The organism is Ensifer sp. LC11 (genome assembly GCF_001695835.1).
In the GTDB taxonomy this organism is placed as follows: Bacteria; Pseudomonadota; Alphaproteobacteria; order Rhizobiales; family Rhizobiaceae; genus Ensifer.
Window position 1 is genome coordinate 282,431 of the sequence record NZ_MBSO01000012.1, and the last position, 114,775, is coordinate 397,205.

At 63.1% G+C, this 114,775-nt stretch carries 102 protein-coding genes, 1 other RNA gene and 2 pseudogenes (2 of these 105 cut by a window edge); 65 read left to right on the forward strand and 40 right to left on the reverse strand.

From position 1 onward, the window contains the following. The 5 genes from BBX50_RS10055 to BBX50_RS10075 form a co-directional block, all read right to left on the reverse strand. Positions 1-968, reverse strand: partial view of an ABC transporter ATP-binding protein gene (locus tag BBX50_RS10055; protein WP_065775160.1) — the 5' portion only. Its footprint begins 94 nt before the window's first position; 968 of the gene's 1,062 nt are visible here — the first part of the coding sequence; its start codon is at positions 966-968; the stop codon falls past the left edge of the window. A gap of 11 nt (positions 969-979) precedes the next feature. Continuing rightward, positions 980-1,762 carry an ABC transporter permease gene (locus BBX50_RS10060; RefSeq protein ID WP_065775161.1) on the reverse strand — a complete coding sequence of 261 codons (783 nt, stop codon included), beginning with the start codon at positions 1,760-1,762 and terminating at the stop codon, positions 980-982. Continuing rightward, positions 1,759-2,640 carry an ABC transporter permease subunit gene (locus BBX50_RS10065; protein WP_065775162.1) on the reverse strand — a complete coding sequence of 294 codons (882 nt, stop codon included), beginning with the start codon at positions 2,638-2,640 and terminating at the stop codon, positions 1,759-1,761. The genes BBX50_RS10060 and BBX50_RS10065 overlap by 4 nt, the downstream gene beginning before the upstream one ends. A gap of 182 nt (positions 2,641-2,822) precedes the next feature. Next, positions 2,823-3,929, reverse strand: coding sequence for an ABC transporter substrate-binding protein (locus BBX50_RS10070; protein ID WP_065775163.1), 1,107 nt, complete (start codon positions 3,927-3,929; stop codon positions 2,823-2,825). A 205-nt stretch (positions 3,930-4,134) separates the two neighbouring features. Next, positions 4,135-5,013 carry a MurR/RpiR family transcriptional regulator gene (locus BBX50_RS10075; protein ID WP_065775164.1) on the reverse strand — a complete coding sequence of 293 codons (879 nt, stop codon included), beginning with the start codon at positions 5,011-5,013 and terminating at the stop codon, positions 4,135-4,137. Between the two features lie 174 nt (positions 5,014-5,187). Between BBX50_RS10075 and BBX50_RS10080 the strand changes: the two genes are divergently transcribed. The 6 genes from BBX50_RS10080 (at position 5,188) to BBX50_RS10105 (ending at position 12,909) form a co-directional block, all read left to right on the forward strand. Continuing rightward, on the forward strand, positions 5,188-5,961 hold the full coding sequence (locus BBX50_RS10080) for an N-formylglutamate amidohydrolase (RefSeq protein ID WP_083213638.1): 774 nt from the start codon (positions 5,188-5,190) through the stop codon (positions 5,959-5,961). A 113-nt stretch (positions 5,962-6,074) separates the two neighbouring features. Beyond that, the gene (locus BBX50_RS10085) at positions 6,075-7,622 is read left to right on the forward strand and encodes an amino acid permease (RefSeq protein ID WP_065775166.1); all 1,548 of its coding nucleotides are present in this window, start codon (positions 6,075-6,077) and stop codon (positions 7,620-7,622) included. 188 nt (positions 7,623-7,810) lie between these two features. Further along, a complete protein-coding gene (locus BBX50_RS10090) occupies positions 7,811-9,175 on the forward strand; it encodes a glutamine synthetase family protein (RefSeq protein ID WP_065775167.1) in 1,365 nt (454 codons plus the stop codon). Between the two features lie 220 nt (positions 9,176-9,395). Further along, positions 9,396-10,781: an aldehyde dehydrogenase family protein gene (locus BBX50_RS10095; RefSeq protein WP_065775168.1), complete on the forward strand. Its 1,386-nt coding sequence runs from the start codon at positions 9,396-9,398 to the stop codon at positions 10,779-10,781. Then, positions 10,778-11,923 carry an iron-containing alcohol dehydrogenase gene (locus tag BBX50_RS10100; RefSeq protein ID WP_065775169.1) on the forward strand — a complete coding sequence of 382 codons (1,146 nt, stop codon included), beginning with the start codon at positions 10,778-10,780 and terminating at the stop codon, positions 11,921-11,923. Before BBX50_RS10095 ends, BBX50_RS10100 begins: the two co-directional genes overlap by 4 nt. A gap of 239 nt (positions 11,924-12,162) precedes the next feature. Next, positions 12,163-12,909: a ParA family protein gene (locus tag BBX50_RS10105; RefSeq protein ID WP_065775170.1), complete on the forward strand. Its 747-nt coding sequence runs from the start codon at positions 12,163-12,165 to the stop codon at positions 12,907-12,909. A gap of 40 nt (positions 12,910-12,949) precedes the next feature. Here the strand turns inward: BBX50_RS10105 and BBX50_RS10110 are convergent, their stop codons facing one another. After that, a complete protein-coding gene (locus tag BBX50_RS10110; RefSeq protein WP_083213639.1) occupies positions 12,950-13,528 on the reverse strand; it encodes an SIS domain-containing protein in 579 nt (192 codons plus the stop codon). Positions 13,529-13,850: 322 nt separating this feature from the next. Between BBX50_RS10110 and BBX50_RS10115 the strand changes: the two genes are divergently transcribed. Further along, positions 13,851-14,570 (forward strand): ParA family protein, encoded by a 720-nt coding sequence (locus tag BBX50_RS10115; RefSeq protein ID WP_065775440.1) that lies wholly within the window; start codon positions 13,851-13,853, stop codon positions 14,568-14,570. A 40-nt stretch (positions 14,571-14,610) separates the two neighbouring features. On the opposite strand, the gene BBX50_RS30260 is transcribed toward BBX50_RS10115, so the two are convergent. Beyond that, a complete protein-coding gene (locus BBX50_RS30260; protein WP_161490866.1) occupies positions 14,611-14,760 on the reverse strand; it encodes a hypothetical protein in 150 nt (49 codons plus the stop codon). 163 nt (positions 14,761-14,923) lie between these two features. Here BBX50_RS30260 and BBX50_RS10120 point away from each other — a divergent pair, with 163 nt between their 5' ends. Next, the gene (locus BBX50_RS10120) at positions 14,924-16,444 is read left to right on the forward strand and encodes a globin-coupled sensor protein (RefSeq protein ID WP_065775171.1); all 1,521 of its coding nucleotides are present in this window, start codon (positions 14,924-14,926) and stop codon (positions 16,442-16,444) included. A 276-nt stretch (positions 16,445-16,720) separates the two neighbouring features. On the opposite strand, the gene BBX50_RS10125 is transcribed toward BBX50_RS10120, so the two are convergent. From BBX50_RS10125 to BBX50_RS10150, 6 genes and pseudogenes are all read right to left on the reverse strand, one after another. After that, a complete protein-coding gene (locus tag BBX50_RS10125; RefSeq protein WP_065775172.1) occupies positions 16,721-18,496 on the reverse strand; it encodes an adenylate/guanylate cyclase domain-containing protein in 1,776 nt (591 codons plus the stop codon). Positions 18,497-18,936: 440 nt separating this feature from the next. Further along, positions 18,937-19,269: pseudogene (locus BBX50_RS10130) on the reverse strand (FAD-dependent oxidoreductase); the annotation flags it as partial. A 93-nt stretch (positions 19,270-19,362) separates the two neighbouring features. After that, positions 19,363-19,893 carry a dihydrofolate reductase family protein gene (locus BBX50_RS10135; RefSeq protein WP_065775174.1) on the reverse strand — a complete coding sequence of 177 codons (531 nt, stop codon included), beginning with the start codon at positions 19,891-19,893 and terminating at the stop codon, positions 19,363-19,365. Between the two features lie 180 nt (positions 19,894-20,073). Then, complete coding sequence (locus tag BBX50_RS10140) at positions 20,074-20,439, reverse strand: hypothetical protein (RefSeq protein WP_065775175.1); 366 nt, start codon at positions 20,437-20,439, stop codon at positions 20,074-20,076. A gap of 193 nt (positions 20,440-20,632) precedes the next feature. Continuing rightward, positions 20,633-21,922: an FAD-binding oxidoreductase gene (locus tag BBX50_RS10145; RefSeq protein WP_065775441.1), complete on the reverse strand. Its 1,290-nt coding sequence runs from the start codon at positions 21,920-21,922 to the stop codon at positions 20,633-20,635. Positions 21,923-22,312: 390 nt separating this feature from the next. Further along, positions 22,313-23,734 (reverse strand): L,D-transpeptidase, encoded by a 1,422-nt coding sequence (locus BBX50_RS10150; RefSeq protein ID WP_065775176.1) that lies wholly within the window; start codon positions 23,732-23,734, stop codon positions 22,313-22,315. 164 nt (positions 23,735-23,898) lie between these two features. Between BBX50_RS10150 and BBX50_RS10155 the strand changes: the two genes are divergently transcribed. The 3 genes from BBX50_RS10155 (at position 23,899) to BBX50_RS10165 (ending at position 25,576) form a co-directional block, all read left to right on the forward strand. Then, on the forward strand, positions 23,899-24,744 hold the full coding sequence (locus BBX50_RS10155; protein WP_065775177.1) for a DUF4432 family protein: 846 nt from the start codon (positions 23,899-23,901) through the stop codon (positions 24,742-24,744). A gap of 78 nt (positions 24,745-24,822) precedes the next feature. After that, on the forward strand, positions 24,823-25,161 hold the full coding sequence (locus BBX50_RS10160) for a TIGR01244 family sulfur transferase (RefSeq protein WP_065775178.1): 339 nt from the start codon (positions 24,823-24,825) through the stop codon (positions 25,159-25,161). Positions 25,162-25,225: 64 nt separating this feature from the next. Beyond that, the gene (locus BBX50_RS10165; protein ID WP_065775179.1) at positions 25,226-25,576 is read left to right on the forward strand and encodes a cupin domain-containing protein; all 351 of its coding nucleotides are present in this window, start codon (positions 25,226-25,228) and stop codon (positions 25,574-25,576) included. Between the two features lie 157 nt (positions 25,577-25,733). Here the strand turns inward: BBX50_RS10165 and BBX50_RS10170 are convergent, their stop codons facing one another. From BBX50_RS10170 to BBX50_RS10180, 3 genes are read right to left on the reverse strand one after another with little or no spacing between them, the layout of a single operon-like run. After that, positions 25,734-27,380, reverse strand: coding sequence for a thiamine pyrophosphate-binding protein (locus BBX50_RS10170; protein ID WP_065775180.1), 1,647 nt, complete (start codon positions 27,378-27,380; stop codon positions 25,734-25,736). Positions 27,381-27,423: 43 nt separating this feature from the next. Next, complete coding sequence (locus BBX50_RS10175) at positions 27,424-28,377, reverse strand: DMT family transporter (protein WP_065775181.1); 954 nt, start codon at positions 28,375-28,377, stop codon at positions 27,424-27,426. 12 nt (positions 28,378-28,389) lie between these two features. Beyond that, a complete protein-coding gene (locus BBX50_RS10180) occupies positions 28,390-29,325 on the reverse strand; it encodes an alpha/beta hydrolase (protein WP_065775182.1) in 936 nt (311 codons plus the stop codon). Positions 29,326-29,543: 218 nt separating this feature from the next. Here BBX50_RS10180 and BBX50_RS10185 point away from each other — a divergent pair, with 218 nt between their 5' ends. From BBX50_RS10185 to metF, 4 genes are all read left to right on the forward strand, one after another. Next, entirely contained in the window at positions 29,544-30,296 is a 753-nt protein-coding gene (locus BBX50_RS10185; protein ID WP_065775442.1) for a ribonuclease, read from the forward strand. A gap of 230 nt (positions 30,297-30,526) precedes the next feature. Then, positions 30,527-32,176 carry an energy-dependent translational throttle protein EttA gene (gene ettA, locus BBX50_RS10190; protein ID WP_065775183.1) on the forward strand — a complete coding sequence of 550 codons (1,650 nt, stop codon included), beginning with the start codon at positions 30,527-30,529 and terminating at the stop codon, positions 32,174-32,176. Between the two features lie 708 nt (positions 32,177-32,884). Continuing rightward, on the forward strand, positions 32,885-33,904 hold the full coding sequence (locus BBX50_RS10195) for a metalloregulator ArsR/SmtB family transcription factor (protein WP_065775184.1): 1,020 nt from the start codon (positions 32,885-32,887) through the stop codon (positions 33,902-33,904). A gap of 2 nt (positions 33,905-33,906) precedes the next feature. Further along, positions 33,907-34,857, forward strand: a complete 951-nt coding sequence (metF, locus tag BBX50_RS10200) for a methylenetetrahydrofolate reductase [NAD(P)H] (RefSeq protein WP_065775185.1) — start codon at positions 33,907-33,909, stop codon at positions 34,855-34,857. A 573-nt stretch (positions 34,858-35,430) separates the two neighbouring features. Here the strand turns inward: metF and BBX50_RS10205 are convergent. From BBX50_RS10205 to BBX50_RS10225, 5 genes are all read right to left on the reverse strand, one after another. Continuing rightward, complete coding sequence (locus tag BBX50_RS10205) at positions 35,431-36,369, reverse strand: DMT family transporter (RefSeq protein ID WP_065775186.1); 939 nt, start codon at positions 36,367-36,369, stop codon at positions 35,431-35,433. A gap of 242 nt (positions 36,370-36,611) precedes the next feature. Then, positions 36,612-37,841, reverse strand: coding sequence for a lytic murein transglycosylase (locus tag BBX50_RS10210; protein ID WP_065775187.1), 1,230 nt, complete (start codon positions 37,839-37,841; stop codon positions 36,612-36,614). 145 nt (positions 37,842-37,986) lie between these two features. Further along, positions 37,987-38,778, reverse strand: coding sequence for a glycoside hydrolase family 25 protein (locus BBX50_RS10215; RefSeq protein WP_065775188.1), 792 nt, complete (start codon positions 38,776-38,778; stop codon positions 37,987-37,989). Between the two features lie 253 nt (positions 38,779-39,031). Beyond that, positions 39,032-39,700, reverse strand: a complete 669-nt coding sequence (locus tag BBX50_RS10220) for a class I SAM-dependent methyltransferase (RefSeq protein ID WP_065775189.1) — start codon at positions 39,698-39,700, stop codon at positions 39,032-39,034. A 4-nt stretch (positions 39,701-39,704) separates the two neighbouring features. Next, positions 39,705-40,955 (reverse strand): DUF3419 family protein, encoded by a 1,251-nt coding sequence (locus BBX50_RS10225; protein ID WP_065775190.1) that lies wholly within the window; start codon positions 40,953-40,955, stop codon positions 39,705-39,707. 178 nt (positions 40,956-41,133) lie between these two features. Between BBX50_RS10225 and BBX50_RS10230 the strand changes: the two genes are divergently transcribed. Together BBX50_RS10230 and BBX50_RS10235 are read left to right on the forward strand one after the other, a co-directional pair. After that, the gene (locus BBX50_RS10230; RefSeq protein ID WP_083213615.1) at positions 41,134-42,687 is read left to right on the forward strand and encodes a diguanylate cyclase; all 1,554 of its coding nucleotides are present in this window, start codon (positions 41,134-41,136) and stop codon (positions 42,685-42,687) included. Positions 42,688-42,824: 137 nt separating this feature from the next. After that, positions 42,825-44,174: a serine hydrolase gene (locus BBX50_RS10235; protein WP_065775192.1), complete on the forward strand. Its 1,350-nt coding sequence runs from the start codon at positions 42,825-42,827 to the stop codon at positions 44,172-44,174. Positions 44,175-44,219: 45 nt separating this feature from the next. Here BBX50_RS10235 and BBX50_RS10240 read toward each other — a convergent pair whose 3' ends face one another. From BBX50_RS10240 to BBX50_RS10250, 3 genes are all read right to left on the reverse strand, one after another. After that, a complete protein-coding gene (locus tag BBX50_RS10240) occupies positions 44,220-45,266 on the reverse strand; it encodes a lytic transglycosylase domain-containing protein (protein ID WP_065775193.1) in 1,047 nt (348 codons plus the stop codon). Between the two features lie 116 nt (positions 45,267-45,382). Continuing rightward, on the reverse strand, positions 45,383-46,018 hold the full coding sequence (locus BBX50_RS10245; protein ID WP_065775443.1) for a LysE family translocator: 636 nt from the start codon (positions 46,016-46,018) through the stop codon (positions 45,383-45,385). A gap of 241 nt (positions 46,019-46,259) precedes the next feature. Further along, a complete protein-coding gene (locus BBX50_RS10250; RefSeq protein WP_065775194.1) occupies positions 46,260-47,477 on the reverse strand; it encodes a pyrophosphate--fructose-6-phosphate 1-phosphotransferase in 1,218 nt (405 codons plus the stop codon). Positions 47,478-47,894: 417 nt separating this feature from the next. Here BBX50_RS10250 and BBX50_RS10255 point away from each other — a divergent pair, with 417 nt between their 5' ends. The 17 genes from BBX50_RS10255 (at position 47,895) to murB (ending at position 66,816) form a co-directional block, all read left to right on the forward strand. Beyond that, complete coding sequence (locus tag BBX50_RS10255; protein WP_065775195.1) at positions 47,895-48,602, forward strand: DnaJ family molecular chaperone; 708 nt, start codon at positions 47,895-47,897, stop codon at positions 48,600-48,602. Then, on the forward strand, positions 48,599-49,363 hold the full coding sequence (locus BBX50_RS10260; RefSeq protein WP_065775196.1) for an N-acetylmuramoyl-L-alanine amidase: 765 nt from the start codon (positions 48,599-48,601) through the stop codon (positions 49,361-49,363). Before BBX50_RS10255 ends, BBX50_RS10260 begins: the two co-directional genes overlap by 4 nt. A 223-nt stretch (positions 49,364-49,586) precedes the next feature. Next, entirely contained in the window at positions 49,587-50,114 is a 528-nt protein-coding gene (locus BBX50_RS10265) for a transglycosylase SLT domain-containing protein (protein ID WP_065775197.1), read from the forward strand. A 201-nt stretch (positions 50,115-50,315) separates the two neighbouring features. Beyond that, positions 50,316-51,506, forward strand: a complete 1,191-nt coding sequence (locus BBX50_RS10270) for an FAD-binding oxidoreductase (RefSeq protein WP_065775198.1) — start codon at positions 50,316-50,318, stop codon at positions 51,504-51,506. A gap of 207 nt (positions 51,507-51,713) precedes the next feature. Beyond that, positions 51,714-52,114: RNase P RNA component class A (rnpB, locus tag BBX50_RS10275), an RNA gene on the forward strand. A 605-nt stretch (positions 52,115-52,719) separates the two neighbouring features. Then, positions 52,720-53,160: a division/cell wall cluster transcriptional repressor MraZ gene (mraZ, locus tag BBX50_RS10280; protein ID WP_065775199.1), complete on the forward strand. Its 441-nt coding sequence runs from the start codon at positions 52,720-52,722 to the stop codon at positions 53,158-53,160. Positions 53,161-53,174: 14 nt separating this feature from the next. Further along, on the forward strand, positions 53,175-54,200 hold the full coding sequence (gene rsmH, locus BBX50_RS10285) for a 16S rRNA (cytosine(1402)-N(4))-methyltransferase RsmH (RefSeq protein WP_065775200.1): 1,026 nt from the start codon (positions 53,175-53,177) through the stop codon (positions 54,198-54,200). Positions 54,201-54,206: 6 nt separating this feature from the next. Further along, a complete protein-coding gene (locus BBX50_RS10290; protein WP_065775201.1) occupies positions 54,207-54,590 on the forward strand; it encodes a hypothetical protein in 384 nt (127 codons plus the stop codon). Next, positions 54,590-56,338, forward strand: coding sequence for a penicillin-binding protein 2 (locus BBX50_RS10295; protein ID WP_065775202.1), 1,749 nt, complete (start codon positions 54,590-54,592; stop codon positions 56,336-56,338). Before BBX50_RS10290 ends, BBX50_RS10295 begins: the two co-directional genes overlap by 1 nt. Positions 56,339-56,404: 66 nt before the next feature. Beyond that, positions 56,405-57,868 (forward strand): UDP-N-acetylmuramoyl-L-alanyl-D-glutamate--2,6-diaminopimelate ligase, encoded by a 1,464-nt coding sequence (locus BBX50_RS10300; RefSeq protein ID WP_065775203.1) that lies wholly within the window; start codon positions 56,405-56,407, stop codon positions 57,866-57,868. Then, positions 57,868-59,322 (forward strand): UDP-N-acetylmuramoylalanyl-D-glutamyl-2,6-diaminopimelate--D-alanyl-D-alanine ligase, encoded by a 1,455-nt coding sequence (locus tag BBX50_RS10305; RefSeq protein ID WP_065775204.1) that lies wholly within the window; start codon positions 57,868-57,870, stop codon positions 59,320-59,322. Before BBX50_RS10300 ends, BBX50_RS10305 begins: the two co-directional genes overlap by 1 nt. Before the next feature lie 234 nt (positions 59,323-59,556). Beyond that, entirely contained in the window at positions 59,557-60,657 is a 1,101-nt protein-coding gene (mraY, locus tag BBX50_RS10310; protein WP_065775205.1) for a phospho-N-acetylmuramoyl-pentapeptide-transferase, read from the forward strand. A 7-nt stretch (positions 60,658-60,664) separates the two neighbouring features. Then, on the forward strand, positions 60,665-62,056 hold the full coding sequence (murD, locus tag BBX50_RS10315) for a UDP-N-acetylmuramoyl-L-alanine--D-glutamate ligase (protein ID WP_065775206.1): 1,392 nt from the start codon (positions 60,665-60,667) through the stop codon (positions 62,054-62,056). Positions 62,057-62,150: 94 nt separating this feature from the next. Then, positions 62,151-63,305 (forward strand): putative lipid II flippase FtsW, encoded by a 1,155-nt coding sequence (gene ftsW / locus BBX50_RS10320; RefSeq protein WP_065775207.1) that lies wholly within the window; start codon positions 62,151-62,153, stop codon positions 63,303-63,305. Positions 63,306-63,308: 3 nt separating this feature from the next. Further along, entirely contained in the window at positions 63,309-64,433 is a 1,125-nt protein-coding gene (murG, locus tag BBX50_RS10325) for an undecaprenyldiphospho-muramoylpentapeptide beta-N-acetylglucosaminyltransferase (RefSeq protein WP_065775208.1), read from the forward strand. Continuing rightward, entirely contained in the window at positions 64,430-65,839 is a 1,410-nt protein-coding gene (gene murC, locus BBX50_RS10330; RefSeq protein WP_065775209.1) for a UDP-N-acetylmuramate--L-alanine ligase, read from the forward strand. Before murG ends, murC begins: the two co-directional genes overlap by 4 nt. A gap of 2 nt (positions 65,840-65,841) precedes the next feature. Next, positions 65,842-66,816, forward strand: coding sequence for a UDP-N-acetylmuramate dehydrogenase (gene murB / locus BBX50_RS10335; protein WP_065775210.1), 975 nt, complete (start codon positions 65,842-65,844; stop codon positions 66,814-66,816). Between the two features lie 315 nt (positions 66,817-67,131). Here the strand turns inward: murB and BBX50_RS10340 are convergent, their stop codons facing one another. After that, the gene (locus tag BBX50_RS10340) at positions 67,132-68,442 is read right to left on the reverse strand and encodes an MFS transporter (protein ID WP_065775211.1); all 1,311 of its coding nucleotides are present in this window, start codon (positions 68,440-68,442) and stop codon (positions 67,132-67,134) included. 419 nt (positions 68,443-68,861) lie between these two features. Between BBX50_RS10340 and aqpZ the strand changes: the two genes are divergently transcribed. The 10 genes from aqpZ (at position 68,862) to ligA (ending at position 82,363) form a co-directional block, all read left to right on the forward strand. Further along, positions 68,862-69,548, forward strand: a complete 687-nt coding sequence (aqpZ, locus tag BBX50_RS10345; RefSeq protein ID WP_065775212.1) for an aquaporin Z — start codon at positions 68,862-68,864, stop codon at positions 69,546-69,548. 311 nt (positions 69,549-69,859) lie between these two features. After that, the gene (locus BBX50_RS10350) at positions 69,860-70,786 is read left to right on the forward strand and encodes a D-alanine--D-alanine ligase (protein ID WP_065775213.1); all 927 of its coding nucleotides are present in this window, start codon (positions 69,860-69,862) and stop codon (positions 70,784-70,786) included. Next, the gene (ftsQ, locus tag BBX50_RS10355) at positions 70,783-71,730 is read left to right on the forward strand and encodes a cell division protein FtsQ (RefSeq protein WP_274534002.1); all 948 of its coding nucleotides are present in this window, start codon (positions 70,783-70,785) and stop codon (positions 71,728-71,730) included. Before BBX50_RS10350 ends, ftsQ begins: the two co-directional genes overlap by 4 nt. Further along, positions 71,727-73,058 (forward strand): cell division protein FtsA, encoded by a 1,332-nt coding sequence (ftsA, locus tag BBX50_RS10360; RefSeq protein WP_065775215.1) that lies wholly within the window; start codon positions 71,727-71,729, stop codon positions 73,056-73,058. The genes ftsQ and ftsA overlap by 4 nt, the downstream gene beginning before the upstream one ends. 106 nt (positions 73,059-73,164) lie before the next feature. Beyond that, positions 73,165-74,943 (forward strand): cell division protein FtsZ, encoded by a 1,779-nt coding sequence (ftsZ, locus tag BBX50_RS10365; RefSeq protein WP_065775216.1) that lies wholly within the window; start codon positions 73,165-73,167, stop codon positions 74,941-74,943. 334 nt (positions 74,944-75,277) lie between these two features. After that, the gene (gene lpxC / locus BBX50_RS10370; protein ID WP_065775217.1) at positions 75,278-76,231 is read left to right on the forward strand and encodes a UDP-3-O-acyl-N-acetylglucosamine deacetylase; all 954 of its coding nucleotides are present in this window, start codon (positions 75,278-75,280) and stop codon (positions 76,229-76,231) included. A gap of 173 nt (positions 76,232-76,404) precedes the next feature. Next, positions 76,405-77,271, forward strand: a complete 867-nt coding sequence (locus BBX50_RS10375; protein ID WP_065775218.1) for an outer membrane protein assembly factor BamD — start codon at positions 76,405-76,407, stop codon at positions 77,269-77,271. A 37-nt stretch (positions 77,272-77,308) separates the two neighbouring features. After that, positions 77,309-78,982 carry a DNA repair protein RecN gene (gene recN / locus BBX50_RS10380; protein WP_065775219.1) on the forward strand — a complete coding sequence of 558 codons (1,674 nt, stop codon included), beginning with the start codon at positions 77,309-77,311 and terminating at the stop codon, positions 78,980-78,982. Positions 78,983-79,165: 183 nt separating this feature from the next. Continuing rightward, positions 79,166-80,128 carry a hypothetical protein gene (locus BBX50_RS10385; protein WP_065775220.1) on the forward strand — a complete coding sequence of 321 codons (963 nt, stop codon included), beginning with the start codon at positions 79,166-79,168 and terminating at the stop codon, positions 80,126-80,128. Between the two features lie 81 nt (positions 80,129-80,209). After that, positions 80,210-82,363, forward strand: a complete 2,154-nt coding sequence (ligA, locus tag BBX50_RS10390) for an NAD-dependent DNA ligase LigA (protein WP_065775221.1) — start codon at positions 80,210-80,212, stop codon at positions 82,361-82,363. Positions 82,364-82,384: 21 nt separating this feature from the next. On the opposite strand, the gene BBX50_RS10395 is transcribed toward ligA, so the two are convergent. The 5 genes from BBX50_RS10395 to BBX50_RS10415 form a co-directional block, all read right to left on the reverse strand. Then, on the reverse strand, positions 82,385-82,984 hold the full coding sequence (locus BBX50_RS10395) for a methyltransferase domain-containing protein (protein WP_083213616.1): 600 nt from the start codon (positions 82,982-82,984) through the stop codon (positions 82,385-82,387). Then, positions 82,981-83,949, reverse strand: coding sequence for an oxidoreductase (locus tag BBX50_RS10400; RefSeq protein ID WP_065775223.1), 969 nt, complete (start codon positions 83,947-83,949; stop codon positions 82,981-82,983). The genes BBX50_RS10395 and BBX50_RS10400 overlap by 4 nt, the downstream gene beginning before the upstream one ends. Positions 83,950-84,007: 58 nt before the next feature. After that, positions 84,008-84,574, reverse strand: a complete 567-nt coding sequence (locus tag BBX50_RS10405) for a TetR/AcrR family transcriptional regulator (RefSeq protein WP_065775444.1) — start codon at positions 84,572-84,574, stop codon at positions 84,008-84,010. A 223-nt stretch (positions 84,575-84,797) separates the two neighbouring features. Beyond that, on the reverse strand, positions 84,798-85,205 hold the full coding sequence (locus tag BBX50_RS10410; RefSeq protein WP_065775224.1) for a VOC family protein: 408 nt from the start codon (positions 85,203-85,205) through the stop codon (positions 84,798-84,800). A 218-nt stretch (positions 85,206-85,423) separates the two neighbouring features. Continuing rightward, the gene (locus BBX50_RS10415) at positions 85,424-86,353 is read right to left on the reverse strand and encodes a LysR family transcriptional regulator (protein WP_065775225.1); all 930 of its coding nucleotides are present in this window, start codon (positions 86,351-86,353) and stop codon (positions 85,424-85,426) included. A 107-nt stretch (positions 86,354-86,460) separates the two neighbouring features. Between BBX50_RS10415 and BBX50_RS10420 the strand changes: the two genes are divergently transcribed. The 4 genes from BBX50_RS10420 to BBX50_RS10435 all read left to right on the forward strand — a co-directional run bounded on the left by BBX50_RS10420 (position 86,461) and on the right by BBX50_RS10435 (position 89,057). Beyond that, positions 86,461-87,213: an SDR family oxidoreductase gene (locus tag BBX50_RS10420; protein WP_065775445.1), complete on the forward strand. Its 753-nt coding sequence runs from the start codon at positions 86,461-86,463 to the stop codon at positions 87,211-87,213. Then, the gene (locus BBX50_RS10425; RefSeq protein WP_083213617.1) at positions 87,107-87,937 is read left to right on the forward strand and encodes an NAD(P)-binding domain-containing protein; all 831 of its coding nucleotides are present in this window, start codon (positions 87,107-87,109) and stop codon (positions 87,935-87,937) included. The genes BBX50_RS10420 and BBX50_RS10425 overlap by 107 nt, the downstream gene beginning before the upstream one ends. 71 nt (positions 87,938-88,008) lie before the next feature. Continuing rightward, positions 88,009-88,281, forward strand: a complete 273-nt coding sequence (locus BBX50_RS10430) for a LysR substrate-binding domain-containing protein (protein ID WP_065792017.1) — start codon at positions 88,009-88,011, stop codon at positions 88,279-88,281. 191 nt (positions 88,282-88,472) lie between these two features. After that, a complete protein-coding gene (locus BBX50_RS10435) occupies positions 88,473-89,057 on the forward strand; it encodes a hypothetical protein (protein WP_065775228.1) in 585 nt (194 codons plus the stop codon). A 146-nt stretch (positions 89,058-89,203) separates the two neighbouring features. Here the strand turns inward: BBX50_RS10435 and BBX50_RS10440 are convergent, their stop codons facing one another. Next, the gene (locus BBX50_RS10440; RefSeq protein ID WP_065775229.1) at positions 89,204-90,097 is read right to left on the reverse strand and encodes a LysR family transcriptional regulator; all 894 of its coding nucleotides are present in this window, start codon (positions 90,095-90,097) and stop codon (positions 89,204-89,206) included. Between the two features lie 125 nt (positions 90,098-90,222). Between BBX50_RS10440 and BBX50_RS10445 the strand changes: the two genes are divergently transcribed. From BBX50_RS10445 to BBX50_RS10480, 8 genes are all read left to right on the forward strand, one after another. Next, complete coding sequence (locus BBX50_RS10445; protein ID WP_065775230.1) at positions 90,223-90,627, forward strand: cupin domain-containing protein; 405 nt, start codon at positions 90,223-90,225, stop codon at positions 90,625-90,627. 23 nt (positions 90,628-90,650) lie between these two features. After that, positions 90,651-92,111 carry an MFS transporter gene (locus BBX50_RS10450; protein ID WP_201723465.1) on the forward strand — a complete coding sequence of 487 codons (1,461 nt, stop codon included), beginning with the start codon at positions 90,651-90,653 and terminating at the stop codon, positions 92,109-92,111. A 12-nt stretch (positions 92,112-92,123) separates the two neighbouring features. Further along, on the forward strand, positions 92,124-93,101 hold the full coding sequence (locus BBX50_RS10455) for an aldo/keto reductase (RefSeq protein WP_065775232.1): 978 nt from the start codon (positions 92,124-92,126) through the stop codon (positions 93,099-93,101). Between the two features lie 341 nt (positions 93,102-93,442). Then, entirely contained in the window at positions 93,443-94,318 is an 876-nt protein-coding gene (gene panC, locus BBX50_RS10460) for a pantoate--beta-alanine ligase (RefSeq protein ID WP_065775233.1), read from the forward strand. Between the two features lies 1 nt (position 94,319). Then, entirely contained in the window at positions 94,320-95,141 is an 822-nt protein-coding gene (gene panB / locus BBX50_RS10465; protein WP_065775234.1) for a 3-methyl-2-oxobutanoate hydroxymethyltransferase, read from the forward strand. Between the two features lie 212 nt (positions 95,142-95,353). Next, complete coding sequence (locus BBX50_RS10470; protein WP_065775235.1) at positions 95,354-96,070, forward strand: AzlC family ABC transporter permease; 717 nt, start codon at positions 95,354-95,356, stop codon at positions 96,068-96,070. A 2-nt stretch (positions 96,071-96,072) separates the two neighbouring features. Beyond that, the gene (locus tag BBX50_RS10475) at positions 96,073-96,387 is read left to right on the forward strand and encodes an AzlD family protein (RefSeq protein ID WP_065775236.1); all 315 of its coding nucleotides are present in this window, start codon (positions 96,073-96,075) and stop codon (positions 96,385-96,387) included. 186 nt (positions 96,388-96,573) lie between these two features. Beyond that, positions 96,574-96,813, forward strand: a complete 240-nt coding sequence (locus tag BBX50_RS10480; protein ID WP_065775237.1) for a hypothetical protein — start codon at positions 96,574-96,576, stop codon at positions 96,811-96,813. 120 nt (positions 96,814-96,933) lie between these two features. On the opposite strand, the gene BBX50_RS10485 is transcribed toward BBX50_RS10480, so the two are convergent. The 4 genes from BBX50_RS10485 to BBX50_RS30445 form a co-directional block, all read right to left on the reverse strand. Further along, on the reverse strand, positions 96,934-98,769 hold the full coding sequence (locus tag BBX50_RS10485; protein WP_065775238.1) for an aminopeptidase P family protein: 1,836 nt from the start codon (positions 98,767-98,769) through the stop codon (positions 96,934-96,936). Between the two features lie 783 nt (positions 98,770-99,552). Next, positions 99,553-100,428: a 50S ribosomal protein L11 methyltransferase gene (locus BBX50_RS10490; RefSeq protein ID WP_065775239.1), complete on the reverse strand. Its 876-nt coding sequence runs from the start codon at positions 100,426-100,428 to the stop codon at positions 99,553-99,555. Between the two features lie 160 nt (positions 100,429-100,588). Next, entirely contained in the window at positions 100,589-101,188 is a 600-nt protein-coding gene (locus BBX50_RS10495; RefSeq protein WP_065775240.1) for an SCO family protein, read from the reverse strand. 350 nt (positions 101,189-101,538) lie between these two features. Next, positions 101,539-101,697 (reverse strand): hypothetical protein, encoded by a 159-nt coding sequence (locus tag BBX50_RS30445; RefSeq protein WP_201723466.1) that lies wholly within the window; start codon positions 101,695-101,697, stop codon positions 101,539-101,541. Positions 101,698-102,066: 369 nt separating this feature from the next. Here BBX50_RS30445 and BBX50_RS10500 point away from each other — a divergent pair, with 369 nt between their 5' ends. From BBX50_RS10500 to BBX50_RS10520, 5 genes and pseudogenes are all read left to right on the forward strand, one after another. After that, positions 102,067-104,166: a HAMP domain-containing methyl-accepting chemotaxis protein gene (locus BBX50_RS10500; protein WP_065775241.1), complete on the forward strand. Its 2,100-nt coding sequence runs from the start codon at positions 102,067-102,069 to the stop codon at positions 104,164-104,166. Between the two features lie 2 nt (positions 104,167-104,168). After that, positions 104,169-104,633: a chemotaxis protein CheW gene (locus tag BBX50_RS10505; RefSeq protein ID WP_034792537.1), complete on the forward strand. Its 465-nt coding sequence runs from the start codon at positions 104,169-104,171 to the stop codon at positions 104,631-104,633. A gap of 255 nt (positions 104,634-104,888) precedes the next feature. Further along, complete coding sequence (locus BBX50_RS10510; RefSeq protein ID WP_065775242.1) at positions 104,889-105,188, forward strand: hypothetical protein; 300 nt, start codon at positions 104,889-104,891, stop codon at positions 105,186-105,188. 107 nt (positions 105,189-105,295) lie between these two features. Next, positions 105,296-105,631 (forward strand): annotated as a pseudogene (locus BBX50_RS10515) (transposase); the annotation flags it as partial. A 53-nt stretch (positions 105,632-105,684) separates the two neighbouring features. Next, positions 105,685-105,999, forward strand: a complete 315-nt coding sequence (locus BBX50_RS10520; RefSeq protein ID WP_065775243.1) for an EthD family reductase — start codon at positions 105,685-105,687, stop codon at positions 105,997-105,999. A gap of 345 nt (positions 106,000-106,344) precedes the next feature. Here the strand turns inward: BBX50_RS10520 and BBX50_RS10525 are convergent, their stop codons facing one another. Continuing rightward, positions 106,345-106,839: a CreA family protein gene (locus tag BBX50_RS10525; RefSeq protein WP_065775244.1), complete on the reverse strand. Its 495-nt coding sequence runs from the start codon at positions 106,837-106,839 to the stop codon at positions 106,345-106,347. A gap of 266 nt (positions 106,840-107,105) precedes the next feature. Beyond that, positions 107,106-108,350 (reverse strand): GGDEF domain-containing protein, encoded by a 1,245-nt coding sequence (locus BBX50_RS10530; protein ID WP_065775245.1) that lies wholly within the window; start codon positions 108,348-108,350, stop codon positions 107,106-107,108. Positions 108,351-108,741: 391 nt separating this feature from the next. Here BBX50_RS10530 and BBX50_RS10535 point away from each other — a divergent pair, with 391 nt between their 5' ends. From BBX50_RS10535 to BBX50_RS10545, 3 genes are all read left to right on the forward strand, one after another. Beyond that, complete coding sequence (locus BBX50_RS10535; RefSeq protein WP_244513127.1) at positions 108,742-109,401, forward strand: phosphoribosyltransferase; 660 nt, start codon at positions 108,742-108,744, stop codon at positions 109,399-109,401. Positions 109,402-109,570: 169 nt separating this feature from the next. Next, positions 109,571-110,209, forward strand: coding sequence for a cysteine hydrolase (locus tag BBX50_RS10540; RefSeq protein WP_065775246.1), 639 nt, complete (start codon positions 109,571-109,573; stop codon positions 110,207-110,209). Positions 110,210-110,363: 154 nt separating this feature from the next. Continuing rightward, positions 110,364-110,825: a GNAT family N-acetyltransferase gene (locus tag BBX50_RS10545; RefSeq protein ID WP_065775247.1), complete on the forward strand. Its 462-nt coding sequence runs from the start codon at positions 110,364-110,366 to the stop codon at positions 110,823-110,825. A gap of 47 nt (positions 110,826-110,872) precedes the next feature. Here BBX50_RS10545 and BBX50_RS10550 read toward each other — a convergent pair whose 3' ends face one another. Continuing rightward, positions 110,873-112,123, reverse strand: coding sequence for an adenylate/guanylate cyclase domain-containing protein (locus BBX50_RS10550; RefSeq protein WP_065792019.1), 1,251 nt, complete (start codon positions 112,121-112,123; stop codon positions 110,873-110,875). Between the two features lie 297 nt (positions 112,124-112,420). Here BBX50_RS10550 and BBX50_RS10560 point away from each other — a divergent pair, with 297 nt between their 5' ends. Continuing rightward, entirely contained in the window at positions 112,421-112,888 is a 468-nt protein-coding gene (locus BBX50_RS10560; protein ID WP_139108264.1) for a hypothetical protein, read from the forward strand. 108 nt (positions 112,889-112,996) lie between these two features. Here the strand turns inward: BBX50_RS10560 and BBX50_RS10565 are convergent, their stop codons facing one another. After that, complete coding sequence (locus BBX50_RS10565) at positions 112,997-113,563, reverse strand: STM3941 family protein (RefSeq protein ID WP_065775251.1); 567 nt, start codon at positions 113,561-113,563, stop codon at positions 112,997-112,999. A gap of 30 nt (positions 113,564-113,593) precedes the next feature. Then, on the reverse strand, positions 113,594-114,775 hold the end of the coding sequence (locus BBX50_RS10570; protein WP_065775252.1) for a UvrD-helicase domain-containing protein. Its footprint extends 1,284 nt past the window's final position; 1,182 of the gene's 2,466 nt are visible here — the last part of the coding sequence; its start codon lies beyond the right edge, outside the window; it ends in the stop codon at positions 113,594-113,596.

A 114,775-nucleotide genomic window follows, 5' to 3' on the forward strand; every position in this document is an offset into this window, starting at 1 on the left:
TCGAAGGAGATGACATCGCCGCCGACGCGCAGCCGTGTGCGGATGACCGAGCCGAGGAAGCTCGTCGAGACGACCTCGCCTGCAAGTGCCGTATCGCCCTTTGCCCCTTCTGCAATCGAGCCTGCTTCCGGGCGCAGCGCCAGCGAGATGCTGTCGCCGCCCTTCATGCCGGCAATCGGGTCCTTCAGCGCCACCTGCTGGTTGCCGATCGTCACGGCGCCTGCGGCCGGATCCGCGACCTTGCCTTCGATGATGTTCAGCGTGCCGACGAAAGAGGCGACGAAGCGCGTCGACGGCGTGTTGTAGATCTCGAAGGGGGTGCCGATCTGGTCGGCACGGCCGGCATTCATGACGACGATGCGATCGGAGATCGACAGCGCCTCTTCCTGGTCGTGGGTGACGAAGACCGTGGTGATGCCGAGCTGCTGCTGGATCTGCCGGATTTCCTCGCGCAGCGACACGCGGATCTTGGCGTCGAGCGCCGATAGCGGCTCATCGAGCAGCAGCACCTGCGGCTTGACCGCAATGGCGCGGGCGAGCGCAACGCGCTGCTGCTGGCCGCCGGAGAGCTGGTAGGGGAAGCGGTCCGCCAGGTGCTCGAGCTTGATCAGCCCGAGCATCTGCTTCACCCTCGAGTCGATCTCCGACTTGTCGACGCCCGCGACCTTGAGGCCGAAGGCGACGTTGTCCTGCACGTTCATGTTGGGAAACAGCGCATAGGCCTGGAACACCATGCCGATGTTGCGCTGGTTGGGCTTCAGCGAATTCTGGTCGCGGCCGTTGATGACGATCTTGCCGCTGGTCGGCGTCTCGAAGCCGGCGATCATGCGAAGCACGGTCGTCTTGCCGCAGCCCGAGGGGCCAAGGAACGAGACGAACTCGCCCTTTTCGATGTCCATGTTGAAATCATGGACGACCTGAACCGGGCCGAAGGACTTCTTGATGCTGGTGAGTGAAAGAAAACTCATGGGTGCGGTCCTCAGGCCTTGGGGGGCGCGCTTTTTTGGAAGCGCGAGACGAGCTGGATGAGGCCGAGGCAGCCCCAGGTGATGCCGAAGGCGATGACGGCGAGTGCTGCAGGCTCATAGGCGCGGTTGGCGCCAAGGAGCTGCATGTACGGGCCGAAAGCCGGGCGGTTTAGAAGTGCTGCCATGGTGAATTCGCCGATGACGATGGCAAAGGTCAGGAAGGCGCCCGACAGCACCGCGACGAGCACATTTGGCAGGATGATCCTGGCGAGGATCGTCGCCCATCCGGCACCGAGGCTCTGTGCGGCTTCGGTCAGGGTGGCGACGTCAATGGTGCGAAGGCCGGTATCGACGGCGCGGTACATGTAGGGCAAAGCGAGCGTCGCATAGCCGAACATCAGGAGGATGTTGGTACCGGTCAGCGAACCCGTCAGCGGCAGCCAGCTCGAGGTGTTGTAGAGCCGGATATAGCCGAAGACGATGACGATCGCCGGAATGACCAGCGGCAGCAGCGTGATGAACTCGATATAGGGACGCAGCCGCGGCAGCTTGAGCCGAACCCAATAGGCGGTGGGCACGACGAGCAGCACGCCGAAGACAATGGTGAACAGTGCCTGCAGCACCGAATAGCTGAAGGTCTCCTGGAAACGCGGATCGGCAAAAACCTTGGCATAGGCGTCGAAGGAGTATTCGCCGCGACGCATCTTCAAGGAGAAGTTGGTCATGCCGATGAGCGGCAGGGTGAAATAGAGGAGGCCGAAAAGAAGGGCTCCCCAGGCCCAGATCTTTTTCATTTCAGCCACCTTTCGCTGCGGCCGCGCAGCCAGATATAGATCGCGTTGGCAATGCCGGTGACGACGATCATGCCGAAGGCGAGGGCGTAGCCGAGATGCGGATTGCCGAGCACGTCGCCGCGGATCTGAGCAAAGAGCAGGATCGGCACGATCGACAGCGACGAGCCGGTGAGCGCGATCGCGGTTGCAACCGCGCCGAAGGCGTTGGCGAAAAGCAGCGCCAGCGTGCCGAGCAGCGAGGGAAGCAGGATCGGGAAGGCGACCATGCGCCAGTATTGCAGGCCCGTGGCGCCGAGGATTTCGGCCGCTTCGCGCCATTCGCGCTTCAGCCCGTCGAGCGCCGGCGTGATGATCAGGATCATCAGCGGGATCTGGAAGAAGAGATAGGTGACTGTCAGCCCCCAGAAGGACAGGAGGTTGAAGCCGAGCATCCGGAGGTCGAGACCGAAATTCGAACGCAGGAAGACGGTGACGATGCCAACGGGCCCAAGGGTCGCGAGGAAGGCGAAGGCGAGCGGCACGCCGGCAAAGTTGGAGGCAACGCCGGAAAAGGTCAGGAGGGGTCCGCGGATCCCCTTCGGCAAGCCGCCGAAGACGATGGCAGCCGCCATGGCAAAGCCGATCAGGCAGCCGAGAAGCGCCGAGGCGATGCTGATCTTGATGGAGATCCAGTAGGCCGCCAGGATCGAGGGTGTGAACAGGCCTCGGATATTCTCGAACGTGAGGCTGCCGTCCGGTGTCTGAAAAGCACCGACCACGATCTTCATCGTCGGCAATATCAGAAACAGCGTCACGAACGCGGCAAAAGGCAGGATGCCCAGCCAGTGCAGCGGTAGGCGACGCGCCGGCGGGCTACCGTCGGGTTTAGCAGATGACATTCCGTTCGCCCCTGAAGCCGCGTTGTCGACGCGGACGTTTATTGATTCTTGCAAGTCAGAGCGGGATGCGGCGGAAACCCGCGCACACTTTCCTCATCCCACTCCAAAGAATTGAATTTCTTACGAATAACGTATGCGCCCCGGCCGGAAAACCGGTCGGGGCGACATGGTTGTGGAAAGGCTTACTGGACGTTCGCGCCGACGACGGAATCCCAGCCGCCGGTGACGGCAGCCTTGTTGGCTTCAAGCTCTTCGATCGTCGGGAAGTAGGCCTTTTCGTAAGACGCAGCCGGCGGCAGGGCATCGATCAGATCCTGCGGAACCTTGCCGGCCTTGACCATGGCGTTGAAACGCACCGGGTGGCAGAAGCCCTTCAGCCAGCCGAGCTGACCTTCGTCGGAATAGAGGTGCTCCATCCAGAGCTTCGCTGCATTCGGGTGCGGCGCGTAGGCCGAGATGCCCTGAACGTAAACGCCGGCGAGGACGTTGCTTGCCGGAACGACGACTTCGGTCGGTGGGTTGCCGGCAAGGGTCTTCGCCCAGCCGAGCGCGTTGTAGTCCCAGGCAACGATGATCGGGGTCGAGCCCTGGGCGAGCGTACCGGACTTGCCGATAACCGGAACGAAGTTGCCGGCCTTGTTCAGTTCGGCGAAATAGCCGAGGCCAGCTTCACCGGCTTCCTTGCCCGACTTCGCACCCTTGGCGAGGCCGGCTGCGAGAACGCCGAGGATCGCCTGGCTCGAGGCGCGCGGATCGCCGGCAAGAGCGACCTGACCGGCATATTCCGGCTTCAAGAGGTCAGCCCAGTCCTTCGGAGCGTTCTGGACCAGGTCCTTGTTCACGAGGAAGGACATGACGCCGTAGTAGTCGCCGTACCAGTGGCCGTCGGCATCCTTGAGGTTCTCCGGGATCTCGTCCCAGGTCGAAACCTTGTAAGGCATGAGCAGACCTTCAGCCTTCATGGACGGACCGAAGGAGAGACCGACGTCGACGACGTCCGGAGCCTGCGGGCCCTTGTTGTCCTTGTTGGCCTTGACGGCTTCGACTTCGTCAGCGGAGCCGGCATCCGGGTTCAGTTCGTTGACCTGGATTTCCGGATACTTGGCCTTGAAGGAGGCGATGACGTCGCCATAACCGCACCAGTCGTGGGGCAGGGCGATCGTGGTCAGCATGCCTTCCTTCTTGGCGGCTTCGATGAGCTCTGCGCTCGGCTCGGCAGCGGCGATCGCCGTGGTTGCCAGGAATACGGCGGTGGAGAGCGAAAGCAGGCGATGGGTTTTTGAAATCACTGGTGTTCTCCTTATGGGTTTAGTCAAATTCGTGGGGTTTTCAGTCTGTTTCGGCTAGGCTGTTAAAGAGATGCGATGAAAGTAATGTGACAGCTGTTTATCCGTTCGCGCCGCGTATGTCGTTGGAAGAACATTTCTTTTTCCGGCGGAGTGGCTCACTGTCGCATAGCTGTGTGAATTTCCGTGAACGGGCTGGCGACCTCTCCTAGACGGGTTTGCGAAAGATGCGGGTGGAATCGAAAAGTCCCTCGAGCGTCTTCATCCGATCCCGGGTTTCGTCCCAGTTCGAGCTCTGCACGGCCTCGATCAGCGCCTCGATCAAAAACAGGATCACCACCGAGCTGTCCCAGGCCGACGGCACTTCGATCTGCGACCGGAAGACCCTGGAGGCGGACTTTGCGACCGGCGAACTCCAGCGGTCTGTGAACAGGATGATCTCGACACCGCGCTCCCGGACGGACTTGGCGAGCGTCACCATCTCCTGCTCGTAGCGGCGGATGTCGAAGAGAATCAGCACGTCGCCCTGGCGCATGTCGAGCACATAGTGCGGCCAGGCGCTGGCATTGGAGGCGATTTCGGTGACGCCCGGCCGGATGACCTGGAGATGGGTGAAGAGATAATCGGCAAGGGCGTGCGTGATGCGGCCGCCGAGCAGATAGATGTTGCGCTTGCGGTCGGCGATGAGGGCTGCCGCTTCGTCGAATTCCTGCGGCTCGATCTGCGTCAGCGTCTCGCGCAGGTTGCTGGTGATCGCATCGGCGAAGCGGTTGAGCGTATGGGTGCCCGGCGCGTTGGCGGCCCAGCGGTCATGCTTGGTGATCGGATTGGAGATCGTCGCTTCCAGCTCCTGGTGGAGCCGCGCCTGGAAATCCGGAAAACCGCGGAAGCCGAGCTTTTGCACCATGCGGGCGACGGTCGGCGTCGAAACGCCGGCGTTCTCGGCGACCGTGGTGATCGAACCAAGCCCCGATACGGGATAATTGTCGAGAAGTGTCTCCGCCAGCTGCTTCTCCGCGCGCGTCAGCGCGGTGAAATGGGCAGTGATCACGTCCGACACCGTCGTGGATGTCGCCTTGCTGCTCAAACTGTCTCCCCTGAACCGATCTAGAGCCGGTTTGTGACAGATTAAACATCGCTGTCACAATTGGAGTCAATCGCAATTTTGAAGAGATCGTTTCAGATTTTGATTGACACTCGCCATTCTCTGAAGAATTCTTTTCATTAACGAACGTCTAACGGGGCAGAGGGGATGCCGGTGTTGACGCGACTTTTGACCGAAGCAGATGGCGATCCGGTAGCGATCGAAAACGCCTCAGGCAAGGGCGATATCGTGCTCGTCTGCGAGCATGCCTCGCGCCGGGTTCCGGAGCGGCTCGGTACGCTCGGGCTTACCGCGCAGGCGCTTGAAAGCCATATCGCCTGGGATCCGGGTGCGCTTGCGGTTGCAAAGCTCCTTGCGACTAAGCTCGATGCGGCGCTGATCTATCAACGCTTCTCGCGCCTCGCCTATGACTGCAACCGTCCGCCGGAAGCGGATGCGGCCATGCCTGCGGTCAGCGAGGTCTATGAGATCCCGGGGAACCGCACGATGTCTGCCGACGAGCGCCAGGCGCGGGTCGACGAGATCTACCGGCCGTTCCACGATGCGGTCGCCCGCTTCGTCTCGGAGCGCAAGGCCGGCGGAAGGCCGCCGGTTCTCGTCACCATGCACAGCTTCACGCCTGTTTATTTCGGCAAGCCGCGGGCGGTCGAGGTCGGCGTCCTGCATGACGCCGACAGCCGCCTTGCCGACCATATGCTTGTCGCGGCGACCAAGGGGCAGGTCGCCTACGATATCCGCCGCAACGAGCCCTATGGGCCGGCCGACGGCGTTACCCATAGCCTGATCGAATACGGCGTCCTCAACGGACTGCCGAACGTGATGATCGAGATCCGCAACGATCTCATTCGCAATGACATCGGCCAAAGGGTCATGGCCGATTACCTGGAAGGGTTGCTTCGCCGGGGCGCAGCGGCACTTTCAGCACAATAAAAGACCCTGGGGAGCGGCCTAGCCGCGGTCCTGTTCCGGCCAGCCGGAGCGGGTGGTTGATGGGACCCTGCCGCAATGGGGCGGTGTGGTCTGAAGAAATCAGGGGAAGAAAAATGTCAGACTACAGCGATTTGGACAAAAAGCAGGACATGAGTGTCTTGCACTCGATGGGCTACGCCCAGGAGCTCGAGCGGCGCATGAGCCAGTTCTCGAACTTCGCGGTGTCGTTCTCGATCATCTGCATTCTTTCGGGCGGCATCAACTCGCTCGCCCAGGCGACGGCCGGCGCAGGGGGCGCCGCGATCGGCATCGGCTGGCCGCTCGGTTGCTTCATTTCCCTGGTCTTCGCCGTCGCCATGGCACAGATCAGCTCGGCCTATCCGACGGCGGGCGGCCTCTATCACTGGGGCTCGATCCTCGGCAACCGCTTTACCGGCTGGCTGACGGCCTGGTTCAACCTGCTTGGCCTCGTCACGGTTCTCGGCGCCATCAACGTTGGCACCTATTACTTCTTCATGGGTTCCTTCGGCACACCCTATTTCGGGCTGGCGGACACGACGCTGACGCGCATCGTCTTCCTGGTGATCATCACCGGCGGCCAGGCGCTGGTGAACCACATGGGTATCGGTTTGACTGCCAGGCTCACCGACTTCTCCGGTTACCTGATCTTCGCGACGGCGATCCTGCTCGCGGTCGTTTGCTTGGCGGCTGCCGACAGCTACGACATCGCCCGTCTCTTCACCTTCTCCAACTATTCCGGTGAAGCAGGCGGCAATGTCTGGCCTGCGACTTCGGGCACCTGGGTTTTCCTGCTCGGCCTGCTTCTGCCGATCTACACGATTACCGGCTACGACGCCTCGGCGCATACCTCGGAAGAAACGGTGAAGGCCGCTCATTCCGTGCCGCGTGGCATGGTCTCCTCGGTGCTCTGGTCGGCGCTGTTCGGCTACATCATGCTGTGCTCGTTCGTGCTGATGATCCCGAACATGGACGAAGCCGCCAAGCAAGGCTGGAACGTGTTCTTCTGGTCGATGGATGCGCAGGTACACCCCATCATCAAGGACATCCTCTATCTCGCCATCCTCGTCAGCCAATGGCTGTGCGGCCTGGCGACGGTGACCTCGGTGTCGCGCATGATCTTCGCCTTCTCGCGTGACGGCGGCCTGCCGGCCTCCAAGGCGCTTGCCAAGGTGAGCCCCACCTACCGCACCCCGGTTGCCGCAATCTGGGTCGGCTCGATCCTCTCGGTCCTGTTCGTCTGGGGTTCGTCGCTGGTCTCGATCGGTGAAACGCCGGTTTATACGATCGTCGTTTCGTGCACGGTCATCTTCCTGTTCTTCTCCTTCGCGATCCCGATAACGCTCGGCCTCTTCGCCTGGGGAACCTCGAAGTGGGACAAGATGGGTCCGTGGAACCTCGGCGAGAGCATGTTCAAGCTCTTTGCCGTTCTCTCGATCGTCGCCATGGTGCTGATCTTTGTCCTCGGCGTGCAGCCGCCGAACGACTGGGCGCTCTACATCACCGTGGGCTTCCTGGTGCTGACCGGTGCGGTCTGGTTCGGCTTTGAGAGCCGCCGCTTCCGCGGCCCGCCGATCGGTGACGAAGTGGCCCGCCGCCAGGCTGAAATCGCTGCTGCGGAAAAGGCAGTAGGCCAGATCTAACCGAGACCAAAAGGCGGAAGCGCGACCGCGACTTCCGCCTTTTCTTTTGTGGGAACGGGATGAACAAACCTGTGCGCGGATCTCCACGCGCATCCCGCTCCGATCACCTGAACGGATCACGTTCACGCGGCCCAATAATATCGTGACCCAAGGGAACGGCCGCGTGACCAAACATGGGATGGAAGTTGATGAGCTATACGTTTGATGAGTTGAAGGAAGACGTCGCCGCCGGGCGCATCGATACGGTTCTGGCCTGCCAGGTGGATATGCAGGGCCGACTGATGGGCAAGCGCTTCCATGCGCAGTTCTTCGTCGACGGCGCCTGGAAGGAAACGCATAGCTGCAACTACCTGCTGGCGACCGACATGGAGATGGAAACCGTTCCCGGCTACAAGGCGACGAGCTGGGAAAAGGGCTACGGCGACTATACGATGAAGCCTGACCTTTCGACGCTGCGTCGCATACCCTGGCTCGAAGGCACCGCACTCGTGCTCTGCGACATGCTCGACCATCACACCCATGAGGAAGTGCCGCATTCGCCGCGCGCCATCCTGAAGAAGCAGGTGGCGCGGCTCGAGAAGATGGGGCTCAAGGCCTATATGGCGAGCGAGCTCGAATTCTTCCTGTTCGACCAGTCCTATGACGATGCCCGCCAGTCCGGCTATCGCGACCTGCAACTCGTCAGTGGTTACAATGAGGACTACCACATCTTCCAGACGACCAAGGAAGAGGACGTGATGCGGGCGATCCGCAACGGCCTGCAGGGCGCCGACATTCCGGTCGAGAATTCCAAGGGCGAGGCGTCGGCCGGCCAGGAAGAGATCAACGTGCGTTATGCCGACGCGCTGACGATGGCCGACCGGCATGCGATCATCAAGAACGGCTGCAAGGAAATCGCCTGGTCGCGCGGCAAGGCCATCACCTTCCTCGCCAAGTGGAACTATCAGGCCGCAGGATCCTCCTCGCATATCCACCAGTCGCTCTGGAGCGCTGACGGCAAGTCGTCGAAATTCTACGACGAGAGCGGCAAATACGGCATGTCGGAGATGATGCGCCACTATGTGGCGGGCCTTCTCACCCACGCGAGCGAGATCACTTATTTCCTCGCACCCTACATCAACTCCTATAAGCGCTTCATGGCCGGCACCTTCGCGCCGACCAAGGCTGTGTGGAGCAAGGACAACCGCACCGCCGGTTATCGCCTGTGCGGCGAGGACACCAAGGCGATCCGCATCGAGTGCCGCGTCGGCGGCTCCGATCTCAATCCCTATCTCGCCTTTGCCGCTTTGATCGCCGCCGGTCTTTCCGGTATCGAGAACAGACTGGAACTGGAAGCGCCCTTCGTCGGCGACGCCTATGGCGGCAAGGATGTGCGCGAGATCCCGCGTACGCTGCGCGATGCGACGGCGGCGCTCACCGAATCCAAGATGCTGCGCGCCGCCTTCGGTGACGAGGTCATCGAGCATTACGCACGGGCCGGGCGCTGGGAGCAGGAAGAATACGACCGGCGCGTCACCGACTGGGAGGTCGCGCGCGGCTTCGAAAGAGCGTAAGCAGGGCCCGGGATTTGCCCCTCTCCTCGGGTTTAACCCGAGGACTAACCCTCTCCCCGCCTGCGGGGAGAGGGGACTTGCCCAGCAAAGGGTTTGGCTGGGAGAAACGGTGCGGCATATTCCTTCGCCCCGCTGGCGGGGAGAAGGTGGCCGGCAGGCCGGATGAGGGGCGGCCGCAGCACCGAACGAGAATTCTGATGGAACAAACAGGAAAACGATCATGAGCATGATCAAGTGCATTTCGCCGGTTAACGGTGAGGTCTACGCAGAACGCCCGGCCATGCCGCTGGAGCTGGCAAAGCAGGTGGTTTCGCGCGCCCGGCAGGCGCAAAAGGCTTGGGCGCGCCACCCGCTCGACGAGCGCGTCAACCTGGTCCTGTCCGGTGTCGCTCGGCTGAACGAGATGGTCGACGAGGTGGTGCCGGAGATTGCCTGGCAGATGGGCCGGCCGGTGCGTTACGGCGGCGAGTTCAAGGGTTTCAACGAACGCTCGAACTATGTTGCAACGATTGCTGCCGATGCGCTGAAGCCGCTGGTGATCGAAGAAAGCGACCGCTTCGAGCGCCGCATCGCCCGCGAGCCGCATGGCGTCGTCTTCGTCGTGGCACCTTGGAACTACCCGTACATGACGGCGATCAACACGGTGGCTCCGGCGCTGATGGCCGGCAACACCGTCATCATCAAGCATGCGAGCCAGACGATCCTCGTCGGCGAGCGCATGGTGCGCGCTTTCGTCGAAGCCGGCGTTCCCGCCGACGTCTTCCAGAACATCTTCCTCGACCATGAAACGACGGCAGCGCTGATCGCCGCCAAGAGCTTCGACTTCGTCAACTTCACCGGCTCGGTCGAGGGCGGACGGTCGATCGAGCGCGCGGCTGCCGGCACCTTTACCGGCCTCGGGCTCGAGCTTGGCGGTAAGGATCCGGGCTACGTCATGGAGGATGCGGACCTCGACGCGGCCGTCGACACACTGATGGACGGCGCGACCTACAATTCCGGCCAGTGCTGCTGCGGCATCGAGCGCATCTACGTGCATGAGACGCTCTATGACGCCTTCGTCGAGAAGTCGGTCGCCTGGGTTTCCAACTACAAGCTCGGCAATCCGCTCGATCCGGAAACGACACTGGGGCCGATGGCCAACAAGCGCTTCGCCGCGACCGTGCGCGAGCAGATCGCCGATGCCGTCTCGAAAGGTGCCAAGGCACTGATCGATCCGAAACTGTTCCCGCAGGATGATGGCGGCGCCTATCTCGCGCCGCAGATCCTGACCAATGTCGACCATTCCATGGCCTTCATGCGCGAGGAAACCTTCGGGCCGGCCGTCGGCATCATGAAGGTCAAGAGCGACAGCCAGGCGATCGAGCTGATGAACGACAGTCAGTACGGCCTGACGGCATCGCTCTGGACCAGGGATGCCGAGCGTGCCGCCCGCATCGGCGCCGACATCGAGACCGGCACGGTGTTCATGAACCGCGCCGACTATCTCGACCCGGCGCTTTGCTGGACCGGCGTCAAGGAAACCGGCCGCGGCGGCTCGCTGTCGGTCATCGGCTTCCAGAACCTCACCCGTCCGAAATCCTACCATCTGAAGAAAGTCACCGCATGACCATCACCGCCAACTGGAGCTATCCGACCGCCATCAAGTTCGGTGCCGGCCGGATCAAGGAGCTTGCCGACCATTGCAAGGCGGCCGGCATGAAGAAGCCGCTTCTGATCACCGACCGGGGCCTGGCGCCGATGGCGATCACGCAGAACGCGCTCGACATTCTCTCAGCCGCCGGTCTCGGCCGGGCGATCTTCGCTGACGTCGATCCGAACCCGAACGATGTCAATCTGGCGGCGGGTGTCAAGGCGTTCAAGGATGGCGGCCATGACGGCGTCGTCGCCTTCGGCGGCGGCTCGGGTCTCGACCTCGGCAAGTGCGTTGCCTTCATGGCCGGCCAGAGCCGCCCGGTCTGGGACTTCGAGGATATCGGCGACTGGTGGACGCGCGCGAGCGTCGAGGGCATCGCGCCGATCGTCGCCGTGCCGACGACAGCAGGCACGGGCTCGGAAGTCGGCCGCGCCAGCGTCATCACGAACTCGGCAAGCCACGTGAAGAAGGTAATCTTCCATCCGAAGTTTCTGCCGGCAGTGACGATCTGCGATCCGGAACTGACGGTCGGCATGCCGAAGGTGATCACCGCCGGTACCGGCATGGACGCCTTTGCCCATTGCCTGGAAGCCTATTCCTCGCCCTTCTACCACCCGATGTCGGCCGGCATCGCGCTCGAAGGCATGCGGCTGGTGAAAGAGTATCTGCCGCGCGCCTACAAGGACGGCGCCGACATCGAGGCCCGCGCCAACATGATGAGTGCGGCTGCGATGGGGGCCGTCGCCTTCCAGAAGGGGCTGGGCGCCATCCACTCGCTGTCGCATCCGGTGGGCGCGATCTACAACACCCATCACGGCATGACCAACGCGGTGGTGATGCCGCCGGTCTTACGCTTCAACCGCCCAGCGATCGAGGACAAGATCGTGCGCGCTGCCGCCTATCTCGGCATTTCCGGCGGCTTCGATGGCTTCTACGACTACGTGCTGAAGCTGCGCGAGGAACTCGGCGTTCCGGACAAGCTTTCAGCACTTGGCGTTGGCACCGACCGCATCGACGAGATGTCCGAGATGGCGATCGTCGATCCGACCGCCGGCGGCAACCCGGTCGAACTGACGCTCGACGCCGCAAAGAAGCTCTTCCGCGAGTGCATCTAAACGATTGCCGGCGCCTTTGCCCCCGGCAAAGGCGTCGGCCATTCGGTTTAGCTAACCCGAAATACCATTTGCCATTGCGGCCGATCTGTCACCTAATTGTCATCGAACTGTCACGTTTCGGGCCCAGCGGGGCGTTTCCTTTACGCTTTGTTTACCGCAGTCTGGAATGCTTGATTTAGGGTGTGCGTATGTACGGGCTCGGGCAATGTCCGGCCCCCGCGCTGAGTTAGGGTCGACCGATGGCGATTGTTTCCCTCGCGAATGCGAAGGGGGGAGCCGGCAAGACAACGGCAGCCTTGCTGCTTGCCTGTGAATTCGCCCGGCGTGGCGATCGCGTGGCGGTTCTCGATTGCGATCCGCTTGCCTGCATGACCGACTGGTTCCGCCACGGCCGCAATGACGACCGCCTCTCCATTACCTCCGGGGTGACCACCAGCACGCTCAGCGATCATCTGCGACGGCTGCGCGGCCAGGTCGAGCATGTGGTCATCGACCTCTCCGGTGCGGCCGATGTGCTCGTAGCGCTGGCGATCGGGCTTTCCGACCTGACGCTGATCCCGGTGCAGGGCTGCGTCATGGATGCGCGCGGCGCCATCCAGGTGCTGGAGCTGATCCGCTACATCGAGAACAATGCGCGCGCCGATATCAATCACGCTGTGCTCTTGACGCGGGTCAACCCGATCGTGACGACGCGGGCCATGCGCACCGTCAAGCTGCTGCTCGCCGAGAGCCGCATCCGGCTTGTCGATACCCCGCTTGTCGAGCGGACGGCCTTCCGCGAACTGTTCGAGCAGGGCGATACGCTCTATTCGCTCGATGCGAACCGGGTCAGCAACCTTGCCAAGGCGCAGGTGAATGCACAGGCGTTTGCGAATGACGTGCTGAGGCTGCTCAGCCCGACAGGCGAGGCCGTGCGGCACGGGCCGTTCTCGTCGATGTGCTATCGCGCCGGCAGGACGGTCGAGCCGGTTCCCGTCCGGGTGTGACACTTTCTCGCCGTCCGCGCAAATCTCCGCGGTTGTCGCGCTACACGTTGTCGAGACGGGCCAGCCGCCCCAGGTAGCCGCCATGATGGCGCGCTCCATACTCGCTTCGGGTAAAACCTCTGGCTTCCATGACGGCCATCGCAATGGCGTCGCTGACCGCCAACATGACCGCGATGCTGGAGGTGGGCGTCATGCCGATCGGACATCCCGCCTCTTCGACGTCTCCCATGTTGATGATGATGTCGCAGCTCTCACGCAGAAGGGAGTCCGGATGCGAGGTTACGCCGATATGCTTCGTGACCCCGAGGTGGGTCGAAAGCTCGATGATCTCCAGCACCTCGCGTGACTTGCCGCTGGTGGAGAACGCGATCATCACGTCGTTCTTGCCGACCACGCCAAGATCGCCGTGTGCCGCTTCTGCCGGATGCAGGTACACTGCCGGCGTACCCGTCGAACACAAGGTCGCAGCAAACTTGTTGGCGATGTGGCCGGCCTTGCCGATGCCGGTGGTGAGCACTTTTCCCTGGCATTCCAGGATGACGCGGGCAGCCTGCTCAAAATGCTCATCGATCGCGACCGCAAGGATTGCTGAAGCCTCGGCCTCGAGAACCTGTCGCATACGTTGCCTGATATCCACCGACATAGCCTTTCGCACGGAAATGAATGGAGGAGCCGCCACAAGGAGGGCGCCAAGCTTCCATACAACCTTTCTTTGCAAGAAGGATCAACCACTCCATCTATGGGGCGCAATCGGACATCGCGGAATGGGGTACGAGGCATGCGGTAGCGTGTCCGCGGGTGGTCGCCGACGGCCCGACTGTCAGGTTTGACGTGCGTTCGTTACCGTTTCGTTAACCATCTTCTGTAAGGTTTCGTTAAGAAGCGAACCACCGGCCCTGGCTTTGTGGTTCGCGCGGAACATGCAGAGAATGGGGAATATCATGGCGGTCATCACTTTCGCCAATGCAAAGGGTGGCGCGGGCAAGACGACCGCGGCACTGATCCTGTCGACGGAGCTGGCGCGGCAGGGACACCGGGTGGTCGTCCTCGATGCCGATCCGCAGCGCTGGATCACCAGCTGGGCCGAGGCCTCGGGCCACATCGCCAATCTCACCGTCATTTCGCACATCACGCCCGGCTCGCTCGAATGTCATATCCGCGAGATGAAGGACGAGGCGGATTACATCGTCATCGATCTCGCGGGCGCCAAGGACCAGATCGTCGCGCTGGCGCTGGCCATCTCCGACCAGGTGCTGATCCCGGTGCAGGGCTGTGCCATGGATGCCAAGGGTGCTGCCCAGATCCTCGAACTCATCCGCCACATCCAGGACCGCTCGGGTCTTCGCATCAGCCATTCGGTCGTTCTCACTCGCGTCAATTCGCTTGTCACCACGCGTGCGCTGCAGACGATCAAGACGATGCTTGCCGAGCGCGGCGTCTCGGTGCTCGACACCCCGATCGTCGAACGCGCCGCCTATCGCGAGATCTTCGAATGCGGCGGCACGCTGCAGTCAATGGATCCGACCCGCGTCAGCAATCTCGACAAGGCCTGCGAGAATGCGGCTGCGCTTGCCAAGGAAGTGCAGGCGCTGATGCCGGTGAAGGCCCGCCGCTCCTGGGCTGCGCGCATGCCGTCCTGGGCGTCGCGTCGCGCGGCTTAAGTCTCTCATTCTTTTATGCTTCAACCGGAATTGACGTTCGTCAGTTCCGGTTGAATCCCATTTCAGCCTTCGCGAAATAGCTGTCGGCCGTAAGGCTTCCTTTACCCTGTGCTTCTAACAGTGACCAAGGACACAGCTTGCCCCGGCGATCTTCGCAATCGGGCAATTCGGCCGCCATGACTGCGGCCATGATCACAGACGCCTTGCGCCGCCGATCCTGTCTCCATGATCCACTACAGCGCCCGCGCGCCGGACGCGCAAAGGTCGCTGTATCACTTTGAACTGCTGCATGTTTGTCCTCAAATCGATGCGATTTAAGGAAACGTGCCGTAGAGCATGCAGGGAAGTCGCGCATGAAAACGGAACACGCCGCTGCCGGAACGCAAGACATTGCCGGTCGTCTGAATTTCATGGCGCTCGATGACGCCGCCAGAACGAGCCTGAAGGCGCTGAAGCCGATCCTCGAAAAGGAATTGAAGCCCGCGCTCGACAGGTTCTATGGCAGGGTCAAGACGACACCCGAGACGAAGCGCTTCTTTTCCTCCGACGCCCATATCGACCGCGCCAAGGGCGCGCAGGTTGGCCACTGGGCCAATATCGCCGACGCCAACTTCAATGAAGAGTACAGCGCCAAGGTGCGCACCATCGGCCAGGTGCATGCGCGCATCGGGCTCGAGCCGCGCTGGTACATCGGCGGCTATGCGCTGATCGCCGAGCATCTGATCACCGAAATCGTCAGGGCCCATTGGCCGAAGGCCGGCCTGTTTTCGCGTCGTACTGTTTCGGCTGACGAGATGGGCGCGATGCTGTCGAGCCTGATCAAGGGCGTCTTCCTCGATATGGATCTGTCGATCTCGGTCTATATGGATGCGTCCGACGTCACCAAGCAGCGTGCCGTGCAGGAAGAGGTGCTTTCGGCCGAACGTGCGCTGATCAGCAAGACCTTCGGCGCGGCGCTGAAGAAGATCGCCGATGGCGACCTGACGGCACGCATCGGCTCGGATCTGCCGGTCGCCTACCAGGAGCTTGGCGAGAATTTCAATCATGCGATCGGCGAACTCTCGCGCGCCATCGGCGGCATCGAGGCCGGCGCCAGCCAGATCCACACCAGCGCCAAGGAAATCGCGGCTGCGGCCGACGATCTCGCCCGGCGCACGGAGCGGCAGGCGGCGAACCTTGAAGAGACGGCGGCCGCCGTCGAACAGGTGACGCGCACCGTCAAGCAGACGGCCGAAGGCGCCAACCAGGCGAACTCGACCGTGATTGCCGCGCGTGCCAATGCCGAGCAAAGCGGCGAGATCGTCAGCCACGCGATCGAGGTGATGCAGGAGATCCAGACCTCGTCTGCCAGCATCGCCCGCATCGTCGACGTGATCGACGAGATCGCCTTCCAGACCAACCTTCTGGCGCTCAACGCCGGAATTGAGGCGGCGCGCGCCGGCGAGGCGGGCAGGGGCTTTGCGGTCGTCGCCTCCGAAGTCCGCGCACTGGCCCAGCGCTGCGCCGATGCGGCCAAGGATATCCAAGGGCTGATCGCCAAGTCGCGCGGCCAGGTGGACGACGGGGTCAATTCGGTCAACCAGGTGGCCCAATCGCTGCAGCAGATCGTGGCGCAGGTGGTGGAAGTCAGCTCCGTCTTCGGCGCCATCCGCGCCAGCACCGCCGAACAGGCAACCGGCCTGCAGGAGGTCAACACCGCGATTACCCAGATGGACCAGATCACCCAGCAGAACGCGGCGATGGTCGAACAGGCCAATGCCGCAAGCCAGGCGCTGACCGGCGAGGCCGAGCACATCGCCACGCGGTTGCGGGCGTTCCGGACGTCTGGCCAGGTGCAGGTCAGTGCCGGTTCGGGTTACCGCGCGGCGGCGTGAAGGCGCGCTCAGGTTTGAGATATGGCGCCTCGGGTCAGGGATGATCCGGGGCGTTTTGTTTATCGGCATGCTAGGCCATCGGCTCTTATGAACGCGCGCCTGCCTCCGGAATGGGGGGCAGCGCGGGGCCTCTTTGCGCCACTTCCGGACCTTTGCTATTGATGGCGCGAAGGTCGCGTCCCGACCCGAACCGGTCATTGCCGCTGCACGGCGGCAACGACGCGAAAGGCGTGGAGAGGGGGCGTTCGTTGCGGGCAATAACTAGAAGTGACGCGATTATTCTTCGATCAGACGCTTCTCTCCCGGAGGGAGCCCCTGCTCGATCAACCTGTCGAGGTAGTCGCAGTAGGGGCTGCCTTCATAGAATGGGTGAGCCGCCTGTCGGACGTATTCCGCATTCAGGTTTGGAAATTTCTTCAAAGCATCAGAGATCCAGATCCTCACTTCATCGGTATTCCCCGCCCTGAGGGCGAGCAACGCTGCCCCGATGAATGGATAATAGGTTGTGCGTTCGAAGGACGCGCCTTCCCGTAGATGCATCCGGGCCGTTGAGAGGTCATCGGGCTTGCCTCTCAGCATCAAGCCAATACCGAGTAGTGTCTTGAACGCAAACATAGATGGATCGTGAGGACTGAGATCGATGGCATTTTGTGCGGCTCTAATCGTCGTATCGGCGTCCCTGAGCCGCACGGCTGCCATGCCATGTGCGAAGTGAAGAAACGCGTAGTTGGGATTTAATGCAAGGCCCTGTTCGGCGACAGGCATGGCCTCAGCTGCTCGCCCGTCCACCGTAAGAAGGAGCGACATCATCGCGTACGCGATATCGCTCCGCCTGTCGATTTCCAAGGCTTTCGTGGCGAACGATAGTCCTTCCTTGACAGCGACAGGCCCGTCTGCCGCACGCCCCCAAAGGACGAGTGCATATCGCTGGCGAGCTAAATAGGCGTAGGGAAGTGCGAAATTCGCATCGTGTTCGAGCGCTTGTCGAAGGAACTTCTCGGCAGTGGCTTGAGAGCCTTCTTCGAAGGAAAGCAATTCAGCAAGGCCGCGGTGACAAAGTTCCCAAGCAGTAAGGTTATCGGTCGATTTGGCGAGGGCGAGGCCCCGCTCGTGCGCTCCCAGTTCTGGTTCGATGCCCGCGATAATCCGGCGCGTTATCTCGTCCTGTACATCGAAAAAATCGGCGATCGGACGATCCCACCGCTCGGCCCAGATGTGTGCTCCGGACAGCGCGTCGATTAGCTGTACAGTGATCCTCAACCGATCACCCGACCGCCGAACCGATCCCTCCACGACATAGCGCACACCAAGTTCCCGGGCGATCTTGCGTACGTCCTTGGCTGTTCCCTTGTAGGCGAAAGTCGAGTTGCGAGCGATCACGAACAACCATCGAAAGCGCCCAAGTTCCGTGATGACGTCTTCGACCAGTCCGTCGACAAAGAAGTCCTGATCGGGCGTAGCCGAAAAATTCTGGAATGGGAGAACTGCGACCGAGGCACGTTCCTGTCCAGAGAGCCGAACCGGGCTGGGGGCCGTGCCGTCTACCTCGACCTGCCACACGTCAACTGGTTCGGGGATGTTCTTAACGGCCTGTGGCCCGAGCCACGTCATCCCAGCCTCTATCTTGCCTTTCACATGATCGTAGATTGCACGAGATATGCAGATCCCTCCGGCCGGTGCGATGGTTTCCAAACGCGCAGTGATGTTGACGCAGTCGCCGAGGATGTCGTCCCCATCGATCACCACATCTCCCAAATGAACTCCGATCCGGAAACGCAGACGTCGCTCCTCCCCTTGAGGAAACTCGCGCGAGATCAAGGTGCGCTGCATTAGAAGAGCCGCTCTTACCGCCAATACTGGCGATGGGAAATTGACCAGGAGGCCGTCGCCCATCGTTTTGACGATGCGGCCACCGCCTTCCATGATCGCGGGGTCAATCACGCAGGTTCGCGCATCGCGCAGCCGCAAAATGGTGCCTTCCTCGTCCGCCGCCATGAGACGAGAATAGCCAACCAAATCAGCAGCCATTATTGTGGTAAGGCGACGTTCCACGCTTGCCCCTCCGCCGAGAAATTACAGTATCGCCAGATAAACAGATGCGAAAGCGATCTGGAACCGGGCGAATCAGGATAGGAGCGAAAAAGCCAGAGCGAATGCGCTGATGTCGCACCCAAAGGGATCCGCTTCTCTCTTCGGCTTTCCGACGCCGAGCGGGAATGGTGGCAGCTAAGAAGGAGCAGCGACTGCGGCGCATCCACGTTCATTTAGGAATATCTGCTGGGTAGCCGAATCCGACACTGCCAATCGGGTGTCTTGAATGTCCGGAGACGCGCGCCCATTCAGCTCCCGTCGTCTAACTTCCGCATTCCACCCATTGCTGCCGTTCGATTCACCGGGGAACGGCAGCAATGGGCCAAGAGCGGTCATAAAAACGCTTTTCGCCCATGCCGGAACCAGCTCCAGATGGTTTTTCGTTGGATGACAGGAGGTGCTCAAAACCGCCGGTCGATGAAATGCTTGGCCTGGGCGCCTGCGTGGTAGAAGGCGGACTTCACGCCGCGCCAGGTGTCGGGCGTAACCGGCGTTTCCGCCAGCGGGATCGCTGAAGCCTCGCCGGTGACGTGATTTGCCAAAGCGCGGCCGAAGACGGTGCCGGGGGCGATGCCGCGGCCGTTGTAGCCGCTGACGGAGGCCACGTCAGGGGCGAGCGTGTGCATCGCCGGCGGGTTGTTGCTGGTCATGCCGATGCGGCCGTCCCACCAGTATTCGAAGCGGAAGTCGCCGATGAAGGGGAAGAGCTTGCGGACCGAGCGGGCGACAAAGGCGCTGCGGCTTGAACAAAGCCCGTCTTGAACAACGACGCCTCGGGTCAGTAATGGCCCGAGGCGTTTTGGTGTGTTGGGGTAGCGGGTGCAAGACTAAGCGGGAACGTAGGTCAGCCTGACCACATTCTCGTCAACGCGATCATGCGCGACCAGGCGCAACGGCGGGCGGGGGCCGGCAAAATAGGGATTGCCGCCACCGATCACCACCGGATGCAGGTAGATCCGGTACTCGTCGATCAGCCCGAGCTCGGTGAGGCTTTGCGCCAAGACGGGACCGGCCACTTCGATCTCGCCTTCATGGTCAGCCTTCAGCTTGCGGACAGCACCGCCAAGATCCCCTTCGACGAGCCGGGCGTTGGGGCCGACGGATGGCTGCGAGCGCGAGACGACCCATTTCGGCTGCTTCCGCCACGCCGCCGCGAAGGCCTGTTCGTCCGGACCCCATTCGGGATGCTCGTCGTCCCAATAGCGCATGATCTCGTAGATGCGGCGACCGTATAGACTGCCCGCCTGCTGCTCGGCCTCCTTGATGAAGTGGCGGAAGAGCGTGGGGCTTGGCCCAAAGGACATATGATCGACATAGCCGTCCAGCGACTGGTTCATTCCGAACACGAGCTTAGCCATGGCCAGTTCCTTGTCTCGAATGGCGCCTTCGCCCACAGGTCTGCTTGCGATGTGCAATCGGTTCAGGTTAAGCCGACTGATCTCAAATCACAAGCGGTTTTTGAAGCCTCGACATCGAGGACGTCTGCCGTGCGCAGGCCTTCAACGCTCGCCACCGTCGGCAGGAGTGGGCTGGCCGCGCTACTGCGAATTGGCCGCTGTCGGCCTTCTGCGTTTCGTCACGGCCTTTTCAAGGTGATGATCGTACCAACTATCAGGGAACGCGATGCTCCACATCAGCTGGCGCAGGTTCCCGGCGTCGATGTCCCGATATCCCAGCTCCTCCAGCCGAAGCAGAAGCAACATATGATCGGTAACGACGATCAATCGGGCGTGGCTGCCGACCTGAAGCAGCGCCGGGCGCAATGCCGCGTAGGATTTGAAGCCGAGCGATGCGGCGATTGCCTCGTCGAAATGCGATGACTTGATGTGAGGGTAATGATCCCGGAGGGACTTCTTCAGGGCGGCTATGTTGGACGGCGAGAACCTAACCTGCGGGTGCAGCATGAGACGATCCGATGCTCCTGGTCGAAGTCTGCCGATTACGCTTCGACGTTGATGAACATGGTCGTCGAGTAAAGTTCCGCGGCCCTTCAACCCGGCAGCAGGTTTGGATGGGCACCCGCGGTGGACGCTACACCGCGGGAATCCGATATTCAAGATTCAGTCTGAGACTACGCCGTTCCAACGCCGGGAGCCTTCAAAACCGCCGGTCGATGAAATGCTTGGCCTGGGCGCCTGCGTGGTAGAAGGCCGATTTCACCGTGCGCCAGGTGTCCGGCGTAACCGGCGTTTCGGCGAGCGGGATCGCTGAAGCCTCGCCGGTGACGTGGTTGGCCAGCGCGCGGCCGAAGACGGTGCCCGGCGCGATGCCGCGGCCGTTGTAGCCGCTAACGGAAACGACGTCAGGGGCAAGCGTGTGCATCGCCGGCAGGTTGTTGGTCGTCATGCCGATGCGACCGTCCCACCAGTATTCGAAGCGGAAATCGCCGATGAAGGGGAAGAGCTTGCGCAGCGAGCGGGCGGAAAAGGCGCGGTGCGTGCCTTCGGCGATCGCGTCGAGGCGGCCGATGGAGCCGAAGATCAGCCGGTTCTGCTGATCCATGCGGAAGGAGGTCATGACGAGACCGGTGTCCCAGGCGCCCTGGCGTTCCGGCAGGATGCGGGCGGCCACAGCGTCCGGCAGCGGATTGGTGGCGAACTGGAAGTAAGGCAGGATCGTCAGTTCCTGGGTGTGCGCCTGCCACGGGCTCTCGGCGAACAGGCCGCCATAGGCGTTGGTGGCAAGGATCACATGTCTGGCGCGGACAACACCGTTTCCGGCCTTCAGCACCCAGTTGTCGCCCTTTCGCTCGGCGCCGGTGAGCGGGGTGTCGGTGTAGATTTCAGCACCGGCGGCAAGCGCTGCGCGGGCGAGCCCGCGGGCATAGGCGAGCGGCTGGATGGTGCCGGCGCGGCGATCGAGCAGGGCGCCGGAAAAGCCTTCGGCACCGGTCAGGGCATGCGCGCGTTCGGCGGAGAGGGCCTCGACCGGAGCGCCGCGCTTCTGCCATTGGGCTTCGCGGTCCTTGATCTCGGTGACACCTTCGTTGCCGACGGCCATGTGCAGCGTGCCGTTGCGCACCGCCTCGCAGGCAATGCCGTGTTTTTCGACCAGCGCATAGACCATCGACGGGCCGTCGCCGAGTTCGGTCAGCAGGCGGTTGCCGGCGTCAGGGCCGAGCGTCGAGATCAGGTCGTCGGGTTTTACCCACATGCCGGCATTGACGAGGCCGACATTGCGGCCCGAACCGCCGAAGCCGATCATCTTCGCTTCGATGACCGTTGCCTTGACACCTTTTTCCTGGAGGTGGAGGGCGGCCGAGAGGCCGGTGAAGCCGCCGCCGATGATGGCGACATCAGTCGCAATCTCGCGGTTAAGTGGCTTCGTTTCGGGCGCGGCCGGTGCCGTCGCATGCCAGAGGTTGGGCAGGGTGCGCTCCGTCGCCATCCAGGCAATTCCTTCGTGTGCGGCCGCGATGCCGGCCATTGTCATCGATATATCAGGTGATAGCGGATCGCCGGGAAAATTCTCATGACAATGTTTCATGAAGTCATGATGCAAGGGAAGCGTGCGAGGGGACCGTCGCCCAGCATTTGAACCAGTCATTTGAAAAAGAACCGCAGCTGGGTCGTCGGCAGCTGCGGTCTTCGCAAATGGATACATCTGAAAAGGTTTTGCCGAACGCCAGGCGCCGGCGCAAAGACATTTAACAAGGGTGCCCGTCGTGGATGGTCGATCAGGCAGCCCCATCATCTATGCTGCAGGCGCGAAGTCACTCACCCAATTGGGGGAAATGGCGAAAAAAAGCGCGAAAACAACGCTTGCCCTGGCGTTCTGTCAGTCGACGAACTCGACCGTGACGCCGGCGCTCACCATCTTGGCAAGCTCGGTCGCGTCCCAGTTGGTGAGGCGCACGCAGCCGTGGCTCTGGGTCTTGCCGATCTTGGATGGTTCCGGCGTGCCATGAATGCCGTAGGTGGGCTTCGAGAGCGCGATCCACACGGTACCAACCGGGCCGTTCGGCCCCGGCTGCAGGGTGAGGATCTTGTCGTTGTTGCCCTGCTTGAAGTTGATCTTCGGATTGTAGGTATAACCCGGATTGAGCGCGATGCGCTCGACATTGACGGTGCCTGACGGCGACGGCGTGTCGGAAGAGCCGATCGTTGCCGGATAGGCGGCAATCAGCTTGCCGGCGTCGTCATAGGCCAGCACCTGCTTGCGCGCCTTGTCGGCGATGATGCGGGCGACCTTGCCGGTCTTGTTCTGACCCGGATTGATGACCTTGATGATGGTGCCGGGGACGGTGAAGTCGACGCCCGGGTTCAGCTCGCGCAGATAGGCCTCGTCCATATGGAACTTCTCGCCGAGCATTTCCGTCGTCGAGGTGAAGGACATGTGCGGCAGCATCGCCTTGTGCGCGTAATCCTCCGGGATCGACGCGACATAGGGGCCGGCGGCATCGGCGGCCGTGATCGTATAGCTGGTGATCGGCATGCCGCCGCTCATGCGCAGCCGCTCGAGAATGTCGTCGGTGTTGTTGGGGTCGAGCGTTTCGCCGGTCGATTGCTGCCAGGCCTCGATCGCCTTGGTGACGTTCGAGCCCATCTTGCCGTCGATGACGCCAGGCGAAAAGCCTTCGCGGTCGAGGAAGACCTGCAGTGCGGTGATTTCAGCACGCGACTTGCTCTTGACCGACAGCGCCGGCGGCATCGACTGGCGCATCGGGTTGCCGTCGTTCGGATCGATCGACGCCTCCTCGGTGCCGTCGATCAGCCCGGGCAGGCTGTTCGGCAACTCGTTGCCGTCGGTCGACGGCGGTACGACATCACGGTAATCGGGAATGGAGCCGGTGACGTCGCCGGGCTCGGAATAGCCATAGCCGCGCTCGCGGTTGCGTTGGTTCGAGTAGATGTCGACGTCGCCCTGGCGGCGGTAGCCGCCGTAGTCGCCCTGCCGGGCGCGACTGGGCACCACGGTGGCGACCACATTGCCCCAGCTGTCGATCAGAAGCGTGCGGCCGCGGCTGTCGCGCATGGTCTGCACCTCGTCGGCGCCGGGCACATAATCGAGGATTTCGCCGTCGGGCGTCACCAGCATGACGTCGTCGCCATAGCGGTTGGAGCCGCGATAGTCCTGCGCGAAGGCGGCCGTCAGATCCACGGCAAGAAAGCCGGCTGCGGCGAGGAGCGAGAGGCCAATGCGGGTCGCTGACGTCACGTAAGAACCTGTCTTCATTATAGTGAATGTGGCGCGGTACATTTCGATTTCGACGTTAATGTGAAAAAAATGAATTCATCATGAACAAGCGGTTAAATTCTATCTAGGCGGAGCGATCTCAAGCTTCAACCGATGAAATGGGTCTTTCCTCCGGTATCATCGCTTTGTGATTGCAGTGATTCTCGACCTTTTTGAGGAGAAGCGGCATGTTGAAGACACTCGGCGAGCCCAGGGACGACCAAGAGAATCACGTGCTCTTCGACCGGTTGTCGGCGCTCGACATCGCCGCCTTCGTCGTCGACGGCGTCGATCTTTCGCCGGGTACTGCAATCCCGTCCGACGGGGATCCCCGCATCGACCGGGCACTTGCGGGCTTTCTTTTCACCTGTGGTCCCGAGCATATCCGCCATCCGGAACCGGTCACGGGCGACGAGCGCGGTGCCAGCTATCCGCTGCACGGCTCGCTTGCCGGGACGGCAGTCAGCCACACGGAGATGGGAGAGGGTGGCCACGAATGCACAGCGACGATCGACGTTGCGCTCGCTGGTGGCGGGCAGGCGCGGGTCGAGCGGCGCTGGCGGATCGATGCGGAGCGTGAGCAAGTTTTGCTCGAAGATCGCATCATCAACATCGGGAGCGTCGCCTTTCCGCCGATGATGATGTATCACCTCAACATTGCCGGCCGGCTGCTCGGGCCCGACACCCGCATCGTCAGTGCCTCGATCGAGAGCGGAGAGCGTAGCTGGTGTTTCGGCGATGGCGAGAGCGCGCATTTCTGTCTTCCCGCGGCCGTTGATGCTGACGGCTGGTCGCAGGTGACACTGGCCGGACTTGCCGGCCTCGGCGGACGAGACGTTCGGGTGCGCTTTCGGGCCGACACGCTGCCCTTCCTGCAGATGTGGCGCTGCCAGCGCGGCGAGGCCGACGTGATCAGCATCGAGCCGGTGTCGCATCGCATCGCCAAGCGGCCGGTGCTTGAGACGGCGGGCGAGCTGACGCCGCTCCTGCCGGGTGAGGTGCGGAGCTATGCGATCGCCTTTGCCGTCGTCTGAGCCACGGCTTTTGAATTGACGGGAGATGAGGCTGCGCCTACATCAGTGGCCACCACATTTCCTTGAGGGAAGACGACCATGGACATCCGCCAGATCAACGACGAATACTCGGTCACCGGCCAGATCACCGTCGAGGATCTCGACCAGATCAAGGCGCTCGGCTTCAAGTCCATCGTCTGCCACCGCCCGGACTTCGAGGCGCCGGACCAGCCGACCTTCGATGCCATCGCGGCCCGCGCCGAGGAACTCGGCATCGAAACCAAGCATATCCCCGTCGGCCCGATGGGCGTGACGGCGGATGCCGTGACCAGCATGGTCGACGCGCTTGACGAGTTCCAGCGCCCGATGCTCGGCTATTGCCGCTCGGGCGCCCGCTCGACGGCCGTCTACCAGCAGACCCAGCATATTCGCGGCTGAGCCGGCTCCAGTTCCCTAGATCGCGCTCGGCCGCGTTCGTTTGAACGAACCGCGGAGGATCGGCATGGCCGAAGCGCATCTCATTTCGAATGAGCAATGGGCTGATGAGCCCGGTGTCTGGAAAGGCGAATTCGAGGGCGGCGCCTATGGCGCTGGCCTCTCGGTGATCTTCGTTTCCACAGACGAGATCGGCTACGGGCCGAAACTGCACCGCCATCCCTATCCCGAAACCTTCATCGTGCGCGTTGGCCGCGCCCGCTTCACCGTGGGCGACCGGACCATCGATGCCGAGGCTGGCCAGATCGTCGTGGCGCCGGCCAATGTGCCGCACAAATTCGAGAACCTCGGGCCCGGCCGGCTGGAGACGACCGACCTGCACGCGGCCGGCGCGTTCTCGACCGAGTGGCTGGAGTAGGGGCGGTCGTCGAGTATAGGAAGGTTCATACCCCTGCGCCGTGGACACGGCGCAACTTGTCGCCAGCCCACCCACAACCCTCATTCCTGTGCTTGTCACAGGAATCCAATCACGGCGCGTCTGCGCCATGATTGAACCTCTCTCGAACAAAGCCTGGTCAGCCGTTCCTAATGTCGCTCAGCGTGCGCGTCGGCGTGATCGCTTCGGGATCGAGCTTGATCTCGATGATCGACGGCTTGCCGCTGGCGCGGGCGCGCAGGAACGCGGCGGCGAACTCTTCCGTCTTCTCGACCGTCTCACCATGGCCGCCATAGGCGCGGGCGAGCGCTGCGAAATCCGGGTTGGTGAGATCGGTGGCGCTGACACGGCCGGGATATTCGCGCTCCTGGTGCATGCGGATCGTGCCGTAGATGCCATTGTTGACGACGACGGTGATGATTGGCAGGCGGTAGCGCACGGCGGTCGCGAACTCCTGTCCGTGCATCAGGAAACAGCCGTCGCCGGCAAAGCAGATGACTTCGCGCTCCGGATGAAGCTGCTTGGCGGCAACTGCGGCCGGCAGGCCGTAGCCCATCGAGCCGGAAGCGGGGGCTGCCTGCGTGGCAAAGCGGCGGAAGCGGTGGAAGCGATGCACCCAGGTGGCGTAATTGCCGGCGCCGTTGGTGAAGATCGCATCTTCAGGCACGTTCGCCTCGATCCAGTTCATGATCGGGCCCATCTGCACCGGACCCGGTCCGGTCTCCGGCGGCGTCGACCATTTGCGATAGGCGGCATGCATGGCTTCCGTGCGCGCGGACCAGGCGGGTTCACTCGCGGGCGTCAGGCCTTCGAGGGCACCGACGAAGTCGCTGGGGCTTGCGGCAATCGCGAGCTCCGGCCGGTAGACGCGACCGAGCTCGGAGCTGTCGGGATGCACATGCACCAGCGTCTGGTGCGGGTAGGGGCTGTCCATCAGCGTATAACCGGAGGAGGGCATTTCCGAGAAGCGGCCGCCGAGAAGCAGGACGAGATCGGCCTCCTTGATCTCCTTGGCAAGAGCTGGGTTGATGCCGATGCCGACATCGCCGGCGTAATTCGGATGCAGATGGTCAAACAGCATCTGGCGGCGGAAGGAGCAGCCGACCGGCAACTTCCAGCGCTCGGCGAAGCGCTGGAATTCGGCAACGCTTTCCGCCGTCCAGCGGGTGCCGCCGAGGATGGCGATCGGCCGCTTGGCGCTTTCAAGCATCTCGCCGAGCCGCTTGACCTGCGCCGGACCCGGATGGCCCTCGACCGGCTGGTAGGGCTTGGCGGCCGGGGCTTCCGCGCTGCGCGTCAGCATGTCCTCGGGCAGCGTCAGCACGACGGGACCAGGGCGACCTGAGGTGGCGACGGCAAAGGCGCGGGTGACGAATTCCGGAATGCGGGCGGGATCGTCGATTTCGCCCACCCATTTGGCGACCTCGGTGAAGGCGCGGCGGTACTCGATCTCCTGGAAGGCCTCGCGCTCGCGCGCCTCGCTCTGTACCTGGCCGATGAAGAGGATCATCGGGATCGAGTCCTGCCTTGCGACATGCAAGCCGGCGGACGCATTGGTGGCGCCGGGACCGCGCGTGACCATGCAGATGCCGGGCTCGCCCGTCAGCCGTCCCCAGGCGTCCGCCATCATCGCCGCACCGCCCTCCTGCCGGCAGACGAGCACATCGATGTCGGTGTCGTAGAGCGCGTCCAGCACCGCCAGATAGCTTTCCCCCGGCACGCAGGCGATGCGTTTTACGCCATTGGCGACGAGCGCATCGACGATGAGCTGACCTCCAGTTTTCATTTCATTCCTCCCGTTGGTCTTTCTTTTGTTTTTGGATCGCCTGTCAGATGGCGGGCGACACCGGTGCGACGCTCGTGTCCTTGTGCACGCGGCGTTCGCGCCAGATGATGTAGAGGCCGGAGCCGATGATGATGGCGATGCCGAGCCACTTCAGGGCATCCGGCAGATCGCCGAAGACGAGCCAGCCGAAGATCGTCGCCGAGACGATTTCGAGATATTGCAGCGGCGCCAGCACCGAGGCCGGGGCGGCGCGATAGGCATAGACGCCGAGCACGCCCGATATGGTGGCGGTGACGCCGACGCCGAGCAGGTAGTACCAGGTGACGCCTTCCGGCCAGACCGGATCGAAGACGCTGGAGCCGGTACCTTCGCCGAAATAGAGCAGCACGAGGCAGAAGAGGCCGCCCCAGATGCCGGCGTGAAACTGCATCGACCAGGGGTCTTCGTTCTGCGCGACCATGCGGGTGACGAGCAGGAACACGGCAAGGCCGAAGGCGGCGACAACTGGCAGAAGGGCAATCCACCCGACTTCCTGCATGCTCGGCTGGATGACGAGCAGCGCACCGAAAAAGCCGACGCCGCAGGCGGTGTAGCGGCGCCAGCCGATGGTCTCCTTCAAAAAGATGCTGCCGAGGATCGTCAGGATGATCGGCTCGACGAAGAAGATTGCAATCGCATCGGCGACCTCCATCACCTTCAGCGTGGTGATGAAGGAGAGCATGGTGACGACCAGCAAGCCGCCACGCAGCGCGTGCAGCCCGGTCTTCTTCCATGTGAGATCAAAGAGGCTGCCGCGGAAGAGCACGATCGGCAGGATGAAGACGACCTGCAGCAGAAAGCGGACGGCAGTGATTTCGGCCGAGGGTACAGTGGTGATCGCGAGCTTTGCGAAAATGTCGATCAATGGCGACGACAGTACCGAGATCACCATCAGCGTCAGGCCGAAGGAGATGCGGTTGTGATCGGCGGCGATCTTAGGGAGGGGCATGTCAGTCATCAAGAATTCCGGTCAGCGCTTCTTGCCCACGGCGGCCAGGCACCAGGTGGCAAAGTCCGCGGTCGCCTGTTCGCGGCCAAGCTCGTTCAGGGTCTCGTGGCGCATGCCGTCATAGACGGTAACGGTGACGTCGCTCATGCCGGCCGCTTTCATCTTCTTGCCGAGCCAGCGGACAGCGTTGCCCATCTCGGTGGACGGATCGGCGCTGCCGCCCACGAGGTGAACCGGTAGATCCTTCCTGAGGCGGGCAAGCTGATCGGGTCGGGCACCGTTGAAGGACAGCCGGAAGAGATCGAGCCAGAGCGAGACCGTCGCGTCGAAGCCGCAGAGCGGGTCGGCGGCATATTTTGCGACCTCGGCGTCGTCGCGCGACAGCCAGTCGAGATCGGTCTTGCGGTTCTTGATCGCGCCGCCCCACATGCCGAAGGTAAGCTTTGTCAGAAGCGGGCTCGGCACATCCGAGCCCTTCAGCGCCTTTTCGATCTTGAGGATCAGTTGCCCGCCGCGGCCGGCGACGCCCGGACGGAAATTGGAGTTCCAGACCGCCAGCGCGTCATAAAGGCCGGGGTCGGTCTCGGCGGCATTGAGCGCGATCAGCCCGCCCATGGAATGACCAAAGAGGATGACCGGAAGGCCCGGATGGGCGGTGGTCGCGATTTCCCTTACGGCCCTGATGTCGGCAAAGACCTTGTCCAGCCCGTCGCGGCTCGAAAACATGCCGAGCGGCGCGTCGGGTGCGCGTGTTTCACCGTGGCCGCGATGGTCGTGGGCATAGACATGGAAGCCGTGGCCGGCCATGGCTTCGGCAAAACGCGCGTAACGACCCGAGTGCTCCGCAAGGCCGTGGCTGACAAGCAGGATACCGCGGGCATCGGCAGTCGCCGGAAAGTGGCGCCAGCTCAAGGTGGAACCGGTCGGGCTCTGATGCGTCTTCACCTGCCCGAACATGTCTTCTCCCGGCAACAATCGACAGATCACCCGCGATTTCAAATCGATTTGCACCCTAAAGGCAATCGCCGCTTGTTGCTCGTTGTGCATGAGGTCACAAGCGAATTGGCACCGGCATAATTTTGGGTTGCAATTTTCCCGTTTTGAGCGATATTTGTTCCTGTTTTGTTTCTGTGGAGGATATGATGTTCAGTTTCTTTAAAGCGATATCGAGTCCGATGGCAGGTGTTGTAGCGGCGCTGGCGTTGTTGCTTGCACCTGCAGCCTTTGCTGCCGGCGAGGAAATGGCCGACCAGGCGGCCCCCGCGGGAGCGGCGGGCGGCCGCACCGAATATGTATTGGCGGTTAGCTGGCAGCCGGGCTTCTGCGAGACCCGGCCGGAACGCAAGGAATGTGCAAGCCAGACGGCAGAGCGTTTTGATGCCACCAACTTCTCGCTGCATGGCCTATGGCCGTTGCGCAAGAGTTATTGCGGCGTGGCGGCAGAGGTGCGCGCGACGGATCGCAAGGGCAACTGGTTGGAATTGCCAAAGCTTGCGATGGCGGACGACACCGCGGCGCGGCTGCTCGTCGCCATGCCCGGCGTACAATCGGGGCTCGACCGGCACCAGTGGCTGCGCAGCGGCACCTGCCAGAGCGGCTCGGTCGACGACTATTTCGCCGTGCAGTTGCGGATGTTGGAGGAACTCAATCGCTCGGCGGTCGGTGCACTGTTTCGCCAGCGCATCGGTTCGGAACTGGACGAGGTGACGATCAAGCAGGCCTTCGACCAGAGCTTTGGCGCCGGCGCCGGGGATCGGGTGCGCATGCGCTGCCAGACGGTTCAGGGGCGCAGCATCATTACCGGGATGACGATCGGGCTTACCGGCGACGTCTTGAAGGCACCGAGCCTTGGCCCCCTGATCCAGGCGGCAGGACCGACCGAGTTCAAATGCGCCAAGGGCGTCGCCGATACCGCTGGCCGAGGGTAAGGCGTCGGGTCGGAAGGAGCGCCCGAGGTCGTTCCACGGCTTTGGCTTTGGTCACGCTTTGGTTCTGGCTTTCTGGCGCATCCCTGGCTTTGAGCGCCAGCCGCGTCGAAGGGTATGCACGCTTCGGAATAGGTGGGGGAGGCGGGGTACACGCCTTTGATCATTGCCCCCTTCCTATAATTCGCCTACATAGCGGGCAAATTTCCTTATCCCCTGCGGAGCATTCCCTTATGGCACGTCAGTTTATCTATCACATGGCCGGACTTAATAAGTCCTACGGCGCGAAGAAGGTTCTCGAGAACGTTCATCTGTCGTTCTACCCGGATGCGAAGATCGGTATCCTCGGCCCGAACGGCGCCGGTAAGTCGACGGTGCTGCGCATCATGGCCGGCCTCGACAAGGAATTCACCGGCGAGGCCTGGGTGGCCGAGGGTGCGACCGTCGGCTACCTGCCGCAGGAACCGCAGCTCGATCCGACGAAGACGGTGCTCGAAAACGCCATGGAAGGCGTTGCCAAGAAGACGGCGATCGTCGAGCGCTACAACGAACTGATGATGAACTATTCCGACGAGACGGCGGAAGAGGGCGCAAAACTCCAGGACATCATCGACAGCCAGAACCTGTGGGATCTCGAAAGCCAGGTCGAAATGGCCATGGAAGCGCTGCGCTGCCCGCCGGGTGATGCCGACGTTACCAGCCTTTCAGGCGGTGAAAAACGCCGTGTCGCGCTCTGCAAGCTGCTCCTGTCGCAGCCGGATCTGCTGCTGCTCGACGAACCGACCAACCACCTCGACGCCGAGACGATCGCCTGGCTCGAAAAGCACCTGCGCGAATATCCGGGCGCCGTGCTGATGATCACCCACGACCGCTACTTCCTCGACAACGTCACCGGCTGGATCCTCGAACTCGACCGTGGCCGCAGCATTCCTTACGAAGGCAACTACTCGGCCTATCTCGTTGCCAAGGCCAAGCGCATGCAGCAGGAAGGCCGCGAAGAGGCGTCCCGCCAGAAGGCGATCGCCCGCGAGCAGGAGTGGATCGCATCGAGCCCCAAGGCCCGCCAGGCCAAGTCCAAGGCCCGTATCCGCTCCTATGACGAGCTGGTCAACGCAGCCGAAAACCAGCGTCCGGGCGACGCGCAGATCATCATCCCGGTCGGCGAGCGCCTCGGCCAGGTGGTCATCGAGATGGAAGGCGTCACCAAGGGCTACGGCGACCGCCTCTTGATCGACGGCCTGTCGCTGAAGCTGCCGCCGGGCGGCATCGTCGGCATCATTGGTGCGAACGGCGCCGGTAAGACGACGCTCTTCCGCATGATCACTGGCCAGGAACAGGTCGACAGCGGCTCGATCCGCATCGGCGAAACCGTGCATCTCGGCTATGTCGACCAGAGCCGCGACGCACTCGACGGCAACAAGACCGTCTGGGAAGAAATCTCCGGCGGTGCCGAAGTCATCAAGCTCGGCAAATACGAGATGAACTCGCGCGCCTATTGCTCGACATTCAACTTCAAGGGTGGCGACCAGCAGCAGAAGGTCGGCAACCTCTCGGGCGGTCAGCGCAACCGCGTGCACCTTGCCAAGATGCTGAAGGCTGGCGGCAACGTTCTGCTGCTCGACGAACCGACCAACGACCTCGACACGGAGACGCTGGCGGCACTGGAAGTCGCGCTCGAAAATTTCGCCGGCTGCGCCGTTATCATCAGCCACGACCGCATGTTCCTCGACCGCCTGGCGACGCACATCCTCGCGTTTGAGGGCGACAGCCAGGTCGAATGGTTCGAAGGCAACTTCGAGGACTACGAGAAGGACAAGATCCGCCGCCTCGGCCCGGACTCGGTCAACCCGAAGCGCGTCACCTACAAGCGCCTGACGCGCTGATCTGACCAACCGCCTGGCGCGCTGATCCGGCCAAGCGCCTGGCGCGCTGATCCGGACTGACGGTGCCGCCTGTTGGCGGCGCCGATGCCTTGCGACCGCTTGATGATGCGGGCGGCTTGTTTATGTCCATCGAGACGGGCGAAGCGGAAGCTCCGCCCGTTTTTCATTGAATGGGCTATTGCTGCCGGATGCGAGCCGGGCGCTCATCGTTTATCGGGGGGCACCAGGCCTGGCGCCTGATCCTGGTTTGAAGGGGGCGGCATTGGCAACCGCTTCGCATCGTCCGGAAAGGCGATTGTGCGGCGTTAGTGTCATCCTGTTGCCGGAAGAGTGCGGCGAGGGGGACGAGATGGTGTGGTTGGGTAAGCCAAGCACGGGCCCGCCGCTTCGTCCTCTGCTGCCGCCTGAGAGCCGACGCCGTTGTGGGCGGCGCGAGTGGTCCAACCCCTCAGTCAGAAGGGCGAGGACGCACCGGTTGCTTTCAATGTGCGTGCTGGGGCGCTCAGTGACCATGGTGGCTTTTTCCCTTGGCGACGTGACCTTGGGGACGTGACCTCGGGGAGCCGGCCCTAGTGTCATTTTTGTGCGTGACGCCGGCGCACAAGGATCTGTTCCGCCAGCGCCATTGTTTGGCCTCTGCGCGCAAATCCGCTTGCACCATCATTACAAATCACATAAACATATCTTTATGTGTTGATGGGGATCGCGATGGTTGTTCAGGGAGAACTGGGACTTGATGCGCTGGTGGACGTGCTGAAGGCGGCAGGCGAGCCGACCCGCATGCGTCTCGTCGCGCTGCTTGCTGCCGGCGATCTCACCGTCACCGATCTTACCGAAATTTTGGGCCAATCGCAGCCGCGGATTTCGCGGCATCTGAAGCTGCTGGCAGAAGTCGAGCTCATCGATCGCTACCAGGAGGGCGCCTGGGCCTATTTCCGCCTCAGGCAGGACGGTGCACGCGTAGCGCTGGTGCGGGCAATGCTTGCCGCTGCCTCCGCAGCCGATGCCGTGCTCTCACGCGACGCGGCAAGGCTCATCACTCTTAAGAAGGCGCGGTCGGAAAAGGCCCAGGCCTATTTCAGCCGTAACGCTGCCGGCTGGGACGAGCTTCGCCGCCTGCATGTGAGCGAACGTGACGTCGAGACGAAACTGCGCGAGATGGTCGGCGACGAACCGGTCGAAAGCCTGCTCGATCTCGGGACCGGCACAGGCCGCATTCTGCAGCTCTTCGAAGGTCTCTATCGCCGCGGCGTGGGCGTCGATGCCAGCCGCGACATGCTCGCCGTTGCGCGCTCCAATCTCGATCGCGCCGGCATCACCAAGGCGTCGATCCGCCATGGCGACATCTTCAACCTGCCGCTTGACGGACAGGCCTTCGACCTCGTCACCATCCATCAGGTGCTGCATTTCCTTGAGGAGCCGGAAGCGGCGATCGCTGAGGCCGCCCGCATGCTGATGCCCGGCGGGCGCCTTGTCATCATCGATTTCGCGCCGCACGGGCTCGAGCATCTGCGTGACGAACACGCCCATGCCCGTCTCGGCTTCTCGCATCAGGTGATGGCGGACTGGCTGGCCAAGGCCGGGCTTGCACTCGAAAAGACCACGGACCTGTCGCCCGAAGGGGCGGACGACGGCAAACTGACGGTGACGATCTGGCTGGCGCGCGATCGGCGGGCCGTAAACGAGAATGAAACGCCGCGGCAGCGTGTCCAGGCGGGGGGAGTTTGAATATGACGGCACAGACGCTGTACCCGGCCGAGCGCGGCAATCTGAGGCTTTCTTTCGAGTATTTCCCGCCCAAGACCGATGAGATGGAAGCGCAGCTGTTCCAGACCGCAGAAGATCTCGCCGTCTTCGGTCCGGCCTTCGTGACCGTCACCTATGGCGCCGGCGGCTCGACCAAGGCGCGGTCGCTGACGACGGTCCGACGGATGATCGAGGAGAAGGGCTTTGCCAACACTGCCGCGCATCTGACCTGCGTCGGTGCGCCGAAGGCGGAAGTCGACGCTGTGATCGATGAATACATCCATTGCGGCGTCCGGCATTTCGTCGCGCTGCGCGGCGACCCGCAAGGTGGTATCGGCAGTGTCTACCAGCCGCATGCGGGCGGCTACGACAGCAGCGCCGATCTGGTAAGGGCGATCCGCGCGCGCGGCGACGATATCGAGATCTCCGTTTCCTCCTATCCGGAAAAGCACCCGGAAAGCCCGGATGTTGCTGCCGATATCGACATGTTGAAGCGCAAGGTCGATGCCGGTGCGAACCGTGCGCTGACCCAATTCTTTTTCGACAACAATGACTACGAACGTTACCTCGAACAGGTGCGGCGCGCCGGCATCGACATTCCGATCGTGCCCGGTATTCTGCCGATCAACAACCTGACCCAGGTGCAGAAGTTCGCCGGTCTCTGCGGCGCCAGCGTTCCGGAAGCGATTGTCACGCGGCTCGCGCATCTCGAGGACCAGCCGGTCGAGCGCTTCAAGGAGGCGACACATATTGCGGCCGAGCAGATCGTCGATCTTGCGCGTCGCGGGGTGCGCGATTTTCACCTCTATACGATGAACCGTTCACCGCTGGTGACGGCCGTGCTGGATCTCGTCGGTTTCGAGCAGGTGGTATTGGACGCTGGCGATGCCCTGCACGAAGCGCCGCAGAAGAAGGTGGCGGGCGCGGCGGCCTGAGCCGTCCGGCCTGAATACCCTATTTGAGCCGCTCTGCTTGACCGCCTCGTCCGTCGCTTCATGGCCGCTTCAGGCAGAAAAGATTGCCCAAAAGGAAAGCGCCCGAAGATCGATCTTCAGGCGCTTTCTCGTTTGTCGCAGCGTCTAGACCTTGTGCTCTCTTGGCGGTCTAACTTGCTTGGTGCTGCAAAATGGTTTCCCGGAAATTTAAGTCCCTATTCGGTTTGGACTCTCAGCAGCCGCTCTTCAGATGAAAAGCATCGTGGCTACGAATACGAACGCTGCACTGATCATGAGGACATTCAGCGAATATGTAAGGCCCATGGAAGACCCTCCCTGCGTTAACGCGTTAAAACATAGGGCGAAATCAGGGAGGGTTAAAGGGAAACTTGTGCTGCAGTGCGAAAACCGTGAGCCTCGAGACCCTTATTCACAGGGCTATGATCCTGAAAATATTGCCGTTTCCGCCTTGCCACATTTTTTTCACAATCGCTTCGGGAAGGTTAATGTAAACGTTTGTAACCGAGCGTGAGTGACCCATGAGGGGACGTTTCGCGGTCTCCGATTCCCCGGTCAGGCCACCTGTTTGCGCCGCAGGATTCGGCCGTCGAGCACCGCCAGGCCAAGCGCGATCAGCACCATCCCGGCGAAATCGGCCGCCTGCAGCGTCTCGCCGAGAAAGAGATAGCCGAGCAGGATGGCGCTCGGCGGAACCAGCAAAGTCACGAGCGAGGCATTGGTGGCGCCGGCCTCGCGCATGATGCGGAAAAACAGAATGTAAGCATAGGCGGTGGAGACGAGCGCCAGGCCAAGGATCGAGAACGTCACCTCGATCGGCGGCATCGGCAGGAGCCAGGGCGTATCGCTGACGGCCGCCACCGGCAAGGTGATCAACGTCGAGGCGGTGAGCTGCCCCGCGGCCGTCACCGGTGGAGCGAGATCACGGAAGCGCTTGCCGTAGGTCGCCGCAAAGCCATAGCTGATGGCGGCGAGCACCGGCAGGACGAGCGCCCAAAGCGGAATGCTGCTTGCCGTGCCGAACAGCCCGGCAAGCGCGCTCGGGCCGATCAGCACAACGGTGCCGGCAAGCCCCAGGACACAACCGGCGATCTTGGCGGAACTGAGCTTCTCGTCCTCGGTCGCCATATTGGCGATAATGACGGTCCAGACCGGCGTGGTGGCATTGAGGATCGCCGCAAGCCCGGCACCAACATGGGTCTGGCCGAGGAAGATGAGGGCATGCGGGATGGCGTTGTTGATCAACCCCATCAACGCGAATTCGCGCCAGCGCTGGCCAAGCGCCTGATACATGCCGAAGCGGCCGCCGATATAGACGTGCAGGGCCAGTGCCGCGAGGCTCAGGCGCAGGAACACGAGCGTGAACGGCGGGACATGCGCGACGGCAACGCGGGCGAAGAAGAACGATCCGCCCCAGATCAGGCCGAGCAGGGCGAGCAGCGCCCAGGTTCTGACGCTCATGTGGTGGCCGACGACAGTGGGGCGTGCATTCATGGTTCTGCCTGTCCGTGTTGGTCTGACACCCAAGTCATAGCCCGGCGTTGCGCAGGCGACCACCCGGTTCTTGCAACCTTGCGAAGAGCGGGCAGGGCTGCCGGCGCGCGCTGGCCCTGCGACAGACATCGCAGGAGGCTTCCCGGGCAGGGCGGCAGGAAAAAGGAGACCCCGGAGATCGTTCGATCACCGGGGTCGTGGATGTCAGCGAGGTGCAAGCTCTTTTGCCTGAGCGGTCGCGCTCAGAGCGCGTTCAGCAGTTCCAGCGTCGCCCAGCCGTCGGCCGGGCGGCCGAGACGAAGCTGCTCCTTCTGCAGTGCCGCACGGGTGCCCGAGCCGAGGATGCCGTCGATCTTGCCGACGTCGTGGCCGAGCGTCTGGAGCTTGGTCTGCAGCGCCTTCATGCCGGCGTCGTCGAGGCCCGGCTCCGGATTGCCACCCTCATAGTTCGGCGCGCCGCCGAGGCGGGTCGCGAAGTAGGCGGCCGACGTCGTGTAGATGAACGACTGGTTCCACTCGAGATAGACGTTGAAGTTGGGGTAGGTGAGGAAGGCCACGCCCTTGCGGCCCTGCGGCAGCACCAGCGAGGCTTCGAGATTGCCATTGGCGGTGTTGCCGTCGCGTGGGCTGACGCCGAGCGCGAACCAGTCGGCCGCCTTCATGCCCGGCTGCAGGCCGGTCTTTTCCCAGGCGAGTTCAGCAGGAACGCTGACTTCCTGGATCCAGGGCTGGCCGGCCTTGAAGCCGAGGCTCTGGATGAACTTGGCGGCGGTCAGGATCGCGTCGGGGGAGCTCTTCTTCAGGTTGACGTGGCCGTCGCCGTCTCCATCGACGCCATAGGCGATGATGTCTTCCGGCAGCATCTGCACCTGGCCGATCTCGCCGGCCCAGGCGCCGGTCGTCGTCGCCGGGTCGAGGTCGCCATGTTGCACCATCTCGATGGCCGCGATCAGCTGCGGCCGGAACATCTCCGGACGGCGGCAATCATGCGACAGCGTCACCAGCGCATCGCGGGTGTTGAAGTCGCCCTGGACGGCGCCGAAGTCGGTCTCCATCGCCCAGAAGGCGGTAATGACAGGGGCCGGCACGCCGAATTCCTTCTCGGCGCGGGCAAAGACCTCGGCATATTCCTTCATCTTCTGCTGGCCGATATCCAGGCGCGACTTGCTGACGGTGCGCTTGGAGAACTCGGTGAAGGTCTGCTTGAAGACGCCCTGGGCGCGGTCGCGGCTCAGTACCTTCTCGTTGATGACGGCGCCGGCAAGCGCACGGTCGGCGACATCGGTCGGAACGCCCTTGGCCACGGCCTCGGCCTTCACGCCCTGAAGAAAGGCGCCGAGGTCGCCGCCGCAGGCGACAGCCGGAGCCGCCGTCTGCGCACCTGTCAGTGCCGCGGTCTGGGCGGCCGCCGCAGAGGCGGTCAGTGCCAAAAGGGCGACGGAGGCAAGGGCGTGCCGGGCTATGCGGGTCATCATAAATTCCTTTCTTTGCCCTGGGATGCGAGGCACCGCCACGGGCAGCCAAATAGCTGGGATACGAAATCTGTCGTTGCTCTTTCAGAGCATTATGACCGAAAGAAGAAAATGGGTTTTCCTGCCGCACCTATCAGCAGGATTGTCAGTTCTGCTTCGCCTGCGAGACCGCCGCGACCCAGTTCTTCCAGTTTTTCGCCGAGCCGGCGAAGACATTGATATCGGTGGCGCCGTCGATACCCGGAATGACCCCGGTGCTCGTGTACTGCCAGAACGCCCAGCGACGCTCGACATAGATCTCGCCCGGGTGCTTGGCGACCGAGCGCACCCAGAAGTGATGTTCCTTGAACTGGTCGACGAGATTGTCCCGGTGGAAATCGACCGAGGTGTAGATGATCGGACGTTTGCCGTAGTGGGCTTCGAGCCGGTCCATGAAGCGCTTCATCTCGACGCGCACTTCGTCCGGCGTCGGGCGATGGCGGCAGGTCTTCGATTCGCCGTTCCATTCGACGTCGAGAACCGGCGGCAGATAGACGGCGCTCTTCGGCACGTTGGCGATGAACCAGTCGGCCTGGGCGTCGGCGGTCGAGCAGAAATAATAGAAGTGATAGGGCGCGTAAGGGATGCCGGCGGCACGCGCCTGCTGCCAATAGTCGGTGAAGCGCGTATCGACCCTGTCCTTGCCTTCCGTCGCCTTGATGAAGGCGAAGGAGACGCCCGAGTTCTTCACCTTCATCCAGTTGATATCGCCATTCCATTTCGAAACGTCGATGCCATGGATGTTGTGGTGCTGCGGGGTGCGATCGCCGAAATTCTGCGGATCCGTATCCTGGAAGCGCGGCGGGATCGAGGCCGTCTGCATCAGGTCGTAATCGGTCGACGAACAGGCGGAAAGGAGGGTGGCAATGGGCAAGAGAGCCAGGAGAAGCCGGCGCATGGGGTACCTGTCTAGAGACGAGCGACGATCCTGCCTCACACGATGGCTTCCATATCGGTGATTTCCCCCAGCGAGGCGTGAACCCCATTTTCACCATATCATCGTAAAAATTGGGTTAGCTCAAGCGGGAATTGCAGGGGAACCGAGGGCTCAGCCGCTGCCAAGGTTCAGGCAGGCGTGCCGTTTCTTCGGCGCTCGCTCGCCGCGGTGGCCGCCGGCGGGCGGCCGATCATGTCGCTACCGGCTTTTGGTCTCAGGCGGCTGCCGCAACCGCGGGGCGATGATAGACGGCCAGCCAGGCATAGCCGCGGCCGATCGCGCGCCGTTCGAGATCGGCGCCATTCTCTCTGGCCTTCTCACGCAAAACGTCGAAAAGGCGGTCGCGCGGCGTGACATGGAAGCGGTTGAGCCAGCCGTGCAGCGCGCGGCGGAAGCTCGTCGGCAGGCGCTCCTGCTGGCCGAAATCGGCGATGTGCAGCGAGCCGCCGGCATTGAGTGCTGCGATCGCCGCATCGATCGCCTTCTGCCAATCGGGGATCATCGACAGAGAATAGGAAAGGACGATGTGGTCGAAGCCGCGTTCGCCGAAGATTGCCGGGTCGAAATCCGTGGCGTCGGCGACCCGAAGCGCTGCGCGCGGCTTGCCACTGCGGTTGAGCTTTGCGTCGGCCGAGGTCAGCATTTCGGCGGAGATATCGAGGCCGAAGAGGCGCGCGGAGGGGAAGCAGCGGCCGATCAGCGAAAGGTTGCGCCCGGTGCCGCAGCCAACCTCAAGGACCGAAGCGCCAGGCGCCGGGTTCATGTCCCGGATCAGCGTATCGCGGCCGAAGAGATAGTATTTGCGCGTCAGATCGTAGAAATGCCGCTGGTAGCGGTACATGTGGTCCATGCGCCGCGCGTGGGAGATCCCGGTCTCACGCATCGGCTCACGCCTTCTTCCGGTAGATATGGAAGCCGCCATAGATGGCGGAGCGGTCTTCGGCACCAAGCTTTGCCGAGGCCCCGGCATCATAGTGCCAGTGGTCGAGCAGTGCTGCGGAGACACGGCCCGGCAGGATGCTATCCTCGGCGGCCGTGCGGAAGATGACGACCGCGCCGGTATCGGCGGTGCGGGTGATTTCCGTCCAGAGGTCGTTCAGCTGCTGATCGGTCATCCAGTCCTGTGCGTCGAGCAGGATGTAACGGTCGACCGAACCTGCGGGCTTGCCGGCCAGAAGCTCGGTGAAGCTCGCGTGATGGACCTCGACGCGCTCGGCATTGTTGCGGATGACCTCATAGGCGGAGGCACTGAGATAGGGCGGCAGCTCGCCTTCATGCGCCAGCGGATAGCGACGGGCGAAGGCCTGCCAGGCAAAATAGTTTTCGCGCAACGGGAAATGACAGGTGAGCTTTTCCAGGCGATGGCGCAGCACGGCGGCAAGCGATTTCTCGGCACTGAGGCTTGCGAGCTCGTCGAACTGCTGCGGAGGGATGCCGAGGCCGAAAAGCGAGCTCTTGCGCCCGGTGATCCAGCGAATGACGGGACGATCGAAAAGCGGCGCCAGGCGCTCGTCAAAAAACTGGCGCTGCTCGCGCATCGAGCGCGCCTCAACGAATTCTTCCGGGTTGACGCCGTGCAGGCGGGCGAGCAGGTGGCTTGCCGCAATGAAGCGGCCGAGCAGGCCGGTGCGATAGATATTGCGGCCGAAGACGCCGACGCGCCGGCGACCGGTGAGGTCACGGCTGTTCCAGTAGCTGCGCGTGGCCGTGTCGAGCTTCGGCGCGATGAAGAGGTCGAAGGCCTGGACGTTGGAGGTCGTGCCCTGGGTTGCCAGGAAACGCATGACGTCCTTGTGGCTCGGCAGATGGCGGAAGGCCGCGATCTTCAGGCGGTTGAGCGCGATGTGGTGCGGGTTGAGGTCGACGACGTCGATCTTCCGCGGTCCGGCCGAGAGATAGGTCAGCATGTTGCAGCCGCCGGAGCCGATGGTGACGATCCGCTGCTCCGGGCCGATCTGCATCGCTTCCATGTCAACGATCGGATCTTCCCAGATCTGCGGGTAGACGAGACCCGAAAAAAGCAGGCCGAAGAGGCGTTCCGACAGGCCGGCCAACGAGAGGGTCTTGTGCTGCAGCAGGGCGTTCTTGAGCTTCGGATTTTTTCTGCCAAAGCCTACGTCAGGAGCGAGTTCAGTCATCTCTGCCGGTCATCCAGTTGAAACTTAGCCGCTTCTAAATTGACTCGGCTACACTTTGATGACGGGCTTTCCCACAGCCTGGTCGGGTGGCTGAACGGACGGAACTACAATTTTTCACCCATAAGAATTCATTAAACCCTGGCGTGCTAGCACCTCCTCATATTCGGGGGGCGTCGACATGATGTTAAGAACGTTTCTGCCGAAGCCCGAGCAGCGATTTGCTGCTGCCGGCGCGGCATTGGGGGCTCTGGTTTCTGCGGCGTGGCTGGTGACGGAAACCGTTCTCATTGAACAACCGACGATGCACTGGGACGTTACCGCCATGGTTGCGGCCGGTGCCATGCCGTTTCTCCTCGGCGGCTCCTTCTATCGCTGGCGCTATTCGCGCCGGCTCGAACTTGAATTGCATGCGGCCCGCCGCGCGGAGCGGCGTTTGCGCCATGAGGTCCATCGCGACAAGCTCACGGGGCTTGCAAATCGCGCGGCGCTCGAGGTGGACGTTCGCCAGGCGCTTTGCGCCGAAGGGGTTGCGTTCGAGCGCAAGTCGTTGCTCCTTCTCGACCTCGATCGGTTCAAGGCAATCAACGACACGATGGGACACGATGCCGGCGACCGGCTGCTGGCGCTGTTCGGCGCGCGGCTGCGCCGGGCGTTTGCGGGAGAGGCGACCGTGTATCGGCTGGGGGGCGACGAGTTCGTGGTCGCGGCCGCCGGTGCGTCATCGCAAGCCGAGGCCGAAATGCTTGCTACGCGCATCGAGAAGCTGTTCGAGCAGCCGTTCGATCTGGGCGAGGCGCAGGTCGCCTCCGGTTGCAGCATCGGCATCGCCTTCATCGAGAAGTCGGACAAGACGACGGGCGACGTGTTGAAACGGGCGGACCTGGCGCTCTACGAGGCAAAGGCGATCAGCGGCAATAGCCATGCCTTTCATTCCGAAACCCTGTCCGATGCCAAGCGGCAGCGGGCGGAAGCAGAACGGGATCTGGTGCGGGGCTTTGCCCAGGAGGAATTCTTCCTCGAGTTTCTACCGATAGCCGGTGTCGAAAGCGGTGCCGTCAGAGGTTTCGAGGCACTGTTGCGCTGGCGGCATCCGCTTCGCGGCGTAATCGGCGTCGAAACGTTCGAGCTGCCGGAGCAGAGCGCGGTCACCCTGTCGCTTGGCGGTTGGGCGCTTCAGGCCGCCTGCCGGCAGGCGGCCGGCTGGCCCTCGCCGACGGGGCTGACGGTGGTGCCTTTCGCTCCCCAACTCAAGGATCGCGATTTCGTCGCGCAGGTGGAGCGGTGCCTCCGGGAGGCAGGCCTGCCACCGGGCCGGCTGACGATCGAGATTGCCGACGGCATTTCGACCGATGACCTTGCCCTTGTGGGTGAAAACTTGCGGGGCCTGCGCGCACTCGGCGTGCGCGTCGCCCTTGGCGGGGGCTCGGCCTCGTCGCTGCCTTTGAACCAGATCTCCGACGTGCAGCCCGATCAGGTGACCGTCGATCTGACCGCCGTCCGGGCGGCGCACGGCAGTGAACGCTGCATCGCGCTGCTCGCCTGCCTGATCAAGACAGGGCAGGTGCTGCGCCTTGCGATCGGCGTCAGCGGCGTTGAGAAGGAAAGCGAGGCGGATTGCGCGCGCGCCTGCGGCGCGGCAGAGATCCGCGGCCCATGGGTTTCGTCTCCATTGGCTGATGTCGCAGCGCTGTTTGATAATGGAGAAACGGCAGAACTTCTCCGGTCCGCCTAGCCGAGGCGCCATTGCGCGCGCATGGGCTCCTTGCCGCTCCCAACCTCTGGGGCGTCTTCCTAAATTGAGAGTTGAGGCCAACAGGGGCTTTCCCTTGCTGCGAAATGCTGGTTCTCTTGGCGCCTCCGGAGGAACGCATGGGACGGATATTGAGAATATCGGGCGCCACGTTGGTGCTCATCATCGTCGGCCTCTTTGGTTGGCTCGCGCTGGCGCCGCCGGAACTGCTCAAGGTCGGTGACGGTTACGCGGCGAAAATCGTCTGCTCCAACGTGTTCATCGCCGGGCGCGACGCCGAGGCGGTGCTCGCCGACGACGTTCAGGCACCTGGGAATCCCTTGCTGAGGCTGGTCAGCGTCGCCGTGGATAGCGGGAACCAGATGGTGACGGCTCGGATCCTCGGCTTTGCGGCTGCAGGCCACGCGGTCTACCGGCCGGGGGCAGGCTGCACGAGCCTGCCTGATGGCGACGGCGGCGGGCTTGCACCGATCCAGACGACCGATGCGGCAGCACCCTTGCCGGATGTGCCCTGGCCGGAAGGTGGGCGGGCTGAGATCGATCCGGCCCTGCAGAAGCTGATAGAGGACGGAGATCTCGCCGGGCCGGGCATGCGGGCGATCGCCGTGATCCGTGATGGTCGCCTGGTCGCCGAAACCTATGGCAAGGGCTTTGACCGCTCGACGCCGCTTCTCGGCTGGTCGATGACAAAATCCGTGACGGCAGCGTTGATCGGCCTGCGCGTCGCCGACGGCCGGATGGACGTGTCGCGCGCCGGCCTCCTGCCGGAATGGACTGATGACGAGCGCGCGCGCATCACGCTTGCCGATCTGATGGCGATGCAGAGCGGCCTGGAGTTCAATGAAAACTACGGTGACGTCACCGACGTGACCCGAATGCTCTACCTCGAAAAGGACATGGCCGGTTATGCGGCTGCCAAGCGGCTCAGCTCCAAACCTGGAGCGGACTTCCATTACTCCAGCGGCACAAGCACTTTGCTGGCGCGGATGTGGATGCGGACATTCGATGACCCGGCGACGGCGCTTGCCTTTCCGCAGGACGCTCTGTTTCGGCCATTGGGCATGACCAGCGCCGTCCTCGAGACGGATGCCAGCGACACCTTTGTCGGCTCGTCCTATATGTATGCGACGGCGCAGGACTGGGCTCGCTTTGCGCAGTTCCTGCTGCAGGATGGCGTCTGGAAGGACAGGGCAATGCTGCCGAAGGACTATGTCGCCTTCATGCGCACGCCGACCAAGGCGTCCGGTGGCAAATACGGCCAGGGCCAGGTGTGGCTGGAGGAAAACGGTGTTCGCGCCGGTACCGGCAGTTTTCCGGCGGATGCCTTCTGGATGCTGGGGCATGACGGCCAGGCGATCATGCTGGTGCCTTCACTGAAGCTTGCGGTGGTGCGGCTCGGCCTCACGCCCTCGCGCCTCGGTTATGACGTGCAGAAGCTCAACGCCAAAATAATAGAGGCGCTCGATTGAGCGCCTCATAACGTGGTCGGGCTATGGTCTTGAGCGGGGCTCCGCTCACTTCATGCCGAGTTCTTCGAGAAGGCCCTTGCGCTTGGCGTGGTAATAATAGCCGCTGGCATAGAGCTTGACTGCGCCGTCGTGCTTGTTGTCGGCCACCATCCAGGCGCCGTGCAGGTACTTCGTCGCGTATTTGAGGTTGGTTTCGGCGTCGAACAGGCCTTCCGCCGGACCGTCATAGCCGAGGCCCTTGGCAGTGTTGTAGCGGATCTGCATCAGGCCGTAGTTGCCCTTGCTGTAGGCCCGCGGGTTGTAGTTGCTCTCGCGCTTGACGACGCGGTGCACCAGTTCGACCGGGATGCCGTTGAGATCGGCATAGTATTTGATCAGCTTGTCGAGTTCGGGACGCGAGCTGGTCGGCGTCTTGGAGAACTTCATCGAATCCGGAATGACGCTGGCAACGGCCGCGACCGTCGAGCCGATGACGCCGGTCTTCGGGCGTTCGGTCGGCACGATCATGCGGTTTGCGACCAGCGTTTCGAGACCGACGGGCTCGCCGGTGTCGAAGTCCGATTCCATCGCGGCGGCAACCGCGAGCGTCGAAATCGGAAGATCCTGTACTCGGCCCGACTTTGCCGTCGCCGGCGAGGGGGCTGCGGCCGCCATTTGTGTCGCGTCACCCGACAGCGGGGCTTCGGCCGCGGCGATTGCCGCGGTGGCGTTGGTTTGCGTTGCCGGAGCGACCATGGCAAGCGCCATGGTGTCACCCGGTTTGGCAGCGGGGACTGCGACCAGTGCGGGGGCGGCTTTGGCGCCTTGTGCGAGGTCAGCCGCCACCGGATAGGTGACCGCGACGCCCGATGCCTGGGCAGCGGTCTGTGCCGTCAGCGCGGCGCTGGTTGCAGTGGCTGCACCGTCCGGCGTGGGCAGCGCATAGGCCGTCATTTCGGTGCCGGGCTTTGCAAGCGGGGTGACCGTCTGAACGGCCGTCAGTTCTTCGAGCGACGTGTGCTCTACCGTAGAGCATCCCGAGACGAGGGTCGCCGACAGGATAGCTGCCACGCCAAACGTCTGTTTGGTAAGGGAAATACGGTACTTCGCCATTCTGTCACTTTCGTGCTTCTGGGCCCCGTAGCCCCTGCAAATCAGCGGTTGCCAGCCGCCAAGAGTGAATCTCCATTAACCTATGAGGCTGGCGGCGGCAAGCGCAGGGGTGCATTTCACGCCGTGGCGCGCTTCATCGTTGCCGTCAGAAGTCCCGCGCCGATGAGCATCGAGCCGCCGGCGCGATTGACGATCCGCCGGATATTCGGCCTGGAAATCGTGCTGCGGGCGGCGGTCGCAAGGGCCGCGTAAAGGCTGGCGTTGAGGATCGCGAGCGTCAGGAACGTGAACTCGAAGATCGCCATCTGCGCAAGGAGCGGCTGGCCGAGATCAAGAAACTGCGGCAGGAAGGCGACGAAGAAGACGATGCTTTTCGGATTGAGCGCGGTGACCGCATAGGTATGGAAGAAGATGCGAAGCGGCTGCTCGCCGGATGCGGCTTCAACGCCGGCATCGCCGCTGGCTGCAACCGGCGCGCGCCAGAGCTTGATGCCGAGCCAGATGAGGTAGGCGGCGCCCACCCATTTCAGCACGGTGAAGATGGCAGCAGACGTTGCAAGGAGAGCACCAAGGCCGAGCATGGAGGCGGTCATCGCGGTGAAGTCGCCGAGCGCCACGCCGGCGACCGTCGCGCCTGCGGTCTTGCGACCATGGCCGAGCGCATAGGAAATGACGAGAAGAATGGTGGGGCCGGGGATGGCGAGCAGCACGGCAGAGGCTGCGGCAAAGGCAAACCAATGTTCAAACGACATGAAAAGGCTCCGCGTTTCCTGCATGATTCCTTAAATCGGGATCGATTTAAGGAATCATGCAGCAGCTTAAAGGGCTACAGCGACCTTAGCGCGTCTTAAAAGACGCGCGGCGCTGTAGGGGTTCTCGACAATCAATCTGCCGAGGGAGCCATCGAAACGCGGAGCCGTCAATCGTCGGTCATGCACTTCGTGCGGGAAGCATGGGAAGCCGGCCAAAAGCTTTTGGCCGGTGCTTCCTTGTTCAGTGCTTCTCAGCCTTCCACTTCTGGCCGATGACGTCCATCACCTCGCCGAACCACTTCGTCGAGGTGTCGAAGTGCTTGCCGCCCTTGATGCGCGGGAACTCGATCGTGCGCAGCTTTCCGCCCTGATCTTCGTCATGGCCGGTAACGCCGGAGACCTTGTTGAGCGCGCTTTCGACAGCGAGGTCGACCATGCTCTGGATGAGACGCAGGTCGTCGCCGTTGGCAGGGGCCGAGCGGGCATAGTAGCCGGACTTCTGGACCATCGAGCGTTCGGCGCCCAAAAGCGCTGCGAACTGCTTGGAGAACCAGTTGCCGACATTGATGGTGTCGATCTTCACGTGGCCGAAGGCATCGCGCTTGATCGTCTCACCGGCCGCTTCCCGCTCAGTGACAATCGCGTCAAGGCACGCACCTTCGCTGACGAACAGCGTCACGAAGCCGGTGCGGTCCATAACCTTGCGCAGGCGGTCGGCTTCTCCCTGCAGATCGAATTTCATCTCCGGCAGGTAAAGGCCGTCGATGGTCTTCAGCTGCTTGTCCATCATGAAGCCGTCGACGAATTCCTTGTCGTCGGTCATCTGGATGTAGGAGCGGGCGGTGGCCGCCGTCAGCCAGCCGCAATGGCGGCCCATCACTTCATGCACGACAAGGGTGCGCGGGGCAGCACTTTGTTCATTGCTCACATTGTCGAAAAAGCGGGCGCCATATTCGGCAGCGGTCCAGGCGCCGAGCGTCTGGCGGATCGGGACGACGTCGTTGTCGACGGTCTTCGGCAAGCCGACCACGGTCAGGTTGTAGCCGTTGGCGCCGAGATAGGCGGCGAGATCGGCCGCCGTCGTGTTGGTGTCGTCGCCGCCAATGGTATGGAGGATCGAGATGCCGTCATTGGCGAGCCGTTCGGCCGCAACCCGCAGCGGGTTTTCGCCTTCCTTGACCAGGCCGCGTTTGACGCAGTCGGCCGCATTGGTGAGCTTTACGCGGCTGTTGCCGATCGGCGAGCCGCCGTGACGATGCAGGATGTGGGCCTTCTCGCGCATGTCGCGGGTGATCTCGATGCGGTCTCCCAGGAGCACGCCCTGGTAGCCGGAACGATAGGCGATCAGCTCATATTCGGGGGCTACGTCCGAATAGCGCTCGATCAGGCCCCCAACGGCGGATGACAGGCAGGGTGCGAGCCCGCCCGCCGTCAGCATTGCGACTTTTTTCTTGGCCATGTTTCCTCCTCGGGACTTTGGCATGCGATGGGTGGGGCCTCCATAACGCAAATCAGATGGAAATTAAATGACGGGCCTGTGGATGTCTTGTCGAGCGATACGGTAAAGCACATCGGCCGGCGGCCAAAACGCAAGCTGCCTCGAAATCCGGCGCAGATCGTCTGGCGGGTCGCCAACGGGGGCGGGGCGGGCGATGGCGCCGCCTTTGCAAGGGCTGGTCGATACTCCTTTTGGGCGAATGGCTGTTCCCTTGGGAACAGCGTTCTGTCCACTTGCTGTCGCAAGTTCCAATCGGTGGATTGACAATAGTGAGGTGCCATCGCAAATTCGTCGTCCTCGTGGTTCGGTCCGTCCCACCGCTTGCAATTTGCCACCACATTAGTCCATGCTATAAGCTGGAGAGACAGGGATTCTCGCATGTCATTCTGGGACAGCATCCTCAAGATCGTTACCGCCACGGGCAATGCACTGGCCGGCGTGGTCGAGGCTGTGCGTACCCTGTTTGAGGGCGACCCGGAGACGCGGCGCAAGGTTGCCTTCTCCGTCGCCATGATCGCGCTTTCGGCCAAGATGGCCAAGGCCGACGGTATCGTCAGCGAGGCTGAAGTCGCCGCTTTCCGCGATATTTTCCAGTTCCCGTCCGATCAGGCGCAGAACGTGGCGCGTCTCTATAATCTCGCGCGCCAGGACGTTGCCGGCTACGAGGCCTATGCGGAGAAGATGGCATCGCTGTGCTCGTCCTGCGAAAAGAACTGCCCGATCCTTGAGGATATCATCGACGGCCTGTTCCATATCGCCAAGTCGGATGGCGCCGTGCACGAGCGCGAGCTCGCCTTCCTGCTGCGCGTTGCCGAGATCTTTCGCATGGACGAGGGGCATTTCGAGCGCATCATGGCCCGCCATGTCCACGGCGACGGCCGCGACCCCTATCAGGTGCTCGGCGTTTCGCGTAAGGACGATTTCGCCGACATCCGCAAGCGCTACCGCGTACTGGTTTCCGAGAACCACCCGGACATGCTGGTGGCACGCGGCGTACCGCACGAATTCCACGCGATCGCCAATGATCGTATGGCAGCGTTGAACGCTGCCTATGAGGCGATCGAGAAAGAACGCCGAGCCGCATGACTTCGAAATACTGCGACTATCCGGGGGCTCGCTTCATGCCGTCGCCCAACTTCGGCGACCGCGTTGGAGAGCGCGCCCCGGATATGATCGTGCTGCATTACACCGGCATGCCGACGGGAGCTTCGGCGCTCGAATGGCTTTGCCGCGAGGAAAGCCAGGTCTCCAGCCATTATTTCGTGCATGAGGACGGGCGCGTCGACCAGTTGGTACCGGAGGCGCGTCGCGCCTGGCACGCGGGCAAGAGCTTCTGGAAGGGCGAGGTCGACATCAATTCCTGTTCGATCGGCATCGAGATCGCCAATCCGGGACATCCGGGCGGACTGCCGGATTTTCCGGAAAAGCAGATCGACGCGGTCGTCGAATTGTGTCGGGACTGTGGCCAGCGCTGGTCGATCGCACCGGAAAGGGTGCTGGCCCACAGCGATATCGCCCCTATTCGCAAGGTCGATCCGGGAGAAAAATTTCCCTGGCATATTCTGCACCGTGAAGGGGTCGGGCACTGGGTGGAACCGGCGCCAATCGGCGGCGGACGTTTCTTTCAGCGTGGCGACCGTGGCCAGCCGGTGGAGGCCATCCAGTCGATGCTGTCGCTCTATGGTTACGGCATTGATGTGACTGGTGATTTCTGCGAAAAAACCGAAGGTGCCGTCGCCGCGTTCCAAAGGCATTTCCGGCAACAGAGGGTGGACGGCATCGCCGACATTTCAACCCTCGATACGCTGCACCGTCTGCTTTCCGGACTGCCGCAGTTCACCGCCTGACGCGGAAGATTTTTTCGCGCTGACGGCACTTTCCCCGGTGTTCTTGGCAATATTTTTTAGCTTTGCCACATGTTTACCATGATGCGGCATTCATTTCCCGCTCATTGGAACTGCAGGAGCATCGGGGCGCAAGGCTCACTTCCTGTGAATGAAACGATCGGGACGTGAGGCTCGAAGCGGGGTGCGCTTCGCTCCATTCCCCAGACCGGAGAATTCAAACTACATGAGAATTTCGTCTGTTGCTGCGGTGGCGGCATGCCTTGGCATGTTCTTCGCCGGGATGGGTACGTCGTATGCGGGGAATGTCGACAAGACCATCAAGACCTCATCCATCCAGTCCGTTACCCGTACCACAGGCTATCCGAAACCGGACCTTCCGCAGAACGCCCAGTATACGTCTCTGATCAAGAGCTACGCGAAGCAGTATGGCGTTCCGGTCGATCTGGCCCACGCAGTGGTCAAGGTCGAAAGCAACTTCAATGCCAAGGCACGCGGCAGCGCCGGCGAAATCGGCCTGATGCAGATCAAGCCCGCCACGGCCCGCATGATGGGCTATTCCGGTTCCGCCAAGGGTCTTTATGATCCGGAAACCAACATCAAGTTCGGCATGAAGTATCTCGCCGTGGCGCATGAGCTTTCCGGCGGCACGACCTGTGGCACAATTCTCAAATACAATGCCGGCCATGGCGCCAAGCGCATGAACCCGGTTTCCAAGCGCTATTGCGGCAAGGTTCAGAACATCATCGACTGATCGATTGCCTGACAAGCGTCAGGGCGTGCATTCGCGCGCGCAAGCAAAGAACACCGTCCGCCAGCCATGTCAGGCAATGGCGGATGCTCCAGCCGGACAGGTCTCGCGTTCCGGCTCGTCCTAAAAATGCCCTGCAACCGCAGTGCCATATCGGGCCTTCGCGTGCTATCTCACCTTCAGGCAAGAGGGACGGGGATCAGCATGTCGGAAAGCTTTGATTTCATTGTCGTCGGCAAGGGCATGATGGGGGCAGCCGCCGCGCGCCACCTGGCGCTCGCAGGCGCAAGTGTCGCGCTCATCGGCCCGGACGAGCCTGCGGATTGGGCCAATCATTCCGGTGTCTTTTCCAGCCACTACGACAATGCTCGCATTACCCGAACGATCGACAATGATCCTGTCTGGGCGCGGCTTGCCCGGCGCTCGATCGAGCGATACGACGCGATCGAGCGCGAAAGCGGCGTTGCCTTTTATCATGAAGTCGGCTGCCTGATCGCCGGGCCCGCGCCGGGGGCTGCCTACGACTACATCGAGAAGGTGGAAAAGGCCCGCGATGCGCTTGGCGTCGTGGCGCCCCGTTTTGATCACGATGAGCTGTCGCAGCGCTTTCCGTGGTTCCGGTTTCCCAAGGGGACGGCGGGCATCTACGAACAGCAGGGCGCCGGCTATATCAATCCGCGCGCGCTCGTCATGGCGCAGACCGTTTGCGCGCAGAAGGGCGGCACGCGGATCGTGCGCAGCGAGGTTCGCTCCGTGTCGGAGGCGCCCGATCGCGTCGTCGTCACGACACGCGATGGCTCCCGTTTCGATGCGGGCAGGGTGATCGTCGCAGCCGGCGGGTTCTCGCTTTCCAACACGCTGTTGCCGCGGCCGATCGATCTTAAGGTCAAGGCCCGGACAGTGTTCTTCGCCGAGGTGGCAAGCGGTGATCTGGCGGCCTTTGACGGCATGCCGTCGTTGATCGGTGCTGCACCGGAACAGGAGCGGAGCTACTATCTGCTGCCGCCGGTCGCCTATGCGGATGGCAAGCACTACATCAAGATCGGTGGCGATCCGACCGACCGCGTCCTCGACGGTGAGCCGGCCGTGCGCCAATGGTTCCGCGGCTCGGCCAGTGTTGCCGCGGCGGAGCATCTGCGCGGGCTTCTGGCAGAGGTGATGCCCGGTCTGCGTCCGGTCTCGACACATTTTTCGCCCTGTGTCACCTCGTTTACCCGGCGCGGACTGCCCTATATCGGCTTTGCGGAAAGCGAACGCATCGCGGTCGTGACCGGCGGCAACGGCCAGGCGGCGAAGAGCTCCGACGAGATCGGCAGGCTTGGCGCTGCCCTTGTCATCAATGGCCGGATCGACGAGCCGGAATATGACGCGGATTTCTCCGTCGCCTTTCGCTGAAGCGCGTCGCGATCTTTCAGTTAAGCTCCTTGCGCTTCAAGCTTTTGATTTGCCGCATGTCGTTCTCGCAAAACCGCCGCGCACCTTTGCGCGACAGGCTTTAGGCCCGGTCTTTGCCGGCGGGCGCTCCGATCTCTATTGTTGGCTGTTGAAAAGCGCTGCCGTTTTTTCTGGCGCGGGGCGCCGGGCTGGGTTAAGGAGCGCCTGCCAGTTGGCCGGGCAGCCGCTCTCCGCAAGTGCCGAAAGGCCGCGGGGGGAGGAAAGTCCGGGCTCCACGGAAGCACGGTGCCGGATAACGTCCGGCGAGGGTGACCTCAGGGAAAGTGCCACAGAAAGCAAACCGCTCCGCCTGGCGGAGTAAGGGTGAAAGGGTGGGGTAAGAGCCCACCGCGGACATGGCGACATGGACGGCACGGCAAACCCCACCGGGAGCAAGACCGAATAGGGATGACGCGGGCGCGCAAGCGCCCAGCCTGTTTCCGGGCCAGTCATCCGGGTGGGTTGCAAGAGGCTGCGTGCAAGCGCAGTCCCAGATGAATGGCTGCCACGTTCCGTTGCCTTCGGGTAACGGGGCCATACAGAACCCGGCTTACAGGCCAACTGGCGATTTCTCTTTTTTCCGGCGTAGAAACGGTCCCCCATTCTCCTTCAAAGCGGGGTCGGCGGTCGGAGTTTGCCAACGTATGGCGTCAATGTCGCCGACGCCCAATACGGGACTGCAGCCGAAGCGCAAATCACACGCATCGGCTGCTTTGCGATCGGCTTGCTCTGGCCTGCATTTCCTATGCTGCTCTGCCTGGAAATGAACCGGCCTGTCCCGGTGAACTGTTTTTCCGCCCTGCGTCGGCAGCGCTTCTGCGCTCTTTCTCACATTCTGATTTTTCAACGATTTGAAGCCGTTCCGCCGTCGCATTCCCGCACGGTGGGGGTCTCGTCGTAACTCTTCGTTAAACTTAACAACCTATCAATATTTGATCAGCCCGACGGCTGTTTTCGAGCCAATCCCATTGACGCCCATATGGTCCCATGATATCCCATAATGGCACTGCGCAAGGGCTGCTTCGCAGCCTGTCATTGCAAGATCTCAGTGCCTTCCGGCTTCGGAGGGTGGGCGAACATTCCGGTGTTCGGCGGGGGCGTCTTGCAGGTGTGGTCGAGTGTTCTCGCGGGTCGATGATTATGGCCCGTCAGTCTTGGGCGGCCGTTTCGCGTTATGAACCGCTTCTTGTCACATGCCACCAATCGGATCGATGCGAAGGGGCGGGTTTCCGTTCCCTCGGTGTTTCGCTCCGTGCTGTCGGATGGGGGCGTTCGGGAGCTATACTGTTTTCAGGATTTCGTCTTTCCGGCGATCAGTGTCGGCGGGCCGGAGCTCCTGGATCGGTTCGAGAGGCAGATGGCGGCCGAGGATCCTTTTTCCCCGGAGGCCAACGAGATGTCGCTGCTCGTTCACGGGGGCGGCGTCTTCGTGAAACTCGATCCGGAAGGCCGGTTGATGATGACGGATTTCATCCGCGACTTCACCGGCATCTCGACCGACGTGATGTTCGTCGGGCGGGGCGATTATTTTCAGCTCTGGGAGCCGCAGGCCTTTGTCAAGGCGCAGGCGGCGGCCCGGGAAGGGCGCAAGTCACGGGGGTTGCGTCCAGAATAGAATGGAGAGGCGGAATGGTGACGGATCAAGGCGGAGGTATTCCTGAAGCCGAAGGCGGACCGGTTCGTCACATTCCCGTCCTTTTGCCGGAAGTCCTTGCGGCTCTTGAGCCTGCGCCCGGCAAGATCATCCTCGACGGCACCTTTGGTGCCGGTGGCTACAGTTCCGCAATCCTGAAGGCCGGTGCCGACGTCATTGCGCTCGATCGCGACCCGACGGCGATCGCGGCAGGGCAGGCGCAGGTCGCCGAATGGGGCGGTCGCCTCAAGCTTATCCACGCGCAGTTTTCCGAGCTTGCCGCCCATGCGCCCGCCGAGGGGCTCGACGGCGTCGTGCTCGATATCGGCGTTTCTTCCATGCAGATCGACGAGGCCGAACGCGGCTTCTCCTTCCAGAAAAAGGGGCCGCTCGACATGCGCATGTCGGCCTCGGGCGTTTCGGCCGCCGATGTCGTCAACCGCGCCAAGGTCTCCGACCTCATCCGCATCTTCGGCTTTCTCGGCGAGGAAAAGCAGGCGGGCCGCATTGCCCGCGCGATCGAGAAGCGCCGGGCCGAACAGCCGTTCGAGACGACCCGCGATCTCGCCGGCCTGATCGAGGTGGTGACGCCGCGCAAGGCAAAAGACAAGATCCATCCCGCCACCCGCGTCTTCCAGGCGCTGCGCGTCTTCGTCAACGACGAACTCGGCGAGCTCGCTCAGGCGCTGTTTGCCGCCGAAAAGGCGCTGAAGCCGGGCGGCCGTCTCGTCGTCGTCACCTTCCATTCGCTTGAAGACAGGATCGTCAAGGCCTTCTTTCAGGATCGCTCCGGCAAGGCCAGCGGCTCGCGCCATCTGCCGATGGTCTCGGCGCGCGCGGCAACCTTCACGCCAGTTGGCAAGCCTATGGTGGCGGCCAGCGAGGAAGAAGCGTCCCTCAACCCGCGCGCCCGCTCGGCCAAGCTGCGCGCCGGGATCCGCACGCAAGCCGCGTCGCCGGGAAACGATCTATCCATTTTCAATCTGCCGGAACTGGCAAGCCTTGCACGGTTGGGGGGCTGACAAGACATGCTTCGAACGCTCGATATCGTTCTGATCGTCGTCATGACGGCCGCCGCGACCGTCACCTATACGATCAAGCACCGCGCCGAAAACAAGCTTGAGGAGGTCCGCAAGCTGGATGTGGCGATCAAGCTGGAAGAGGACACGATCGACCTGCTGCGCGCCGATTGGGCGCTGTTGACGCAGCCGAACCGGCTTGAGCGGCTCGTCGGTGCCTTCGGCGCCGACCTGCAGCTTGCGCCGACGCCTTCGACGCAGCTCGCGCGGCCCGAGGAATTGCCGATGCTGAAGGCCGATCTGCCCGTGCCGGAGGACAAGTCGGCCAAGGACGGCGTCGCCGCCATCATCAACAAGACCGATAACATCGCAACTGGCTCGGTGGCGCGCTGATGTCGTTTCTCTCCCGCATCATGGTTTTGAAAAGCAAGGCGCATTTCTCGGCAGGCGGCAACAACCGACCGGCCGAAAGCGGGCTCAACGTCACCTTCCAGGGTACGCGCAAAAAGACCGCCAACCAGGCGAAGAACCGCGTCGCCATCGTGATCGCCAGCTTCGGCATCGTCTATGCCGTCATCGGCGGTCGCCTCGTGCAATACGGCATGGCGGCACCAGAAACCGTTTCCAGCATCGGCCGCGCCGACAACCTGATGGCGTCGCGCCCCGACATTCTCGATCGCAACGGCGAAATCCTTGCGACCGACATCCGTACCGTTTCGCTCTATGCGGAACCACACAAAATCGTCGATGCCGATGAGGCCGTCGAGCGCCTGTCGACGGTGCTGCCCGACATCAATGCCCGCGAAATCTACAACAAGCTGAAGTCGAAATCGCGCTTTCAATGGCTGCGCCGCCAGCTCACCCCGAAGCAGCAGAGCGACATTCTGGCGCTCGGCATTCCCGGCGTCGGCTTCCGTCCGGAAAAGCGCCGCTTCTATCCGGGCGGTCGTACCGCTGCGCACATTCTCGGCCACGTCAACATCGATAACCGCGGCGTTGCCGGCATGGAGCGCTATATCGACAGCCAGGGTCTGGCCGACCTTGCCGCAATCGGCATGACCAGCGACGCGAAGCTCGAGCCGGTGAAGCTCTCGATCGATGTGCGCGTGCAGAACATCGTGCGCGACGTCATCGATGCCGGCATGAAGAACTACCAGGCGCTGGCCGCCGGTGCCGTCGTGCTCGACGTCAACACCGGCGAAGTTCTGGCGATGGCGTCGGTTCCCGACTACGATCCGAACAAGCCGGCCGAAGGTGCGGAAGAAGGCTGGATGAACCGCATGTCGAACGGCACGTTCGAAATGGGCTCCACCTTCAAGACCTTCACCATCGCCATGGGTCTCGACTCCGGCAAGGTGACGCTCAACGACAGCTTCGACGCCTCGGCGCCGATCCGCATCGGCGGCTTCACCATCAAGGACTTCCACGGCAAGCGCCGTGTCCTCACTGTCCCGGAAATTTTCCAGTATTCGTCGAACATCGGCACCGCAAAGATCGCCGACATCGTCGGCATTCCCGGCCACAAGGAATTCCTGACGCGCCTCGGTCTGCTTTCGAAGCTTCCGACGGAACTGCCTGAGGTGAAGTCGCCGAGCCAGCCGCGTGAGTGGAAGAAGATCAACTCGGTCACCATCTCCTTCGGCCACGGCGTCTCGACGACGCCGCTGCAGACCGCGGTTGCGGGCGCTGCCCTCGTCAACGGCGGCAAGCTGATCGAGCCGACCTTCCTGCCGCGCACCGAAGAGCAGGCCAACGCAGTCTCCACGCCCGTGGTCAAGAAGAGCACCAGCGACGACATGCGGTTCCTCCTGCGCTGGAACGGCATTGCTGGCTCCGGCAAGCGCGCCCAGGTGCCGGGCTTCAACGTCGGCGGCAAGACCGGCACGGCCGACAAGGTGGTCAACGGCCGCTATGCCAGCGACCAGAACTTCAACGCCTTCCTCGCGGCCTTCCCGATCGACAATCCGAAATACATCGTGCTGACCTTCATCGACGCGCCGAAGACCGGTGAGGGTGGCGGGCGCACTGCGGGCTCGAACGCTGCTCCCATGGTTCGCGACATCATCAGCCGCTCCGCGCCACTGCTCGGTGTCGAACCAAAGTTTGGAGAAGACGGTTCTGCCTTGCTTGTGTCTTATTAGACATGAAATGAGAATGCGGACGATTCGCGATTCCGGCGGATCGATATCGATGCGAGACGTGCGTTCATGAAGATCAAAGACCTGGCGGGACCGAATTTCCCGGAACTTTCGGCGCAACTGAGCGGCGGGGCCGCCGAAATAGAAGTGGCCGGATTGACGGCCGATAGCCGGCAGGTTCAGCCAGGGGATCTCTTCGTTGCGGTTTCGGGCAGCAAGGCCAATGGCAGCGCCTATGTCGCCGATGCTCTGAAGCGCGGTGCTGTTGCCGTGATTACCGAAGCCGGTACCGACCTGGACACATCGACGGCGCCCGTCCTGAAGCTCTCCGAACCCCGGGCATTTCTCGCCCGCGCCGCCGCCGCCTTCTATGGCCGCCAGCCGGAAACCATGGTCGCCGTGACCGGCACCGCCGGCAAGACCTCGGTCGCCTCCTTCACCCGTCAGATCTGGGCGCATTCGGGCCTTGCGGCTGCGATGATCGGCACGACCGGCGTCGTCGCGCCTGGACGCAACGACTACGGCGCGCTGACGACGCCCGATCCGGTGTCGCTGCACAAGCTCTTGGCCGAACTCGCCGATGCGGGCGTGACCCATGCGGCGATGGAAGCCTCCAGCCACGGCCTCGACCAGAGCCGGCTTGACGGCGTGCGCCTCGCCGCTGCCGCCTTCACCAATCTCGGCCGCGACCACATGGACTACCATCCGACGGTCGAGCACTACATGGCCTCCAAGATGCGGCTGTTCGATGCGCTGCTGCCGAAGGGCGCGCCGGCGGTGATCTTTGCCGACGACCCATGGTCGGACCAGGCGATCGCTGCTGCCCGCAAGGCCAAGCTCGATGTGCGCACCGTTGGTCGCAAGGGCGATTTCATCTCGCTGAAGCGCGTCGAGCATTTCCGCCACAAGCAGTCGGCCGAAGTGCATGTCGGCGACGACATCTTCGAAATCCACATTCCGCTTGCGGGCGATTTCCAGGTGGCCAATGCGCTCGTCGCCGCCGGCCTTGCCATGTCCACCGGCATCAGCGCCAAGGCAGCGTTTTCGGCGCTTGAGAAGCTGCAGGGTGCCTCCGGCCGCCTCGAACTGGTCGGTCAGACCAAGGACGGCGCGCTCGCTTATGTCGACTATGCCCACAAGCCGGATGCGCTCGAAAACGTGCTCGCATCGGTGCGCCCGTTCACGACCGGCCGCGTCGTCGTGGTTTTCGGCTGCGGCGGCGATCGCGACAAGGGCAAGCGCCCGATCATGGGCGAGATCGCAACCCGGCTTGCCGATGTGACAATCGTGACCGACGACAATCCGCGTTCGGAAGTGCCTGAGGTGATCCGCGCCGAGATCATGGCTGCCGCCAAGGGCGCGATCGAGATCGGTGACCGCGCCGAAGCGATCCGCACTGCCGTCGGCATGCTGAAGACCGGCGACACGCTGATCGTCGCCGGCAAGGGACACGAAGAAGGACAGACGATCGGTTCGGTGACGCTGCCCTTCTCGGACCATGCGGAGGTCCGCAAGGCCTTGGGAGGCTTGTGATGAACTGGCTCTGGACAAGCAGCGATCTTCTGGCCGCGATGAACGGCCGACCGGTCGGCAATCTGCCTGAAGGCATTATGGGGATTTCGATCGACAGCCGCTCGATCGGCAAGGGCGAGGCCTTCTTCGCGATCAAGGGCGACCGGGTCGACGGTCATGACTATGCCGGCATCGCGCTTGCAAACGGCGCGGCGGTACTGGTCGTCAGCGAAGGCAAGCTGCCGGCGCTCGGACGCCTCAATGCACCGCTGATCGTCGTCGACGACGTGCTGGAAGCCATGATCCGGCTGGGCTGCGCTGCCCGTGACCGCAGCGCCGCCAAGATCATTGCCGTCACCGGGTCGGTCGGCAAGACGACAACCAAGGAGATGCTGCGCCATGTGCTGAAGCCGCAGGGCCGCGTGCATGCCTCCGTCGCATCCTTCAACAATCACTGGGGCGTGCCGCTGACGCTTGCGCGCATGCCTGAGGCTACCGACTTCGGCGTCTTCGAGATCGGCATGAACCATCCGGGCGAGATCCGGCCGCTGACCGCGATGGTGCGGCCGCATGTGGCGATCGTCACCAGCATCGCCGCTGCCCATCTCGGCAACTTCGAGAGCCTCGATCAGATCGCCGAGGCGAAGGCCGAGATCTTCGAAGGCGTCGTCAACGGCGGCCACGCGCTGATCATTCACGACAGCCCGCAATTCAAGCTTCTGGAAAACGCCGCTGCTGCGGCCGGCGTCAGCCACATCCATTCCTTCGGCGCCAATCCCAAGGCGGAATTCCGCCTGGTCGAATTCAGCGGTGGCGCGGAAGGCTCCATTCTCTGGGCAGGCATCGGCGGGCGGACGCTGGAGGTCGCGATCGGGGCGCCCGGACGTCACATCGCCGAAAACGCGGTTGCGGTTTTGGCTGCGGTGAAGCTTGCCGGCGGTGATCTTGATTACGCGGCGTCAGCACTTGCGACCATGCAGGCCGAAACGGGCAGGGGGCGGCGCCACACGCTGGCGATCGGAACCGGCACGCTGAAGCTGATCGACGAGAGCTACAACGCCAATCCGAGCTCGATGCGGGCGGCGATCGCGCTTCTGCGCGACAGCGAGCCGCCGGCCGGCGGTCGCCGCGTCGCCGTGCTTGGCGACATGCTGGAGATGGGCGAACACGCGGTCGAGGTGCATGCCGCACTTGCGCGTCCGCTCGTCGAGGCCGGCATTACCGATGTCTGGCTGGCCGGACCTTTGATGGTGCATCTGCGTGACGCGCTTCCGCCCGAAGTTTCGGTGGTCTACCGCGAGAGCGTCGAGGACCTGAAAGCCTATGCGCTGGCCGCTGTCGCGCCCGGCGACGTGGTCATGGTCAAGTCGTCGAAGGGGACGGGCTGCGCCAAGATCGTGCAGGCGCTGATCGAGACCTATCCGGCGGCGCAAGCCGAAGGGTACGAGACCGAGGGATCCGAAGCCGAAGGGTAGCCGACGCGAAGAAGAGCCGGCGGCGCCGTCCATGTTGGCGCGGTGGATATAACCTGAGGTTAGGCGGCGCGCCCTAACACTTTCGCATGCATGCGCGTATCGTTTTTCAGATGATTCTGTTGGACGTGTTTCGAAATACTACGGCGCCGCGCGTCTCCCGGGGCGGGAAAGCTTCGCTGTAACACTTTAAACTGCTGCATCATTGTGCAGGAAACCTTTGGGGAAAGGTCCCTTATGCTCATTTGGCTCGTGGAACTGGCGGACCACTTTCAGTTTTTCAATCTCTTTCGCTACATCACGTTCCGCACCGGTGCAGCGCTGTTCACTTCGGCCATCATCGTTTTCCTGTTCGGGCCTGCGATGATTGCCTCGCTGCGCATTCGCCAGGGCAAGGGCCAGCCGATCCGCGCCGATGGGCCGCAGACGCATTTCAAGAAGGCCGGCACCCCGACCATGGGCGGCCTGATGATTTTGGCCGGCATCGTCGTCTCGTCGCTGCTCTGGGCCGATCTTTCCAGCGTTTACGTGGTCTCGACGCTGCTCGTCACGCTCGGCTTCGGCGCTATCGGCTTTTATGACGACTACCTCAAGGTCACCAAGCAGTCGGACAAGGGCTTTTCCGGCAAGGCGCGCCTCGGCATCGAATTCGTGATCGCGGCGATCGCCGTGTTCTTCATGATGCAGGCCTCGCTTTCGGGCGGGGCGGCCGGCTCGACCTTCGGCTCCTCGGTCACCTTCCCCTTCTTCAAGGATCTCATCCTCAATCTCGGCTATTTCTTCGTGCTGTTCGGCGGCTTCGTCATCGTCGGCGCCGGCAATGCAGTGAACCTGACCGACGGTCTCGACGGGCTTGCGATCGTGCCTGTGATGATCGCGGCGGCCGCCTTCGGCCTGATCGCCTATCTCGCCGGTAACGCCGTTTTCGCCAACTACCTGCAGATCCATTTCGTGCCCGGCACCGGCGAGCTTGCCGTCATCCTCGGCGCCGTCATCGGCGCCGGCCTCGGCTTCCTGTGGTTCAACGCGCCGCCGGCCGCAATCTTCATGGGCGACACCGGGTCGCTGGCACTTGGCGGCCTGATCGGTACCGTTGCGGTCGCCGTCAAGCACGAGATCGTCATGGTCATCATCGGTGGTCTCTTCGTCATGGAGACGCTGTCGGTCATCATCCAGGTGTTCTGGTTCAAGCGCACCGGCCGCCGCGTCTTCCTGATGGCGCCGATCCACCACCACTTCGAAAAGAAGGGCTGGACCGAAAGCCAGGTCGTGATCCGCTTCTGGATCATCGCCGTCATCCTGGCGATGGTCGGCCTCTCCACCCTCAAGCTGCGGTGAGCGGACGATGATCCCGGTCACCACATTCAAGGGCAGGAAGGTCGCTCTCTTCGGTCTCGGCGGCTCGGGCCTCGCAACGGCTGAGGCGCTGGTCGCCGGCGGTGCTGTGGTCACCGCCTGGGACGACAACCCCGATAGCGTCGCCAAGGCTGCGGCATCAGGCGTGCCGACGGCGGACCTGCGCACGGTCGAATGGTCCGGCTTTGCCGCCTTCGTGCTTTCGCCCGGCGTGCCGCTGACCCACCCCAAGCCGCACTGGACGGTCGATCTTGCTCATGCGGCCGGTGTAGAGGTCATCGGGGACGTCGAGCTGTTCGTGCGCGAGCGCCGGGCACACGCGCCCGATTGCCCGTTCATCGCGATTACCGGCACCAACGGCAAGTCGACGACGACGGCGCTGATCGCCCATATCCTGCGTGAAAGTGGTCGCGACACCCAGCTCGGCGGCAACATCGGCACGGCGGTGCTGACCCTCGATCCTCCGAAAGCTGGCCGCTTCTACGTCGTCGAATGCTCGTCCTACCAGATCGACCTGGCGCCGACGCTGAACCCGACCGCCGGTATCCTCCTGAACCTGACGCCCGATCATCTCGATCGCCACGGCACGATGCAGCATTATGCCGATATCAAGGAGCGGCTGGTTGCCGGCAGCGGTACGGCCATCGTCGGCGTCGACGACAGCTTCTGCGCCCTGATCGCCGATCGCGTCGAGCGCGCCGGCACGAAGGTCGCGCGCATTTCGCGCCGCCACGTTCTGGCTGATGGTCTTTATGCCGAGGGCTCGCGTATCCTGAATGCGGAAGGCGGCACATCGAGCCTGTTCGTCGATCTCGACGGCATCCAGACGCTGCGGGGCGGCCACAACGCTCAGAACGCGGCGGCTGCCATTGCCGCCTGCCTTGCGGTCGGCGTCAGTGCGGCGGAAATCCGCGAGGGTCTGAAGAGCTTCCCTGGTCTCAAGCACCGGATGCAGCCGGTCGGACGCAAGGGCGCGGTCGTCTTCGTCAACGACAGCAAGGCGACCAATGCGGACGCGGCAGCCCCTGCGCTTTCAAGCTACGAGCGCATCTACTGGATCGCCGGTGGCCTGCCGAAGGAGGGAGGCATCACGACGCTTGCGCCGTTCTTCCCGAAGATCGCCAAAGCCTATCTGATCGGCGAGGCCGCACCGGCCTTCGCCGCAACGCTTGGCGAAGCGGTTCCTTATGAAATTTCAGGCACGCTGGAGCAGGCGGTCGCGCATGCGGCTGTTGACGCGGGCAAGGACGAAGCCGGCCCTTCGGCCGTGATGCTCTCCCCGGCTTGCGCAAGCTTCGACCAGTATAAGAACTTCGAGGTGCGCGGAGACGCCTTCGTCGGCCATGTGCGCGCGATCGAAGGCGTGACGATGCTGATTTGATCCGCCCCGGCGCGATGAGCGCCGGTCTTGGCGGAAGGTGGTGCGGGATTTCGGACCTGGGGCGCAGGAAGCGCCGGAGAAGGGGACTGACAAGATGGTAAGCCGAGCCGAACGTGGCCCCGTGGCCGACTGGTTCTGGACGATCGACAGGTTCTTTCTGGCGACCTTCATCCTGTTGATGGGCGTCGGCTTCATGCTGTCCTTTGCGGCGAGCCCGGCGGTTGCCGAGCGCATCGGCCTCGACAGCTTCCACTTCGTCAGGCGCCATGCGCTCTTCCTCTTGCCGTCGCTGGTGGTGATGGTCGGCATCTCCTTCCTGACGCCGCGCCAGGTGCGGCGAGCGGCGATCCTGCTTCTCGCCGGCTCGCTCGGGATGATGGTGCTGGTGCTGTTCATCGGCGAGGAGGTGAAGGGCTCGATGCGCTGGATCTCGATCGGCGGCATCTCGATCCAGCCGTCGGAATTCATGAAGCCGGCCTTCGTCGTCGTCTGCGCCTGGCTTTTTTCCGAGCATGCGCGCCAGCCGGAAATTCCCGGAAATCTCTTTGCCATCCTTCTCTTCGGTATCGTCGGGGCGCTGCTCGTCGCCCAGCCTGACCTTGGCCAGACGATTCTGACGACCGCCGTCTGGGGCGGTATGTTCTTCATGGCCGGCATGCCCTGGCTCTGGATCATCCTGCTCGGCGGTGCTGCTCTCGGCGGCTTCTTCGTCGCCTATACGATGCTGCCGCACGTGGCGGCCCGTATCGACAAGTTTCTCACCGGCGAAGGCGATACCTTCCAGATGGACACCGCCCGCGAGGCGATCATCCGCGGCGACTGGTTCGGCCGGGGGCCGGGTGAAGGCATCGTCAAGCGCATCATCCCGGACAGCCACACCGACTTCGTCTTCTCCGTTGCGGCCGAGGAATTCGGCATCGTCTTCTGCATGGTCATCGTGCTGATTTTCGCCTTCCTGGTGATGCGCGGCCTCAACCATGCTTTTCGCGAGCGCAACGACTTCAACCGGTTCGCCGTTGCCGGCCTGGTTCTCCAGATCGGCATCCAGTCGATGATCAACATCGGCGTGAACCTCGAACTGCTCCCGGCCAAGGGCATGACCCTGCCGCTGATCTCCTATGGTGGCTCGTCCATGGTGGCGATCTGCGTCACTGCCGGCTTCATTCTGGCGCTGACCCGTCACCGCCCGGAGAAGCGTGCCGTGGAGCGCAGCCTGTTTCGGTCCGGCATTGGTGTGCCGGCGGAGTAAAATATGACTAAAGGCATCATCCTTCTTGCCGCCGGCGGTACCGGCGGCCACCTCTTTCCGGCGGAGGCGCTGGCCCACGAACTGAAGGACATGGGCTATTCGGTCCATCTCGTCACCGACAGCCGCGCCGAGCGCTATGCTGGCAAGTTCCCGGCCGACGAGGTGCATGTCGTGCCGTCGGCAACGATCGGTTCGAAGAACCCGATTAGCGTTGCGAAGTCGCTCTGGACGCTGTGGACGGGCATGCGCGCCGCGCGCAAGCTGATCGCCCGGCTGAGGCCCAAGGCCGTCGTCGGCTTTGGCGGCTACCCGACCGTGCCGCCGCTGCTTGCCGCGACCGGCATGGGGGTTCCCTCCATCATCCACGAGCAGAATGCCGTCATGGGGCGCGCCAACAAGGCGCTCGCCTCCCGCGTCAAGGCGATCGCCGGCGGTTTCCTGCCCGAGGGCACGGGCGCCTTTGCCGCCAAGACCGTGACGACGGGCAATCCGGTGCGCCCGGCCGTGCTTGCCGCTGCCGATATGCCCTATGCTGCGGCAACCGATGGTGCGCCGTTCCACCTCGTCGTCTTCGGCGGCAGCCAGGGCGCGCAATATTTCTCCAAGGCGGTCCCCCAGGCGATCTGCCGGCTGGATGACACGGATCGCCAGCGCTTCAAGGTCACTCAGCAGGCGCGCCCGGAAGACAGGGACGGCGTGATCGCCACTTACGAGAAGCTTGGCGTACCGGCCGAGGTCTCGCCGTTCTTTACCGACATGGCCGAGCGCATCGCCGGCGCCCAGCTCGTCATCTGCCGCTCCGGCGCCTCTACGGTTTCCGAACTTGCGGTCATCGGCCGGCCATCAATCCTGGTTCCCTATCCCTATGCGCTCGATCACGATCAGGCGGCCAACGCCGCAGCCCTTGCCGGCAAGGGCGGCGCACGGGTGATCGCGCAAGCGGAACTCACGGCCGACCGCCTCGCCGGCATCCTCAAGGATGCGGTGGACAACCCGCAATCGCTCGCCCAGATGGCGGCAAACGCCCGCGAAACCGGCAAGCCGGACGCAGCAAGCTTGCTTGCATCCCTCGTAGAGGCTATTGCCAGCGGTTTGACAGTCGAGAAATTCAGGGAAACACGCTCATGAAAATGCCGAAAACCATCGGGCTGGTCCATTTCATCGGTATCGGCGGCATCGGCATGAGCGGCATTGCCGAGGTGCTGCACAATCTCGGCCACAAGGTGCAGGGCTCCGATCAGTCGGACAGCGCCAATGTGCAGCGGTTGCGCGCCAAGGGCATCGAGGTCTTTGTCGGCCACAAGGCGGAAAACCTCGGCGACGCCGAGGTGATCGTCGTCTCGACCGCGATCAAGAAGGACAATCCGGAACTGATTGTCGCGCGCGAGAAATTCCTGCCGGTGGTGCGCCGCGCCGAAATGCTCGCTGAACTCATGCGCTTCCGCAACGCGATCGCGATCGGCGGCACCCACGGCAAGACGACGACGACCTCGATGGTGGCGGCGCTGCTGGAAGCCGGCAACCTCGACCCGACCGTCATCAACGGCGGCATCATCAATGCCTACGGCACCAATGCCCGCATGGGCGAGGGCGAGTGGATGGTGGTGGAGGCCGACGAGTCCGACGGCACCTTCTTGAAGCTGCCCGCCGACGTCGCTGTTGTCACCAATATCGACCCCGAACATCTCGACCATTACGGCAATTTCGACGCGGTGCGCGCGGCCTTCCGCCAGTTCGTCGAAAACGTGCCCTTCTACGGCTTCGGCGTACTCTGCCTCGACCACCCGGAAGTGCAGACCATGGTCGGCAAGATCGAGGACCGCAAGGTCGTCACTTATGGTGAGAACCCGCAGGCCGACGTGCGCTTCCACAACATCCGCATGGACAACGGTACCTCCGTGTTCGACATCGAGATCCGCCGCCGCCGCACTGGCCAGGTGATCACGATGAAGGACCTGCGTCTGCCGATGCCCGGCCGTCACAACGTCTCGAATGCGACGGCGGCGATTGCGGTTGCCCAGCGCCTCGGCATCAGCCCGGAGGCGATCGCCAAGGGCCTTGCCTCCTTCAGTGGCGTCAAGCGTCGCTTCACCTTTACCGGCGAGACGAACGGCGTGCGCGTCTATGACGACTACGGTCACCATCCGGTCGAGATCAAGGCGGTTCTCAGGGCGGCACGCGAGGCCTGCCAGGGCCGAATCATCGCCGTGCACCAGCCGCACCGCTACTCGCGCCTTTCGAGCCTGTTTGAAGATTTTTCCGCCTGCTTCAACGATGCCGACACGGTCCTGATCGCGCCTGTCTACGCGGCCGGCGAAGATCTCATTCCCGGCGCAACCGCCGAGGAACTGGTCGATCGTATCAAGGCCGGCGGCCATCGCGACGCCCGTTATGTCTCCGGTCCGGAGTCGATTGCGCCGGTTGTCAGCAAGATTGCACAGCCCGGCGATTTTGTGGTTCTCTTGGGGGCTGGCAGCATCACCTACTGGGCCGCTGCCCTGCCTAAGGAACTCGCGGAAATTTCAGGAAATTGAGCATGAAACAGGTCAACGGTCAGAAACTACTCGATGCGCTCGGAAGCGGTGTCAGCGCGGTTCGCGGCCGCATCACGCCCGATGCGCCGATGGATCGCGTCACCTGGTTCCGCGCCGGCGGTCTTGCGGAACTGATGTTCCAGCCCCACGACACGGACGATCTCGTCACCTTCCTGAAGCTGGTCCCGGCTGAAGTGCCTGTGATGGTCGTCGGTGTTGGTTCGAACCTCCTGGTGCGCGACGGCGGCATTCCCGGCGTTGTCATCCGACTTTCGGCCAAGGGCTTCGGCGATCTCGAGCTTGTCGGCGAAAACCGCATCAAGGCCGGCGCGATCTGCCCGGACAAGAACATTGCGGCGATGGCGCTCGATCACGGCATCGGCGGCTTCTACTTCTACTATGGCATTCCCGGCTCGCTCGGCGGCGCGCTGCGCATGAACGCCGGCGCCAACGGTACTGAGACCCGCGAGCGCGTGGTCGAGGTCCATGCGGTCGACCGCCAGGGCAACCAGCATGTGCTGTCGAATGCCGACATGGGCTATGCCTACCGCCATTCGTCGGCGGCGAAGGACCTGATCTTCACGCACGCGGTGTTTGAAGGCTACGCCGAGGACAAGAACAAGATCCGCACCGACATGGATGCGGTGCGCCAGCATCGCGAGACGGTGCAGCCGATCCGCGAGAAGACCGGCGGTTCGACCTTCAAGAACCCGGAGGGCCACTCGGCCTGGAAGCTGATCGACGAAGCCGGCTGCCGCGGCATGATGATCGGCAGCGCGCAGATGTCGCCGCTGCACTGCAACTTCATGATCAACACCGGCCAGGCGACCGGCTACGAGCTCGAATATCTCGGCGAAACCGTGCGCCAGCGGGTTCTCGAACATTCGGGCGTCCGGCTCGAATGGGAGATCAAGCGCATCGGCACCTTTATGCCGGGCTACGAAATCAAGGAATTCCTCGGCCGCGGCATCGCCTGAGGCTTGAGGAGAAAGCTCTATATGAAGGGCCGCGGCGGAGACGCCGCGGCCCTTTTCGCTTTGTGGCGATGAGAACCGACGAGGAACCCACATCCTCCGTCATGTTCGGGCGTGACCCGAGCATCCATGCTCCAGCCGCGACATGGGTTTGGCTTGGGAATGGATCCTCGGGTCGAGCCCGAGGATGACGGCGGATGGGGCGGGGCGATCAAAGAAAACGTCCTTCACGTTGCCAAACAAAAAGGGCCGCAGCGTCGCCGCTGCGGCCCTTTTTGTTTTGCGGTCGGCCGCGCATCGCGCGCGTCCATACCAATATCAGGCCGAAACCTCGTCTTCCGTCGACAGCACGAGGCAAAGCAGCGTGATGGCGGCAGCGGCCAGCAGGTAGTAGCCGACATAGTCGAGGCTGTAGTTGGTGGCGAGCCAGGTGGCGATGTAAGGCGCCAGTGACGCGCCGAAGATGCCGGCGAGGTTGAAGGTCATCGAGGCGCCGGTGTAGCGCACCGAGGTCGGGAAGGGTGCCGCAAGGGCTGCGCCGATCGGGCCGTAGGTGAGGCCCATCAGGCCGAGGCCGATGATCGAGAACAGGAAGGCGCCGCCAAGGCCGCCTGAGAGCAGCGGGGCCATGAAGAGGCCGAAGACGCCGATGCCTGTCGTGGCAAGGATCAGCACCAGGCGACGGCCGTAGCGGTCCGACAGGATGCCGGCGACCGGGATCATCAGCCCGAAGAAGACGACGCCGGTCATCTGCACGATGAGGAACTGCTCACGCGAATAGCCGAGCTTTGCCGTACCCCAGGAGAGCGAGAACACGGTCATCAGGTAGAAGAGCACGAAGGTGGCGAGCGCCACGAAGGTGCCGAGCACCAGACTGCGCTTGTGGAAGCGGAAGATCTCGGCGATCGGCACCTGAACGCGTTCGTGCTTATCGACCGCCTTCTGGAACTCCGGCGTTTCGGTGATCTTCAGGCGGACATAGAGGCCGACGGCGACCAGCAGGATGCTGGCGATGAACGGTACACGCCAGCCCCAGGCGAGGAAGGCTTCGTTGCTCATCACTTCGCCGAGGATCAGGAAGGTGCCGGCCGAAAGGATGAAGCCGATGGGCGCGCCAAGCTGCGGGAACATCGCGTACCAGCTGCGCTTGCCCTCAGGCGCGTTTTCGGTGGCGAGCAGCACCGCGCCGCCCCATTCGCCGCCAAGCCCGAGGCCCTGGCCGAAGCGGCAAAGCGCGAGCAGCAGCGGGGCCGCGACGCCGATCGTCGCATAGGTCGGCAGAAGGCCGATGACGACGGTGGAAATGCCCATGGTCATGAGCGCTGCGACGAGCGTCGCCTTGCGGCCGACCTTGTCGCCGAAATGGCCGAAGATCACGGCGCCGAACGGACGGGCGAAGAAGGCGATCGAGAAGGTCGCAAAGGATTGCAGCATTGCCGAGGTCGGATCGGCAGCCGGGAAAAACAGGTGCGGGAAAACCAGCACTGCGGCGGTGGCGTATACGTAGAAGTCGAAGAATTCGATGGTCGTGCCGACGAGGCTTGCAAACAGCACCCGGGCAGGGGAGTTCACTGCCGCGTGCTTTAACGCATTGTCCTTCGGCGACAGGGAGGTTGTCGCGTCTGTCATTATCATAGTTCCTATGGATGGAAGACCGTCTTGGGAGGCGGACCGCTGCATGTTTTCCTGGACCGTCGCCAATCGAAGGATAAAAACATGCAGCATTTCAAAGTTCTACGGCGACCTTTGCGCGTCCGGAACGCGCGGCGCCGCAGTGCGTCTTAACGCAAGTTTCGGCATGGTGAAACCCTGAAATGGTAAGAAATGCGAACGATCCCGGCGTCGTGCGCAGCATTCTTCCGTCCGCGCACGGCTCCCCCCGAGAAGGCGCCGGGCCTGCTTTTTCTTCGGACAGGGGCTGGCTTGCGGTGGCTGTCCTCGCCTTTTGCGGGCGCTACGCACGTTCGGACAACCGTGCTTGACCAGAATCAAATTGTGGCAAACTCTGGCGACCGAAGCGATCGGCTTCGTTTTTCAGGAGCGAATGCATGTTCAAAAGGCTTTCTGCGGAATTTCTTGGTACATTCTGGCTCGTTTTCGGCGGTTGCGGCAGCGCGGTGCTGGCGGCTGCATTTCCTGAGGTCGGCATCGGCCTGCTCGGCGTTTCCTTTGCTTTTGGTCTGACGGTGCTCACCATGGCCTACGCGGTCGGCGGCATTTCCGGCGGGCACTTCAATCCGGCCGTGTCGGTAGGGCTGCTGGTTGCCGGCAAGTTCCCGGCACATAAGCTCGTCGGCTATGTCATCGCACAGGTGCTGGGCGCGATCGCGGCTGCTGGCGTGCTCTATCTGATTGCCAGCGGCAAGGCCGGTTTCCAGCTCGGCGGTTTTGCGGCCAACGGTTATGGCGAGCATTCGCCGGGCGGCTATTCGCTGACGGCCGCACTGGTCGCCGAGGTGGTGCTTACCTTCTTCTTCCTGTTCATCATCCTTGGCGCGACCCATGGACGCGTCCCCTCCGGCTTTGCGCCGATCGCGATCGGCCTGGCGCTGACCCTGATCCATCTGGTCTCGATCCCGGTGACGAACACCTCCGTGAACCCAGCCCGTTCGACCGGTCAGGCACTCTTCGTCGGCGACTGGGCGCTTTCGCAATTGTGGCTGTTCTGGCTGGCGCCGATCGTCGGAGCGGCGATCGCCGGCATCGTCTGGAAGATCGTCGGCGAGGAAGACTAAGCCACTCTCAAGCATGGTCGAGCAAGCGACCCGCCGCCTCGGTTGCGGCGGGTTTTTCATTTTTTCTCTTGGTTGCCGCTTTGCCTGAGCATTGGCCGGCAACCTGTTGATCTCTCGCTAAAATGCCTTGTCGTACATGCGCTTGTGCGCGTGATGCGCGTTTCATTTCCCGACGAGAGTTAACGAAAGTAAACGGTTCGTTAACCATAATGACGTTCTAGTGACCCCAATGGCACCGGTGACTCGCGAGAGCCGGAATCAGCCAGACGCAAGGAAACCTTGCGAAAGTGGCGTATTGTTTGGGGGTTTGAATGAGCGGCAAGCATGTGGCTGTCCTGATGGGCGGATTTTCTTCGGAGCGACCGGTTAGCCTGTCGTCCGGGGCTGCCTGCGCGGATGCCCTTGAGACTGCCGGCTATCGCGTCACGCGAATCGATGTCGATCGCAACGTTGCCGAAGTGCTCGCTGCCTTGCGTCCGGACGCCGCCTTCAATGCCCTTCATGGGCCGTTCGGCGAGGACGGCACGATCCAGGGTATTCTCGAATATCTGGAAATTCCCTACACCCATTCCGGCGTGCTTGCCTCGGCGCTTGCCATGGACAAGGCGCAGGCCAAGCATGTTGCGGCGGCTTCCGGAATTCCGGTTGCTGATGCGCTGGTGATGGATCGCCAGTCCTTTGGCCCCAATCATCCGATGAAGCCGCCTTACGTCGTCAAGCCGGTCAGCGAAGGGTCGAGCTTCGGTGTCGTCATCGTCAAGGAGGACCAGTCGCATCCGCCGCAGGTGGTGACGTCGAGCGAATGGCGCTACGGCGACCGAATCATGGTGGAGCGTTACGTCGCCGGCCGCGAACTGACCTGTGGCGTCATGGGTGACAAGGCGCTGGGCGTCACGGAAATCATTCCGCAGGGTCATGCTTTCTACGATTATGATTCCAAATACGTAAAAGGCGGCTCGCGTCACGTCATTCCGGCACAGATTTCACCAAATATTTACCAAAAAATACAAACACTCGCTCTGAAGGCGCATCAGGCAATCGGTTGCCGGGGCGTCAGCCGATCCGACTTTCGTTTCGATGACAGTTCCTCCGATGGGGGTGAGCTGATCTGGCTGGAAATCAACACCCAGCCCGGCATGACGCCAACCTCCCTGGTGCCCGAGATGGCCGCGCATGCCGGCTATAGCTTCGGTGAGTTTTTGAGTTGGATGGTGGAGGACGCATCGTGTTTGCGTTGAGAGGCAAAAGGGGCAGGAGAGTTCGTCAGCTCGATGGCGCCGTCGCCGTCGCCGTCGATGCGGACGGCGCGCGCGTGCTTCCGCGGCCGCTCCGTCGCGTCGTTCGCTTCTTTGTCAGCCTTGGTGCCGGCCGTATCCGCTTTCCCGCCCATACCGGCACGATTTCCGCACTCGCCTTTTTTGCCGCAACCGGCTTTTACGGCATGTCGCTCGGCGGCCATTCGCAGAATTTCGCGCAGGCCTCGACCACGGCCGCAGGCTTTGCGATCGAGGATGTCAAGGTTTCCGGCAACGACCAGACCTCCGAGATCGACATTCTGCAGCAGCTTGGCCTTGACGGAACGACGTCGCTGGTGGCGCTCGATATCGCCGAGGCGCGCCGGCTGATTGCGGAAATGCCCTGGGTTCAGGGTGTGACCGTGCGCAAGGTCTATCCCGGCACGATCGAGGTCAGCCTCACCGAGCGTCAGGCGTTCGGCATCTGGCAGCACGGCTCCGACCTTTCGCTGATCGAGCGTAGCGGCAGTGTGATCGCGCCGCTGCGCGACAACAAGTTTGCAAGCCTCCCGCTCTTCGTCGGCCGCGACGCCGAGACGGCAGCCGCCGATTTTTACGACGAGTTTTCCCGCTGGCCGGAGATCCGCTCGCGGGTGAAGGCCTTCGTTCGCGTGGCCGGCCGCCGCTGGGACCTGCGCCTCGACAACGGCATCGTCGTCAAGTTGCCGGAGCACGACGTCGCCCGGGCGATGCGGGTGCTCTTCGACATGGAAAGCCAGCACCAGCTCCTCGAGCGCGACATCGCCGCCGTAGATCTGAGGCTCGAAGACAGAACCACAGTTCAGTTGACGCCGGATGCAGTCACCCGGCGCGAAGTTGCCTTGAAGGCGAGGGACAAGATGCTGAAGGCGCAGGAGACCGAGAAGAAGAAAGAGGGGCGTATATGAGTTTGTTCGGTTCCTCCAGCTTTGGCCTGCCACGCCTGAAGCCGCTTCCTTCAAAGCGGTCTCATGTCGTCTCGGTGCTGGATATCGGTTCGACCAAGGTGGTCTGCATGATCGGCCGGCTGACGCCGCGCGCCGAGAGCCAGATCCTGCCCAACCGCACCCATAGTGTCGAGATCATCGGCATCGGCCATCAGAAGTCACGCGGCGTCAAGAACGGCGTCGTCGCCGATCTTGATGCGGTCGAGAGCGTCGTGCGGCTGGCGGTCGACGCCGCCGAGCGTATGGCCGGGCTTACCATCGACAGCCTGATCGTCAACGTTTCGGCCGGCCGCCTGCAGAGCGACGTCTACACCGCGACGATCGATCTCGGCGGACAGGAAGTCGACGCCAACGATCTCAGGAAAGTTCTGTCTGCTGCCGGCCAGCAGTCGCTGCGCTCCGACCGCGCCATCCTGCACTCGCTGCCAACCGGTTTCTCGCTCGACGGCGAGCGCGGCATCCGCGATCCGCTCGCCATGTTCGGCGACGTTCTCGGCGTCGACATGCATGTGCTGACGGCGGAACGGGCGGCGCTCAAGAACCTGGAACTCTGCGTCAATCGTGCGCATCTCTCGGTCGAGGGCATGGTCGCGACACCCTATGCCAGCGGCCTTGCCGCTCTCGTCGACGACGAGGTCGAGCTCGGCTGCGCCGCAATCGACATGGGCGGCGGCACGACGACGATTTCGGTCTTCGCCGAAGGCAAGCTCGTCCATGCGGATGCGGTCAGCCTTGGCGGCCATCACGTGACGACGGATCTCGCGCGCGGTCTTTCGACCCGCATCGAGGATGCCGAGCGGCTGAAGGTCGTGCACGGCTCGGCGCTGCCCAACAGCGCCGACGAGCGCGACATCGTTTCGGTTCCGCCGATCGGCGAGGACGACCGCGATCAGCCGACCCATGTGCCGCGTGCGCTGGTCTCGCGCATCGTGCGCGCCCGCATCGAGGAGACGCTCGAACTCATTCGCGATCGCATCCAGCGCTCGGGCTTCAGCCCGATCGTCGGCAAGCGCATCGTGCTGACGGGCGGCGCCAGCCAGCTGACCGGCCTGCCGGAAGCGGCCCGTCGCATCCTCGCCCGCAATGTTCGCATCGGCCGTCCGCTCGGGGTTTCCGGGCTGCCGGCGGCTGCCAAGGGTCCGGCCTTCTCCACGGCGGTCGGCCTGATGATCTATCCGCAGGTCGCCGACCTCGAGACCCATGCCTCCCACGGCGGCATGTTCTCGGCGCTCGGCGCCGGCAACGGCCGCATCGCCCGCATGGGCCAGTGGCTGAAAGAGAGTTTCTGAGTAGCGTTCGGCGCCGACAGGGACGGCGTCGGATGAAGGCAAACTAAGACTTTGAAAGATTTGGCCGGCTCGGCAAGGCGGCCAGAAAACAGAAGGAACGGGTACAATGACTATCAACTTGCAGAAGCCGGATATCACGGAGCTGAAGCCCCGCATCACCGTCTTTGGTGTGGGTGGCGGTGGCGGCAACGCCGTCAACAACATGATCACCGCAGGCCTCCAGGGCGTCGATTTCGTCGTCGCCAACACAGACGCCCAGGCACTGACCATGACCAAGGCCGAGCGTATCATCCAGATGGGTGTCGCCGTTACCGAAGGTCTCGGCGCCGGTTCGCAGCCGGAAGTCGGCCGCGCGGCCGCCGAAGAGTGCATCGACGAGATCATCGACCACCTGAACGGCACCCACATGTGCTTCGTCACCGCCGGCATGGGCGGCGGCACCGGTACCGGTGCTGCCCCGATCGTCGCCCAGGCCGCCCGCAACAAGGGCATCCTGACGGTCGGCGTCGTCACCAAGCCGTTCCATTTCGAAGGCGCGCGCCGCATGCGGCTGGCCGACCAGGGCATTGCCGAACTGCAGAAGTCGGTCGACACCCTGATCGTCATCCCCAACCAGAACCTCTTCCGCATCGCCAACGACCGCACGACCTTTGCGGACGCGTTTGCGATGGCCGACCAGGTTCTCTATTCGGGCGTTGCCTGCATCACCGACCTCATGGTCAAGGAAGGCCTCATCAACCTCGACTTCGCCGACGTCCGCTCGGTGATGCGTGAAATGGGCCGCGCAATGATGGGCACCGGCGAAGCTTCGGGCGAAGGCCGCGCACTGGCTGCCGCTGAAGCCGCGATTGCCAACCCGCTGCTCGACGAAACCTCGATGAAGGGCGCCCAGGGCCTCTTGATCTCGATCACCGGTGGCCGTGACCTCACGCTGTTCGAACTCGACGAAGCTGCAACCCGCATTCGCGAAGAAGTCGACCCGGATGCCAACATCATCCTCGGTGCGACCTTCGACGAAGAACTCGAAGGCCTGATCCGCGTCTCGGTCGTCGCCACCGGCATCGACCGTACGGCTGCGGAGGTGGCGGGTCGTTCCGCCGACTTTCGTCCGGTAGCAGCAAAGCCGGTCGTGCGTCCGTCGGCGGCCATTCCCGCCCAGCAGCCGGTCGCCCAGCACCAGCCTGCACCGGTTCACCAGCCGGTCATGCAGCAGCCGGTGGCCCAGCCGGTTCAGCAGCATGTCCAGCCGCAGGCAACTGCCGATCACATCGCAGCTGCCATCCGCGAAGCCGAGATGGAGCGGGAACTGGACATCGCGACCCGCGCCGCCCAGGTACAGGCGCAGGCTCCGGTTCAGCCGGCGCATGACGAGAACTTCCGTCCCCAGAGCAAACTTTTCGCCGGTGCAGCTCCGGTAGAAGCCGCTCCGGTCATGCGCCAGCCGCAGCCGCAGATGCAGCCGGTTCAGGCCCAGCCGCAGCCGGTGATGCGCCAGGAGCCGGTCGCTCCGGTCATGCGCCAGCAGCCGGAACAGGTTCGCATGCCGAAGGTCGAAGACTTTCCGCCGGTTGTAAAGGCCGAGATGGACCGCCGTGCACAGCCGGCAGCGCCGATCGCGGAAGAGCGTGGCCCGATGGGTCTCCTCAACCGCATCACCAGCTCGCTCGGCCTGCGCGAACGCGAACAGACCCCTGCGGCAGCCGACATGACGGCTTCTGCTCCGAGCGCTGCTTCCCAGCAACGCCGGCCGCTTTCGCCGGAAGCGAGCCTCTATGCGCCGCGTCGCGGCCAGCTTGACGATCACGGTCGCGCTTCGCCGCAGGCGCGCCCGCAAGAAGATGATCAGCTCGAAATCCCGGCGTTCCTGCGCCGTCAGTCGAACTGATTGGAAGGCCCGTTCCTTCACCTTGCCGAATGCCCGGGCAACTGCCCGGGCATTTTTGCATTTCCTTCGCTGTTTCAGATACTTGATCCATTGTAGCCGACCGTCGCAAATGCGTAACAAAGCGAAACGAACAGTGATTTGGAATGGTGCCTCCAAACTCCTATTTTCAAGGTCGGAATTGGGGACGCATGCGATTCGATCAAACGCTGTCTGTTCGAAACGCAGAGGATCGGTCTTTGTGCCGAAACTCTCGGGTGCCTTGCTTGTGCCCTAGATATTGCGGCGTCCGCCAGCAGGTTTTGGCCTCCGGCCACAGGTATTGAAAGTGACGAGAATGGGAATCGAATTGCTCGGGTTTCAGACGACGATTGCAAGCCCGGTAACACTCAAGGGAATTGGCGTTCATTCCGGCGCGGAAGTGTCGATCACCTTCCATCCGGCCGAAGCCGATGCGGGCATCGTCTTCCAGCGTGTTCTGGCCAACGGCCGGGTCAGCGAGTTCAAGGCGGTTTCCTCGCAGGTTGGCAACACCGATCTCTGCACCGTTCTCGGCATGTCGCCGGCCACCTCGATCGCCACGATCGAGCATGTGATGGCCGCCATCTACGCGCTTGGCCTCGACAACCTGATGATCGAGGTTCACGGCGCGGAAATGCCGATCATGGACGGCAGCTCCGAACCCTTCATCGATGCGATCGAGCAGGTGGGCGTTCGCGCGCTGGCGGTCAAGCGTCGTTACATCCGTATCGTCAAGCCGGTTCGCATCGAATCGGGCGCCTCCTGGTCTGAGTTCACGCCCTATGACGGCATGCGCTTCGAGGTCGAGATCGACTTCGATTGCCCGCTGATCGGTCGCCAGTCCTGGAAGGGCGACATGACCCCGTCGGTCTTCAAGAACGACCTGTCGCGCGCCCGCACCTTCGGCTTCATGCGCGATGTCGAGCGGCTGTGGGCTGCCGGTTTCGCGCTGGGCTCGTCGCTCGAAAACTCGGTCGTCATCTCCGACGACAACGCCGTGATCAATGTCGAGGGCCTGCGCTACACCGACGAGTTCGTGCGCCACAAGACGCTGGATGCGGTCGGCGACCTCTCGCTTGCCGGTGCCCCGTTCATCGGTTGCTATCGTTCCTATCGCGGCGGCCACAAGATGAACGCCAACGCGCTGAAGGCGCTGCTCAGTGATCCGACCGCCTACGAGGTCGTCGAGACGGCTGTTCCGCGCCAGCGTACCCGCGCGCGCGATATGGTTGCAGTGGCAGCTCCGGGCTTCGCGCCCTGGTCCGCATAACAAGAAAAGTCATCATCTCCTCCAGTCGCCGGCCGAAAGGCCGGCATTTTCATGATGGGCCTGCCACAAATTTGCATGAATCACCGATCATGACGTTGCGGTCTCAAGGTAACTTGCTCTAAAAGCGCATGTCTGGCGGGGTCCATGCCCGCAGAGTGGAACGGGAATATCCGATGGTTCTTGCAGTTTCTGTTGATCTGAGAAAATCAGCGCGCGTCGCCGCCGTCATTTTTGCGGCCGTCGCCGGCAGCGCCCTGATTACCGCCTGCCAGAACGATCCAGATATCGACATCACCAAGCTGACGGCGGAAACCGATCCGCCGGAAGTGCTCTACAATCAAGGTCTCGCCAACCTCAATGCGGGCAAGACGACGGAGGCGGCGCGCAAATTCGAAGCGCTCGACCGCCAGCATCCGTTCTCGGAATATGCGCGCAAGGCGCTTGTCATGAACGCCTTCGTTTCCTACCGCAACGGCCAGTACCAGGAGGCGATCAACGCCACCGGTCGCTATCTCAATCTCTATCCGCAGTCGGAAGACGCGGCCTATGCGCAATACATCCAGGGGCTTGCCTACACCAAGCAGATCCCCTCGGTGACGCAGGACCAGAAGCCGGCATTCAAGGCAATCGAGGCCATGCAGGCGGTCGTCGACCGGTATCCGGAATCCGAATATGTCGACGATGCCAAGTCGAAGATCCGCTTTGCCCGCGACCAGCTCGCCGGCAAGGAAATGCAGGTCGGCCGCTACTATCTCGAGCGCAAGGAATATCTTGCTGCCGTGTCGCGCTTCCGTGTCGTGATCGAGCAATATCCGAACACCAATCAGGTGGAAGAGGCGCTTGCGCGCCTGACCGAAGCCTATTTCGCCATGGGCGTGACCGCAGAGGCGCAGACCGCTGCGGCCGTTCTCGGTCACAACTACCCGGACAGCCAGTGGTACGCAGACTCCTTCAAGCTGCTGCAGTCGAGTGGCCTCGAGCCGCGTGAAAGCGGCAACTCCTGGATTTCGCGCGCCGCCAAGAAACTCGTCGGCGCTTGATCCTCATCGGCGCCCTTCAAGGAAGATACCAACCCGGATGCTTGCCCAGCTCTCGATCCGCGATATCGTCCTGATTGAACGGCTTGATCTGGCTTTCGAGGCCGGGCTCTCGGTGCTGACCGGTGAGACCGGCGCCGGCAAGTCCATCCTGCTCGACAGTCTGTCGCTTGCCCTTGGCGGGCGCGGCGACGGCTCGCTGGTGCGCCATGGATCCGACAAGGGTCAGGTGACGGCGGTCTTCGACGTTCCCGTCGGCCATTCGGCGCGGCAGTTGCTCCACGAAAACGGCATCGACGATGACGGCGACCTGATCTTCCGACGCGTTCAGTCTGCCGACGGCCGGACCAAGGCCTATGTCAACGATCAGCCGATCAGCGTCCAGCTGATGCGCCAGCTCGGGCAGACGCTCGTCGAGATTCACGGCCAGCATGACGACCGTGCGCTCGTCGATATCGATGCGCACCGCACACTCCTTGACGCCTTTGGCGGCACGGCGGAGGCGGCCCAGCATGTCAGCGATCTCTATCGTGCCTGGAAAGATGCCGAGCGTGGCCTGAAGAAGCATCGCGAGCGGGTCGAAGCCGCCGCACGCGAGGCCGACTATCTGCGCTCCTCGGTCGAGGAGCTGGAAAAGCTCAGCCCGCGCGACGGCGAAGAGGACGAGCTGGCCGAGAACCGGGCGCGGATGATGAAGGCCGAGCGCATCGCCGGCGACATCAACGAAGCCTCCGAGTTCCTGAACGGCAACGCCTCGCCGGTTCCGTTGATCGCTTCGCTGGTGCGCCGCCTCGAGCGCAAGAGCCAGGAGGCGCCGGGCCTGCTCGAAGAAACGGTCGAGCTGCTCGATGGTGCGCTCAACCAGCTCTCCGATGCGCAGATGGCGGTCGAGCGCGCACTGCGCAACACCGAATTTGATCCGAAGGAACTGGAGCGGGTCGAAGAGCGGCTCTTTGCGCTGCGCGCCGCCAGCCGTAAATATTCGGTTCCGGTCACCGAACTGCCGGCGCTTGCCGTCAGGATGGTCTCCGATCTCGCCGATCTCGACGCCGGCGAGGAGAGGCTGAAGCAGCTTGAAGGCCAGGTGGGCGTCGCCAAGGCGGCCTTCGATGTGGCGGCGCGTTCGCTTTCGGAAAAGCGGCACCACACGGCATCCGCCCTCTCGGCCGCCGTCATGGCCGAACTGCCGGCGCTGAAGCTTGAGCGCGCGCGCTTCATGGTGGAAGTGCAGAGCGATGCGGCGCAGGCGACCGCCGATGGCATCGACCTCGTCGAGTTCCATGTACAGACCAACCCCGGCACGCGGCCGGGACCGATCATGAAGGTCGCCTCGGGCGGTGAGCTCTCGCGCTTTCTCCTGGCGCTGAAGGTGGCGCTGGCCGATCGCGGCTCGGCGCCGACGCTTGTCTTCGACGAAATCGACACCGGTGTCGGCGGTGCGGTGGCCGATGCCATCGGCCAGCGGCTGAAGCGGCTTTCGAGCACCGTGCAGGTGCTCTCCGTCACTCACGCGCCGCAGGTGGCCGCGCGTGCCGCAACGCATCTTTTGATCTCCAAGGGCCCATCGGCCGAGAAGACGGAGATGATCTCTACCCGCGTCGCCCGCATGGACGACAAGGCGCGGACCGAGGAAATCGCCCGCATGCTCGCCGGCGCCTCGATCACCGAGGAGGCGAGGGCAGCCGCCGCGCGGTTGCTCGCCGGGACCGGCTAGAGCGACGTGCGTTCATATGAACGCACCAAGGACGCTCTCGAACTTTGATTCGAGAGCATCTTTCCGCCTCACGCGATCCACTTGAGAGAGGGATGCTCTAGATTCCCTAAGCCTTTTGGTTGAGTTGTTGCTCCGCTGCACCCGTGTTCTATTTCCTTTGCGCGGGTTGGGGGCAGTTCGGGCATGTGGGAGAAACTTCAGCACAGTCTGGAGATCCGGCTCGCGCAGATGCGCGCGCATCCGGAAGTGATCCTGCTTACCGCATTCGCCTATACCGGCCTTCTCCTGACGATGAAGGAAGCGGAGCGGCAGCTTGGCACCTTCGGGATTCTCTTGGCCGTTGCCATCGCCGCGATCACGGCTTATTTCACCGCAAGGCTGCGTGGCGCGCGCGATATCGACCCGCCGGAGGCAAGCGACGCCGAGCCGCTGCCTTTCGGATTGCTTCCGGTTCGCACGGAGGACGACCGTCGCTATCTTGTGCGCGTGCCGCCGTCAAAGGCGGTCGCCTATGAGGTTATCCGCAAGGCGCAGGGTGTCTTTCAGCGCGACACGACCGATCCTGAGGAGGACATGCGGGCGTTCTTCTTCGACCCTTACCGCTTGATCTGCCTGCAGGATGCAGGTGGGCACATTCTCGGCTTCGTTGACTACTATGCCTTCGAGAGAAACCACTTCAAACTGTTTCTGCAGGGCGACTATACCTTCGACAATCTGCTGACGGGCGCGCTGCTTGCCCATCCGCAGGCGCGAAAGGCGAAGGTCGTCTATCTTGCGACCATCCTCAATCTCAGTTTTCTGCTCGATTCCATGCGCGTCGAGCGCCGCCGGCAGAACGGTATTCTCGTCTGGGCGACGGTTTCGGCGATCCTCGAACACCACACGTTCCCAGCCGATGGCATCGATATCTACAGCATCGGCTGGGATAGGAGCGGAACTGCGATTTTGCGGATGTTTGGCCTGCTGCCGGTGAGCCGCGTCACGCGTGGGCAGGCGGAGGGCAAATGGATCTACAGCAAGCGTGGTGTGCGAAGAACGGATCTGGAGGCCATCCGCGCCCGCTACCAGAAGCGCTACGAACGCTGGTGCGAACTGGACCTAAGGCCGCTTTCGGCCATCGAGCCGGGCGTCGCCAATGCCGGGTGAGCGGCATCCCACTCGCCCGGACGGTCTTTTCTTTCCCACTGGTTGCTCTACAAAACGACTCCGAATCCGGAGTCTTCGCGTATGTCCAATGAACTGAAACCCGTCGAGAACCTCACCGAAGCGGAAGCGGCAGCGGAGCTCGCCTTTCTCGCCGCCGAGCTCGCCCGTCACGATGCGCTTTACCACGGGCAGGACGCGCCGGAGGTCTCGGACGCGGACTACGACGCACTCAAGCGGCGCAACGACGCGATCGAAGTGCGCTTTCCGGCGCTCGTGCGCGAGGACAGTCCTTCGAAGAAGGTGGGTGCAGCACCCTCCGTAACCTTCCAGCCGGTCGTCCATGCCCGGCCGATGCTGTCGCTCGACAACACTTTTTCTGACGAGGACGCGCGCGATTTTGTCGCCTCCGTCTACCGTTTCCTCGGGCAGTTGCCGGACAATTCGATCGCGTTTACCGCCGAGCCGAAAATCGACGGCCTGTCGATGTCGCTGCGCTACGAGAACCGTCGGCTGGTCACGGCGGCAACGCGCGGCGACGGCACGACCGGTGAAAACGTCACCGCCAATATCCGCACGATCGGCATGATCCCGCAGACGCTGCCGGCCGGTGCGCCCGATATCGTCGAGGTGCGCGGCGAAATCTACATGGCGAAATCGGACTTTGCCGCGCTCAACGCCGAGATGGCGGCACAGGGCAAGCCGCTCTATGTCAACCCGCGCAACACCGCTTCGGGGTCGCTTCGCCAGCTCGACGCCAAGGTGACGGCGGGCCGCAAGCTGCGCTTCTTCGCCTATGCCTGGGGCGAGATATCGCAGATGCCGGCCGATACCCAGCTGGGCATGGTCGAGGTGTTCAAGGCCTGGGGATTCCCGGTCAACCCGCTGATGCAGCGGCTGACATCTGCCGATGCGCTGCTGGAGCACTACCACCACATCGAGCGCGAACGGCCGGACCTCGATTACGATATCGACGGCGTCGTCTACAAGGTTGACCGGCTCGACCTGCAGGCCCGTCTCGGCTTCCGCTCGCGCTCGCCGCGCTGGGCGACGGCGCACAAGTTCCCGGCCGAGCAGGCGTTTACCCGGCTGACGGCCATCGACATCCAGGTGGGCCGCACGGGCGCGCTGACGCCGGTGGCGCGGCTGGAGCCGATCACGGTCGGCGGCGTTGTCGTCACCAATGCGACGCTGCACAACGAGGATTATATCAAGGGCCTCGGCAATTCGGGTGAGGCGATCCGCGAGGGCCGCGACATCCGCATCGGCGACATGGTGATCGTCCAGCGCGCCGGCGACGTCATCCCCCAGATCGTCGACGTGGTGATGGACGAACGCAAGGAGGGGAGCGAACCTTATCGTTTCCCGACCACGTGCCCGGTCTGCGACAGCCATGCGGTGCGCGACATCAACGAGAAGACCGGCAAGGTCGATGCGGTGCGCCGCTGCACCGGCGGCTTCGTCTGCCGCGCGCAGGCGGTCGAGCACCTGAAGCACTTCGTCTCGCGCAATGCCTATGACATCGAGGGCCTCGGCTCCAAGCAGATTGAGTTCTTCTTCGAAAGCGAGGACCCGACGCTTTCGATCCGCACGGCGCCCGATATCTTCACGCTGGAGAAGCGCCAGGCGGATTCCTTGACCAAGCTCGAAAACATCGACGGCTTCGGCCGGGTCAGCGTGCGCAAGCTCTATGAGGCGATCAACACGCGCCGCTTGATCGCGCTTCACCGCTTCATCTACGCGCTCGGTATCCGCCATGTCGGCGAGACGACGGCGAAGCTCTTGGCGCGTTCCTACGGCAACTACGAGCACTTTGGTTCGGCGATGAGTGAGGCGGCGATGTTTTCGGGCGACGCCTGGAACGAGCTCAACAGCATCGACGGCATCGGCGAGGTCGTCGCCCGCGCCATCGTCGAGTTTTACAAGGAGCCGCGCAACCTCGAAGTGGTCACCCGCCTGCTTTCCGAAGTGACGCCGGAAGCGGCGGAAGCGCCGGTTGCAAGCGACAGCCCGGTTGCCGGCAAGACCGTCGTCTTTACCGGTTCTCTCGAAAAGATGACGCGTGACGAGGCCAAGGCCAAGGCAGAAAGCCTTGGCGCCAAGGTGGCCGGCTCGGTGTCGAAGAAGACCGATATCGTCGTTGCCGGCCCCGGCGCCGGCTCCAAGCTCGACAAGGCCCGCGAACTCGGCGTTGAGACCATGGACGAGGACGAATGGCTGGCGCTGATCGGCGGGTAGCGGCTTCGTCTCGGCTTTGGATCAGTGGCCATGGAGGTCGCGCGGCATCCTGCGGCCGATGCGGTAGACGGCCGCCGGGGGAAGATTGCGCATGGTTCCGCCCGTGCGCTCGGCCTCGAGCCCCAACCGATCGAGCATGGAGCTTGGCACCGGGCAGCGTGGGCCATAGGTGAACTGATAGAAGCTTCCTTCGGGCCGCAGCCGGGTGAACGCGCCCGACAGAATGGCCATGACTTTGCGCGGCGGTAGGGAGAGCAGCGGCAAGCCGCTGACGACGGCGCCGAATGGCTTTGAAAACAAAGCATTGTTGGCGATTTGCGCCGCATCCATGCACAGCACCGTGGCCTTGGGAAAGCGGCTTTGCAGGACACGCGCGAAGTCCGGGCCGAACTCGACCAGCGTGAGCTCGCTTTCCGGGATCCCGCGATCGAGGAGCGCCCTGGTGAAGACGCCGGTGCCCGGGCCCAACTCGAGAACGGGCCCATCCATCGGAACGATATCTTTCGTCATGAGACGGGAGAGCGCTGGACTCGATGGGGCGATTGCAGCGACGCGGAGCGGCGCGGCCGCCCACGAGCGTAGGAAGCTGAGGTGATCAGAGCATTCGGAGCCGGCCATCAGCGCGCACCCTCGGTCTGGCGCATATCGCTCGGCTGCGTGAATTTTACCCCGGTAAGCTCTTCGGACACGTTCCAGAGGCGTGCGGCGACCGACTGGTCACGGGCAGCCTTTGCGACGCTCGCGACGCCGACGGGGCCCTTGAGCTCAAACAGCCCGGTTGGCCCGTAATACCCGCCGGGAACGGCCTGGTCCGCCGTTGCTGCAAGAAGCGTCGGCAAGGCGCCGGCTGCGGCCGATTGCGAAAGCAGCGGTTCCAGCACGTTCATGAGCCGTTCCATAAGCGAAGGACCTTTGCGCCCCAACTGTGGTCCGGAGCTCTGAAGGTCGGTGCGCGCGTAGCCGGGATGCGCGGCATCGCTCAAAATCCCCCAGCCGCCAGCGTCGCTGCGCCGCTGGAGCTCAAAGGTGAACATCAGCATGGCCAGCTTCGACTGGGCGTAAGCCCCAAAGGGACTGTAGTGGTCTCTCCATTGCAGATCGTCAAAATGGATCGCTGCCCGCATCTTGTGAACGCCGCTGCTCAGGTTGACCACGCGCGGCGCGTTTGCCCTGCGGAGTGCCGGCAGCAGTTGCGCTGTCAGGGCGAAATGGCTGAGGTAATTGGTGCCGAACTGGAGTTCGAACCTGTCTTTCGTCTCGTGTCGCGTGGGCGGGAACATCACCCCGGCATTGTTGATCAGTACGTCCAGCGGACGCTCCTGCGCCAAGAAAGAGCCAGCGAACCGCTCGACGGAGCTGAGGTCGGCGAGATCAAGATCGGCGTATCGGATGTTCGCCTGCGGCGTTTCGGCCTTGATCCGGGCAAGGGCGTTCGCGCCCTTGCCGGCGTTGCGGCCGGTCAGCACGACCTCGGCGCCTGCCGTGGCGAGGGCGGACGCGGTCTCAAAGCCGAGGCCGCCGGTGGCCCCTGTTACGACTATGAGGCGTCCCTCCTGTGAGGGGATGTCGTTTCTGGTCCAGTTCATCTATCTATCCTCTTTTAAAGAGCGTGTACTCACTCATTTTATGATCAAGCCACTATCGTTACGCAACGCCGGTCCAAAAGGCCTGAAAGCCGAGCTGCTTGAACTCCTCCATCCGTTCGGGCTGCCGTGCGACGAAATCCAGCGTCACCTCGGCGATGGCCTCCATCACGCCGGCGAGGAAAGCCGCCGGCTGTTCCCGTAACGCGCCTGAGGACAGGCTTTTGTCGAAGAGTTGCTGGATGTCCTCGAACGCGCGCGCACCCGCTACGCGGCTCTGCTCGAGGACGCGGTCGGAAACCACCAATTGGCGCATGGCCTTGCGGCGTGCCGGGTGCTTTGCGCCCCACTCGATGTAACGATCCCAGACATGACGCCACTGAGTGCGGTGGTCGGCATCACTCCGATAGCCGGCGAGCATTTCTTCCGCGATTTCACGCTTCAGTTCCAGGTAGAGCTCGTTGAGCAGGGCGTCCTTGTTTGGGAAGTAGATAAAGAGCGTGCCTTCGGCCACGCCTGCGCCCTTGGCGATGCGTGCGGTGGGGGCGCCTAGCCCCAGCTCGGCCATCGTGTTGATCGCCGATTCAAGTATCGCCTGTCGCTTTTCTTCACTGAGGGGACGCGCCATCGATTTCACCATTGCCTAAGTAATCACTCATTTATGTGGGTGATGACCGTCTGTCAAGAGGTGCAGGCGTTGGGTTCTGAGTAGGCTAGGCTCAGGCGAGTGTCCGAGGCCCATCGGGGGAGGCTCGCGTCTGCGTGAGTTGTGTTCTCAAAAAGTCAGAGCCCGGGCGAAAAAGAGCCGCCCGGAAATCCGGGCGGCTCCTGTTATCTGTAGCCGTCGGCGATCAGCCCTGCTGTTGAGCGGCTTCCTGGTCCATCCACATGAACTCCCAGACGTGGCCGTCGAGGTCCTGGAAGGAGATGCCGTACATGAAGCCGTAGTCGAGCGCCGGCTTCCACGGCTTGGCGCCGGCGGCGAGCGCCTTGGCGAGCATGTCGTTGACTTCGGCGCGGCTCCCCGCGGAAAGGGCGGTGATGACCTCCGTGCCCTTCCTGGCGTCGCTGATCTCGCCGGTGATGAAGTCGCGGAACTTCGGTTCCGTCAACAGCATGACGAAAATGTTGTCCGAGATCACCGTGCAGGCGGCGGTGTCGTCGGAGAACTGCTCGTTGAAGGTGAAGCCCAGTGCGGCGAAGAACGCGCGCGAGGCCTTCAGATCCTTGACCGGCAGGTTTACGAAAATCATGCGCATGAAATGCTCCTTGGAATGGATTTTCTGTTTTACAGATCAGCTCATTTCATCGATCGAATGAGCCAACTCCCTGAAATTACGCAACTCCGGGCTAGGCCGTTTTACGTTTCTCCTGGAATTGCACAAAGGACGAATGCCGGTCGACGATCCCGACACCGGCTCAAATATTTTTTTGAGCCGGGTTGATGTGGGGCGCAACCGCAGGTTTTCAAGCGGCGTCAACCTAGGCTGCCGGCGAAACGTTCGGCGAGGCGTTCGCGGCGGAAATGCTCGGCGACGAAGTCGACGAAGGCACGGGTCTTGGCCGGCAGCAGCGTGCGGCTCGAATAGTAGATAGAGATCGGCCCGGCATCGGCGTACCACTTGGGCACCAGGCGGCGCAGGGCGCCGGAAGCGAGGTACGGCAGCGCGTCCGGTACCGTGATGAGAGTGACGCCGAGGCCGAGGATTGCAGCCTCGCGCATGGCGGCAGGGTCGTTGACGGCGATCGTCTCCTTCGGTGTCGCCGCCATTTCTTCGCCCGCCGCGTTGCGCATTGTCCAGTGACGGATCCGCCCGCTCTGGCTCGAGCGCATGACGATGCCGTCGAGTACGGCAAGACCCTCGGGATCGAGCGGTATCGGCCGGCTTTCCATGTAAGCGGGGGAGGCGACGGCGATGATATGGGCGGGCGCCAGCACTCGCGAGACGATGCCCGGCGAAAGCTCGAAGCCGCCGCCGATCGCCGCATCGAAGCCTTCGGCGACGAGGTCCACCTGGCGATTGTCGAACTGCCAGTCGATGCGGATCGCCGGAAATTTTTTGAGAAAGGCCGGCAGCAGAGGCAGGATATGGGCGGTGCCGAAGGTCGGACTGAGGCTGACCTTGAGCACGCCGGCCGGCGCGCCTTTGTCGCCGGCGATGGCTGCGATCGCGCTTTGCAGCCCGTCGAGATTGTCCCGGATCGCCGCAAGGAAGCGTTCGCCTTCCTCCGTCAGCGTCAGCTTGCGGGTCGAGCGGTGAAACAGCCTGACACCGAGATTGCGCTCGAGCATTGCGACGTTGCGGCTGACCGCCGCTGGCGTCAGACCCAGCCGGCGCGCTGCGCCGGAGAAGCCGGCATGTTCGGCGCTGCGCACGAAGGATTCGAGATTGGCGAGCGTTTCCATGGCGATATTCAAGTGATCGTTGAAGATGATGAAAGCGATTGCGGACTTATGCTAGCGGAATGAAATGGCAATATCCACTCCATCGAAACGCATTGGAGTGAATGTTCATGTCTGAGACCACAAAATCCCTCGCCGGCAAGGCTGCCCTCGTCACCGGCGGCTCGCGCTCGATCGGTGCCGCGGTTGCCAAGCGCCTGGCAAAAGACGGCGCTGCCGTCGCCATCACCTATCACGGCTCGCCTGACAAGGCGGCGGCGGTCGTTGCCGAAATCGAGACCGCAGGTGGCCGGGCGGTGGCGATCAAGGCGGATGCCGGCGATGCTGCCGCCGTGCGTGCCGCCGTTGCCGAGACGGTCAAGCTTTTCGGCAGCGTCGACATCCTCGTCAACAATGCCGGCATCGCGCTTGGGGGGCCGATCGATGAGATCACCGAAGCCGACTATGCCAGGATGATCGCCGTCAACGTCACCGGCGTCTTCGTCGCAACGCAGGAGGCGGTGCGCAGCATGAAGCCGGGCGGCCGCATCATTCACATCGGCTCTTCCATGGTGCGCTATGCGGCTTTCCCGACGGCCTCGCTCTACACGCTGACCAAGGGGGCCGTCGCTGGCTTCAACCGCAGCCTGGTGCGCGACCTCGGCCCGCGCGGCATCACCGTCAATACGGTTCATCCCGGCCCGACCGACACCGACATGAACCCGGATGGCGGGCCGGTCTCGAAGATCGTCGGCCCCGGCATGGCGATCGGCCGCTATGGCAGGCCGGAGGAGATCGCGAGCGTCGTTGCCTATCTCGCCAGCCCGGAAGCCGCCTTCGTCACCGGTGCCGACATTGTCGCCGACGGCGGCTTTACCGCCTGACCGGGCGCAGTCGAACCGAGCCCACGATCCGCCGGTCGGCGGATCAGCACACGTCCAGTTCCAATCAGCGTCATGGCTTTCGCCGAACGAGAGGCGGGCCGGCGCAACGACAAGGAGACCCAACATGTCTATCGGTATCATCGGCTCCGGCAACATCGGCGCAGCCTTCGCCCGGGCGCTTGCCAAAGCCAACATTCCCGCTGTCATCGCCAACAGCCGCGGGCCGGAAAGCCTGAAAGCGCTGACCGATGAGCTCGGCCCCTTCATCACCGCCGGGACGCGTGAAGAGGCGGCGAGCGCCGACATTGTGCTCGTCGCCGTCAACTGGTCGAAGCTGCCGCCGGCGCTTGCGGGCTTGCCCGCCTGGAACGGCCGCATCGTCATCGATGCCAACAACCCGATCGAGGCGCCGCTGTTCAAGCCGGCCGAGCTTGGCGGCCGCCTGTCGAGCGAGATCTTTGCCGATCTTGTGCCTGGCGCCCGCGTCGTCAAGGCCTTCAACCACCTGCAGGCGCATCTCGTTTCCGGCGATCCACAAGCCGAAGGCGGTCGACGTGTGCTGTTCATCTCCGGTGACGACGCTGCTGCGAAGGGGGAGGTGGCCCGGTTGATCGACCGCCTCGGTTTCTTCGGCCTCGACCTTGGTCCGCTCTCGGTTGGTGGGAGCCTCGCACAGTTCCCCGGCGGCCCGCTGCCGACGCTCAACCTCGTCAGGTTCGGGTGAGATTGGCGACCGGATGGCGACGCCGCTCAGCGTCGCCATGGGCCCTCAGGCTGCAGCGGCCGATCTTGCCGGTGATCACACTGCCGACCGGTCCCTCCTTCGATGATACGGGACTTCTTCAGCAGGCGGCGCTTGCCGGTCTGGGCGCCGGCTTGCTGCCGGCGGCCATGGTGGCGCTGGATATCGAGGCGGACCGCCTGGTGCAACTGGCAAGCGAAACGCATATCGAGGCCTTTGCCCTTGTCTATCCGGAAACGAATGCCGGCCAGCCAACGATCGCGGCGTTTCGGGATTGGGTGCTCGATGCTGCTCGGTCGAGCCGGCACGCAGGACCACAGGATTGAGCGGCGCCTCGGCTTTTCTGCTTGCTTTCTGTCGGCGACCACCTAGTGGCCTATCGGGCGATGCAGTCCCGGCACTGAGTCAGTGGGCCGTGCGCATCGTGGTCGGTGCATCGCCAGTGAATTCCACGTTGATACGCTGCAAAATCTAAGGTTGAATTCCAAGGATCAATCGGAGGCCGACGGGAGAGAAAATGAACTTGGCAGCGTGGCACTATTTTTTGGCCCTTGAGCGGGATTTGATCAGAACGCTGGATTACGTTGAGCTGCATCCCGACAACGCTGACGCATTCTCCAACGAGTATGCGAAGCTCCTACTGCTTGTTGGAAGTGAAGTAGACGTAGTTGCGAAACAACTGTGCAGGACCGTTCCGGGCGGTGACAATGCCAATAATATCCTCGGCTATCAGCAGGCTTTGACAGCGGCATTTCCCGGCATCTATTCCGTCGACATCAACATTTCGAGATACTCGATGTCATTCAAGCCGTGGCAGGCTTGGGAAGAGGAGTCGAATTCGCCGACATGGTGGAAGGCCTACAACGAAGTTAAGCATGAGCGAAATTCGAACTATCGCGTCGCCAATCAGGGAAATGTAGCTACAGCCTTCTGCGGGCTCCTCGTTCTGCTAATGTACCACTTCCGGAAGTATGAACTCCAGCCGTATCCGCAGTTGCTTGAGAGAGGTTTCCCGGACAGTCTCGTCGTCGGAGGAAACCACGACCTCCCAGGGCTCAACTATACCCATGAGGGCGCGTTTGCAGCTTGGGAGCAATCATAGCCGCTCGCCACAGACCATTCTGTCTAGGCGCGAAGACGGTTCGGAAAATATGCTCGCTCAACCAACTTTGTTCTAGGTAGATGCGTCGAGGTCGTGGCGACGTGATGTGCCGAGGAGGCGGGGATAGCTGGCGACTTCTTTCTATCTCACCCCCGATAGCGCAGCGCCTCCACGAGCAGCGCGAAGGCCGGCGAGGACTGGCGGCGGCTCGGGTAATAGAGGTGGTAGCCGGGGAATGGGTCGCACCAGTCTTCGAGCACGCGGATAAGCCGGCCCTCGGCAATGTAAGAGAGCACTGATTCTTCCGGCGCGAAGGCGAGGCCGAAGCCGGAAAGGCAGGCGGTGAGCCGGTGTGACAGCCGGCTGAAGACAAGCTGTCCATCGACGCGAACCTTCAGTTCACGGCCGTCCTTCTCGAATTCCCAGGCATAGATGCCGCCATAGGTCGGAAGTCTGAGGTTGATGCAGCGGTGCTGGGTCAGGTCCTGGGGGGCAACCGGACGCGGGTGTTTCTCGAAGTAACCGGGTGTTCCGACGACCGCCATGCGCATGTCGGGCCCGATGCGCACGGCGATCATGTCCTTGGCGACCTGCTCGCCGAGACGGACGCCGGCGTCATAACGTTCGGCGACGATATCGGTGAGGCCGTAGTCGATGATGATCTCGACCTTGATATCGGGATAGTCGGGCAGGAGCTTTTCGAGCTTCGGCCAGAGCACGGTTTCTGCCGCATGCTCGGCGGTGGTGATGCGGATCGTACCTGCGGGCTTGTCCCTAACCTCGCTCAGCGCCGTCAGCTCGGTTTCCAACTGCTCGAAGTGCGGGACGATGGTGCCGAGCAACCGCTCGCCCGCCTCGGTTGGGGAGACGCTGCGGGTGGTGCGGGTCAACAGGCGCACGCCAAGCCGTGTCTCGAGCGCCCGCATGGTGTGGCTGAGCGCCGATTGCGAAACGCCGAGCTGGGCGGCGGCCCTTGTGAAGCTGCGCTCGCGCGCTACGGCCGCGAAGGCGAGCAGGTCGTTGATGTTCTCACGCAGCATTCATGAATCCTTCTCATAGGTCCATGCCGTTTATACCATCTAATCGCAGGCAGCAGCCATGGCTAGATTGTGCACAGCAACAGGGCAGACGACGGCTCGTCGCGGCCACCCAAGGAGAGGAAGCCATGGAGATCAGGAGAAGCGGGTCGCAGCCTTCGGCCAGGGGGCCTGAGGACTGGTTTACGGGAACGGTGCGCATCGACCCGTTGTTTGCCGTGCGGGAGCCGGCGCGCGCCGCCGGCAACACCGTCACCTTCGAGCCCGGTGCCCGCACGGCCTGGCATACGCATCCGCTCGGCCAGGTGCTGATCGTCGTTTCAGGCTGCGGCCGCGTGCAGCGCGAGGGCGAGCCGATCGAAGAGATCCGGCCGGGCGACGTTGTCTGGTTCGAGTCGGGTGAAAAACACTGGCACGGAGCCGCGCCGACGACCGCCATGACCCATATCGCCATCCAGGAATCGCTCGACGGCAAGGCGGTTGACTGGATGGAAAAGGTGACGGACGCCGAGTACGGCGCCAAGGCGGAGTAGACACGACAATGGACGTCACGTCGGTGAAGAACCATTCAACGCGCAAGGCGGCCGTGCTGGCGATCATCATCGTCAGCTACCTGATGATCGTGCTCGACATCTCGATCGTGATCACCGGCCTGCCGAAAATCCGCGACGAGCTGCAGTTCAGCGATGCCGGGCTTTCCTGGGTGCACAGCGCCTATACGCTCGCCTTTGGCGGCTTCCTGCTGCTGGGCGCGCGGGCGGGTGACATACTCGGACGTCGCCGCATGTTCATTGCCGGGCTTGCCGTTTTCACGGCCGCCTCCGCGGTCATCGGGCTCGCGCCGTCGCCGGCGTGGCTGCTGGCCGCCCGCGCCGTGCAAGGCTTCGGCTCGGCCATCCTCGCGCCCGCCACGCTGGCGTTGATCCAGACGCATTTCACCGAAGGACCGGAGCGCACCCGGGCGGTCGCCTATTACAGTTCGGTCGCCGGCATCGGCGCCACCTTCGGCATGGTGCTTGGCGGCCTGCTCGCCGGCTGGCTCAGCTGGCGGGTCGGCTTTTTCATCAACCTGCCGATCGGGATCGCCCTGATGCTGGCGGCGCGCGCTTACGTCGGGGAGACGGAACGGCGCACCGGTGAATTCGACCTCGCCGGCGCGGTGAGTTCGACGCTCGGGATGACCGCGCTCGTCTACGGCATCGTCCGCTCGGCGGAGAAGGGGGCGCACGACCCGCTGACACTATCGGCGCTTGCCTTCGGCCTTCTGCTGCTTGCCGCCTTCGTCGCCATTGAACGGCGCGCCGGGCAGCCGATCATGCCGCTCAGGCTCTTTTCGAGCCGCGAGCGCGTCGGGGCCTATCTGGCGCGCGTGCTTTTCCTGGCGGCGATGATCGGGTTCTTTTTCTTCTTCACCCAATATCTTCAAGGGGTCCTTCACCTCGATCCGCTGGCCTCCGGTCTCGCCTTCATTCCGGCGACACTCACCAATTTCGTCGCGGCGATCTCCGTTCCTCGGCTGACCCCACGGTTCGGCAATCGGCGGCTGCTTGCCTTTGGGCTGGTCGCCGCGCTGATCGGCATGATCTCTATCAGCCAGGTCTCGGCCGAAACGTCCTATCTCTTCGGCATGGCGCCACCCTTGATGCTGATCGGGCTCGGCCAGGGCTTCACCTTGAGCCCGCTGACGGTCGCCGGCATTGCCGGTGTGGCGCCCGGTGACGCGGGGGCGGCCGGCGGCGTCGTTAATGTCGCCCACCAGCTCGGCAATTCGCTCGGCCTCAGTGTGCTCGTCGCCGTCGCAGCCTTCGGTGCGGATGGGCTTGCCGGCAGCCACCTGCTCGCCCATCGGGTCGACAACGTTCTCATCGGCTGCACGGTGCTGCTGGCGCTGGCGCTCGTGGTCGTCGCGCTGGTTGTCCGGCCGCGCGCTGTGACGCGGGTCGAGCTCGTGGCAAAAAGCCGCCCGCTCGCCTGTCAAAATTGCCGCTCGGTTTCCCTCAATCCGGCGGCGTCATAAGGGAGCATGACAATGCAGAAACGTAAGCTAGGAAAAAGCAGCCTCGAAGTCTCGGCGATCGGTTTCGGCTGCATGGGCCTCAGCTACGGCTATGGTCCGGCGACGGACCGTGCCGATGCGATCCGGTTGATCCGCGCAGCCCATGAGCTTGGCGTCACTTTCTTCGACAGCGCCGAGGCCTATACCGGCAACGAGGATCTGGTCGGCGAGGCGCTTGGGCCGATCCGTGATCAGGTGGTTGTCGCCACCAAGTTTGGCTTTGTGAGTGGCGATGTCAGCCAGGGCATGGACAGCCGTCCTGAACGCATCCGCCATGTTGCCGAAACCGCGCTGAAGCGGCTGCGGACCGACCGCATCGATCTCTTCTACCAGCACCGCGTCGATCCGAACGTGCCGATCGAGGACGTCGCCGGCACGGTGAAAGAGCTGATTGCCGAGGGCAAGGTCGGGCATTTCGGCCTGTCGGAGGCGGGCGTCGACTCGATCCGCCGGGCGCATGCGGTGCAGCCGGTGACGGCGCTGCAGAGCGAATATTCGCTCTGGTGGCGGGAGCCGGAGGCGGAAATCCTGCCGCTTCTCGAAGAACTCGGCATCGGGTTCGTGCCCTTCAGTCCGCTCGGCAAGGGTTTTCTGACCGGCGCGATCAACGAGAACACGACCTTCGACAACAGCGATTTCCGCATGATCGTGCCGCGGTTCGCAGCCGACGCGCGCCAGGCCAATCAGGCATTGGTCGATCTGCTCGGCGCCATCGCCGAGCGCAAGGGTGTGACCAAGGCGCAGATCGCGCTCGCCTGGCTGCTCGCGCAAAAGCCCTGGATCGTGCCCATCCCCGGTACGACGAAGCGGCATAGGCTCGAAGAAAACCTGGGGGCGGCAGGCGTCGCGCTCACGCCCGGGGACCTTGGTGAAATCCAGGCGGCGATCTCCGCCGTCGAGGTGCAAGGCGCCCGCTATCCGCAGCATCTGCAACAGCGGGTTGGCCGCTGAGCCAGCCTCGATAGTCACCAAGCCATCGGGCGGGCCGTGCGGCCGATGGCTAACTATTGGCGCCGGCCCTGCCGGGTGTGGCAGGTTTTCTTTTGCTCTCCAGCGTGGGTTGCACCCGTGCGGGTTGAGCACCGTGAGAGGCCGCCTGTGGAAGTCAGGCGTGCTGTCGGCGTCATCAAGCTGTCATCAATCCGATTGTTTTTTTGCGCTGCACAAGATAGAGCTTTGCAGCCGAATTTTGTGCAAATGCCCGCTGGCGGAGCAGGTTTGTCGCCATGCCGCAGGGCAGGGCGTCACCATCCTTAAGGGTGGGGCGCCGTCGCGGATTGGAGGGTCCGGAGATGAAGACTTTCACCACCATCGCCGAGCTGCGCGCGGCCCTTGCCGAACACAGGCGGGCGGGCAAGACCGTCGGCTTCGTGCCGACCATGGGCTACCTGCATGTCGGCCATATGGAGCTGATGCGCCGGGCGCGTGAGGAAAACGACATCGTCGTCGCCAGCATCTTCGTCAACCCGCTGCAGTTCGGCGCCAACGAAGATCTCTCCAAGTATCCGCGCGATCTTGCCCGCGATCAGGCGATGCTTGAAGCGGGCAACGTCGACTATCTCTTCGCGCCCGGCGTTTCCGACATGTATCCGCGGCCGATGGAAACAGTCGTCGACGTGCCGACGCTTGGCAGCGAGCTTGAAGGATCGGTCCGCCCCGGCCATTTCGCCGGCGTTGCCACCGTCGTCACCAAGCTCTTCAACATCGTCCAGCCGGACCGCGCCTATTTCGGCGAGAAGGATTTCCAGCAGTTGCAGATCATCCGCCGCATGGTGGACGATCTCGCCCAGCCGGTGACCGTCATCGGCGTGCCGACAGTGCGCGAGGCCGACGGGCTCGCCTGTTCGTCGCGCAATGTCTATCTGACCCCAGAGGAGCGTCGCGCCGCAGCGATCGTGCCCAAGGCATTGGAAGAGGCTGCGCGTCTGGTTGCCTCCGGTATCAGCGATGTGGCCGCGCTCGAAAAGGCCGTCACCGATTATCTCGCGGGCGAGCCATTGGCCAGGCCCGAGGTCGTTGCCGTGCGTGATCCCGAGACGCTCGAAACCATCGAAACGATCGGCGACAGACCGGTACTGCTCTTGCTCTTCGTTCGCTTCGGCACGACCAAGCTGCTCGACAACCGGGTCATCGCGCCGAAGTCCGCGCAATTTGCAAAGGTCGCCTGACATGAGCGTACAGACCGCGAAACGCCGCCTAAGCCCTGCCAACATCGAGGCGCTGAAGGGTGATCGTCCGATCGTCAGCCTCACGGCCTATACGACGCCGATCGCAAGGCTGCTCGATCCGCATGTGGATTTCCTGCTGGTCGGCGATTCGCTCGGCATGGTGCTCTATGGTCTCGATACGACGGTCGGCGTCACGCTCGACATGATGATTGCCCATGGCCAGGCGGTGATGCGCGGCTCGGAGCGCGCCTGTGTCGTCATCGACATGCCCTTCGGCTCCTACCAGGAATCGAAGGAACAGGCGTTCCGCAGTGCCGCGCGCATCCTGAAGGAGACCGGCTGCAGTGCGGTCAAGCTCGAGGGCGGGGCGGAGATGGCCGAGACGGTCGCGTTCCTCGTCAGCCGCGGCATACCGGTGCTCGGCCATGTCGGCTTGATGCCGCAGCTCGTCAACACGACGGGCGGCTATCGCTCCGTTGGCCGCAACGACAAGGAAGTGGCGAAGATCCGCCGCGACGCCAAGGCGATCGACGATGCCGGCGCCTTTGCCATCGTCATCGAGGGGACGGTCGAGCCGGTCGCCCGCGATATCACCGCGGAACTGCGCTCGCCGACCATCGGCATCGGCGCATCGCCCGCCTGCGACGGCCAGATCCTCGTCTCGGATGACATGCTCGGCCTCTTCAACGACTTCAAGCCGCGCTTCGTCAAGCACTTCGCCGAGCTTGCCCCGGCGATCTCCAAGGCTGCCGAGGAGTACGCGGCCGAGGTGAAGGCGCGTACCTTCCCGGGTATCGAGCACACGTTCCAGGCCAAGAAGTAAGGCGGCAGGCCCGCACGAACCTTAAATTCCCCGGGGGCAAAACGCACCGGTTTCCCGGTCGGTGCGCATTTTGTTCAAGCCTTGTTCGGGCAAGGCATCATAAAATTCAATCAATGTATCAGCGCATTTGAATTGTTGCCGAAGGCGCAAGCGCCTATCAGTCCGGCACCGGCCGCACGGCGCTTGCATCGCCTCGGCCGGCGGAGGTTTCCATGACAAAAGACGAATTCTGGGAAGGCGTGCGCGGCGGCTTTCCCATCATGCTCGCGGCATCGCCCTTCGGCGCGCTGTTCGGGGCGCTTGCGGTCGACAACGGCTTTACCATCGCCGATGCGGTGTTCATGAGCGCGACGGTCTATGCCGGCGCCAGCCAGATGGTCGGCATCGAGCTTTTCGGCAATCACGTCCAGCCTTGGCTGGTCGTGCTTTCGGTCTTTGCCGTCAACTTCCGCCACGTGCTCTATTCGGCCTCGATCGCCAAATATGTCCGGCATTTCACCTTCGGGCAGAAGTTCCTCGCCTTTTTCCTGCTGGTCGATCCGCAATATGCCGAGACCGAGAAGCGCGGCGAGCGCGGGCTGGCGATCACGTTTTCCTGGTATCTCGGCTTCGGCCTCGTCATCTACATTCCCTGGATCATCAACACGCTGGTCGGCGCGATCTTCGGGCAGATGATCGGCGACCCCAAGGCGATCGGCCTCGATGTGCTGCTGCCGGTCTATTTCATGGGGCTGGTGATGGGCTTCCGCAAACGCGACCGGTTCCTGCCGATCGTCACGGTTTCCGCGCTTGCGTCGGTCGCCGGCATGCATTTCGTCGGCTCGCCCTGGCATGTGAGCATCGGCGCACTTGCCGGCATCGTGCTTGCCGCCTGCCTGCCGCCGAGCGAGCGGGCAGCCGCACCCACCGGCGTCGAGAAGGAGGCGTGACGATGGATCCGCAACACCTCAACCTCATCTATCTCATCATCGCGGCTGCAGTCGCGACCTTCCTGACGCGCGTCGGCGGCTACATCCTGATCACGCAGATGAAGCAGATCCCGCCGCGGCTGGAGGCCGCACTCAACGCCGTTCCGGCGGCGGTCCTGACGACGCTGGTGGCACCGGCCTTCGTTTATGGCGGGCTCGACGTGACGATCGCGATGTTCGTCGCCTTCGCCATCGCGCTCGGCTTCAACCTCTCGACGCTGCGCATGCTCGTCATCGGCTGGGTGGTGGTGATGCTGATCCGCCACGTGGTGCTGTAGGTTCCTTGCTTCTAGCGGGCGCGCTTCAATGCCGCACGGGCGGCGCGCATCGACTGGCATTGGCGGCGCGTCCCTCGTGGATTATCATCCCTTGCGTACCGGAGAGGTACGGTAGCACCGCAGGTGCTGTCAGACGTGCGACGTCGCTGCAACAACGCAGAGCCTCCCGGCGGTGGAGGAGTAACCATGTTAGCCAGGATCTCGATTGCCCTCCTGCTGGCGCTCGCGCCGGCAGCGGCCTTTGCCAATCAGTGCCCCACCATTATGGCTGCGATCGACGCGGCGATGCCGACTGCGAAACTGTCCGAGGCCGACATGGCCAAGGTCACGGAGTTGCGTAAGAAGGGCGAAGAGCAACACAAGGCGGGCGATCACGCTGCCTCGGAGGCGACGCTCGGCGAAGCCAAGAAGCTGTTGGGAATCTAAGTGCAAAGGCCGGTTTTCCGGTCTATTGCCGCCGTGTGGGCCTCGTCGCCAAGAGGCGGCTGCGGCGCGCAATGCCTGTTGCCCGGGCTCCCAAACAGGAGCCCGGGCAGAGCGCCTGACTCAGCGTGAAAGCGCTGCCGTTGCGGTCTTCAGCCAGTCGCGGGTTTCGTCGCTGGCCAGCAGCGGCATCAGCTTTTCGCGTGTCTCGGCATGGTAGGCGTTGAGCCAGTCGAGCTCCTCATCCGTCAGCAGCGCCGGCAGCACGAGGCGGCGGTCGATCGGGCAGTAGGTGATGGTATCGAAGCCGAGCATCGGCAGGTCGCCGCCGTCGACCATCGTTGCCGGCTGCACCACGATCAGGTTTTCAATGCGGATGCCGAAGGCGCCGGGGCGGTAGTAGCCGGGCTCGTTGGACAGGATCATGCCGGGCAGCAGTTCCTGTGTTGCAAGACGGGCGATGCGCTGCGGGCCTTCATGCACCGAGAGATAGGAGCCGACGCCGTGGCCGGTGCCGTGGGCATAGTCGGCGCCGGCCTTCCAGAGCGCGATGCGGGCCAAGGGGTCGAGATCGACGCCGCGCGAACCCGTGGGGAAACGAGCCGTGCTGATCGCGATCATGCCCTTCAGCACCAGGGTGAAGAAGCGCTTCTGTTCCTCGGGAACTGCGCCGATCGCGACCGTGCGGGTGATGTCGGTGGTGCCGTTGATGTATTGCGCACCGGAATCGATCAGGAACATGGTGCCCGCTTCGATCGCCTGATCGGTGGCGGTGGTGACGCGGTAGTGCATGATCGCCGCATGGGCGCCGGCGCCGGAGATCGTGTCGAAGGAGATGTCCTTCAGCGGGTTCTGCATCCGCTCGCCGACGGTGGCGCGGGCGGCTTCAAGTTGGTTCGTGGCGCCGATCTCGGTGACCGTGCCGGGCTGCTGCCTGTCCAGCCAGGCGAGGAACTCGACCATGGCGGCACCGTCCTGCAGGTGGGCGCGGGTCGAACCGTCGATTTCGGCCTTGTTTTTCTGGGCGCGGGGCAGGCGGGCCGGGTCGACCGCTTCGACCACCTTGCCGCCCTTGGAGCGGATCAGCTCGGAGATGGCAAAGGAGGCGAGATCCGGGTCGATCATTACGGACGTGCCGGCAGCGCCCAGCGCGGCCAAGCGATCGTCGAAAGTCGCGGGCGCGACGATGTCTGCGATCTGGGTGAGATAGGCTTCCTGCTCGATGCCGGTCTTGCGCTTGTCGAGGAAGAGTTCGGCGCGGCCGTCGGCATGGATGATGGCGCGGGCGAGCGGATGCGGCGTGTGCGGCACATCGCTGCCACGGATGTTGAAGGTCCAGGCGACGGAGGAGGGGTCGGTCAGGATGACGGCGCTGGCGCCTGCCTTGTCGAGGCCGGCAGCGATCGTCGCGATCTTGTCCTTGGCAAGCGCACCGGCATGTTCGATGGGCTGAATGGTGACCTTGCCGAGCGGAGCTGCGGGACGGTTCGCCCAGATCCGGTCGAGCGGGTTATGATCGAGGAAGACGAGGGAGCCGCCGATGACGGCCAGCGCCTTTTCCAGCCGGCGCACTTCGGCGCCGGTGTGCAGCCACGGGTCGATGCCGAGCTTGAAGCCTTTGGCCCCATGGTTCTCCAGCCAGAGATGCGGCGGCTCGCCGATGAGATCGCCACCGGTGAAAACGCTGCCGTCGACCTGTTCCTTCAGCTGCGTGACGTAACGTCCGTCGACAAAGACGACCGCTTCACGCTGCGTGATGAGGGCGATGCCGGCCGAACCGGTGAAGCCCGTCAGCCAGGAAAGGCGCTCGGACGAGGCAGGCACATACTCGCCCTGGAATTCGTCGGCGCGCGGCACGAGAAAGCCGTCGATGCCAAGGGCCGCGAAGGAGGCGCGCAGGGCTTCGGTGCGCTCCTTGCCGAATTGCGGCGTGGAGGTGACTTCAAAAGACTGAAACATGGGGGAATTCCGGTAGATTGAGCGGCAAACCGCGGGAAAGATGGCGCCATGTTAGCGGAAATCGCCCTTGCCGGGAAAGAGGCGATATCCTGTAAGCAGCCGTGGCCCACGGTTCTCACAATGCTTGCGGTTGTGGGCCGCCAGGGAGAGCAATTGCTCATTCATCATACATATGCGCTCAGTGCATGGCACCCATGCTCAGAAGTCTCTATCTCTATCGGAATAATAGTTTATAAGCCGCCTCAACGAACACGGACGAACATCCGGTGGTTCAAAAGACTGCGGTTCCGAGAATAGTTGGTCATTCTGTTCTCCTCCTCCCTCAAGGGTGGCCAATTTCGGAACGGTAGACGCCCGCTCGAGCACTCCTCCTCCTCAGGCTCGCGGGCATGGTTGGTCACAAGCCAGCCAGCAGGCGATGCCCCTGGCATCGCCTTTGTTTCGAAAGGCCGCCCGTCATGATAGACGTGGCGGCCTTTTCGTTTTTCCACGATGGTTACACTTGGAGATCTGCCCCTCACCCTAACCCTCTCCCCGCAGGCGGGGCGAGGGGACGTGTCCGATTGCTCGCCCTCAGCGAGGCGCGTTGGCATCCGATGCGGCGGTCGGCACTGACTGGCATGATTGAGTGGGAGAGCGCCGCAAAATCCCTTCGCCCCGCGTGCGGGGAGAAGGTGCCGGCAGGCGGATGAGGGCGCTCTCCTCACCGCGTGGATGAGGTGAGCTCCCCCCACGGCGCGGATGAGGGGCAGCGTCAATAGGGCAGGCGGATAATCCGCGCCCTCACTTCTCCAGATGAATTGTCACCCAGCCATTGCGCCAGATGGTGCGGACATGGCGCAGGTGCTGGCCGTTGTAGTGGGCGAGCACTTTCCAGCGCTGTTCGGCGAGAATGCCCGAGAGGATCACCGAGCCGCCGGGGGCGAGGTTGGCGACGAGTTGTGGCGCCATCTTCATCAAGGGACGTGCGAGGATGTTGGCGATGATGAGGTCGAACGGGCCGTTGGTGCTGAAGGCGGTCGAATGAAAGCCCGGAGCGGTGGCAAAGGTCATGCCGGTGACGACGCCGTTGACCCGGGCGTTTTCCTCGGCGACGCGGGTGGCGATCGGGTCGATGTCGGTGGCAAGCACCGGCACGTGCATGAGCTTCCAGGCGGCGATCGCCAAGACGCCACTGCCGGTGCCGAGATCGAGCACGTTCTTCACGGTGCGGGTGCGCGCGACGGAAGCGAGCACTTCGAGGCAGCCGGCTGTCGTGCCGTGATGGCCGGTGCCGAAGGCCTGGCCGGCATCGATCTCGATGGCGATTTCGCCGGTCTTGACCTTGTCGCGGTCGTGCGAGCCGTGCACGACGAAGCGGCCGGCGCGCACCGGCGCCAGGCCCTCGAGCGATTTGGCGATCCAGTCGATATCCGGCAGCACTTCGCGCTCGATCGGAAGATGGGCGAAGTCTTGGGCAAGCGCGTCGGTGAGGCGTTCGTTCACGCTCTCCTCGTCGGCCGTCATCATGTAGATCGAGGCTTCCCAGACGTCGCGCTTCTCGTCGACTTCCGTCGTGCCGATGGCAAAGTCCTCTTCGCCGAAGATCGCGCTCAAGCGATCGAGCACGGCTTCCGCCTGCTTCTCGGTGGTGGTGACGAAAAGTCTGATCTCGCTCAAGGCCCTGTCCTTCGGCTGGCAAATCCGCCGCCCGCCTCAAGCCGCAAGGGCGGCGCGCCGGGCGGCGGCAATCGTGCGCTGTGCGCTATCACGATTGCTCCACAAAGGCAAAGCGCCGGACAGGGCCGGCGCTTCGAAGTTTTCGCTTGATGGCGAGGGCTCAGCCCTTGGTGAGGTTTTCCAGTTTCTTGACCGCCGTCTCCGGGTTTTCCTCGTAGGCGATCGTGCCGGAGAACTTGCCATTGGCGTCGAGCAGGAACACGGACGCGGTATGGTCCATGGTGTAGTCGCCATCGGGTTTTGCGGCGTCGACCGGCACCTTCTTGGCGTAGACGCGGAAGCCCTTGACCATCTCCAACACCTTGTCGGCCGGGCCGGAAATGCCGGTGATGCGCTTGGAGACGTTGGAGACGTACTGGCCGAGGATTTCCGGCGTGTCGCGCTCGGGATCAACGGTGATGAAATAGGCCTGCAGCTTGTTGCCTTCAGGGTCGACCTTCTCCATCCAGCCGTTCAGCTCGAACAGCGTCGTCGGGCAGACTTCCGGGCAATGGGTGAAGCCGAAGAACAGCGCGGTCGGCTTGCCGGTGAAGGCCTTTTCGGTGATTTCCTTGCCGTCCTGGGCGACGAGCGTGAAGGGAACGCCGAAGGGGCCAGTGGCGGCCTGCTCTTTCGACTGGGTCATCTCATAGGTCAGCCAGCCCAGAATGCCGGCCATGGCGACGACGGCGACCCAGAGGACGATGCGGATGGTTTTCATGCGTGCTACCGATTTCGTTGGGGCCTCAGGCGGCCGTGTCCGGTTGATCGGACGTTGATACCGCCTTCGTGCAGCCTGCGCAAATGGGACAATTGCCGCAGGTTGTGGCGGGGAACCTCTCGTTGCCCGGCTGCCCCTCATCCCGCTGCCGCGACCTTCTCCCCGCAGGCGGGGAGAAGGGGCCTTGTGGCGATCCTTCGCCTTAACAATGAACCCTGGTGCGCCTGCGCCAAAGGTGGAAGAACCGCACGGCGGTGTTTCGCGCGCGCTCGCCCCTTCTCTCCGCAAGCGGCGAGAGGGTTAGTCCTCGGGTTAAACCCGAGGAGAGGGGCAAACCTCCTCGATTGCGGCTAAAAACACCAGGAAAGGCCCGACTGGGCGAGCGCCAGGAACATCTCTGCGCCATTCTCCATCCAGCCGCGGAAGGCCAGCAGCAGGACGACGGCGATCGCGGCCGCAAGGCTTGCGGCGAGGGGAAGGCGGATCGAGCGCTGTGTTTTCGTGTTCATCGCATCATCATAACAGTTCGGACGGAGAGGGGAAGTCGGCCCGTCCGTCGGGCCGACCGTGGCCAGCCATTGGCCTGCCGCTGGAAAAGGGGTCGAAAACCACACCCGACGCGCTGATGGATTGTGCCTGTAAATACCGGGAAAACCGGCGCCTGCAGCAAATATGCGCGATTTCGAAAATAAGGTGGTTTCCCTGGGGATCCGCGAGGCGCCTTAGCGAATGTTTAAGGTCTGTTTGACACTGTTTTTTCACGCGGGAGGAGTGTTCGTGCTCTGACATGACATGAGGTCATCCGGTTTGATCCGCCCGGCTTTCCGTATTGATCGAGGAGGATCCGCTTCGTGCGGGTCCGTGACCATGGACTCCCTATGACTGCCTCATCTGTCTCCCTGAAGCGCAATCTCTCCGTTAGCCAGCGGCTGGCGACGCTTGCCGGTGCAGCCTTCGTTGGCTTTGGCTCGGTGCTCGGGCTCGGCTGGTATGAGGGCGGCCGCGCGAACGACGCCCTGCAGGGGGCGGTCGCGGCGCAGAACGGTCTGATGACGGTCGACGAGATTCGCCTGGCGACGACCAATCTTGTGCTCAACGCCATGGACAGCATCATCGACCGCGATGAAGGCGCGATCCAGCCGGCACGTGCCGCCAGCATTGCCGAGCTTTTAAAGCTGCTCGAAACGAAATCGGCAGACGTCAAGGCGCTCGCCGGCCTGCTTGGCCGCAGCGACGCACTTTCCACCTTCGAGGCCGATGTCGCGGAACTGCGCCAGGCAATCGGCACGGATCTCAAAGCTCTGATCGAAGGCAGGGCGTCTGCCGACGATTTCGGCAAGATCGACGACGCGATCGATGGCGCCGGCGAACGGGTCGCCACGGCGCTGACCAGTCTCTCCGAGGCTGCGACTGGCCTGGTGCAGACACGCGTTGCCGAGGCGCGCACTGTGTCCGACCAGGCGTTCCAGCTTCAGGTGGCGGCCGGGCTTCTGGCCATGGCGACGCTGCTCTATCTTCTCTGGTTCCACGGCAGCACGCTCAGGCGCGGCATCCTCACCTTGCGCGACGGCATGCAGCGGATCCAGAAGGGCGAACTTGCCACCCGGATCGAGGCGCTCGACCGTGGCGACGAAATCGGCGCGATTGCGCGCTCGGTCGATCTGTTCCGTCTGTCGGCGATCGAGAAACAATCGCTCGAACAGAGTGCGGCACTCAGCCGTCGCGAGATCGAGAAGGAACGCGAAGAGCAGCAGAACGAGCGCGAAGAGGCGGTGCGCCGCATCCAGGCGGCAATCGACACCCTCGGCCGCGCCCTGACCCAGCTTGCCGAAGGCGACCTTGCGGTTGCCATCGACCGGCCCTTCGACGGCAATCTCGATCAACTCCGGCAGAACTTCAACCAGACGGTCGAGCGGCTGCGCGTGGTGCTTTCGAGCGTCAAGGAGAACGCGCTTTCGATTGAATCGAACGGCCGGCAGATGCGAACGGCGGCAGACGATCTGGCGCGCCGCACCGAGCGGCAGGCCGCTTCGCTGGAGCAGACTTCTGCAGCGCTCGACGAAATCACCGTGACGGTGCGCACCGCGACCCAGCGCGCCGAAGAGGCAAGCCGCATGGTCGACCAGACCCGTACCAATGCGGAGGAATCCGGGCGCATCGTCGGCGAGGCCATTGCTGCCATGGCGCGCATCGAGGGTGCCTCAAACGAGATCGGCAAGATCATCAACGTCATCGACGAGATCGCCTTCCAGACCAATCTTCTGGCGCTGAACGCCGGCGTCGAGGCGGCCCGCGCCGGCGAGGCCGGCAAGGGTTTTGCCGTGGTGGCGCAGGAAGTGCGCGAACTTGCCCAGCGCGCGGCAGGGGCCGCCAAGGACATCAAGGCGCTCGTCAGCCGTTCCGGCAACGAGGTCGGTAGCGGCGTCAAGCTGGTGCAGGCGACGGGCGAGGCGCTGGGGCGGATCGGCACTGACGTCGCCCGCATCAACGAGCTCATGTCGTCGATCGTCATGGCGGCGCGCGAACAGTCGACAGGCCTCAACGAAATCAGCACGGCCGTCGGCCAGCTCGACCAGATGACGCAGCAGAATGCCGCGATGGTCGAGCAGACCAACGCTTCGAGCCACACGCTGGCGCAGGATGCCGAACGTCTGACGGACCTCGTCGGCCAGTTCCGCGAAGGACATACGATGCAGCGCGCCATGCCCACGTCGGCACCGGCAGCGATGGCGCCGCCGGCAAAGGCGGCCGCCCCGATACAGACGAGAACCCCTTCGGCCTCGGCCGCTCAGCGGCCGGCAGCAAAGGGCACGGACGCGGCGGTGCCGCTGCGCAAGATCGGCGCGGCCAAGATGGCCTCGTTTCCAACTCCATCTCCCGCCAAGGCCCTGATGGGCAAGCTTGCGGGCGCATTCGGCAACAAACCGGGCTCTGTGCCGTCGACGACGGCCTCCGGTGAAAACTGGGAAGAATTCTGATCATGAGCAACGCAATCAAGCAGTCCGGTGCCTATCTCGAAATCGTCTCGTTTCACCTCGGCGACCAGGAATTCTGCATCGACATCATGGCGATCCGCGAAATTCGCGGCTGGGCGCCGGTAACGCCGATGCCGCACACGCCGCCCTATGTGCTCGGCCTCATCAACCTGCGCGGCGCGGTGATCCCGGTCATCGACATGGCGGCCCGCCTCGGCATGAAGATGACCGAGCCGTCGGAACGCTCGGCGATCATCGTTACCGACATCGCCGGAAAGCTTGTCGGTCTGCTCGTCGAGCAGGTTTCCGACATGATGACCATCAAGAGCGAAGCCTTGCAGCCGGCGCCCGAGATCATCCCGGAAGCGCAGCGCGCCTTCTGCCGCGGCATCGTCGCCCTGGAAAAGACCATGGTCTGCTTCCTCAACCTCGACACGGTCATTGCCGACGAGCTGGCGCAGGCCGCCTGAAGCATTTCGTTCCAGCTTGGCAGGGGCCCTGGCGTAGTGCGCCGGGGCCTTTTGCGTTTCGGCATGATCAGGCGCCGTGCGGGGCGGTACTGGAACCCGCCGGTCAAGTTAAACTTCCGCAATGAACTTCACGCTTGGGCGATGCCATTGTGACAAATCGTCATGTGGCCGGCAGAGATACTTGTACTAATTTACGGCTGTTGCTGGGTGCCCGAACGGAGGCCGGGTGCCTGTGTCGAAACAGGAGTTGAACCCATGACAATCTCTGCAAGAAAACTCATTGCCGCGCTCTCCGTAACGATGGTCATGGCTGGTCCGGCTTTGGCCGACAGCTATTATCAGGGCATTGACCCGAACAATCCTCCCGGAACACAGAGCCACCGGGCAATGCCTATGATGCGACAGTCCGCAGCGCCCGTCGACACGATGTCAACGGGCAGCATCAATCGAACCACGACGCCGACGCCTGTCTATCGTGAACGTCAACCCTATGGCGGATATCAAGGTGGCGACGGCGACTATTATCAGGGCATCGTTCCGCCGGCGTCCTACTAGAGCACCGTGCGTTCATATGAACGCACCAAGGACAATCTAGCACTTTGATTCTAGAGCATCTTTCCGCCTCAGGTGGATCCACTTGAGTGAGGGATGCTCTAGGTCACGGACAAGCACACGCTGGCAGGAGCGCCGCCGGTATGCTCGATACGCTCGGCGGCGGCGACGCGCTGCTCGCCGATCGCGTCTACGACAGTGATGCCTTGCGCCTCGAGATGGCCGCGCGCGGCGCATGGGCCAACATCAAGCCGATGCCCGGCCGCAAACGCCGCCCGCCGTTCAGCGCCTTCCTCTATCGCTACCGCAACCTCGTCGAGCGCGTCTTCAGCAAACTCAAGCACGTCCGTGCCGTCGCCACCCGCTTCGAAAAGCACAGCGAAAACTACCTTGCTCTCGTCAAACTCGCTTCAGCCAAAATCTGGATGCGCTTTACGAGGCGGTGAGCTAGAAGGGGCCCCTCGAACGCTCGGAGAGGCGTTCAGGCAGGAGCCCGACCATGATCAAGATGAGTGTCTACTATCCCGCCGATGGCGGTTCGAAGTTCGATCACGACTATTACCGCACCCGTCATATGCCACTGATCCAGGAACGGCTCGGCGATGCCTGCCTGCGCTACGAGATCGATAAGGGCCTTGCGGGGCGCGAACCTGGAAGCGCGCCGGAGTTCGTCGCGGCGTGCCACGTCTACTCGCCGAGTCTGGCGACCTTCCAGGAGGCGTTGGGTCCCCACCGCGCGGAGATCGCCGCGGACGTCGCCAGCTATACCGACATCGCCCCCATCGTGCAGATCAGCGAAGTCGTTGAAGGGTAGGGGCTTCGGCGTAGGCGTAGCGTTGAACTTTCCGCGATCGGCGTTGTGCTGGCCGATCTGATCCATGGTGAAGTAGCCGGTGCCGAACCGGTCGACGATCGGGAACATGTAGCTGCCGTTGAAGCGAAAACTACCTTGCTCTCGTCAAACTCGCTTCAGCCAAAATCTGGATGCGCTTTATGAGTCGGTGACCTAAAGCGGTCACAAGCGGGGAACAGGCGGGTAGCCGCCGACACACGTTCCCGTCCGCTCAGCCGCGGTTTTGGAAGCGCCCACGAAAGGGCGGGCGCTTCGGCCTATTACACCGGATCGCCTTGCGCGCCGACGCCGGCAGCAGGGCCACACTTACTGCGGCTTGCCGTTCTGCCAGTTGACCGTCTGGCCGTAGAGCGGAATCGTCGTGATCGACATCTTGGCCGAGCCGTCGGTCAGCTCCCGGGAATGGGCGAGATAGATCAGCGTATCGTTCTGGCGGTCGTAGATCCGCGTGACCAAAAGGTTCTTCCAGACGAGCGACAGCCCGGCGCGAAAGACTTCCTCGCCCTCCTTGGAAAGATCGATATCGCCGATCTCGATCGGTCCGGTCTGGCGGCAGGCGATGGAATTGTTGGATGGATCTTCGAACCAGTTGCCGTTCTTCAACCGATCGATGACGCCGCGGTCGAAATAGGTGACGTGGCAGGTGATGCCCTTGATCTTGGGATCGCTGACGGCGTCGATCACGATGTCGTTGCCGAGCCAGTCGACACCGACTTCGCCGACCGTTTCGGCGCGGGCGGGCTGGGCGACCGCGAAGGCGGCAAGACCGGCAAGAAAAAGGGCACGAAAAGCACGCAGCATGGAATGTCCTCCGGCAGCGCCGCGCCTTGGGTGCAAGGCCGCTGCAGCATCTTGAATGGCTGCATGTTTGTCCCCTGGATCGCTGGCGATCCAGGAAAGCACGCACCAGGCAGCCTGGTTCAGATAGGTTCAGGACGAGGCTTTACAAGGCGAACGCGCGCCGCACCAGAGCGCCCGACATCATGCGAGAGTATGAAGGTCGTAACAGCGCCTTGATTTCAAAACATCTTTCCGCCCGCAGCAGCTCCACTTGCGGGCAGATGCGCTTAACCGGTGTCGCGCAGCAGTTGCGGCTCGAGGCTTCGGCTGTCGGCCGCGCGCATTTGGGCGGCGGCGGCGGCGAGTGCGCGCGCGCTGGCATCAGGCTGGAAGCGCCCGGCAATCGTGCAACGGTCGCGGCCATCGGCCTTGGCGTCGTAAAGCGCCATGTCGGCGCGGATCATGACGTCGCTGATCGTGTCGCCGGGGGCGGCTTCGGCAAGGCCGATGCTCACCGTCAGCCGGATCGGACGGTCGAAACGGCCGATCGGCGTGTCGCGTACCGTGCGGCCGATTTCCTCGGCCAAAACAAAGGCGGCGTCTTCCGAATGGTTGGGCAGGACAATACCGAACTCTTCGCCGCCGATGCGCCCGAGCGTGCCGCGGCCCGCGAGACAGGCAGTCACGGTGCCGGCGAAATGGCCAAGCGCCGCATCGCCGACCGCATGTCCATAGCGGTCGTTGATCTGCTTGAAATAGTCGAGATCGAGCAGCAGGAAGGTGAGTGGCCGCTGTCGGGCGAGGCTGACCGTCAGGGCGCGCTGGCCGAAATCAAGCAAGGCGCGCCGCGACTGCACTCCCGTCAGTTCATCGCGGGCGATCGCGCTCTTGAGATCGGCGATCACCCGGTTCTGGATCATCAGGATGACGCCGAGGAAGAGGGCGGGCAGATAGAAGTGCCGCATGGCGGCGCAGGCGAAATCCCAGGTGACGGGCGCAAGCGGTACCGCCCCGGCTTCGTGTGTGGCCGGAGAGAGGGTGGTAACGGCAAGCAGCGCCGAACAGCCGACGGCGGCGCAGGCGACGACGACCAGGCGTTCGATCGGCCCCGGGGCGCCGCGCCGGTGTTGCGAGCAGACGGCAATGTTCAGAACGAAGGCCGCGGCAATGCCGATGGCGGAAAGCGCGTGCAGCGTAGCGCTGTTTGCCCCGAGCGCGGCAAGCAGCAGCGCCAGAACCGCGATCGATGCCGCAGCAACCAGTAGCGTCGATACGCGCTTCGAAACGTCGAGAGCCCGGTGGAAGCCTGACAGGACGAACAGACAGGCGCCGCCCAGGAGCGCCAGCCCGATCGGGAACAGCAGCCGAAGCGCCGGGAATTCAGCCAACATCAGAAAGAGGGTCGCCGCCGCGGCGATCGCACAGGCGGCCGCGAAATCCGTGCCACCCTCGACCATGGAGGCGCGCAACGAAATCAGGACCGGGAGCATCGCCAGGAGGGCAATGATCGATATGGCAGGGAGAAAGCTCATTTCGAAACGGCCTGTCGTGCTAAAATCAACAAAGGCGGCTTGCGTCTCAGCCAGATACGCGCTGCCAATTGGTAGCGATGGCGCCTTAACGAAAGCCGGCGAAATCCGTTGCAATTTTAGCGATTGGCCGGGAATGGCACGGTTGTTCACAATGGTACACGGGCAACCAGCAGATGACGGGCCGTCGATCCGGTGAGGCAGTCTGGCGGCTTGCCAAAGTGACCCCGGCGGGGCGCTCTTTCGCCGAGCCGAGAGGCTCGCAGGTCAGCAAAACGAGGCGCCGAGACCGCAGGATGAACTGCTGGACCCTGCTCGATCTGGCCCGCGACGTTTGGTGGCCTTGGTGTTCGGCCTGATCCGGCGCATGAGCGAAGACCATGGAGAAACGCGCGTGTTTACGGGGGCATGGATTTTCGAAGACAGGGCGGATGCCGGGCGGCAACTCGCCAGGGCGATCGAAAGAGAAGACCTGAAGGATCCTGTGGTGATGGCGCTGCCGCGCGGCGGCGTGCCGGTAGGCTATGAGATTGCCGTTCATATCGGCGCACCGCTCGAAATCCTGATCGTGCGCAAGATCGGCGCGCCGGGCCACCTGGAGTTCGGGCTTGGCGCACTGGTCGACGGCGAGGAGCCGGAACTGGTGCTGAACCAACAGGCGATCCGGCTCGTGCGCCCGCCTGAGGGCTATATCGAGGCGGAGACAGAACGCCAGCGCGCCGAGATCCTGCGCCGCCGCACGCTCTATTTTGGCGACCGCGCGCCGACCTCGCCTGAGGCACGCGACGTTATCCTTGTCGATGACGGCATCGCCACCGGCGGAACCGTGCGGGCGGCCATCAAAGGGCTCAGCCGGATGGGGGCACGTCGCCTGGTGCTCGCCATACCCGTGGCGCCGAAAAGCGAGCTTGCAGCGCTGAAAAGCTCTGTCGACCGCATCGTCTGCCTTGCCACTCCCTTCGCCTTCCGTGCCGTCGGGCTGCACTATCGCGATTTCGAGCAGACGACGGACGAGGAGGTGATCGCGCTGATGAGGAAAGCGCATGCGACGTGATGGCGTCCGACCTGTTGCCGGCCCGACGGTTGCCGTGATGGCCGCGAGGCGTCCGATTGGTTGCGTGTGACGGTCAGAAGCATCTTGCAACCGCGCGCCGTGCGCGCCACATTCCCGGCGCGAGATTTGTCGGAAGCGGTCGCCGGGAGAGGTGGCCCGAGGAGGAGCCATGGCCGCGAGATTGGAAATCGGAAAGACGCTTGAAGACTTCTGCCGTCCGGATCGGATGGCGCTCATCGTCTACGACATGCAGGCGGGCATCACCAATCAGGTCAAGAACGGTCCGGCGATCCTGGCCGAGGTGCTGAAGCTGCTGGAGGCGGCGCGGAGAGGCGGCTTTCCCGTCATCTTCTTAAGGCACCTGTCGATGCCGAAGCCGCTGATGGGCGCTTTCCAGATGCGTCAGGCGATGGCCTGGCAGCGGACGGATGATCCGGACGCGGTGCACCCCTGGTTCCTGCGCGGCACGCCGGGCTTTGAACTGGTGCCGGAGCTGGAGCCCCGCGCGGACGAGGCGATCCTCGACAAGATCACGTTTTCGGCGTTCGAGGGCACGCCGCTTGCCATGATCCTGCGCGACCTCGGGCTCACCTCCTTTGCGATCTGCGGCATCGCCACCGAGATCGGTATCGATCCGACCGTTCGCCACGCCACTGACCTTGGCCTCGTGCCCGTCGTCGTGCGCGACGCCTGCGGGGCAGGGCACCACGAGGCCGGCGAACGCTCGATGGAAAACATCGTCTTCATGGGCGATGCGATCATAACGGACGTTCAGGCGATCACGGCGGCGATGGCCAAGGGGCAATGACTGGAGCATCCCGCTCTCAAGTGGATTCACGCGAGGCGGAAAGATGCTCTAGAATCAAAGTACTAGAGTGTCCTTGGTGCGTTCATATGAACGCACGGCGCTCTAAGCGTTAGGGCGGCAGTGCCCCTCCATCCAATCGATCACAGGACCAACAATGGCCGACAATCTTATCATCCGCCCGATAGCCAAGGCCGACTATGAGCAATGGCTGCCGCTCTGGGATGGCTACAACGCCTTCTACGGCCGTTCGGGTGCTACGGCGCTCGATCCCGCGATCACCGCCATGACCTGGTCGCGCTTCTTCGATGCCTACGAGCCGGTGCATGCGCTGGTGGCCGAGAGCGACGGGCGGTTGATCGGGCTGACGCACTACCTCTTCCACCGCAGCACGACCGCCATCCAGCCGAACTGCTACCTGCAGGACCTCTTCACCAGCACTGAGGCGCGCGGCAAGGGCGTCGGGCGGGCGCTGATCGAGGGCGTCTACGAGGCGGCACGGGCGGTGGGCTCGCCGCGCGTCTACTGGATGACGCACGAGACCAACGAGACGGCGATGGCGCTCTACGACAGGGTGGCGGAGAAGTCGGGGTTTTTGGTGTATCGCAAGGTGGTTTGACGGCGGATCGGCCCATGCGCATGGCCGAGGAAGTGACGAGCGGCGCCTCAGATATCCGTCTGCGCGAGGGTGCCAATCTCGCACGATTCAAGGCTCGGCAGCCGCATGTTCCAGATTTCGGTCGGGCCGAAACCCTTGATGTCCTCATCGCCGGAGCGGTCGAACCGGAAGTGCCCGCTCAATCGCTGCCTGATCTCTGCGGTCGTCGTGATGCAGCCCGGCTGGCCGATTGCCTCCAGGCGTGCTGCGAGGTTTACCGGCGCGCCCCAGACGTCATAGGCGTATTTCGTGCGTCCAAGGACGCCAGCTGTTACCGACCCCGACGCCATGCCGGCGCGCAGCACCAGGTCGACGCCGTGGCGTTCGCCGACCTCGCGGGTCGCGGTGATGGCGCCGAAACCGAAGGCCGCGGCCGCCTTTTCAGGCGCGGGATGTCGCGCGGGTACGCCAGCCACGGCGAGATAGGCATCGCCGATGGTCTTGATCTTCTCGACACCGACTGCTGCGGCCAGGCGGTCGAACTCGCTGAAGAGTTCGTTGAGCAGGCTCACGGTTCTTTCCGGTCCCAGGTTGTTTGACAGGGCCACGAACTGGACGATGTCGGTCAGGATCACCGTCGCGTGCTCGAACTCATCGATGATCGTTTCGCGCTCGTTTCGAAGCAGACGCGCCACGATCTCGTCCGGCATGATCGACGTCATCAGGCGGGCCAGTCGCCCCTGCGCTTCCCTCGCCAGGTGGAAGGCATAGTAGATCGTGGCGAAGCACATGAGCGTGAGGGTGACGATTGAAGACGAATGAAGGAGCTGCAGGAAGCGGTTGTCGTCATAGACACCCGATCGTGCCTCCGGAAACGCGATGGATGCAGCGATGACCGTGATCGCGGCTATGGCGCTCAGGACCGTCACCAGGGCGATGTTCTCAAACCCGAGGATCGCGAAGGCGACCGGCGTGACGCCGAGCAGGGTCAACAGCACGCCGGAATCTCTACCGACATAGGAAGCGATCCAGACGAGGATCACCATGCAGATGCCGAATTCCCAAAGTCCTGAGGCGACACGCCCGAAGCGATGAAAGAGCGGTGTCAGCGCGGCCGCGCCCGCCAGAGCGAGATTGGCGTAGACGAGCGGGATCAGGCTCGGCTCGCCATAGAGCGCATAGATGAGGGCAAAGCTCGTGGTGGTGACGACGATCACACAGGCGGCAACATTCGCGACGAGGATGCCTTCGCGATCACCCTCGGCAACATTTGCGGCGCCCAGTTCCAACAGTCTGCGAGCAGCGCTCGTCCAGGACATGTCTCCATCCACTTCGCGTCGAGGGAGATCGGTACACGGTTTCGTTCAAACGCGAGAATTGTGCCTGAAATATTATTGCACTTTGCCATTCCGCGCCATGAGGTCGGCGGCTGCACGATCCATGGGAGTACACGCGGCGCGGGCTTTGGATGGGCGCGCCCAGACGCCGATGCAAAATTTTCTCATGCCTCGCCGTTGATTTCGTCGTTTGCCGCGCCTCCACCGGCATGACAGTTTCCGATGCTCGCAGTGGACAAGGCGCCGTTCCGGCGTTTTTCGAGGACAACGATGCTGCCAATGGGCGAAAAAAGACTGGACTGCGCGATCTCTTCAGAGGCGACTGACGGCGATCGGGGCTTGCGCACAAGGGCTCACGCCCTCTTCATGGGCGCTCTTCTCGCAGGAGCCACGGCTGCGCCGGCGATGGCCGATGAAGGCACTCTGGTCGGACGGCGCGGTCTTGCCGCAGCGGAAGAGACCCCGCCAGCGGTCGCAAGCTGCCAGCAGCTTTCCGAAACGCTCCGCGATTTCAAACTGCAGGATGAGCGCGTAGACCTGTGGGCCTCCGGGCCGCTCACCCTCATCGAGACCGATCAGGTGCTCTGGTATCTCGCCATATGCTCCGAGCCGGGCATCCGGGTGCTGTGCGTCACCTATTCCGACAACGGCATGAAGGTGGGCGAACAGGCCACCCTTCGCGGCGCCATGCGGATCGAGGATGACAAGCACGTGGTGCTCGATCCCTGTCTGGCTTCACGGGATTGACTGGCATCGCTAGGCGGCGCTTGTGGCGCGATGTGCCAGCGCACTGAGTGGAGGTGCGGCCCGGGCGTCTGCGGGGTGTACTGATCGAGACAAACCAAGGTGCGGAGCTCACGGTCTGGGTCCGTGATCTCGGTGGTAGGCAAGGATCAATTCACGAAGTTCGCCGAATGTAATGGCAAGCCCTGTCGAAACAATGAGAAGTCCTTTGGGTGTTCCAAACATGCCACTTCGGCGAACTTTCGAACCGATTTTTCTATGCAGGCGACCGATGATGTTTTGATCGAGTGTCAAGACAATCATCTTTTGTTTGTAATATTCGACAGTGTTGACATCGACTATTGCGGACCAAGGAATCATACTCGGAGCCAATCGAGCATCACTAAGTCCTTGAGGGGATAACGAGACAACGTAGCGGCGCATTGGAACGAAAAGGACAAGAGTAGCCAGGAAGGCAATGGGCCAAGCTATCAAGCCGAGATAGCCGGCGAACAACAGGCGTCCGGTCGGTGCTTCGTCAACCCAGTTCAGCAAAATGGCCAGGGAGACCGCCGACAAGGCTGCGCTGGCAGCGAGAACCCCTATCAACTGCGGCCAGGATTTGTTGACTTCAACGGTACGGCTCGTGTCGATCGGATGTCGGCAATCCAAATCGTCGTTTCCGTCAGCTACGGCCATGTAATCCCCATCCCAGCGGGCGAGTTGTCCTCACACCTTCTCGACAAACCCATCCAGCACGCGCTTCTGGCCGGCGCGGTCGAAGTCGATGGTGAGCTTGTTGCCTTCGATCGCCGCGATGTTGCCGTTGCCGAACTTGATGTGGAAGACGCGGTCGCCGACCAAGAAGCGCGAGGGTTCCGTGGCTGTCGATTTTGCCACCAGCTCGCCATCGATGGTGCGGCCGCGCGGGCCGCTTTCGCCGTAGCCAATGCGCTCGACCGCGTGGCCGGAGCGGGTGCCCCAGTTGTCGCGGGTGGCATCGGAACGGTGCTGCTGGGCGCGTTTCCAGCCCGGTGTCGAATAGGTGTTCTGGAACGGATCGGCCTTGTCGAAGCGCGACTGGCCGTAGCCGCCGCGACCGTAACCGCCATAGGACTGCTCGCTCTCGGCCACGTCGACATGGGCGGGCGGCAGCTCGTCGAGGAAGCGCGACGGCAGGGTCGACTGCCAGAGGCCGTGGATGCGGCGGTTGGAAACGAACCAGATGTGGCAGCGATACTTGGCGCGGGTGATGCCGACATAGGCAAGGCGCCGTTCCTCCTCGAGGCCGGAGCGGCCGCCTTCGTCGAGCGCGCGCTGGTGCGGGAAGAGGCCTTCCTCCCAGCCGGGCAGGAAGACGGTGTCGAACTCCAGCCCCTTGGCCGAGTGCAGCGTCATGATCGACACGGCATCGAGGTTCTCGTTCTGCTCGGCATCCATGACGAGCGCCACGTGTTCGAGGAAGCCGCGCAGGCTCTCGAAGGCTTCCATCGAGCGGATGAGTTCCTTGAGGTTCTCGAGCCTTCCCGGGGCTTCGGCCGACTTGTCGTTCTGCCACATGGCGGTGTAGCCGCTCTCGTCGAGGATCTGCTCGGCAAGCTCGGTGTGCACGGTCGTCTCAAGCAGGCTCTGCCAGCGGCGGAAATCGGTGACGACGTCGAACAGCGCCTTGCGCGCCTTCGGCTTCAGCTCGTCGGTCTCGATGATCTCTGAAGCCGCCGCCAGCATGGGCACATCGCGGGCGCGGGCATAGTCGTGCAGCGTGCGCACGGTGGTGTCGCCGAGGCCACGCTTCGGCGTGTTGATGATGCGCTCGAAGGCGAGATCATCGGCCGGCTGGCAGACGAGGCGGAAATAGGCCATGGCATCGCGGATTTCGAGGCGCTCGTAGAAGCGCGGGCCGCCGATGAC

Bases quoted from the DNA above. Each gene is read 5' to 3' on its own strand.
- BBX50_RS10060 (WP_065775161.1), bottom strand. From the start codon at position 1,762: ATGAAAAAGATCTGGGCCTGGGGAGCCCTTCTTTTCGGCCTCCTCTAT.
- BBX50_RS10065 (WP_065775162.1), bottom strand. From the start codon at position 2,640: ATGTCATCTGCTAAACCCGACGGTAGCCCGCCGGCGCGTCGCCTACCG.
- BBX50_RS10085 (WP_065775166.1), top strand. From the start codon at position 6,075: ATGTCAGACTACAGCGATTTGGACAAAAAGCAGGACATGAGTGTCTTG.
- BBX50_RS10090 (WP_065775167.1), top strand. From the start codon at position 7,811: ATGAGCTATACGTTTGATGAGTTGAAGGAAGACGTCGCCGCCGGGCGC.
- BBX50_RS10095 (WP_065775168.1), top strand. From the start codon at position 9,396: ATGAGCATGATCAAGTGCATTTCGCCGGTTAACGGTGAGGTCTACGCA.
- BBX50_RS10100 (WP_065775169.1), top strand. From the start codon at position 10,778: ATGACCATCACCGCCAACTGGAGCTATCCGACCGCCATCAAGTTCGGT.
- BBX50_RS10105 (WP_065775170.1), top strand. From the start codon at position 12,163: ATGGCGATTGTTTCCCTCGCGAATGCGAAGGGGGGAGCCGGCAAGACA.
- BBX50_RS10110 (WP_083213639.1), bottom strand. From the start codon at position 13,528: ATGCGACAGGTTCTCGAGGCCGAGGCTTCAGCAATCCTTGCGGTCGCG.
- BBX50_RS10115 (WP_065775440.1), top strand. From the start codon at position 13,851: ATGGCGGTCATCACTTTCGCCAATGCAAAGGGTGGCGCGGGCAAGACG.
- BBX50_RS30260 (WP_161490866.1), bottom strand. From the start codon at position 14,760: ATGGCCGCAGTCATGGCGGCCGAATTGCCCGATTGCGAAGATCGCCGG.
- BBX50_RS10120 (WP_065775171.1), top strand. From the start codon at position 14,924: ATGAAAACGGAACACGCCGCTGCCGGAACGCAAGACATTGCCGGTCGT.
- BBX50_RS10135 (WP_065775174.1), bottom strand. From the start codon at position 19,893: ATGGCTAAGCTCGTGTTCGGAATGAACCAGTCGCTGGACGGCTATGTC.
- BBX50_RS10140 (WP_065775175.1), bottom strand. From the start codon at position 20,439: ATGCTGCACCCGCAGGTTAGGTTCTCGCCGTCCAACATAGCCGCCCTG.
- BBX50_RS10145 (WP_065775441.1), bottom strand. From the start codon at position 21,922: ATGGCGACGGAGCGCACCCTGCCCAACCTCTGGCATGCGACGGCACCG.
- BBX50_RS10150 (WP_065775176.1), bottom strand. From the start codon at position 23,734: ATGTACCGCGCCACATTCACTATAATGAAGACAGGTTCTTACGTGACG.
- BBX50_RS10155 (WP_065775177.1), top strand. From the start codon at position 23,899: ATGTTGAAGACACTCGGCGAGCCCAGGGACGACCAAGAGAATCACGTG.
- BBX50_RS10160 (WP_065775178.1), top strand. From the start codon at position 24,823: ATGGACATCCGCCAGATCAACGACGAATACTCGGTCACCGGCCAGATC.
- BBX50_RS10165 (WP_065775179.1), top strand. From the start codon at position 25,226: ATGGCCGAAGCGCATCTCATTTCGAATGAGCAATGGGCTGATGAGCCC.
- BBX50_RS10170 (WP_065775180.1), bottom strand. From the start codon at position 27,380: ATGAAAACTGGAGGTCAGCTCATCGTCGATGCGCTCGTCGCCAATGGC.
- BBX50_RS10175 (WP_065775181.1), bottom strand. From the start codon at position 28,377: ATGACTGACATGCCCCTCCCTAAGATCGCCGCCGATCACAACCGCATC.
- BBX50_RS10180 (WP_065775182.1), bottom strand. From the start codon at position 29,325: ATGTTCGGGCAGGTGAAGACGCATCAGAGCCCGACCGGTTCCACCTTG.
- BBX50_RS10185 (WP_065775442.1), top strand. From the start codon at position 29,544: ATGGCAGGTGTTGTAGCGGCGCTGGCGTTGTTGCTTGCACCTGCAGCC.
- ettA (WP_065775183.1), top strand. From the start codon at position 30,527: ATGGCACGTCAGTTTATCTATCACATGGCCGGACTTAATAAGTCCTAC.
- BBX50_RS10195 (WP_065775184.1), top strand. From the start codon at position 32,885: ATGGTTGTTCAGGGAGAACTGGGACTTGATGCGCTGGTGGACGTGCTG.
- metF (WP_065775185.1), top strand. From the start codon at position 33,907: ATGACGGCACAGACGCTGTACCCGGCCGAGCGCGGCAATCTGAGGCTT.
- BBX50_RS10205 (WP_065775186.1), bottom strand. From the start codon at position 36,369: ATGAATGCACGCCCCACTGTCGTCGGCCACCACATGAGCGTCAGAACC.
- BBX50_RS10210 (WP_065775187.1), bottom strand. From the start codon at position 37,841: ATGACCCGCATAGCCCGGCACGCCCTTGCCTCCGTCGCCCTTTTGGCA.
- BBX50_RS10215 (WP_065775188.1), bottom strand. From the start codon at position 38,778: ATGCGCCGGCTTCTCCTGGCTCTCTTGCCCATTGCCACCCTCCTTTCC.
- BBX50_RS10220 (WP_065775189.1), bottom strand. From the start codon at position 39,700: ATGCGTGAGACCGGGATCTCCCACGCGCGGCGCATGGACCACATGTAC.
- BBX50_RS10225 (WP_065775190.1), bottom strand. From the start codon at position 40,955: ATGACTGAACTCGCTCCTGACGTAGGCTTTGGCAGAAAAAATCCGAAG.
- BBX50_RS10230 (WP_083213615.1), top strand. From the start codon at position 41,134: ATGATGTTAAGAACGTTTCTGCCGAAGCCCGAGCAGCGATTTGCTGCT.
- BBX50_RS10235 (WP_065775192.1), top strand. From the start codon at position 42,825: ATGGGACGGATATTGAGAATATCGGGCGCCACGTTGGTGCTCATCATC.
- BBX50_RS10240 (WP_065775193.1), bottom strand. From the start codon at position 45,266: ATGGCGAAGTACCGTATTTCCCTTACCAAACAGACGTTTGGCGTGGCA.
- BBX50_RS10245 (WP_065775443.1), bottom strand. From the start codon at position 46,018: ATGTCGTTTGAACATTGGTTTGCCTTTGCCGCAGCCTCTGCCGTGCTG.
- BBX50_RS10250 (WP_065775194.1), bottom strand. From the start codon at position 47,477: ATGGCCAAGAAAAAAGTCGCAATGCTGACGGCGGGCGGGCTCGCACCC.
- BBX50_RS10255 (WP_065775195.1), top strand. From the start codon at position 47,895: ATGTCATTCTGGGACAGCATCCTCAAGATCGTTACCGCCACGGGCAAT.
- BBX50_RS10260 (WP_065775196.1), top strand. From the start codon at position 48,599: ATGACTTCGAAATACTGCGACTATCCGGGGGCTCGCTTCATGCCGTCG.
- BBX50_RS10265 (WP_065775197.1), top strand. From the start codon at position 49,587: ATGAGAATTTCGTCTGTTGCTGCGGTGGCGGCATGCCTTGGCATGTTC.
- BBX50_RS10270 (WP_065775198.1), top strand. From the start codon at position 50,316: ATGTCGGAAAGCTTTGATTTCATTGTCGTCGGCAAGGGCATGATGGGG.
- mraZ (WP_065775199.1), top strand. From the start codon at position 52,720: ATGAACCGCTTCTTGTCACATGCCACCAATCGGATCGATGCGAAGGGG.
- rsmH (WP_065775200.1), top strand. From the start codon at position 53,175: ATGGTGACGGATCAAGGCGGAGGTATTCCTGAAGCCGAAGGCGGACCG.
- BBX50_RS10290 (WP_065775201.1), top strand. From the start codon at position 54,207: ATGCTTCGAACGCTCGATATCGTTCTGATCGTCGTCATGACGGCCGCC.
- BBX50_RS10295 (WP_065775202.1), top strand. From the start codon at position 54,590: ATGTCGTTTCTCTCCCGCATCATGGTTTTGAAAAGCAAGGCGCATTTC.
- BBX50_RS10300 (WP_065775203.1), top strand. From the start codon at position 56,405: ATGAAGATCAAAGACCTGGCGGGACCGAATTTCCCGGAACTTTCGGCG.
- BBX50_RS10305 (WP_065775204.1), top strand. From the start codon at position 57,868: ATGAACTGGCTCTGGACAAGCAGCGATCTTCTGGCCGCGATGAACGGC.
- mraY (WP_065775205.1), top strand. From the start codon at position 59,557: ATGCTCATTTGGCTCGTGGAACTGGCGGACCACTTTCAGTTTTTCAAT.
- murD (WP_065775206.1), top strand. From the start codon at position 60,665: ATGATCCCGGTCACCACATTCAAGGGCAGGAAGGTCGCTCTCTTCGGT.
- ftsW (WP_065775207.1), top strand. From the start codon at position 62,151: ATGGTAAGCCGAGCCGAACGTGGCCCCGTGGCCGACTGGTTCTGGACG.
- murG (WP_065775208.1), top strand. From the start codon at position 63,309: ATGACTAAAGGCATCATCCTTCTTGCCGCCGGCGGTACCGGCGGCCAC.
- murC (WP_065775209.1), top strand. From the start codon at position 64,430: ATGAAAATGCCGAAAACCATCGGGCTGGTCCATTTCATCGGTATCGGC.
- murB (WP_065775210.1), top strand. From the start codon at position 65,842: ATGAAACAGGTCAACGGTCAGAAACTACTCGATGCGCTCGGAAGCGGT.
- BBX50_RS10340 (WP_065775211.1), bottom strand. From the start codon at position 68,442: ATGACAGACGCGACAACCTCCCTGTCGCCGAAGGACAATGCGTTAAAG.
- aqpZ (WP_065775212.1), top strand. From the start codon at position 68,862: ATGTTCAAAAGGCTTTCTGCGGAATTTCTTGGTACATTCTGGCTCGTT.
- BBX50_RS10350 (WP_065775213.1), top strand. From the start codon at position 69,860: ATGAGCGGCAAGCATGTGGCTGTCCTGATGGGCGGATTTTCTTCGGAG.
- ftsA (WP_065775215.1), top strand. From the start codon at position 71,727: ATGAGTTTGTTCGGTTCCTCCAGCTTTGGCCTGCCACGCCTGAAGCCG.
- ftsZ (WP_065775216.1), top strand. From the start codon at position 73,165: ATGACTATCAACTTGCAGAAGCCGGATATCACGGAGCTGAAGCCCCGC.
- lpxC (WP_065775217.1), top strand. From the start codon at position 75,278: ATGGGAATCGAATTGCTCGGGTTTCAGACGACGATTGCAAGCCCGGTA.
- BBX50_RS10375 (WP_065775218.1), top strand. From the start codon at position 76,405: ATGGTTCTTGCAGTTTCTGTTGATCTGAGAAAATCAGCGCGCGTCGCC.
- recN (WP_065775219.1), top strand. From the start codon at position 77,309: ATGCTTGCCCAGCTCTCGATCCGCGATATCGTCCTGATTGAACGGCTT.
- BBX50_RS10385 (WP_065775220.1), top strand. From the start codon at position 79,166: ATGTGGGAGAAACTTCAGCACAGTCTGGAGATCCGGCTCGCGCAGATG.
- ligA (WP_065775221.1), top strand. From the start codon at position 80,210: ATGTCCAATGAACTGAAACCCGTCGAGAACCTCACCGAAGCGGAAGCG.
- BBX50_RS10400 (WP_065775223.1), bottom strand. From the start codon at position 83,949: ATGAACTGGACCAGAAACGACATCCCCTCACAGGAGGGACGCCTCATA.
- BBX50_RS10405 (WP_065775444.1), bottom strand. From the start codon at position 84,574: ATGGCGCGTCCCCTCAGTGAAGAAAAGCGACAGGCGATACTTGAATCG.
- BBX50_RS10410 (WP_065775224.1), bottom strand. From the start codon at position 85,205: ATGCGCATGATTTTCGTAAACCTGCCGGTCAAGGATCTGAAGGCCTCG.
- BBX50_RS10415 (WP_065775225.1), bottom strand. From the start codon at position 86,353: ATGGAAACGCTCGCCAATCTCGAATCCTTCGTGCGCAGCGCCGAACAT.
- BBX50_RS10420 (WP_065775445.1), top strand. From the start codon at position 86,461: ATGTCTGAGACCACAAAATCCCTCGCCGGCAAGGCTGCCCTCGTCACC.
- BBX50_RS10425 (WP_083213617.1), top strand. From the start codon at position 87,107: ATGGCAGGCCGGAGGAGATCGCGAGCGTCGTTGCCTATCTCGCCAGCC.
- BBX50_RS10435 (WP_065775228.1), top strand. From the start codon at position 88,473: ATGAACTTGGCAGCGTGGCACTATTTTTTGGCCCTTGAGCGGGATTTG.
- BBX50_RS10440 (WP_065775229.1), bottom strand. From the start codon at position 90,097: ATGCTGCGTGAGAACATCAACGACCTGCTCGCCTTCGCGGCCGTAGCG.
- BBX50_RS10445 (WP_065775230.1), top strand. From the start codon at position 90,223: ATGGAGATCAGGAGAAGCGGGTCGCAGCCTTCGGCCAGGGGGCCTGAG.
- BBX50_RS10455 (WP_065775232.1), top strand. From the start codon at position 92,124: ATGCAGAAACGTAAGCTAGGAAAAAGCAGCCTCGAAGTCTCGGCGATC.
- panC (WP_065775233.1), top strand. From the start codon at position 93,443: ATGAAGACTTTCACCACCATCGCCGAGCTGCGCGCGGCCCTTGCCGAA.
- panB (WP_065775234.1), top strand. From the start codon at position 94,320: ATGAGCGTACAGACCGCGAAACGCCGCCTAAGCCCTGCCAACATCGAG.
- BBX50_RS10470 (WP_065775235.1), top strand. From the start codon at position 95,354: ATGACAAAAGACGAATTCTGGGAAGGCGTGCGCGGCGGCTTTCCCATC.
- BBX50_RS10475 (WP_065775236.1), top strand. From the start codon at position 96,073: ATGGATCCGCAACACCTCAACCTCATCTATCTCATCATCGCGGCTGCA.
- BBX50_RS10480 (WP_065775237.1), top strand. From the start codon at position 96,574: ATGTTAGCCAGGATCTCGATTGCCCTCCTGCTGGCGCTCGCGCCGGCA.
- BBX50_RS10485 (WP_065775238.1), bottom strand. From the start codon at position 98,769: ATGTTTCAGTCTTTTGAAGTCACCTCCACGCCGCAATTCGGCAAGGAG.
- BBX50_RS10495 (WP_065775240.1), bottom strand. From the start codon at position 101,188: ATGAAAACCATCCGCATCGTCCTCTGGGTCGCCGTCGTCGCCATGGCC.
- BBX50_RS30445 (WP_201723466.1), bottom strand. From the start codon at position 101,697: ATGAACACGAAAACACAGCGCTCGATCCGCCTTCCCCTCGCCGCAAGC.
- BBX50_RS10500 (WP_065775241.1), top strand. From the start codon at position 102,067: ATGACTGCCTCATCTGTCTCCCTGAAGCGCAATCTCTCCGTTAGCCAG.
- BBX50_RS10505 (WP_034792537.1), top strand. From the start codon at position 104,169: ATGAGCAACGCAATCAAGCAGTCCGGTGCCTATCTCGAAATCGTCTCG.
- BBX50_RS10510 (WP_065775242.1), top strand. From the start codon at position 104,889: ATGACAATCTCTGCAAGAAAACTCATTGCCGCGCTCTCCGTAACGATG.
- BBX50_RS10520 (WP_065775243.1), top strand. From the start codon at position 105,685: ATGATCAAGATGAGTGTCTACTATCCCGCCGATGGCGGTTCGAAGTTC.
- BBX50_RS10525 (WP_065775244.1), bottom strand. From the start codon at position 106,839: ATGCTGCGTGCTTTTCGTGCCCTTTTTCTTGCCGGTCTTGCCGCCTTC.
- BBX50_RS10530 (WP_065775245.1), bottom strand. From the start codon at position 108,350: ATGAGCTTTCTCCCTGCCATATCGATCATTGCCCTCCTGGCGATGCTC.
- BBX50_RS10540 (WP_065775246.1), top strand. From the start codon at position 109,571: ATGGCCGCGAGATTGGAAATCGGAAAGACGCTTGAAGACTTCTGCCGT.
- BBX50_RS10545 (WP_065775247.1), top strand. From the start codon at position 110,364: ATGGCCGACAATCTTATCATCCGCCCGATAGCCAAGGCCGACTATGAG.
- BBX50_RS10550 (WP_065792019.1), bottom strand. From the start codon at position 112,123: ATGTCCTGGACGAGCGCTGCTCGCAGACTGTTGGAACTGGGCGCCGCA.
- BBX50_RS10560 (WP_139108264.1), top strand. From the start codon at position 112,421: ATGGGCGAAAAAAGACTGGACTGCGCGATCTCTTCAGAGGCGACTGAC.
- BBX50_RS10565 (WP_065775251.1), bottom strand. From the start codon at position 113,563: ATGGCCGTAGCTGACGGAAACGACGATTTGGATTGCCGACATCCGATC.